Source organism: Streptomyces sp. WM4235 (genome assembly GCF_001279725.1).
Taxonomy (GTDB): Bacteria; Actinomycetota; Actinomycetes; order Streptomycetales; family Streptomycetaceae; genus Streptomyces.
Genome location: NZ_LGDE01000337.1, coordinates 1 through 112474, shown reverse-complemented (window position 1 = coordinate 112474; position 112474 = coordinate 1). Strand labels below are relative to the sequence as shown.

General features: G+C 72.6%; 103 protein-coding genes and 1 riboswitch (1 of these 104 cut by a window edge). Of the genes, 51 read left to right on the top strand and 52 right to left on the bottom strand.

Annotation, left to right across the window (positions count from 1 at the left end; all coding sequences use genetic code 11):
* Nucleotides 1-152, bottom strand: the start of a protein-coding gene (locus ADK55_RS21550; protein ID WP_053681127.1) for an alpha,alpha-trehalose-phosphate synthase (UDP-forming). It extends 1282 nt beyond the left edge of the window; only the first 152 of its 1434 coding nucleotides appear in the window; the start codon lies at nucleotides 150-152; its stop codon lies beyond the left edge, outside the window.
* A 45-nt stretch (nucleotides 153-197) separates the two neighbouring features.
* The gene (locus ADK55_RS21545; RefSeq protein WP_053681126.1) at nucleotides 198-1148 is read right to left on the bottom strand and encodes a glucosyl-3-phosphoglycerate synthase; all 951 of its coding nucleotides are present in this window, start codon (nucleotides 1146-1148) and stop codon (nucleotides 198-200) included.
* Between the two features lie 197 nt (nucleotides 1149-1345).
* A riboswitch (SAM riboswitch) is annotated at nucleotides 1346-1503 on the top strand.
* Between the two features lie 17 nt (nucleotides 1504-1520).
* Between ADK55_RS21545 and thrC the strand changes: the two genes are divergently transcribed.
* From thrC to ADK55_RS21515, 6 genes are all read left to right on the top strand, one after another.
* Nucleotides 1521-2804, top strand: coding sequence for a threonine synthase (gene thrC, locus ADK55_RS21540; protein WP_053681124.1), 1284 nt, complete (start codon nucleotides 1521-1523; stop codon nucleotides 2802-2804).
* A gap of 33 nt (nucleotides 2805-2837) precedes the next feature.
* Nucleotides 2838-3116: a MoaD/ThiS family protein gene (locus ADK55_RS21535; RefSeq protein ID WP_053681121.1), complete on the top strand. Its 279-nt coding sequence runs from the start codon at nucleotides 2838-2840 to the stop codon at nucleotides 3114-3116.
* Between the two features lie 442 nt (nucleotides 3117-3558).
* Nucleotides 3559-3765 carry a cold-shock protein gene (locus ADK55_RS21530; RefSeq protein WP_030009783.1) on the top strand — a complete coding sequence of 69 codons (207 nt, stop codon included), beginning with the start codon at nucleotides 3559-3561 and terminating at the stop codon, nucleotides 3763-3765.
* 313 nt (nucleotides 3766-4078) lie between these two features.
* Nucleotides 4079-5701, top strand: coding sequence for a chaperonin GroEL (gene groL, locus ADK55_RS21525; RefSeq protein ID WP_053681120.1), 1623 nt, complete (start codon nucleotides 4079-4081; stop codon nucleotides 5699-5701).
* A gap of 127 nt (nucleotides 5702-5828) precedes the next feature.
* The gene (locus tag ADK55_RS21520; protein WP_053681118.1) at nucleotides 5829-6428 is read left to right on the top strand and encodes a phosphoribosylanthranilate isomerase; all 600 of its coding nucleotides are present in this window, start codon (nucleotides 5829-5831) and stop codon (nucleotides 6426-6428) included.
* Nucleotides 6429-6534: 106 nt separating this feature from the next.
* Nucleotides 6535-7275, top strand: coding sequence for a family 16 glycosylhydrolase (locus ADK55_RS21515; protein WP_107089262.1), 741 nt, complete (start codon nucleotides 6535-6537; stop codon nucleotides 7273-7275).
* Nucleotides 7276-7331: 56 nt separating this feature from the next.
* Here the strand turns inward: ADK55_RS21515 and ADK55_RS21510 are convergent, their stop codons facing one another.
* Genes ADK55_RS21510 through ADK55_RS21495 form a run of 4 tightly spaced genes read right to left on the bottom strand, consistent with a single transcriptional unit; the run spans nucleotide 7332 to nucleotide 11477 of the window.
* A complete protein-coding gene (locus ADK55_RS21510) occupies nucleotides 7332-7913 on the bottom strand; it encodes a GNAT family N-acetyltransferase (protein ID WP_053681116.1) in 582 nt (193 codons plus the stop codon).
* Between the two features lie 54 nt (nucleotides 7914-7967).
* A complete protein-coding gene (locus ADK55_RS21505) occupies nucleotides 7968-9461 on the bottom strand; it encodes a PTS transporter subunit EIIC (protein WP_053681114.1) in 1494 nt (497 codons plus the stop codon).
* A gap of 26 nt (nucleotides 9462-9487) precedes the next feature.
* On the bottom strand, nucleotides 9488-10411 hold the full coding sequence (gene murQ / locus ADK55_RS21500; RefSeq protein ID WP_053681112.1) for an N-acetylmuramic acid 6-phosphate etherase: 924 nt from the start codon (nucleotides 10409-10411) through the stop codon (nucleotides 9488-9490).
* 13 nt (nucleotides 10412-10424) lie between these two features.
* A complete protein-coding gene (locus ADK55_RS21495) occupies nucleotides 10425-11477 on the bottom strand; it encodes a MurR/RpiR family transcriptional regulator (protein WP_234350189.1) in 1053 nt (350 codons plus the stop codon).
* A gap of 147 nt (nucleotides 11478-11624) precedes the next feature.
* On the opposite strand from ADK55_RS21495, the gene ADK55_RS21490 reads away from it, so the two are divergent.
* The 3 genes from ADK55_RS21490 (at nucleotide 11625) to ADK55_RS21480 (ending at nucleotide 14234) form a co-directional block, all read left to right on the top strand.
* The gene (locus ADK55_RS21490) at nucleotides 11625-11999 is read left to right on the top strand and encodes a hypothetical protein (RefSeq protein WP_053681111.1); all 375 of its coding nucleotides are present in this window, start codon (nucleotides 11625-11627) and stop codon (nucleotides 11997-11999) included.
* 7 nt (nucleotides 12000-12006) lie between these two features.
* On the top strand, nucleotides 12007-12273 hold the full coding sequence (locus ADK55_RS21485; protein WP_053681110.1) for a DUF4031 domain-containing protein: 267 nt from the start codon (nucleotides 12007-12009) through the stop codon (nucleotides 12271-12273).
* A gap of 239 nt (nucleotides 12274-12512) precedes the next feature.
* Nucleotides 12513-14234 carry an FG-GAP repeat domain-containing protein gene (locus ADK55_RS21480; protein WP_159041504.1) on the top strand — a complete coding sequence of 574 codons (1722 nt, stop codon included), beginning with the start codon at nucleotides 12513-12515 and terminating at the stop codon, nucleotides 14232-14234.
* A 121-nt stretch (nucleotides 14235-14355) separates the two neighbouring features.
* Here ADK55_RS21480 and ADK55_RS21475 read toward each other — a convergent pair whose 3' ends face one another.
* On the bottom strand, nucleotides 14356-15585 hold the full coding sequence (locus ADK55_RS21475; RefSeq protein WP_063839585.1) for a Cmx/CmrA family chloramphenicol efflux MFS transporter: 1230 nt from the start codon (nucleotides 15583-15585) through the stop codon (nucleotides 14356-14358).
* Nucleotides 15586-15692: 107 nt separating this feature from the next.
* Nucleotides 15693-16379 carry a hypothetical protein gene (locus ADK55_RS21470; RefSeq protein ID WP_053681104.1) on the bottom strand — a complete coding sequence of 229 codons (687 nt, stop codon included), beginning with the start codon at nucleotides 16377-16379 and terminating at the stop codon, nucleotides 15693-15695.
* Between the two features lie 140 nt (nucleotides 16380-16519).
* Here ADK55_RS21470 and ADK55_RS21465 point away from each other — a divergent pair, with 140 nt between their 5' ends.
* Entirely contained in the window at nucleotides 16520-17206 is a 687-nt protein-coding gene (locus ADK55_RS21465; RefSeq protein WP_053681101.1) for a copper homeostasis protein CutC, read from the top strand.
* A gap of 176 nt (nucleotides 17207-17382) precedes the next feature.
* On the opposite strand, the gene ADK55_RS21460 is transcribed toward ADK55_RS21465, so the two are convergent.
* Nucleotides 17383-19503 carry a HelD family protein gene (locus tag ADK55_RS21460; RefSeq protein ID WP_053681099.1) on the bottom strand — a complete coding sequence of 707 codons (2121 nt, stop codon included), beginning with the start codon at nucleotides 19501-19503 and terminating at the stop codon, nucleotides 17383-17385.
* A 322-nt stretch (nucleotides 19504-19825) separates the two neighbouring features.
* Between ADK55_RS21460 and ADK55_RS21455 the strand changes: the two genes are divergently transcribed.
* The gene (locus ADK55_RS21455; RefSeq protein WP_053681097.1) at nucleotides 19826-20011 is read left to right on the top strand and encodes a hypothetical protein; all 186 of its coding nucleotides are present in this window, start codon (nucleotides 19826-19828) and stop codon (nucleotides 20009-20011) included.
* Nucleotides 20012-20141: 130 nt separating this feature from the next.
* Nucleotides 20142-21176 (top strand): glycosyltransferase family 87 protein, encoded by a 1035-nt coding sequence (locus ADK55_RS21450; RefSeq protein ID WP_234350188.1) that lies wholly within the window; start codon nucleotides 20142-20144, stop codon nucleotides 21174-21176.
* Here the strand turns inward: ADK55_RS21450 and ADK55_RS21445 are convergent.
* The 4 genes from ADK55_RS21445 to ADK55_RS21430 form a co-directional block, all read right to left on the bottom strand.
* Nucleotides 21078-21359 carry a type II toxin-antitoxin system RelE family toxin gene (locus ADK55_RS21445; RefSeq protein ID WP_053681095.1) on the bottom strand — a complete coding sequence of 94 codons (282 nt, stop codon included), beginning with the start codon at nucleotides 21357-21359 and terminating at the stop codon, nucleotides 21078-21080. The two genes, ADK55_RS21450 and ADK55_RS21445, sit on opposite strands and share 99 nt — an antisense overlap.
* A gap of 57 nt (nucleotides 21360-21416) precedes the next feature.
* Nucleotides 21417-23060, bottom strand: a complete 1644-nt coding sequence (locus ADK55_RS21440) for a DNA repair helicase XPB (protein WP_053681094.1) — start codon at nucleotides 23058-23060, stop codon at nucleotides 21417-21419.
* A gap of 331 nt (nucleotides 23061-23391) precedes the next feature.
* Nucleotides 23392-23976, bottom strand: a complete 585-nt coding sequence (locus ADK55_RS21435) for a hypothetical protein (protein WP_053681092.1) — start codon at nucleotides 23974-23976, stop codon at nucleotides 23392-23394.
* A 36-nt stretch (nucleotides 23977-24012) separates the two neighbouring features.
* On the bottom strand, nucleotides 24013-24705 hold the full coding sequence (locus ADK55_RS21430; protein WP_053681088.1) for an HAD family hydrolase: 693 nt from the start codon (nucleotides 24703-24705) through the stop codon (nucleotides 24013-24015).
* Between the two features lie 9 nt (nucleotides 24706-24714).
* On the opposite strand from ADK55_RS21430, the gene ADK55_RS38735 reads away from it, so the two are divergent.
* Nucleotides 24715-25005 (top strand): hypothetical protein, encoded by a 291-nt coding sequence (locus tag ADK55_RS38735; RefSeq protein ID WP_053681086.1) that lies wholly within the window; start codon nucleotides 24715-24717, stop codon nucleotides 25003-25005.
* Here ADK55_RS38735 and ADK55_RS21420 read toward each other — a convergent pair.
* The gene (locus ADK55_RS21420) at nucleotides 25002-26288 is read right to left on the bottom strand and encodes a hypothetical protein (protein WP_053681083.1); all 1287 of its coding nucleotides are present in this window, start codon (nucleotides 26286-26288) and stop codon (nucleotides 25002-25004) included. The genes ADK55_RS38735 and ADK55_RS21420 overlap by 4 nt on opposite strands.
* A gap of 366 nt (nucleotides 26289-26654) precedes the next feature.
* On the bottom strand, nucleotides 26655-29111 hold the full coding sequence (locus ADK55_RS21415; RefSeq protein WP_053681080.1) for a helicase C-terminal domain-containing protein: 2457 nt from the start codon (nucleotides 29109-29111) through the stop codon (nucleotides 26655-26657).
* Nucleotides 29112-29241: 130 nt separating this feature from the next.
* On the opposite strand from ADK55_RS21415, the gene ADK55_RS21410 reads away from it, so the two are divergent.
* Nucleotides 29242-30255 carry a hypothetical protein gene (locus ADK55_RS21410; protein ID WP_053681078.1) on the top strand — a complete coding sequence of 338 codons (1014 nt, stop codon included), beginning with the start codon at nucleotides 29242-29244 and terminating at the stop codon, nucleotides 30253-30255.
* A 96-nt stretch (nucleotides 30256-30351) separates the two neighbouring features.
* Complete coding sequence (locus ADK55_RS21405; RefSeq protein WP_053681077.1) at nucleotides 30352-31005, top strand: HAD family hydrolase; 654 nt, start codon at nucleotides 30352-30354, stop codon at nucleotides 31003-31005.
* Nucleotides 31006-31029: 24 nt separating this feature from the next.
* On the opposite strand, the gene ADK55_RS21400 is transcribed toward ADK55_RS21405, so the two are convergent.
* Nucleotides 31030-31290: a hypothetical protein gene (locus tag ADK55_RS21400; protein ID WP_053681074.1), complete on the bottom strand. Its 261-nt coding sequence runs from the start codon at nucleotides 31288-31290 to the stop codon at nucleotides 31030-31032.
* A gap of 175 nt (nucleotides 31291-31465) precedes the next feature.
* Between ADK55_RS21400 and ADK55_RS40755 the strand changes: the two genes are divergently transcribed.
* Nucleotides 31466-31849, top strand: coding sequence for a cold-shock protein (locus ADK55_RS40755; protein WP_053681072.1), 384 nt, complete (start codon nucleotides 31466-31468; stop codon nucleotides 31847-31849).
* Nucleotides 31850-31928: 79 nt separating this feature from the next.
* Here the strand turns inward: ADK55_RS40755 and ADK55_RS21390 are convergent, their stop codons facing one another.
* The 4 genes from ADK55_RS21390 to ADK55_RS21375 all read right to left on the bottom strand — a co-directional run bounded on the left by ADK55_RS21390 (nucleotide 31929) and on the right by ADK55_RS21375 (nucleotide 35547).
* Entirely contained in the window at nucleotides 31929-32783 is an 855-nt protein-coding gene (locus tag ADK55_RS21390; protein WP_053681070.1) for a 1,4-dihydroxy-6-naphthoate synthase, read from the bottom strand.
* A complete protein-coding gene (locus ADK55_RS21385; RefSeq protein ID WP_053681068.1) occupies nucleotides 32767-33498 on the bottom strand; it encodes a futalosine hydrolase in 732 nt (243 codons plus the stop codon). Before ADK55_RS21385 ends, ADK55_RS21390 begins: the two co-directional genes overlap by 17 nt.
* A gap of 35 nt (nucleotides 33499-33533) precedes the next feature.
* Nucleotides 33534-34028: a hypothetical protein gene (locus ADK55_RS21380; protein ID WP_053681065.1), complete on the bottom strand. Its 495-nt coding sequence runs from the start codon at nucleotides 34026-34028 to the stop codon at nucleotides 33534-33536.
* Nucleotides 34029-34167: 139 nt separating this feature from the next.
* Nucleotides 34168-35547, bottom strand: coding sequence for an MFS transporter (locus ADK55_RS21375; RefSeq protein ID WP_107089260.1), 1380 nt, complete (start codon nucleotides 35545-35547; stop codon nucleotides 34168-34170).
* A 334-nt stretch (nucleotides 35548-35881) separates the two neighbouring features.
* Between ADK55_RS21375 and ADK55_RS21370 the strand changes: the two genes are divergently transcribed.
* On the top strand, nucleotides 35882-36790 hold the full coding sequence (locus tag ADK55_RS21370; RefSeq protein ID WP_053681061.1) for a DUF3027 domain-containing protein: 909 nt from the start codon (nucleotides 35882-35884) through the stop codon (nucleotides 36788-36790).
* A gap of 176 nt (nucleotides 36791-36966) precedes the next feature.
* Here ADK55_RS21370 and ADK55_RS21365 read toward each other — a convergent pair whose 3' ends face one another.
* Nucleotides 36967-37983, bottom strand: a complete 1017-nt coding sequence (locus ADK55_RS21365; protein WP_053681059.1) for a hypothetical protein — start codon at nucleotides 37981-37983, stop codon at nucleotides 36967-36969.
* A 76-nt stretch (nucleotides 37984-38059) separates the two neighbouring features.
* On the opposite strand from ADK55_RS21365, the gene ADK55_RS21360 reads away from it, so the two are divergent.
* Nucleotides 38060-38743 carry a GDSL-type esterase/lipase family protein gene (locus tag ADK55_RS21360; RefSeq protein ID WP_053681057.1) on the top strand — a complete coding sequence of 228 codons (684 nt, stop codon included), beginning with the start codon at nucleotides 38060-38062 and terminating at the stop codon, nucleotides 38741-38743.
* A gap of 91 nt (nucleotides 38744-38834) precedes the next feature.
* Here the strand turns inward: ADK55_RS21360 and ADK55_RS21355 are convergent, their stop codons facing one another.
* From ADK55_RS21355 to ADK55_RS21340, 4 genes are all read right to left on the bottom strand, one after another.
* The gene (locus tag ADK55_RS21355) at nucleotides 38835-39824 is read right to left on the bottom strand and encodes an aldo/keto reductase (protein WP_053681055.1); all 990 of its coding nucleotides are present in this window, start codon (nucleotides 39822-39824) and stop codon (nucleotides 38835-38837) included.
* Between the two features lie 268 nt (nucleotides 39825-40092).
* Nucleotides 40093-40662 (bottom strand): RNA 2',3'-cyclic phosphodiesterase, encoded by a 570-nt coding sequence (thpR, locus tag ADK55_RS21350; protein WP_053681053.1) that lies wholly within the window; start codon nucleotides 40660-40662, stop codon nucleotides 40093-40095.
* A gap of 75 nt (nucleotides 40663-40737) precedes the next feature.
* Nucleotides 40738-42078 (bottom strand): MFS transporter, encoded by a 1341-nt coding sequence (locus ADK55_RS21345; RefSeq protein WP_266970356.1) that lies wholly within the window; start codon nucleotides 42076-42078, stop codon nucleotides 40738-40740.
* Nucleotides 42079-42103: 25 nt separating this feature from the next.
* Complete coding sequence (locus ADK55_RS21340; protein ID WP_053681049.1) at nucleotides 42104-42541, bottom strand: MarR family winged helix-turn-helix transcriptional regulator; 438 nt, start codon at nucleotides 42539-42541, stop codon at nucleotides 42104-42106.
* Between the two features lie 154 nt (nucleotides 42542-42695).
* Between ADK55_RS21340 and ADK55_RS36640 the strand changes: the two genes are divergently transcribed.
* The gene (locus ADK55_RS36640) at nucleotides 42696-42878 is read left to right on the top strand and encodes a ribbon-helix-helix protein, CopG family (protein ID WP_078999227.1); all 183 of its coding nucleotides are present in this window, start codon (nucleotides 42696-42698) and stop codon (nucleotides 42876-42878) included.
* Nucleotides 42879-42930: 52 nt separating this feature from the next.
* Here the strand turns inward: ADK55_RS36640 and ADK55_RS21335 are convergent, their stop codons facing one another.
* The gene (locus ADK55_RS21335) at nucleotides 42931-44358 is read right to left on the bottom strand and encodes an NCS2 family permease (RefSeq protein ID WP_053681047.1); all 1428 of its coding nucleotides are present in this window, start codon (nucleotides 44356-44358) and stop codon (nucleotides 42931-42933) included.
* A gap of 137 nt (nucleotides 44359-44495) precedes the next feature.
* Here ADK55_RS21335 and ADK55_RS21330 point away from each other — a divergent pair, with 137 nt between their 5' ends.
* Entirely contained in the window at nucleotides 44496-44786 is a 291-nt protein-coding gene (locus tag ADK55_RS21330) for a DUF2530 domain-containing protein (RefSeq protein WP_053681045.1), read from the top strand.
* Between the two features lie 138 nt (nucleotides 44787-44924).
* Nucleotides 44925-47423, top strand: a complete 2499-nt coding sequence (locus tag ADK55_RS21325) for a cation-translocating P-type ATPase (RefSeq protein WP_053681043.1) — start codon at nucleotides 44925-44927, stop codon at nucleotides 47421-47423.
* Nucleotides 47424-47523: 100 nt separating this feature from the next.
* Here ADK55_RS21325 and ADK55_RS21320 read toward each other — a convergent pair whose 3' ends face one another.
* The 4 genes from ADK55_RS21320 to serC all read right to left on the bottom strand — a co-directional run bounded on the left by ADK55_RS21320 (nucleotide 47524) and on the right by serC (nucleotide 53664).
* Entirely contained in the window at nucleotides 47524-50694 is a 3171-nt protein-coding gene (locus ADK55_RS21320) for a sacsin N-terminal ATP-binding-like domain-containing protein (protein ID WP_078999225.1), read from the bottom strand.
* Between the two features lie 64 nt (nucleotides 50695-50758).
* Nucleotides 50759-51382 (bottom strand): class F sortase, encoded by a 624-nt coding sequence (locus ADK55_RS21315; RefSeq protein ID WP_078999224.1) that lies wholly within the window; start codon nucleotides 51380-51382, stop codon nucleotides 50759-50761.
* Nucleotides 51375-52250: a hypothetical protein gene (locus tag ADK55_RS21310; protein ID WP_053681040.1), complete on the bottom strand. Its 876-nt coding sequence runs from the start codon at nucleotides 52248-52250 to the stop codon at nucleotides 51375-51377. The genes ADK55_RS21315 and ADK55_RS21310 overlap by 8 nt, the downstream gene beginning before the upstream one ends.
* 292 nt (nucleotides 52251-52542) lie before the next feature.
* Nucleotides 52543-53664 (bottom strand): phosphoserine transaminase, encoded by a 1122-nt coding sequence (gene serC / locus ADK55_RS21305; protein WP_053681038.1) that lies wholly within the window; start codon nucleotides 53662-53664, stop codon nucleotides 52543-52545.
* 238 nt (nucleotides 53665-53902) lie between these two features.
* On the opposite strand from serC, the gene ADK55_RS21300 reads away from it, so the two are divergent.
* Nucleotides 53903-54862: an EamA family transporter gene (locus ADK55_RS21300; protein WP_053681036.1), complete on the top strand. Its 960-nt coding sequence runs from the start codon at nucleotides 53903-53905 to the stop codon at nucleotides 54860-54862.
* A 104-nt stretch (nucleotides 54863-54966) separates the two neighbouring features.
* Here the strand turns inward: ADK55_RS21300 and ADK55_RS21295 are convergent, their stop codons facing one another.
* Nucleotides 54967-56589: a CocE/NonD family hydrolase gene (locus ADK55_RS21295; protein WP_234350187.1), complete on the bottom strand. Its 1623-nt coding sequence runs from the start codon at nucleotides 56587-56589 to the stop codon at nucleotides 54967-54969.
* Between the two features lie 317 nt (nucleotides 56590-56906).
* Between ADK55_RS21295 and ADK55_RS21290 the strand changes: the two genes are divergently transcribed.
* The 7 genes from ADK55_RS21290 (at nucleotide 56907) to ADK55_RS21260 (ending at nucleotide 65584) form a co-directional block, all read left to right on the top strand.
* The gene (locus ADK55_RS21290) at nucleotides 56907-57707 is read left to right on the top strand and encodes a TIGR03084 family metal-binding protein (RefSeq protein WP_053681034.1); all 801 of its coding nucleotides are present in this window, start codon (nucleotides 56907-56909) and stop codon (nucleotides 57705-57707) included.
* Nucleotides 57704-59476 carry an acyclic terpene utilization AtuA family protein gene (locus tag ADK55_RS21285; protein WP_053681032.1) on the top strand — a complete coding sequence of 591 codons (1773 nt, stop codon included), beginning with the start codon at nucleotides 57704-57706 and terminating at the stop codon, nucleotides 59474-59476. Before ADK55_RS21290 ends, ADK55_RS21285 begins: the two co-directional genes overlap by 4 nt.
* Nucleotides 59473-61071 (top strand): acyl-CoA carboxylase subunit beta, encoded by a 1599-nt coding sequence (locus ADK55_RS21280; protein WP_053681029.1) that lies wholly within the window; start codon nucleotides 59473-59475, stop codon nucleotides 61069-61071. Before ADK55_RS21285 ends, ADK55_RS21280 begins: the two co-directional genes overlap by 4 nt.
* 8 nt (nucleotides 61072-61079) lie before the next feature.
* The gene (locus tag ADK55_RS21275; protein WP_053681028.1) at nucleotides 61080-63035 is read left to right on the top strand and encodes a biotin carboxylase N-terminal domain-containing protein; all 1956 of its coding nucleotides are present in this window, start codon (nucleotides 61080-61082) and stop codon (nucleotides 63033-63035) included.
* Nucleotides 63032-64192 (top strand): acyl-CoA dehydrogenase family protein, encoded by a 1161-nt coding sequence (locus ADK55_RS21270; protein WP_053681026.1) that lies wholly within the window; start codon nucleotides 63032-63034, stop codon nucleotides 64190-64192. The genes ADK55_RS21275 and ADK55_RS21270 overlap by 4 nt, the downstream gene beginning before the upstream one ends.
* A gap of 70 nt (nucleotides 64193-64262) precedes the next feature.
* Nucleotides 64263-65009 (top strand): enoyl-CoA hydratase family protein, encoded by a 747-nt coding sequence (locus tag ADK55_RS21265; RefSeq protein WP_053681024.1) that lies wholly within the window; start codon nucleotides 64263-64265, stop codon nucleotides 65007-65009.
* Entirely contained in the window at nucleotides 64997-65584 is a 588-nt protein-coding gene (locus ADK55_RS21260; RefSeq protein WP_053681023.1) for a TetR/AcrR family transcriptional regulator, read from the top strand. The genes ADK55_RS21265 and ADK55_RS21260 overlap by 13 nt, the downstream gene beginning before the upstream one ends.
* A 71-nt stretch (nucleotides 65585-65655) precedes the next feature.
* Here the strand turns inward: ADK55_RS21260 and ADK55_RS21255 are convergent, their stop codons facing one another.
* The gene (locus ADK55_RS21255) at nucleotides 65656-66762 is read right to left on the bottom strand and encodes a citrate synthase 2 (protein WP_053681020.1); all 1107 of its coding nucleotides are present in this window, start codon (nucleotides 66760-66762) and stop codon (nucleotides 65656-65658) included.
* A gap of 239 nt (nucleotides 66763-67001) precedes the next feature.
* Here ADK55_RS21255 and pdxH point away from each other — a divergent pair, with 239 nt between their 5' ends.
* The 4 genes from pdxH to ADK55_RS21235 all read left to right on the top strand — a co-directional run bounded on the left by pdxH (nucleotide 67002) and on the right by ADK55_RS21235 (nucleotide 70848).
* The gene (gene pdxH, locus ADK55_RS21250) at nucleotides 67002-67664 is read left to right on the top strand and encodes a pyridoxamine 5'-phosphate oxidase (RefSeq protein WP_234350186.1); all 663 of its coding nucleotides are present in this window, start codon (nucleotides 67002-67004) and stop codon (nucleotides 67662-67664) included.
* A gap of 382 nt (nucleotides 67665-68046) precedes the next feature.
* The gene (locus tag ADK55_RS21245; RefSeq protein WP_053681018.1) at nucleotides 68047-68646 is read left to right on the top strand and encodes a PH domain-containing protein; all 600 of its coding nucleotides are present in this window, start codon (nucleotides 68047-68049) and stop codon (nucleotides 68644-68646) included.
* Nucleotides 68647-68763: 117 nt separating this feature from the next.
* Entirely contained in the window at nucleotides 68764-70098 is a 1335-nt protein-coding gene (locus ADK55_RS21240) for a PAS domain-containing protein (RefSeq protein WP_053681016.1), read from the top strand.
* Nucleotides 70099-70173: 75 nt separating this feature from the next.
* Nucleotides 70174-70848, top strand: coding sequence for a M15 family metallopeptidase (locus ADK55_RS21235; protein ID WP_234350185.1), 675 nt, complete (start codon nucleotides 70174-70176; stop codon nucleotides 70846-70848).
* 39 nt (nucleotides 70849-70887) lie between these two features.
* Here ADK55_RS21235 and ADK55_RS21230 read toward each other — a convergent pair whose 3' ends face one another.
* Nucleotides 70888-71868, bottom strand: a complete 981-nt coding sequence (locus ADK55_RS21230; protein ID WP_234350184.1) for a CorA family divalent cation transporter — start codon at nucleotides 71866-71868, stop codon at nucleotides 70888-70890.
* A gap of 186 nt (nucleotides 71869-72054) precedes the next feature.
* Nucleotides 72055-72810, bottom strand: coding sequence for an SIS domain-containing protein (locus ADK55_RS21225; protein ID WP_053681014.1), 756 nt, complete (start codon nucleotides 72808-72810; stop codon nucleotides 72055-72057).
* A gap of 234 nt (nucleotides 72811-73044) precedes the next feature.
* On the opposite strand from ADK55_RS21225, the gene ADK55_RS21220 reads away from it, so the two are divergent.
* On the top strand, nucleotides 73045-73737 hold the full coding sequence (locus tag ADK55_RS21220; protein WP_053681012.1) for a metal-dependent transcriptional regulator: 693 nt from the start codon (nucleotides 73045-73047) through the stop codon (nucleotides 73735-73737).
* A 434-nt stretch (nucleotides 73738-74171) separates the two neighbouring features.
* Complete coding sequence (locus tag ADK55_RS21215; RefSeq protein WP_053681010.1) at nucleotides 74172-75071, top strand: alpha/beta fold hydrolase; 900 nt, start codon at nucleotides 74172-74174, stop codon at nucleotides 75069-75071.
* On the opposite strand, the gene ADK55_RS21210 is transcribed toward ADK55_RS21215, so the two are convergent.
* Both ADK55_RS21210 and ADK55_RS21205 read right to left on the bottom strand, forming a co-directional pair.
* Nucleotides 75055-75255, bottom strand: coding sequence for a DUF397 domain-containing protein (locus ADK55_RS21210; RefSeq protein WP_053681008.1), 201 nt, complete (start codon nucleotides 75253-75255; stop codon nucleotides 75055-75057). The two genes, ADK55_RS21215 and ADK55_RS21210, sit on opposite strands and share 17 nt — an antisense overlap.
* Nucleotides 75252-76118 carry a helix-turn-helix domain-containing protein gene (locus tag ADK55_RS21205; RefSeq protein ID WP_053681006.1) on the bottom strand — a complete coding sequence of 289 codons (867 nt, stop codon included), beginning with the start codon at nucleotides 76116-76118 and terminating at the stop codon, nucleotides 75252-75254. Before ADK55_RS21205 ends, ADK55_RS21210 begins: the two co-directional genes overlap by 4 nt.
* A gap of 197 nt (nucleotides 76119-76315) precedes the next feature.
* Here ADK55_RS21205 and ADK55_RS21200 point away from each other — a divergent pair, with 197 nt between their 5' ends.
* Nucleotides 76316-76756, top strand: coding sequence for an ATP-binding protein (locus ADK55_RS21200; RefSeq protein WP_053681004.1), 441 nt, complete (start codon nucleotides 76316-76318; stop codon nucleotides 76754-76756).
* A gap of 18 nt (nucleotides 76757-76774) precedes the next feature.
* Here the strand turns inward: ADK55_RS21200 and ADK55_RS38730 are convergent, their stop codons facing one another.
* The 4 genes from ADK55_RS38730 to ADK55_RS21180 all read right to left on the bottom strand — a co-directional run bounded on the left by ADK55_RS38730 (nucleotide 76775) and on the right by ADK55_RS21180 (nucleotide 80597).
* Entirely contained in the window at nucleotides 76775-77410 is a 636-nt protein-coding gene (locus tag ADK55_RS38730) for a hypothetical protein (RefSeq protein WP_159041503.1), read from the bottom strand.
* On the bottom strand, nucleotides 77332-78975 hold the full coding sequence (locus tag ADK55_RS21190) for a hypothetical protein (protein ID WP_053681000.1): 1644 nt from the start codon (nucleotides 78973-78975) through the stop codon (nucleotides 77332-77334). The genes ADK55_RS38730 and ADK55_RS21190 overlap by 79 nt, the downstream gene beginning before the upstream one ends.
* Nucleotides 78972-79805 carry an ABC transporter ATP-binding protein gene (locus tag ADK55_RS21185; protein WP_053680998.1) on the bottom strand — a complete coding sequence of 278 codons (834 nt, stop codon included), beginning with the start codon at nucleotides 79803-79805 and terminating at the stop codon, nucleotides 78972-78974. The genes ADK55_RS21190 and ADK55_RS21185 overlap by 4 nt, the downstream gene beginning before the upstream one ends.
* Before the next feature lie 114 nt (nucleotides 79806-79919).
* On the bottom strand, nucleotides 79920-80597 hold the full coding sequence (locus ADK55_RS21180) for a bifunctional DNA primase/polymerase (RefSeq protein WP_078999219.1): 678 nt from the start codon (nucleotides 80595-80597) through the stop codon (nucleotides 79920-79922).
* Between the two features lie 215 nt (nucleotides 80598-80812).
* Here ADK55_RS21180 and ADK55_RS21175 point away from each other — a divergent pair, with 215 nt between their 5' ends.
* Together ADK55_RS21175 and ADK55_RS21170 are read left to right on the top strand one after the other, a co-directional pair.
* Nucleotides 80813-82195, top strand: a complete 1383-nt coding sequence (locus ADK55_RS21175) for a hypothetical protein (RefSeq protein ID WP_053680996.1) — start codon at nucleotides 80813-80815, stop codon at nucleotides 82193-82195.
* 126 nt (nucleotides 82196-82321) lie between these two features.
* Entirely contained in the window at nucleotides 82322-83998 is a 1677-nt protein-coding gene (locus tag ADK55_RS21170) for a hypothetical protein (protein WP_053680994.1), read from the top strand.
* A 60-nt stretch (nucleotides 83999-84058) separates the two neighbouring features.
* On the opposite strand, the gene ADK55_RS21165 is transcribed toward ADK55_RS21170, so the two are convergent.
* The gene (locus ADK55_RS21165; RefSeq protein ID WP_053680992.1) at nucleotides 84059-85333 is read right to left on the bottom strand and encodes an ABC transporter substrate-binding protein; all 1275 of its coding nucleotides are present in this window, start codon (nucleotides 85331-85333) and stop codon (nucleotides 84059-84061) included.
* Nucleotides 85334-85531: 198 nt separating this feature from the next.
* On the opposite strand from ADK55_RS21165, the gene ADK55_RS21160 reads away from it, so the two are divergent.
* Both ADK55_RS21160 and purU read left to right on the top strand, forming a co-directional pair.
* Entirely contained in the window at nucleotides 85532-85978 is a 447-nt protein-coding gene (locus ADK55_RS21160; RefSeq protein ID WP_053680990.1) for an SCO4402 family protein, read from the top strand.
* Between the two features lie 14 nt (nucleotides 85979-85992).
* Nucleotides 85993-86865 carry a formyltetrahydrofolate deformylase gene (purU, locus tag ADK55_RS21155; protein WP_053680988.1) on the top strand — a complete coding sequence of 291 codons (873 nt, stop codon included), beginning with the start codon at nucleotides 85993-85995 and terminating at the stop codon, nucleotides 86863-86865.
* Nucleotides 86866-87145: 280 nt separating this feature from the next.
* On the opposite strand, the gene ADK55_RS21150 is transcribed toward purU, so the two are convergent.
* The gene (locus ADK55_RS21150) at nucleotides 87146-88585 is read right to left on the bottom strand and encodes a zf-HC2 domain-containing protein (protein WP_078999217.1); all 1440 of its coding nucleotides are present in this window, start codon (nucleotides 88583-88585) and stop codon (nucleotides 87146-87148) included.
* The gene (locus ADK55_RS21145) at nucleotides 88582-89160 is read right to left on the bottom strand and encodes a sigma-70 family RNA polymerase sigma factor (protein ID WP_053680986.1); all 579 of its coding nucleotides are present in this window, start codon (nucleotides 89158-89160) and stop codon (nucleotides 88582-88584) included. Before ADK55_RS21145 ends, ADK55_RS21150 begins: the two co-directional genes overlap by 4 nt.
* Nucleotides 89161-89496: 336 nt before the next feature.
* Here ADK55_RS21145 and ADK55_RS21140 point away from each other — a divergent pair, with 336 nt between their 5' ends.
* A complete protein-coding gene (locus ADK55_RS21140) occupies nucleotides 89497-90015 on the top strand; it encodes an EF-hand domain-containing protein (protein WP_053680984.1) in 519 nt (172 codons plus the stop codon).
* A gap of 271 nt (nucleotides 90016-90286) precedes the next feature.
* Here ADK55_RS21140 and ADK55_RS21135 read toward each other — a convergent pair whose 3' ends face one another.
* A complete protein-coding gene (locus ADK55_RS21135) occupies nucleotides 90287-92029 on the bottom strand; it encodes an AMP-binding protein (protein ID WP_234350183.1) in 1743 nt (580 codons plus the stop codon).
* Between the two features lie 127 nt (nucleotides 92030-92156).
* Here ADK55_RS21135 and ADK55_RS21130 point away from each other — a divergent pair, with 127 nt between their 5' ends.
* The 4 genes from ADK55_RS21130 to ADK55_RS21115 all read left to right on the top strand — a co-directional run bounded on the left by ADK55_RS21130 (nucleotide 92157) and on the right by ADK55_RS21115 (nucleotide 96373).
* Nucleotides 92157-93374: an amidohydrolase family protein gene (locus ADK55_RS21130; RefSeq protein ID WP_053680982.1), complete on the top strand. Its 1218-nt coding sequence runs from the start codon at nucleotides 92157-92159 to the stop codon at nucleotides 93372-93374.
* Nucleotides 93365-94528 (top strand): acyl-CoA dehydrogenase family protein, encoded by a 1164-nt coding sequence (locus tag ADK55_RS21125; RefSeq protein ID WP_053680980.1) that lies wholly within the window; start codon nucleotides 93365-93367, stop codon nucleotides 94526-94528. Before ADK55_RS21130 ends, ADK55_RS21125 begins: the two co-directional genes overlap by 10 nt.
* A 4-nt stretch (nucleotides 94529-94532) precedes the next feature.
* The gene (locus tag ADK55_RS21120) at nucleotides 94533-95459 is read left to right on the top strand and encodes an acyl-CoA dehydrogenase family protein (protein WP_053680978.1); all 927 of its coding nucleotides are present in this window, start codon (nucleotides 94533-94535) and stop codon (nucleotides 95457-95459) included.
* A gap of 440 nt (nucleotides 95460-95899) precedes the next feature.
* Nucleotides 95900-96373: an ATP-binding protein gene (locus ADK55_RS21115; protein WP_053680976.1), complete on the top strand. Its 474-nt coding sequence runs from the start codon at nucleotides 95900-95902 to the stop codon at nucleotides 96371-96373.
* Between the two features lie 280 nt (nucleotides 96374-96653).
* Here the strand turns inward: ADK55_RS21115 and ADK55_RS21110 are convergent, their stop codons facing one another.
* The 4 genes from ADK55_RS21110 to ADK55_RS21100 form a co-directional block, all read right to left on the bottom strand.
* Nucleotides 96654-96956, bottom strand: a complete 303-nt coding sequence (locus tag ADK55_RS21110) for a hypothetical protein (RefSeq protein ID WP_053680974.1) — start codon at nucleotides 96954-96956, stop codon at nucleotides 96654-96656.
* 292 nt (nucleotides 96957-97248) lie between these two features.
* Entirely contained in the window at nucleotides 97249-98178 is a 930-nt protein-coding gene (locus tag ADK55_RS36630) for a PaeR7I family type II restriction endonuclease (RefSeq protein ID WP_234350182.1), read from the bottom strand.
* Between the two features lie 11 nt (nucleotides 98179-98189).
* Complete coding sequence (locus tag ADK55_RS21105; RefSeq protein ID WP_234350181.1) at nucleotides 98190-99869, bottom strand: Eco57I restriction-modification methylase domain-containing protein; 1680 nt, start codon at nucleotides 99867-99869, stop codon at nucleotides 98190-98192.
* A 465-nt stretch (nucleotides 99870-100334) separates the two neighbouring features.
* A complete protein-coding gene (locus ADK55_RS21100) occupies nucleotides 100335-101261 on the bottom strand; it encodes a cyclase family protein (RefSeq protein WP_053680972.1) in 927 nt (308 codons plus the stop codon).
* Nucleotides 101262-101370: 109 nt separating this feature from the next.
* Here ADK55_RS21100 and ADK55_RS21095 point away from each other — a divergent pair, with 109 nt between their 5' ends.
* The 3 genes from ADK55_RS21095 to ADK55_RS21085 are packed head-to-tail and all read left to right on the top strand — an operon-like array spanning nucleotide 101371 to nucleotide 104613.
* Complete coding sequence (locus tag ADK55_RS21095; RefSeq protein WP_053680970.1) at nucleotides 101371-102291, top strand: SDR family NAD(P)-dependent oxidoreductase; 921 nt, start codon at nucleotides 101371-101373, stop codon at nucleotides 102289-102291.
* 10 nt (nucleotides 102292-102301) lie between these two features.
* Nucleotides 102302-103549 carry an acyl-CoA dehydrogenase family protein gene (locus tag ADK55_RS21090; RefSeq protein ID WP_053680968.1) on the top strand — a complete coding sequence of 416 codons (1248 nt, stop codon included), beginning with the start codon at nucleotides 102302-102304 and terminating at the stop codon, nucleotides 103547-103549.
* Nucleotides 103546-104613, top strand: a complete 1068-nt coding sequence (locus ADK55_RS21085) for a Zn-dependent alcohol dehydrogenase (protein WP_053680967.1) — start codon at nucleotides 103546-103548, stop codon at nucleotides 104611-104613. The genes ADK55_RS21090 and ADK55_RS21085 overlap by 4 nt, the downstream gene beginning before the upstream one ends.
* Before the next feature lie 100 nt (nucleotides 104614-104713).
* On the opposite strand, the gene ADK55_RS21080 is transcribed toward ADK55_RS21085, so the two are convergent.
* A complete protein-coding gene (locus ADK55_RS21080) occupies nucleotides 104714-105325 on the bottom strand; it encodes a flavin reductase family protein (RefSeq protein WP_053680965.1) in 612 nt (203 codons plus the stop codon).
* 289 nt (nucleotides 105326-105614) lie between these two features.
* Between ADK55_RS21080 and ADK55_RS21075 the strand changes: the two genes are divergently transcribed.
* On the top strand, nucleotides 105615-106394 hold the full coding sequence (locus ADK55_RS21075) for a VOC family protein (RefSeq protein ID WP_053680963.1): 780 nt from the start codon (nucleotides 105615-105617) through the stop codon (nucleotides 106392-106394).
* 54 nt (nucleotides 106395-106448) lie between these two features.
* Here ADK55_RS21075 and ADK55_RS21070 read toward each other — a convergent pair whose 3' ends face one another.
* From ADK55_RS21070 to ADK55_RS21060, 3 genes are all read right to left on the bottom strand, one after another.
* The gene (locus tag ADK55_RS21070; protein ID WP_053680961.1) at nucleotides 106449-107270 is read right to left on the bottom strand and encodes an enoyl-CoA hydratase/isomerase family protein; all 822 of its coding nucleotides are present in this window, start codon (nucleotides 107268-107270) and stop codon (nucleotides 106449-106451) included.
* Between the two features lie 53 nt (nucleotides 107271-107323).
* Complete coding sequence (locus tag ADK55_RS21065) at nucleotides 107324-109558, bottom strand: acetate--CoA ligase family protein (RefSeq protein ID WP_053680959.1); 2235 nt, start codon at nucleotides 109556-109558, stop codon at nucleotides 107324-107326.
* A 308-nt stretch (nucleotides 109559-109866) separates the two neighbouring features.
* The gene (locus tag ADK55_RS21060; protein WP_053680957.1) at nucleotides 109867-111036 is read right to left on the bottom strand and encodes a flavin-containing monooxygenase; all 1170 of its coding nucleotides are present in this window, start codon (nucleotides 111034-111036) and stop codon (nucleotides 109867-109869) included.
* Between the two features lie 246 nt (nucleotides 111037-111282).
* Here ADK55_RS21060 and ADK55_RS21055 point away from each other — a divergent pair, with 246 nt between their 5' ends.
* Nucleotides 111283-111735, top strand: a complete 453-nt coding sequence (locus ADK55_RS21055; RefSeq protein ID WP_053680955.1) for a DoxX family membrane protein — start codon at nucleotides 111283-111285, stop codon at nucleotides 111733-111735.
* Entirely contained in the window at nucleotides 111732-112211 is a 480-nt protein-coding gene (locus ADK55_RS21050; protein ID WP_053680953.1) for a Zn-ribbon domain-containing OB-fold protein, read from the top strand. Before ADK55_RS21055 ends, ADK55_RS21050 begins: the two co-directional genes overlap by 4 nt.
* Nucleotides 112212-112474 lie beyond the last annotated feature (263 nt).

Sequence of the window (112474 nt, the reverse complement as noted above, 5' to 3'; positions counted from 1 at the left end):
CAGATCCACACCGTCTCCGGCTGCTCCGCGAGGGCGGCGGAGAGCCCGGAGACCAGACCGCCCCCGCCGCGCCGGGTGTCGAGGGTGCCGTCGTCGGCGAGGGAGTACGAGAGCGGGCCGCGATTCGCGGCGACGAGTACCTGAGAAGCCATGCGCCGAACCTAGCCCGACCGGAACCCGCTCAAACGTCCGGTTCGTCACGCCACCCGGCGGCCCGCGTACTCCTTGACCTCGATCATCGGCGGCCGTTCCTCGGTGTCGACGGCGTACGTCCGCGGCACGAAGCCGTCCGGGCCCCGCTCGAACTGCGTCAGTTCCGGCCGTACGAGGTGCCCGCGCGACAGACGCAGTTGCGCCGTCCGGTAGATCGCCGCGGCCATCCGGCCGAGCGCCTGACCGTCCTGGTGCCGATGCACCCGTACGCCGACGTCCACCTGGGCCAGCGCGTCCAGTCCGACCGTGTGCAGCGCGTCCACCAGCAGCCCCAGCTCGACGCCGTAGCCGACGGGGAACGGCAGCCGCTCCAGCAGCGACCGGCGCACCGCGTACTCGCCGCCCAGCGGCTGGACGAAGCCCGCCAACCGCGGCCAGTGCAGGTTGAGCAGCGGGCGGGCCACCAGCTCGGTGACCCGGCCGCCCTGGCCGGGCGCGTCACCGAGCGGGCGGTCGTACATCGCCTTCACGAACTGCACCTCGGGATCCGTCAGCAGCGGGCCGACGATCCCGGACACGAAGGAGGCCGAGAAGTCACGCAGGTCGGCGTCCACGAAGCAGACGACGTCGCCGGTCGTGGCCAGCAGCGAGCGCCACAGCACCTCGCCCTTGCCGGGCAGGGCCGGCATCCGCGGCAGGATCTCGTCGCGGTGCACCACGCGGGCGCCGGCCTTCGCGGCCACCTCGGCCGTCCGGTCGCGGGAGCCCGAGTCGACGACCACCAGCTCGTCCACCAGCGGCGTCCCCGGCCCCTCGATCAGCTCGCGGCGGATCACCTCGACGATCTCGCCGACCGTGGCTTCCTCGTCGAGCGCGGGCAGCACCACACTGACCGTGGTGCCCGCCGCCCGTTTCCGGTCGAGCAGCTGGTCGAGCGGTCGATCGGCAGCGGACCAGGAGCGCTCGGCCAGCCAGCGCTCCACCTCTTCCAGCACTTTCGGCACTCCCTGATGGGTCGGTCGATCGTCGGCGGTTTGGGGCGAAATGTGATCCATCTCGCCGTTCGGACGGCTGTCTCAACCGCCCGGGGCTTCGGTTACAGTCTTGAACAACGCGATGGACCACCGCATGCCGGGGGTCCGCGTGTACAAACGCCCGGGCCCGCCATGGAGTGCGTCACCCGGTGCCATACCGCTCATCCAGAGGGGCAGAGGGACACGGCCCGTTGAAGCCCCGGCAACCCTCCAGTCGGTCTCGCGATCACGCACATCCGCTGCGTCAGCGAGGTCCCCGGCTAGGGAAGGTGCCAATTCCGTCTCATGGCGAAGTGCGCCATGGGGAAGATGAGGAGAAAGGGCCTCGCCATCATGGCTGCACAGACCGTCGCAACCTCTGCCGAAACCGTAGATCTCGGACCCGCCACCGGCCTTTCCTGCCGCGAGTGCGCCACCCGCTTCGAACTCGGTCCGATCTTCGCCTGCGCCGAGTGTTTCGGACCGCTCGAAGTCGCCTACGACCTGCCGACCGGTGACCCCGAGGCGCTGCGCGCCGCGATCGAGGCCGGTCCGAACAACATCTGGCGCTACGCGCCGCTGCTGCCCGTCCCGGCGGACGTGGCCTCCAAGCCGAGCCTGAACCCCGGCTTCACCAAGCTCGTGGACGCCGAGAACCTGGCCAAGGAGCTGGGCGTCACCGGCAAGCTCTACGTCAAGGACGACTCCGGCAACCCGACGCACTCCTTCAAGGACCGCGTCGTCGCCATCGCCGTCGAGGCCGCCCGCGCCTTCGGCTTCACCACCCTCTCCTGCTCCTCCACGGGCAACCTGGCCGGAGCCGTCGGCGCCGCGGCCGCCCGCGCCGGCTTCCGGTCCTGCGTGTTCATCCCGCACGACCTGGAGCAGGGCAAGGTCGTCATGGCCGGTGTCTACGGTGGCGACCTGGTCGGCATCGAGGGCAACTACGACGACGTCAACCGCTTCTGCTCCGAGCTCATCGGCGACCCGCTCGGCGAGGGCTGGGGCTTCGTCAACGTCAACCTGCGCCCGTACTACGGCGAGGGCTCCAAGACCCTCGCGTACGAGATCTGCGAGCAGCTCGGCTGGCGGCTGCCCGACCAGATCGTCATCCCGATCGCGTCCGGCTCGCAGCTGACGAAGATCGACAAGGGTCTCCAGGAACTGATCAGGCTCGGCCTCGTCGAGGACAGGCCGTACAAGATCTTCGGCGCCCAGGCCGAGGGCTGCTCGCCCGTCTCCACCGCCTTCAAGGCCGGCCACGAGGTGGTCCGCCCGCAGAAGCCGAACACCATCGCCAAGTCCCTCGCGATCGGCAACCCGGCCGACGGCCCGTACGTCCTGGACATCGCCCGCCGCACCGGCGGCTACGTGGAGGACGTCAACGACGAGCAGGTCGTCGAGGCCATCAAGATCCTCGCGCAGACCGAGGGCATCTTCGCCGAGACCGCGGGCGGCGTGACCGTCGGCGTGACGAAGAAGCTCATCGACAACGGGCAGCTCGACCCCGCGCTGACCACGGTCATCCTGAACACGGGTGACGGTCTCAAGACCCTGGAGGCGGTGGCCGCGGACAGCGGGCAGACCGCCACCATCCGCCCGAGCCTGGACGCGTTCCGCGCCGCCGGCCTGGCCTGACCCTCCCCCGTACTCCGGAAAGGCAGTAGCGCCATGAGCGTCAACGTCCGCATCCCCACCATCCTGCGCACCTACACCGGCGGCCGGGCCGAGGTGTCCGCCGAGGGCGCGACCCTCTCCCAGGTCATCGAGTCCCTGGAGAAGAGCCACCCGGGCATCGCCGCCCGCGTCCTGGACGACCAGGGCAAGCTGCGCCGCTTCGTGAACGTCTACGTCAACGACGACGACGTGCGCTTCGAGGGCGGGCTGCAGACGGCGACGCCCGACGGCGCCGGCATCTCGATCATTCCGGCGGTCGCGGGCGGCTGCTGACCCGTCCGGACTTCCGCCGACGGACTTCCGCGGGGACTTCCCCCGAGGGTCGTGCGTCGACAAGAGCAAACCGAATTGCCCCTTCCGCCGATAAGCGGAGGGGGCAATTCTGGTTGATTGGGCGCGGTAGAGTTGGGGAAGTCCCCTCCGCCGTACTTGCCCGCCGCATATGAGCGGGCCGCCGGATGGTTGACATTGAGTCAACATGCAAGCGCCGTATGGGGCTTTGGTGCCGAATGTCAGGCCCGAGTTGCCCGGCCATATGCCAAATTTTCACTCTATTTCAATGTTTCCTTGTGTCCTGAATTCTCGTCGGAATGACCTGTTGCACACAGCACTGGTGCGGATACATTCAGCCGCGGTCGAGGCGTTCCGGCGCAAGTTCTGACCCGGGTCCGCGAAGTGCGGTCCTGCGCAAGGGCCAGTAATAGGGGAGTTAGGCATGGCTCAGGGCACCGTCAAGTGGTTCAACGCGGAGAAGGGCTACGGCTTCATCGCGGTCGACGGTGGTGCGGATGTGTTCGTCCACTACAGCGCCATCCAGATGGACGGGTACCGCACCCTTGAAGAGGGTCAGCGGGTCGAGTTCGAGATCTCGCAGGGCCAGAAGGGTCCGCAGGCGGACATGGTCAAGCTCGCACTCGGCTAGTCCCGGCGCGATCGACCACCGACGTACAGACAACGAGGGGCCCACATCCTGGACAAGGGATGTGGGCCCCTCGTGCGTGACCCCGTCCGACCGGCGCGTTCGCGGGGTGTTGCCCGAAGCCGCTTGCACTCGCGGGGGTCGAGTGCTAATCATTGGCGTTAGCACTCTCCAGGTGAGAGTGCTACTCAACGAGGACCGGGCCGGTGAGGCTCGCAGGGTCCGGCGGGAAGGAACCGCCGGGCTCGCTGGCCGTCCGTCGCGGGCGCGGGCGCGGTCCGGAGCAATCCACCCCTGTCCGGGAGGACCACTTCAGATGGCCAAGATCATTGCGTTCAACGAGGAGGCCCGGCGCGGTCTCGAGCGTGGGATGAACCAGCTCGCCGACGCCGTCAAGGTCACCCTTGGCCCCAAGGGTCGCAACGTCGTCCTTGAGAAGAAGTGGGGCGCCCCCACGATCACCAACGATGGTGTCTCCATCGCCAAGGAGATCGAGCTCGAGGACCCGTACGAGAAGATCGGCGCCGAGCTGGTCAAGGAAGTCGCCAAGAAGACGGACGACGTCGCCGGCGACGGTACGACCACCGCCACCGTGCTCGCCCAGGCTCTCGTACGCGAGGGTCTGCGCAACGTGGCCGCCGGCGCCAACCCGATGGCCCTCAAGCGTGGCATCGAGAAGGCCGTCGAGGCCGTCTCCGCCGCCCTGCTCTCGCAGGCCAAGGACGTCGAGACCAAGGAGCAGATCGCCTCCACGGCCTCCATCTCCGCCGCCGACACCCAGATCGGCGAGCTCATCGCCGAGGCGATGGACAAGGTCGGCAAGGAAGGCGTCATCACCGTCGAGGAGTCGCAGACCTTCGGTCTGGAGCTCGAGCTCACCGAGGGCATGCGCTTCGACAAGGGCTACATCTCGGCGTACTTCGCCACCGACATGGAGCGCATGGAGTCGTCCCTCGACGACCCGTACATCCTGATCGTCAACTCCAAGATCGGCTCGGTCAAGGACCTGCTGCCGCTCCTGGAGAAGGTCATGCAGTCCGGCAAGCCGCTGCTGATCATCGCCGAGGACGTCGAGGGCGAGGCCCTGTCGACCCTGGTCGTCAACAAGATCCGCGGCACCTTCAAGTCCGTCGCCGTCAAGGCCCCGGGCTTCGGTGACCGTCGCAAGGCCATGCTCGGTGACATCGCCATCCTCACGGGCGGCACGGTCATCTCCGAGGAGGTCGGCCTCAAGCTGGAGAACGCCGGTCTCGACCTGCTCGGCCGCGCCCGCAAGGTCGTCATCACCAAGGACGAGACCACCATCGTCGACGGTGCCGGTGACAGCGACCAGGTTCAGGGTCGCGTCAACCAGATCCGCGCCGAGATCGAGAACTCCGACTCGGACTACGACCGCGAGAAGCTCCAGGAGCGCCTCGCGAAGCTGGCCGGCGGCGTGGCCGTCATCAAGGCCGGCGCCGCGACCGAGGTCGAGCTCAAGGAGCGCAAGCACCGCATCGAGGACGCCGTTCGCAACGCGAAGGCGGCCGTCGAAGAGGGCATCGTCGCCGGCGGTGGCGTGGCCCTCCTCCAGGCCTCCGCGGTCTTCGAGAAGCTGGAGCTCACGGGTGACGAGGCCACCGGCGCCAACGCCGTGCGCCTGGCCCTGGAGGCCCCGCTGAAGCAGATCGCCGTCAACGGTGGTCTCGAAGGCGGCGTCGTCGTCGAGAAGGTGCGCAACCTGCCCATCGGTCACGGCCTGAACGCCGCGACCGGCGAGTACGTCGACATGATCGCCGAGGGCATCATCGACCCGGCGAAGGTCACGCGCTCCGCGCTGCAGAACGCCGCGTCGATCGCCGCGCTGTTCCTGACGACCGAGGCCGTCATCGCCGACAAGCCCGAGAAGGCCGGTGCCCCCGCGGGCGGCGGCATGCCGGGCGGTGACATGGACTTCTGATCCGCCTCCGGCAGATCGGCAGTTCCGTTCGCGTTCCGAAGGCGGCACCCCGCGGGGTGCCGCCTTCGGGCGTTCCGCGGGGCGGACGCGGGGGCGTCGGGAGCGCCGCGGGTGGTTGACTGGACGGATGACTGACGTGTTCATCAAGATCTGTGGGTTGCGGACCGCGCGGGACGTCGACACCGCCGTCGAGGCCGGGGCCGACGCCGTCGGGTTCGTCTTCGCGCCCGGCAGCCCGCGTACGGTCGACGCCGCCGGCGCGCGCGAGCTCGCCGCCCGGGTGCCGGCCGGGGTCCTCACGGCCGGGGTGTTCCGCGGGCAGTCGGTGGAGGAGGTCCGGCGGCTGACGCGGGAGAGCGGGGTGCGCTCCGTACAACTGCACGGCGACGAGGGGCCCGAGTACTACGAGGAACTGCGCGCGCAGGGCCGGACGCTGATCCGCGCGACGGCCGCCGCCGTCGCCGCCGCGGGGGAGTACGGCGAGGACCTGCTGCTGATCGACGCCCCGGACCCGGGCTCGGGCAAACCGTGGAACTGGGGCTCGGCGGAGTTCACCGCACCCGAGGGACGCTGGCTCCTGGCGGGCGGGCTGACCCCGGGCACCGTGCGCGAGGCGCTGGTGACCACCGGGGCGTGGGGCGTGGACGTGTCCAGCGGGGTGGAACGGGAGCGCGGGGTCAAGTCCCCGGAGCTGATCCGTGCGTTCATCGAGGCCGCGCGGGGCTGACCCGAGGCGGCGCACCCCGGCGCAGACCGTTGCCGAACGAAGTCACGTGATTACTCTCGGCAAGTTTCATGTGTGCGGGTACAGGTCGGATGGGCATGCCACAGGCATGGACACGGACATGTTCGGATGGTTGCGGCGCCTGACCCGCCGCCTCGCCCCAGGGGACGGTGGCGGTGGCGCCGCGGTGTACTCGCCGCGCCGCGCCCCCGCCTTCACCGCCGACTTCGCCTCGCCCACCCAGTGGATCGCCGGCCGCTCCTGGGCCTATCCCAACGGCGGCCCGGTCAATCCGGGCGACAACAAGCTCGACCACCTCGTCTCCGACCCCTCCTACAGTCGCGGTGGCGTCTTCCGGGCCACGCGACGCCCCGACGGCAACTGGGACGCCGGGCTGCTCACCACGGAGGGCAGCGACGAAGGCTTCATGGTGCGCACCGGCGACGTCCTGGAGGCGCGGGTGAAGCTGCCGGCGGAGCGCGGTGCCTGGCCCGCCATCTGGACCTGGCGCGACGGCGGCCAGGAGATCGACGTCTTCGAGTACCACCCCGACAACCCCGACCTGCTGGAACTGTCCAACCACGTCCGGGACGCGCACCGCTACCACCGTGACCCGTCGGTGCGGCCCGGCGCGTGGCTCGACCTGAAGGTCGAGTTCGGGCGGAACTCGGTCGTCTGGTGGGTCAACGGGGCCCGCGTCTTCAGCGACGGACGGGGCGTGGGCCGCTCCTGGCGCGCGTACCTGATCGTCAACCTGTCGGTGTGCGCGGGCAGGTACCACCCGGCGCCCGACCCCGGGGCCAGGGAGATGTCGTACGAGGTGTCGCAGCTGCGGGTGTACCGGGGCTAGGACCTCGCGGTGTCGGTCGGGGGTCGGGGGAGACCCCCTGACGGCGGGGTTTCGGCTCAGGCGTCCGTGCGCAGGCGGGCGTGCAGGTGCTCGTCGTGCCATCCGTCCGCGTGGAGGAGGGCGCCCCGCATGGTGCCCTCCAGGGGGAAGCCGGCCCCGGTCGCGACGCGGCACGAGGCCGGGTTGGCCACGGAGTGGGTGATGCGCACGCGGTGCAGGCCCAGTTCCTCGAAGGCCCAGCGGCCGACGCGTTCCGTCGCCGGGACCATGGCCCCCTTGCCGCGGCCCTCGGGCAGCAGCCAGTACAGGATCTCCCCGCTCCCGCCCGCCAGGTCGAGGTCCCCGATGCCGATCAGGCCGACCGCCGGGGCGTCCCCGGGGGCGACGGCCCAGATCGCGGCCTGCTCGTTCTGCCAACGGGACCGGAACACGGCGACCTTCGCGACGGCCTCCGCTTCCGTCATGGGGACGGTCCGGTTCCAGTGCACGATGTCCGGGTCCAGGCCGGCGGCGGTCAGGGCGGGCGCGTCCGAGGGTTCCCAGGGACGCAGGCGCAGACCGCCGGGAAGCTCGAACGAGGGCTGCGTCAGGCCGCGCAGCCGGCCGGGCGGGACCACGGCGGGTATCGATTCGATCATCGGCCCATGATGCCGCCCGGACGGGCCCGGCGGGTGCGTGGGGTTGGTCCGGGGTCAGTGGGTGGGCGCGGGGACGGGTGTCGGGGCGTCCTGGGGGGCGGGCGCCGGTTCGGTGTCGGGTTCCGGGGAGGTGTTCAGGTCGGTCAGCATCTGCCGGGTGAAGCCGAAGAAGTACGTCGCGACGAAGCCCACCAGGTAGCCGACGGCCAGTCCGCCGGCGTAGATCGCGATGGTCGCGCCCATCCCGGCCGTGCCGTCGAGCAGTGGGAACAGGGCCCAGCCGGACGGGCCGATCGCGGTGGAACCGAACGACGAGCCCAGCTGGTTGAGGAGGCCGACGAAGGCCCCGCCGGCCGCGCCGCCCACGCAGGCGGTGACGAAGGGGCGGCCCAGCGGCAGCGAGACACCGTAGATCAGCGGCTCGCCGACGCCCAGGAAGCCGGCCGGGAGCGCCGACTTGATGGTCGTGCGGATCGACCGGTTGCGCGGGAGCCGGTAGTACACGGCGATGGCCGCGCCGACCTGGCCCGCGCCCGCCATGGCGAGGATGGGCAGCAGGACGGTGTGTCCGGACTGCTGGATGAGGGTGGTGTGGATCGGGATCAGGGCCTGGTGGAGGCCCAGCATCACCAGCGGCAGGAAGAGCCCGCCGAGGACGAGGCCCGCGAAGGCTCCGCCGGTGGCGAGCAGCCAGTTGGCGAAGGAGCCGATCGCGGTGGAGACCTCGCCGGCGAGGAACATCAGGCCGTAGAGGGTGACCAGGCCGGAGACCAGCACGGTGAGCGTCGGGGTGACCAGGACGTCCAGTGCCTCGGGGACCCACTTGCGGCACCACTTCTCCACCTGGACGGCGAGCAGGGCCGCCGCGAGCGCGCCGAGCACACCGCCCTGGCCGGGGGAGAGCTGCTGGCCGAACGCGTCGATCTTCGCGACGCCCGGGAAGACGATGATCGCGGCGACCGCGCCGCCGAGGATCGCGGTGCCGCCGAACTCCTTCGCGGTGTTGTAGCCGACGAACACCGCGATCAGCGACATGAACCCGGACGCGATGGCCGCCAGGGCCGGGACGACCGTCGGCAGCCACCCGGCGTTCGTCAGCACGCCGTTCAGGCCGGCGATGATGCCGCAGCCGATCAGCGCGGGGATCAGCGGGACGAAGATGTTCGCGATCCGGCGCAGGAACAGTTTGAACGGCGTGGAGTTCCGCGCCGTGCGCGCGTCCTTCATCGCCGCGCCCTGGGCGGCCAGTTCGTCCGCCGTCACGGGGGCGGGCGGGACGGCCGCCGAGCGGCCCTCCTCCACCAGCGCCTCGAACTCGGGCGTCACCCGGGCGACGGTGCCCGGGCCCAGGACGATCTGGTACGTGTCGTCCTCGACCACGCCCATCACGCCGGGCACGGCCTTGAGGGCCTCGTCCCGGACCAGGGAGCGGTCGCGCAGGCCGATGCGCAGACGCGTCATGCAGTGCGCGATGGAGGTGATGTTGTCCGGGCCGCCGACCAGAGGAAGGATCGCGGCGGCCGTGGCGCGGTTCTTGTCAGTGGACATCGTGGTGTTCGCCTTGCTGCCGGGGGTCAGCGGGTCTGGGTGAGGGCGGCCCGGAGGTGGCCCTGGGAGGTGGTGAGGAGTGCGGCCGCGGTGGGGCCGTCGACCCCGCCGAGGATGACGAGGACGGCATTCTTGACCTCACCGTCGGTGGCGGTCAGCGCGGCCTCGATCTCCGTGTCGGACGCGCCGGTGGCCAGGGCGACGATGCGGCGGGAGCGGGCGCGCAGCTTCTCGTTCGAGGCGCGCACGTCGACCATGAGGTTCCCGTACGTCTTCCCGAGACGGATCATCGTCACGGTCGAGAGGAGGTTCAGTACGAGCTTCTGCGCGGTGCCCGCCTTCAGGCGGGTGGAGCCGGTGAGCAGCTCGGGTCCCACGACCACCTCGATGCCGTGCTCGGCGGCGGCGGCGAGCGCGGAGCCGGCGTTGCAGGACAGTCCGACGGTGAGCGCGCCGCGTGCGCGGGCGAACTCGACCGCGCCGACGGCGTACGGGGTGCGGCCGGAGGCGGAGATGCCGACGACGGTGTCGTCGGCGCTCAGCCCGAGGGCGGTCAGGTCCTCGGCGGCCAGTTCCTTGGAGTCCTCGGCGCCCTCGACGGCCTTGACCATCGCGGACGGGCCGCCCGCGATCAGGCCGACGACCTGGGACGGGTCCGTGTTGAAGGTGGGCGGGCACTCGCTGGCGTCCAGGACGCCCAGCCGGCCGGCGGTGCCGGCGCCCGCGTAGATCAGCCGGCCGCCGCGGGCCATCCGGGGGGCGATGTCGTCGACGGCCGCGGCGATCCGCTCCAACCGGCCGGCGACGGCGGCCGGGACGCCGGCGTCCTCGGCGTTCATCACGCGGGCGATCTCAAGGGTGGACAGCCGGTCGATCTCGGCCAGTTCGGGGCGGAAGGCCTCGGTGGTCAGGGTGTCGAGCTGGGCGCGGAGTTCGGAGTGCGCGGTCATGGGCGGGGGGCTCCTAGCGGGTGGTGCGCCTACTGGTGGGGGCGGTGGCGGAGTGTCGGGGCGCGAGCGCCTCGTAGGAGGCGGCCAGGGCGGGCGCCGCGGTCTCGTACGTCTGCTGCGCGACCCCGACGAACAGGCAGTCCACGACGAGCAGCTGACTGGTGCGGCTGGACATGGCCGCCGGGCGCAGCCGGCTCTCGCGGGCGGCGGAGGTGGCGAGCACGTGATCGGCGTAGTGGGCGACGGGTGCGCCGGGGCGGCCGGTGACGGCGATGGTCGTCGCGCCGCGTTCGAAGGCCCGGCGCAGCGGCTCGATCACGTCCCCGGTGGTGCCGGAGTGGGTGATGGCGACGGCGACGTCGCCGGGGCGCAGCAGGACGGCGTTGGTCACGGCGAGGTGGGGGTCGGTGTGGGCGTGCGCGATGAGGCCGATGCGCAGCAGTTTCTGTGCGAGGTCCTGGCCGACGAGGGAGGACGCGCCGACGCCGTACACGTCGATGCGGCGGGCCGTCGCGAGCGCGGTGACGGCCGCGGCCAACTGTCCGAGGTCGAGGCCGGCGGCGGTGTCGGCGAGGGTCTGCGCCTCCTCGTGCGCGAGTTTCGCGACGACGTCGGCGATCGGGTCGTCGACCGCTATGTCCACGGTGACGGCGGGGGCCGCGCCGGACTCCTGCTGCGCGGCGAGCGCGGCGAGGGCCAGGCGCAGGTCGCGGTAGCCGGGGTAGCCGAGGAGGCGGGCGGTGCGGACGACGGTGGCCTCGCTGGTGCCGGTGTGCGCGGCGAGGGCGGAGACGGTGAGCCTGGCGCAGCCGGCCGGGTCGGAGGCGACGGCCTCGGCGACGGCCTGCATGGAGCGGGTCATGTGCGGTCCGAGGCTGCGGACGCGGGCGCGGAGGGCGGCCGGGGCGGGGGCCTCGACGGGGACGGCCGGGGTGGGGGCGTCGGTGGGCGTGCCGGTGCCGGTGGTCGTGGTCGTACCGGTGCCGGTGCCGGTGCCGGTGCCCGTGGTCGTACCGGTGTCGGTGCGGGCCCCGGTGTTGGAAGTTTCTTTCACGTTCTCGCTCACACTTGAAATCTATTTTCAGGCAGGGGTGCGGGTCAAGACGCCATGAGGCCCCGGTTCCGCGGGACTTCCGCGACCGGGGCCGCGGGCCTTCGGTCCGCTTTGTCCGGGGCCTTCGTTCCGGGGCCGTCGCGGGTTCACAATGGGCGCATGGACCACGCGACCCCCCTGGAGCAGGCGCTGCACGCCGCCCGTGCCCTCGTACTGACCGATCTCGTCGCGGGCGACGTCGCCGAGGCCGATGTCGTCTCCCTCGTGGAGGACGCCGTCACGCACCGGCGCTGGTGGGTGGAGCAGTGGCCCGAGGGCGTCGACTTCCTCGCCGGCCTCGTCGCCCAGGACGTCCAGGACGCGCTGTTGGAGAAGTACGGCCGCTGGCCCCTGTGCCCCGTCTGCACGCACGGCGACCCGCACGCGCTGGACGTCGAACCGGAACTCGGGCCCGACCCGCACTGGGTGTGCTCCGAGGCGGGCGTCCGGGTGGCGGCCGTGGGCGGGCTCGCCCCCGTCTTCGGCCGGCGGTGAGCCGCCGGTGACGGTGTACATCGATCCGCCGACCTGGCCGGGGCACGGCCGGATGTGGTCACACCTGGTCAGCGACGTCTCGTACGAGGAACTCCACGCCTTCGCCGCGATGATCGGCTGCCCGCCCAGGGCTTTCGAGCGGGACCACTACGACGTGCCCTCGTACCGGTACGCGGACGCGGTCGGGGCGGGCGCGGTGGAGATCGGCAGCAAGGAACTCGTCCGCCGGCTGACATCGGCGGGCCTGCGCCGCCCGAAGGGACGCCCGGCGTAGGTCGTCCGGCGCGCTGCCCGCGCGGGGGCGGTCGCGGCGCGCGAGTGGCCCGGAGGCAGGGGCGTGTTTCCCGCCGCCCCGAGGGGACATCGAGGCCATCCCGGGGCATCGCGGGCAGGGCGCGGTCGCGCCGCTGACCTGCGCGTGGAGCCTTCGCGGACTGCCGGGAACCCCGGGCGGACCGGCTGTCGGCACGGCGTGTTAGCGTCCGCCGATCAACCAATCTCTTGGGGGGAACTTTGCGAAGATTTTTGGGCGCCGGGATCGCGGCAACGCTGCTCGTCACCGGTGGCGTCGTGGGGGCGGGGACGGCCGTGGCGGCCGGGGATCCGACGTTCGAGTTCTACGACATCGGGGACAAGGTCCTCATGCCGGGCGAGGGCTGGACCTGGCTGTCGCCGCCGTCCACCGGCGGACAGAACTCCGGTGAGCCCGACGGCACGTACGTGTACGCGCTGAGCAGGAAGCCGCTCACGGACGCCGGCTGGTCCGGCGGCGGCGCGCCGGCCGGGCTGAAGGTCGACCCGACGGACGCCTGCAAGCCGAAGGCCGGGATCGCCGGTGTCTACCTGTGCGACCTGAAGAGCTGGAACAACCCGGCTCCCGAGGTCTCGGCGACGAGCACCGCGGCGAACGGCACGACCGCCTACTACAGCCTCGTCTACGTGCCGCGCGGCGCGAGCGTCGACGCGGGCATCAAGGAGGCGCAGACCGCCGGCTCCAAGCCCATCGGTCCGCGCCGGGCGCACGCGACGATCACGGCCAAGACCAAGGCGCAGGTCGCGCAGAACACCATGACGCTGACGACGCCGCAGCTGCCGGGCGGCGGCTCGGCGGCGCACACCGTGAAGCTGCACGCGGTCGACAAGGGCCGCCTCCAGATGAGCCTGAGCGCGGCGCCGGGCTTCCGGCGCTGGGACGAGGGCGAGCTGAAGGTCAGCGTCGACGGGGTCGGCGCGGGCGGCGCGGCGGGCGCGGAGTGCGACCACTCGCTCGGCGAGCCCGGCTGGGGCAACGAGATCCGCTGCGACATCACCAAGCCCGGCGACTACACGGTCACCTACGGGCTGAAGGCCGCGGTCGGCGCGCCGGCGTGGCGGCTGCGCAACACCGCCGTCTACGAGGTGTACACCTTCGGCACGGGCAACCCGGAGAAGGCGGCGGACTTCACGATCGGCAGCTCGATCCCGGTGTCCGAGCGCTTCCGGGTCGTGGGCCGCAGCGCGGACGGCGATCTGTACGACTACCGCGGCACGGGCAGGGGCGCGCAGCCGTTCGAGTCGTCCTCGCTGGTCGGCGGCGCCCCGGACTGGAACCGGTACTCGGCGATCACCCGGCTGGGTCCGCTGACCGTGCAGAGCACCGGTCCGGGCGCGGTGGCCCGGGACAAGGCCGGCGTGCTGTGGTTCTACCGGATGTCCGGTGACGGCGGCATCTTCAAGGACCGGCTGAAGCTCGGCGCGGGCTGGAACGCCTTCAACTCGCTGACGGGCGCCTCGGACCTGACCGGCGACAAGAACGCGGACCTGCTGGCGCGGGACACCGCGGGCACGATGTGGCTGTACCCCGGCACCGGCAACACCGCGGCGCCGTTCGGCAACCGGGTGAAGATGGGCGCGGGCTGGAACATCTTCAACTCGCTGGTCGGCGGAACCGACGCGACCGGCGACGGCAAGCCCGACCTGCTGGCCCGTGACACGGCGGGCAAGCTGTGGCTGTACCCGGGCACGGGTGTCGGCGCGACGCCCTTCGGCCCCCGGGCCGAGATCGGCACCGGCTGGCAGATCTACAACACCGTGCTGGCCCCGGGCGACCTGAACTCGGACGGCAAGGCCGACCTGGTCGCGCGGGACGCCGCGGGTGGGCTCTGGTCCTACGCGGGCACCGGCGTCGCGGCGAAGCCGTACGCCTCGCGCGTGAAGATCGGCACCGGCTGGCAGACGTACAACCTGCTGTTCTAGGTCCGGTGGCCGAAGCGGCCCCGGAAGGGGCGCAGCGGCACCGGAAAGAGCGTGAGACGGCCTCCGCCCCTCGTGGGCGGAGGCCGTCTCGCCGTCGGTGACGCGCTCAGTGGGTCCGGGCTCAGTGGGTCCGGGCCGGCTGCGGCTCCGCGACACGGCCGGCGGACGCGACGATCCTGGACGCGCGGACCGTCCCGCCCCCGCCGTCCCGCCGGTCCAGCCGCAGCGCGGCCACGGCCAGGCCGATCGCGGTGACCGTCATCGCCGCGCCCGCCCAGGCCGTGGCGGAGAAGCCCATTCCGGCGTCGATGACGGTGCCGCCGAGCCAGGGGCCCCCGGTGTTGCCCAGATTGAACGCGGCCGTGGTGGTGGCGCCCGCCAGGGTGGGGGCGGCGCCCGCGATGTTGAACATGCGGGCGTTGAGGGCCGGGGCCGTGAAGAACGCCGAGACGCCGAGCAGGAACGACAGCCCGATCGCCGCCACCTGCACGGAGGCCAGCAGGGCCAGGGCCGTGAGGAAGACCGTCGAGGCGGTGATGCCCCAGATCAGCACGCCGAACAGGTGCGCGTCGGCGACCCGCCCGCCGATGGTGGTGCCGATCAGCGCGCCCACCCCGAAGAGGCCCAGGATCCACGGCACCCACCCGGAGTCCAGCCCGGCCACGTCCGTGAGCAGCGGAGACAGGTAGCTGAACGCGCAGAAGACGCCGCCGGCGGCGAGGGCGGTCATGCCGATGGACAGCCACACCTGGCGGTCCCGGTAGATCCGCAGCTCGCTCTTGATCCGCGGCTTCTCGGCGGGCAGCGGGATCTTCGGGATCAGCGTCAGGATGCCGACGAGGGCGACCGCGGAGGCCGCGCCGACCGACCAGAACGCGGAGCGCCAGCCCAGGTGCTCCCCGAGGAAGGCGCCGGCGGGCACGCCGAGGACGTTGGCGATGGACAGGCCGCCGATCATGACGGCCATCGCGCGGGCCCGCTGGTCCTTGTCGACCATGGCGATGGCGACGGCCGCACCGACGGCCCAGAAGCCGGCGCAGGCGAGGGCGGAGAGCACGCGGGAGGCGAAGAGGAGCTCGTACGAGGGGGCCAGCGCGCCCGCGACCTGCCCGAGCCCGAAGAGGGCGATCAGGGAGACGAGGGTGGTGCGGCGCGGCAGCCGCAGCGTGGCGACGGCCAGCAGGGGCGCCCCGACGACCATGCCGATCGCGAAGGCGGATATGAGCAGGCCCGCCTGCGGGATGCTGACGCCCATGTCCTCGGCGATGGGTGGCAGGAGCCCCGAGAGCATGAATTCGCTGGTCCCGAGGGCGAAGACGGACAGGCCGAGGACGTAGACGGCGACGGGCATGCGGGATCGTGTGGAGGCTGCGGGCATGACAGTCACAAACCACCGCGAACGTGCTCGCATTCCCCGGCGCCGCGTCGGCCTCCCGTCGGCCTCCCGTCGGCCCCTCCTCAGCCCGGGTCGCCGACGTCGGTGAGGGTGGCCAGCTCGGCGGCCAGGTTGCGGCGGGCCGGCGCCTCCCAGTGCGCGGCGCCGTACGGGGTGCGAAAGAGCCGGGGCAGGCCCAGCAACTGGCGCAGGACGGCGGCCCGGCCCTCGCGGAAGGCGTCGTCCGGCACGAACCCGTACTCGGCGCGCACGGCGGCGACGTACGCGGCGTACGCGTCGGGCTCCCCGGCGAGGACGGCCAGATCGGCGTCACAGAGGACCTCGCCGTCGACGTCCCCGGGGGCCGGGTCGTGGGTGACGGTGAGCCGGACCAGGCGGGCCACCGCGGCGGTGCGGTCGGCGTCGATGCCCAGCTCGGGCAGGGCGCGCTCGGCGAGGACGGCGCTGCGCTCCTCGTTCTCGGAGCGGTCCGGGCGGTAGACGGCGTCGTGGAACCACGCCGCGAGTTCCACGGCGGCGAGGTCGCGCGCGTGCGGCGCGAGGACGTCGATCCGCGCGAGGACGTCGGCGAGGTGCGCGGTGGTGTGGTAGCGCCGCTGCGGCTCCGCCCAGGCCGCGAGGAGGCGCTTCGCGTACGGGGCGGGGTCCGTGTCGGGCGCCGCTCCGGCGGCCGTGACGGTGGCCTGCCAGCGGGCGCGCAGCGGGGCGGTGTCGGGCGGCGCGGTGTCGTGCGCCGGGTCAGGGGTCATGGGCACATTGTGCGGGTGGCGTGATTGTGCTGGTGAAGCGCGGGCCGAGGCCCGTACCCTGGATATTGGACTAGACCTATTTCTCACGGGTCGCATACGGGTCACATACGGGCAGTTCTCCGAAGGATGGATGGAATCGAATGAGCAACCGTGCGCTCCTGGAGGTGATCGCCCTCGACGCGGAGGACGCGATGGCCGCCCAGGCCGGTGGGGCGGACCGACTGGAGCTGGTCACCGACATGGCCGCCGACGGGCTCACGCCGCCGCGCGAGACCTTCGCGGCGATCCGGGCGGCGGTCGACATCCCGCTGCGCGTGATGATCCGCCGCACGGACGGCTTCGCGGCCGGACCGCTCGACCTCCTCGTCGACCAGGCGCGGGCGCTGCGGGCCGAAGGCGCCCGGGAGTTCGTCCTCGGCTTCCTGAACCCGGACGGCAGCCCCGACCTCGCCGCCGTGGAAGCGGTCGTCTCGGAGCTGGACGGCTGCCCGTGGACCTTCCACCGGGCCATCGACCGGGCGGCCGACCGCGACCACCTGCGCAAGGCGCTCGCCGATCTGCCGGGCCTGGACACCTACCTCACCGCGGGCTCGGCGACGGGTGTCGACGCGGGCCTGCCGACGCTGCTGGCGGAGGCCGCGCGCGGTGGCGAGCCGGGGTACGGGGCGCGGATCCTGGTCGGCGGCGGGCTCACCCTGGCCCACCTCCCGGTGCTCCGCGAGGCGGGCGTCGACGCCTTCCACATCGGCGGCGCGGCCCGTCCCTCCGGGTGGGACCGGCCGGTCTCCCCGGCGGCGGTCGCGCAGTGGCGCACGGCGCTGGGCTGACCGCCGCCGGGCCGGACCGGGGCGGGCCGCGGACCGGGGCGGGCCGCGGACCGGGGGCGGGTCGTCGGTGCGCGGCCCGGGCCCCGGGCGTCGGTCCCGCGCCCCGCGCCCGGGGTTCCGGGCGTCGGTCCCGGGCGTCGGTCCCGGGCGACGGGCCCGCGCGTCGGGAGGGCTCGTCAGGGACCGGTCAGCGCCTCCGGGAGGGCGCCGGTCGTGTGGATCACCCGGAGTCCGGAGACCGCGCGGGTCAGGCACACGTACAGCCGCCGCAGCCCCGTCCGCTCGTCCGGTTCGCCGGCGACGACGGCCCCCGGCTCGTCCAGGACCACGTAGTCGTACTCCAGTCCCTTCGCCAGCGACGCCGGCACCAGCGTCAACCGGGACTGCGCCGTCGTCTCCTCACCGGGATCCAGGTACGGCATGCCCGCCGCCCGCAGGGCCTCCGCGAGCTCCGGGACACGGGCGTCCGCCGCGATCAGGCCGATGGACCCCTCGTGCGCGAAGGAGGCACGGCAGGCGTCGAGGACCGCGGCCGTGAGGCCGGCGGGGTCGGCGGTCTCCTCGATCAGGAGGGAGCCGGGGGTCTCGCGGACGGAGGAGACGGGGGCCAGGCCGGGGGAGATCGCCGGCAGCAGCCGCGAGGCGTACGCGATCACCTCGCGCGGCACTCGGAAGCCCGCCGTGAGCTCCTCCAGCACCGCCTCCGGCTTGCCCAGGTGGGTCAGCGCCTCGTCCCAACTGCGCGTGGCCCACGGGGTGGTGCCCTGCGCGAGGTCGCCGAGCACGGTCGCCGATCCCGTCGTGCAGCGCCGTCCGACCGCCCGGTACTGCATCGGGGACAGGTCCTGGGCCTCGTCGAGCACGACGTGGCCGAGCGAATGCGTGCGCTCCACCAGGTCGGCCGCCTCGTCGATCAGGACCAGGTCGGCCGCCGACCACTTCGCCGACTTCGCGCTCCGGTACGGCTTCGACCACAGCAGCAGTTCCTGCTCGTCGTCCGACAGGATCCCGGCGGCGTGCTCCGCCAGGAACTTCGGGTCGGAGAGCAGCCGCAGCACCAGTTTCGCCGGCTCGACCAGCGGCCAGATCGCCTTCACCGCCGCCTTGACGGCCGCGTTCCGGGCCACCGCGTCCTGGACCCGGTCGTCCGGGGCCTCGCCCGCCTGTTCCATCCGTACGAGGATCGTGTGCGCGATCCGCTGCGGCAGCGCCTCGCGGGCGGCGCCGTAGCGGATCTCCCGCTTCTGGAGCTCCTCGACGATCTCCGTGAGCTCGTACGCCGGCACTCGCCACCGGCGCGAGCCGCGGACCACCATCAGCGGCTCCTCGGGGTGGCTGACGTGGGAGTGGACCGCGTTGCGCAGCACCGACGCCATGCGGGCGTCGCCCTTGACCACGGCGGTGGCCGCGCCGTCGGTGCCGCGCACCTCCAGGCCGTCCCGCGAGACGAGGTCGTCGACCGTGCCCTGCTTGACCTCCAGCTCGCCCAGGGCCGGGAGCACCTGCTCGATGTAGTGCAGGAAGGACCGGTTCGGGCCGATGACGAGCGTGCCCGTGCGGGCGAGCCGATCGCGGTGCGCGTACAGGAGGTACGCGACACGGTGCAGGCCGACGGCCGTCTTCCCGGTGCCGGGACCCCCCTGCACGCACACGGAACCGGACAGGCCGGAGCGGACGATCTCGTCCTGCTCGGGCTGGATCGTGGCGACGATGTCCCGCATGGGGCCCACGCGCGGCCGCTCGATCTCCTGCTGGAGCAGCCTGCTGACGGAGGCGGCCTCGGCCGGGTCGGAGAGGTGCTCGTCCTCGTACGCGGTCAGCGAACCGCCGGTGTACCCGAAGCGGCGGCGCAGCGCGATGTCCTGCGGGTCGGTCTTGGAGGCCCGGTAGAACGGTTGGGAGACGGGCGCGCGCCAGTCGATCACCATCGGGTCGCCGTCGGCGTCGTGGACGTGCCGGCGGCCGATGTAGAACTGCTCGCCTTCCGCGCCCTCGGCGAGTTCGGCGCCCGGCGCGTGCAGGTAGTCGAGGCGGCCGAAGAAGAGCGGGGTGTGCGCGAGGTCGGCGAGGGCCTTGACGCGGTCGTCGATCTGGGCCTGGAGGACGATCGCGTTGACCCAGTTCGCGGTGACGTCGCGGATGTCGAGGGACTCCACGTCCTCGCGCATCGCGCGGAGCGCGGAACGGGAGGCGGCGAGGTGCGCCTGTTCGCGGGCGAGGGGGTGCGCGGGGTCGGTTTCGACGGGGGGCCCGCCGGTGGCGGTGACGGTGGCGGGCTCGGGGGCGTGCGCGGGCACGGGACTGCCTCCAGCTACTGATCATCTGCGGCGATCGGAACGGACAGATGCCCGCCGGTTTCCGTGCGGCGGGCGGCTCTCCCCGGTGCGGCGGGAGGCGGCAAGAGCGGAGATTCTAGTCATGGTCGGGGTGGTGCGCGAACGGGTTTCGCGGGGTGGAGGTTCCCCCGGCGGGACGCCCGTCCGGGTGTCATACCCGCGTGTGTCAGACCTCGGGTAGGGGGACTCGGGGGTGACCTGCGCCTTGAGGAGGACACGGAAGCCCTGGTGATTCCGTCCCGCGGCCGATGTGACATCCAGGGCGAAAACGCATCATGGATACATGAGCACCGCAACCTTCACACCGATCCGGGGCGGCCTCCCGAGCGGGGCCACCGCCACTTCCGATTCCCGTCCGCGCCTCGGCGTCGGCAGCCTCCTGCGCGCCGCCAAGGTCTTCGCCGCCACCGCGGTGAGCGTCGTCGTCCTGGGCGAGTACGCCGAGGACGCGGGCGTCATACGCCGCTGACGAGGACGCCGCGCCTCGCCGGCGCGTCCGCGTACCCCGTCCCCCCGGCCCGGTTCCGACGGCTCGCCCGCACCGGGGCCGTGGCCTGATCCGACTGCGGCCCACCGCTGATCCACTAGGGTCACGCTTCGTGACCCGGAGTCCCGCCCCCGACCGCTTGCCGTCGTTCCTCGCCGGCGTGCTGGTGACGGGCTCGCTGCTCGCGCTGGGCGTGCTCTGCATCGCCTTGCGCGTCCCCATGGCCGACGCGCTCGCACGCGGTTTCTCCGCCGCGGAGTGGCATCCGCCGGCCGCCTATCCGCCGTTCGCGGCGATCCTGTTCACGCCGGCCGCCTGGCTGCCGACCGGTGTGCTGAGAGCCGTGCTCCTCCTCGGCAGCGCCGGGCTGCTCGCCCTGCTGATCCTGCTGTCGTGCCGCCTCGCGGGGCTGCGCGCACGGCCGGGTCCGGTGTTGGCCGCGACCATCGCCGGGCTGTGGCTGGAGCCGCTGTTCCAGGCCCCGTTGCCCGGTCAGATCAACCTGGCGCTGGCCTGCCTCGCCGTCTGGGACCTGAGCCGCCCCCCGGCCGCGCTGGGCCGGGGATTCGCGTTGGGCACCGCCGCGGGGATCACCCTGACCCCGGCGGTCCTCATCGCGTACCTGCTGCTGGCGGGCCGCGTCCGGACCGGCCTGACGGCCCTGGCCGCGTTCGCCGGTACCGGCCTGCTGGGCCTGCTCGTGCTCCCGCAGGCCTCCGCGGAGTTCTGGACCCGCCACCTTCCCGCGAGCGGCCTGGCACTGCTGCCGGACTGGCCGCCCCTGTGGGTGTGGTGCGTCCCGCTGCTGGCGTACCTCGCGCGTACGGTCCGCCGGGCCCACCGTGAGCACCGCGCCCGCCGACACAGGGCGCACGGCCGCCCGGACACGGCCCCCGGGCAGACCGCCGTATCGGTTGCCGCATCGGTCGCGGGGTCGGTCGCGGGGTGGGTCGCCGGGTCGATCGCGGAGGAGACCCCGGCAGAGGTCCCGGGCGAGGCATCGTTTGAGGCATCGGGCGAGGCCCGGGACGGGGTGCCCTCCCCGAGATCAGCCCTCGGGGAGGAGGATGTCCGCGTCGTCGAAGACCCGCAGCACCACGAGCAGCAGACGCCCGCGCGACACCATGTACTCCGCCACGATCTGTGACGTCAGCCGGATCTCACGATCCTGTTCGCCCGCGCCTATCGGCCGGGACAACTCCGTGTAGGGGTCACGCGCCAGTATGTCGAGGGCCTTGTCGAAGGACGCCCGGCGCGGTGGGTCCAGCCGGTCCCGATCGCGGCCCGCCGACTCCGTGAAGAGGACTTCGTAGATCTCCTGGTGCGCCATGCGTCTCTCCTTGCCCGGGCGGGTCACTTCCAGCGTAGTGCCCCGCCCCGACCCCCCTCAGTCGTTGGTCAGGAGCTCGTCGGCGTCCATGATCCGGTACGCGTAGCCCTGTTCGGCCAGGAAGCGTTGGCGGTGTGCGGCGAAGTCCTGGTCGATCGTGTCGCGGGCGACGACCGAGTAGAAGCGCGCCTCGTGGCCGTCGGCCTTCGGGCGCAGCACGCGGCCGAGGCGCTGTGCCTCCTCCTGCCGGGAGCCGAAGGTGCCGGACACCTGGATGGCGACCGTCGCCTCGGGCAGGTCGATGGAGAAGTTCGCCACCTTGGAGACGACGAGGACGCTGATCTCGCCCTCGCGGAAGGCGTTGAAGAGCTTCTCGCGCTGCGCGTTGGAGGTCTCGCCCTTGATGACGGGCGCGTCCAGGTGCTCGCCGAGTTCGTCGAGCTGGTCGATGTACTGCCCGATGACCAGCGTCTGCTCGCCCTGGTGCTTGCGCACCAGCGCCTCGGTGACCTTCCGCTTCGTCGCCGTCGTCGCGCAGAAGCGGTACTTCTCCTCCGTCTCGGCGGTGGCGTACGCGAGCCGCTCGGAGTCGGTGAGGTTGACGCGCACCTCGACGCAGTCAGCCGGGGCGATGTAGCCCTGCGCCTCGATCTCCTTCCAGGGGGCGTCGAACCGCTTGGGCCCGATCAGCGAGAACACGTCCGACTCGCGCCCGTCCTCGCGCACCAGCGTCGCCGTCAGTCCGAGGCGGCGGCGGGCCTGGAGGTCGGCGGTGAACTTGAAGACCGGCGCGGGCAGCAGGTGCACCTCGTCGTAGAGGATCAGGCCCCAGTCCCGGGAGTCGAAGAGCTCCAGGTGCGGGTAGACGCCCTTCCGCTTCGTCGTCAGCACCTGGTAGGTGGCGATCGTGACGGGCCGGATCTCCTTGCGGGTGCCGGAGTACTCGCCGATCTCCTCCTCCGTCAGGGAGGTCCGCTTGATCAGCTCGTGCTTCCACTGGCGGGCGGAGACGGTGTTCGTGACCAGGATCAACGTGGTCGCCTTGGCCATCGCCATGGCGCCCGCGCCGACCAGCGTCTTGCCGGCGCCACAGGGCAGCACGACCACGCCGGAGCCGCCGTGCCAGAAGCCCTCGACGGCCTGCTGCTGGTACGGGCGCAGCGCCCAGCCGTCCTCGACCAGGTCGATCTGGTGCGCCTCGCCGTCGACGTACCCGGCGAGGTCCTCGGCCGGCCACCCCAGCTTGAGCAGGGTCTGCTTGATCTGCCCGCGCTCGGAGGGGTGTACGGCCACGGTGTCGGGGTCGAGCCGGGCGCCGACGAGCGGAATGATCCGCTTGGACCGCAGGATCTCCTCCAGCACGGGCCGGTCGGTGCTGGTCAGGACCAGCCCGTGGACGGGGTGCTTGGAGAGGGTGAGGCGGCCGTAGCGGGCCATGGTCTCGGCGACGTCGACGAGCAGGGCGTGCGGGACGGGGTAGCGGGAGAACTCCACGAGGGCGTCCACGACCTGCTCGGCGTCGTGTCCCGCCGCGCGGGCGTTCCACAGGCCGAGCGGGGTGATCCGGTAGGTGTGGATGTGCTCGGGGGCCCGCTCCAGCTCGGCGAACGGGGCGATGGCCCGGCGCGCGGCGCCGGCGAGCTCGTGGTCGACCTCGAGAAGGAGTGTCTTGTCGCTCTGGACGATGAGAGGCCCGTTCACAGAGGTCCCTTCCGGTGGTGGCGACCGCCCGAACGCGGACGGCCAAACCTCCAGTCTGCCGCATCGCTCCGCGGGCGGGGTGGTTCTGGGGCCGACGGACCGGGACGCGGCCCGCGAGCCCGCCCCCCGGCACCGCGGGCTCCGGACCGGGCGGGGTCAGCCGGCGGGTACGTCCGGTGCCGGGGCGGCCGGGGCGGCCGACGGGGCCGAGGGGCCGAGGGGGCCGGGGGTGCCGGGCAGCCGACGGGGCCGGGGCGTGGTGCGAGCGCGCCTGGGCTCGCCGGGCTCCCGGTCGGGCGTGGGTGGCGGGGGCGGGTACGTCCGGTGCCGCTCAGCCGTTGAGTGCGGCCAGCAGGGCGCGGGCGCCGGACTCCAGGGCCCGCGGGTCGGCGCGGGAGGCGCTGACCACCTCCAGGTGGGCGGTGGCGACCGGGTTGGCGTGCGTTGCCTCGCCGCTCGGCGGGGCGTCGATCCGATCCCGGGCGGGGCCGAAGACGTGGGTGTAGGCGTCGACGATGACGTACGGCAGGTCCTCGTCGAAGCCGACGACCGCCGTCGCCTCGGTGCGGCCGTCGTCGTACAGGTCCAGGAAGTCGGATTCGCCGGCCCCGGCCGCGAGGGTGTCGAGGATGCCGTGGGCGAAGTGCCGCAGGTCCTCGGCGCGCGCCACGCCGAGCACGTGCGGGGCGATCTCGACCAGCCAGGTCCCGTCCGCGGCCGCCCGCCGGACGGCGAACCGGACCGGCCGTCCCCCACAGTCCTCCAGCGCGCCGAACTCCGCCACGACCACGCTGTCTTCCCGCACGACCCGCGCGTCCACGCCCGCACCCCGGCTCACGCCCGCACCCCGGCTCATGCCCGCACCCCCGTCCACGCCCTCACCCGTGTCCATGTCACCGCCCATGCCGCCGTCCACGGGCTCGACGGTAACCCGGCGGCCCTCAGGCCGCCGTCAGGCAGGGGGAGGGGTGGGGGCCGGGTGCGTCGGGGCTGCCGTGGAGGCGACGAAGGCGAGGATGGCGGGGACGGCCTCGCGCAGCGTCGGGAAGTGGCGGTGGGCACCGGCCGCCGGGGCGGGGGCGTTGACGGACCAGACGGTCATGCCGGCGCGCAGCCCCGACCGGATGCCCGACGGGGCGTCCTCCACGACCAGGCACCGGGCCGGCGTCGCGCCGAGCCGGCGGGCACCCAGCAGGTACGGCGCGGGGGAGGGCTTGCCCTCGGTGGCGGCGGCGGCGTCCACGAGCACCGGGGGGACCGGCAGGCCCGTCCGGTCGAAGCGCCCGCGTACCCGGTGCTCGTAGTTGGAGGTCACCAGCCCCCAACTGCCCGGGGGAAGCGCGGTCAACAGCTCGGCCGCGCCGTCGAAAGCCTCGTAGACGCCGGACCGGACGTCCTCGTCCTCCAGCTCGTGCAGCGCGGCCAGGCACGCGTGCGGGTCGTGGTCGGGGGCGACGGCCGCGAAGGTCTCCATCGGGCGGGTGCGCAGGGCCACCGCCTGGACCTCGTCGGCGTCCAGGCCGTACCGCGCGGCCCAGGTCTCCCAGACCCGGCGCTGGTTGGCGACGGCGTCGATCAGCGTGCCGTCCACGTCGAACAGGACGTGACGGGAGGCGGGAAGGGGTGCGGCGGCTGGACTGGTCACCGGTGGATCATGCCGGAGCGGCCGGAGCGGCCGGAGCGGCCGGAGCGGGGGATCGCGGCGAGCACGCCGGAGGGGCCGGCACGTGGTGTGCCGGCCCCTCCGGGGGCGCCGCGGTACGACAGGGAGACACTCGGCGACAGTTACGCCGGCAACGGCAACGGCAACGGCAACGACAACGGCAACGACAACGGCAACGGCGGCAACGACAACGGCGGCAACGACAACGGCTGCGACGGCAACAGTGGCAACAGCGGCAACAGCGGCAACAGCGGCCGCGGCGACCGCGGTGGTCGGGACTAGCCGCGGGCGGCGCGTCGGCGGCGGGCGCCGATCCAGGCGACAGCGCCGCCGAGGGCGACGAGGACGCCGGCGAGCCCGGCGTACAGGCCGGTGTCGGAGTCGGCGCCGGTGTGCGCGAGGGATCCGGTCGCGGCCGGGGCGTTGGCCGTGCCCGGGGTGTGGGCGGTGGCCGGGGCCGCCGGGGCGGTGGTCGCGGAGCCGGTCGGCTTCGGCGCGCCGGGTGCGGGCTTCGTCGGCGCGGGGGTGGTGGTCGTGGAGCCGGTCGGGGTCGGGGCGGTGGGCGAGGGCTTCGGGCCGAGCTCGATCTTGCGGTCGGCTTCCAGGAACGGGTAGGTGTTGTCCTCGGCCAGACCGATCGACGCGCGCACCGTGACCGGGGTGAGCTTCTTGATCCCCGTCTTCGGGCCGAGCTTGATCTGTACGCGCGTGACGCGGTCGCCGGAGGCGGCGCCGAAGCCCTTCGGGATGACCGGCAGGTTGAAGGTGTGCCCGTCGCCCTTCAGGTCCTTCCACACGCCGTCGACCTTGACGCGCGCCCGGAGGTCGGCGTCCGACTGGCCGGGGGCGTCGAGCTGGAGCCAGGAGGCCAGGTCGGAGCCGAGCACGCCGTCACCGGTGGACCGCAGGCGCAGGTCCATCTCCCGGCAGTCGGGTGCCGAGCCGCCCTCGCAGGGGCCCTCGTTGACGAACGAGGCGTCCAGCTTGCCGGGCTTGCCCACCGGGACGGTCTTGAAGGTCAGGGAGGCCTCGTTGCCCTGGGAGATCTCGCCGGCGGAGCTCGCCGCGACCAGCGTGAAGTCGCCGTCGTGGGTCGGGTAGCTCGTGCCCAGGCCGATGGTGACCTTCCAGGTCATCCTGCCGCCGGCCGGGATCAGGAAGCCGTCGCCGGCGGACTTGCCGGCCGGGTGGAACAGGCCCTGCCACTGGCCGTCCTGCTGTCCGATGCGGGAGTCGGTCGCCGGGGCGTCCACCGGGGCGATCTTGTAGACCACGTCCTTCTGCTGGAGCGGGATGTCGCCGGTGTGGTCGAGGAGCAGCCACGGGTGGTACGAGGAGGCCTTGTCCGTCGGGTTGGTCACCGTCAGGTCGAAGGTCTCGGTGGCTCCGCCCCGGGCCAGCGGGCCGCTCGGCACCGGTGCGCTCATCGTGGTCTTCAGCGCCCGGGGGGCGCCCTCTTCGGCGTGGGCCGACAGCGGCATCAGGGCCGTACCGGCGATGGCGGCGACGACGGCGGTGGAGCCGGCGGTGCGCAGGGTGCGGCGGGCGACGGTGCGAGCGGACATGGTGAATTCCCCCGGGAATCAACAGGATCAGACGGCAGTGGCGGCCGAGAGGCCAGAGGCGGAGCAGAGGTGGGAACGGCCGAACGAGGTGGCCGGGCGGTGGAACGCCGGTCCGGTGGTGCGGGATCTCGCCGGCGGCCCGGCTTCGTTCCCCCCGGTCGCTGCTGCGATGAACTGATCTTCACACGCGGCGCATCTCTGATCCGTCGTCGAAACGTCACCGTCGCGCAACAGCCTCCGCAAGCCCCTCCATGCCCTCTGACCTGCGATAACGGAATCGTCTCGGCCGTTTCCAGACCTGGTCCCCGGCCTCCAGACCTGGCCCCCGGCCCCCGGACATGACCCCCGGGCCCCGGTCCTCCGCCTCTAGACCTGGTCCTCCGCCAGTTCCGCGACACCCGTGATCCGGTGCAGCGCGTACGTGCGCACCTCGTCGGCCGTGTGGTCGTAGCCGGTGACGAAGCCGCCCTCCACCCGCACCGGGGCGAGGACGCGCTGGCTCGCCGCGCCCTCCGCGTTGACGTACCCGATCCACACCGCCGACCCCGTCAGTGCGGCCGCCTGCACCGTCGCCAGGGTCTCCGCCGCGCTCGTGCGCGGGAGTTCGCCCGGGGCGCCGGCGAGGCCCGCGGCCGGCGCGGGTTCCTTGCGGACCGCCGTCGCCGCCAGGTCGCCCGCGCGGATCGCCCGTACGGCCGCTCCGAGCAGGGTCGCGTCCGGGACCGGCGGCCCGTCCGGTACCGGGGTCGGCGCCGAACGCGCCGGCGTGCGGTGCGCGTCGGCCCGGGCGACGAGCACGTCGCCGGTACGGGACTCGGCGGCCGGGGCGTAGCCCATCGCCCGCAACCCGTCGAGCAGCACCGTCGGGTCGGCCTGCGCGGCCAGCACCGTGGGCGCGAGCCGGCGCAGCCCCAGTCCGGCGGAGCGCTTGTCGGCGAGGATCTCGCCCAGCATGGCGTCGTCGTCGCAGCGCACGTACGAGGAGGCGGCGCCCACGCGCAGGTGTCCGTGCCGCCGCGCCACGTCGTCGATCAGGTACGCCAGCGGCTGCGGGACGGGGGTGCGGCTGTGCTCGGCGAGGAAGGCGTGCAGGTCGACGGCGGTGTGCCCGGAGTCCAGGGCCCTGCGCACCGAACCCGGGGTGAAGCGGTACACCGTCGCCCCGCCCTTGGACTCCACGTCGGCCAGCGTGGCCAGGACGTCGCCGATCCCGCGGCGCAGCGGCCCGGGGGCCACCGCCGTCAGGTCGGCCTGGAGCAGGACGTGGTCCACCGGCTCGGGCAGCAGCGGGGCGAGCAGCGGCGCCGGGTCGCGGTGTTCGAGCAGGGCCCGGCCGAAGGCGGCCAACGCGCCGCGGCCGGTGACGCCGAGGACCTCGGCTTCGGTCAGGGTCCAGTGCGCGAGGCGGGCGCGCAGATCGCTCGTGCCGCGCACCGGGCGTTCCCAGGCGAGCCGGGCGAAGAGGGTGTCCGGGTCGGCGGAACCGCCCTCGGGCAGTTCGGCGAGCAGGTCGAGGACCCGGCGGCGGACCTCCGGTGCGGCGGACCGGTCGAGGTCCGGGCCGAGGGCCGCCAGGGTGCGGCCCTTGCCGTCCTGTTCGCCGACGAGGGCGGAGGTTCGGGTGGCGGGCAGCCAGGCCCGCGCGAGCGTCGACCAGCGTTCCGCGGGTGGGAGTTCGCACCAGTCGTCGAAGGCGGGGGTGGGCGCGTACCGCTCGTCGGCCTCGCCGTCGCTCGCCAACAGGCCTGCCGCGTAGGCGAGTTCGATCCAGAACGCCGCCGACGTCTCGGTGGCGTCCAGGGTCGACGCCGCCCGCTTGAGGTCCCGTACGGACAGCCCGCCGGCTCGCAGCACCGCCGGCCCGGCGTGCTCCCAGGACTTCACCAGCTCCTCGACGGTCGACAGCGCGGCGAGCGCCTGCCCCGCCGCGTTCGCGTCCACAAGCTGTGGACGGTGCTCGCGGTGCGCGGGCACCGCGGGCGCCACCGGCTCCGTCACGCGGTGCGCGAGCCCGCCCCGCAGGTACAGCGCCACCTCGCGAGGCAGGACCACGGTCCGCGCCGAGGAGGGCAGCAGCAGCCCCCGGTCCCGCAGCCAGCGCACCGGCGGCGTCGGGTTCGGGGTGACCTCCCCGTACGGCGGCCCCCACACGAGCCGCCCCAGCACCTGGTGCGCCTCCGCCGGCGCCTCGTCGAGGAGCGCCGACATGCGCTCCGGGTCGGTGAACAGCCCGGTCAGCGCGGTCACCGCCGACACCGGGTCGTGGGTGGCGGGCAGCCCGGCCGCCGCCACGATCTCCTGCACCCGGGTCGGGGACATCCCCGCGGTGGCCTCGGCGACCGTCGGGCCCAGCCCGGTCGGGGACGGTCTGCCGGCGGCCGGGGCGAGCAGTTCCCGGGCGGTGCGCACCAACCGCAGCCGCTCGTGGTCCCCCCACACCAGGGCCTGGTCGCGCAGGGTGCCCAGGGCCCGGGGGAGGGCGGCACGGGCTCCGTTGTCCTCGGCGCAGGCGGTCCCGGTGTCGCCGGTCAGCAGCGCCTCCAGCACCGGGTACGGGCAGGGGTCCGGGGCGACCGCGAGGGCCTCCGCCGTCTGGAGGGCGAACCGGTCCAGCCGGTCCAGGGCGCGCAGCACCGACGCCCGGGTACCGGCCCGGGTGGCCAGCTGGGTCACATCGCCCGGTACCGGGTTCAGCAGGTCCGGGCGGGCGTGCAGCAGCGCGGCGAGCGCCACGTCGTCGCGGGCGCGCAGCGCCTCGGCGAGGGAGCGCGGGGCGCTCGCCGCGGTTCCGGCAGCTCCCGCGGCGTTGCTTGGCTCGGGCACTGTCGCCTCCTGGTCACGTCGGCCGGTCGTCGGCCGGTCCCCATCCGGTCAACGGTATCCGCTGTGCCCGCGCCGGCTCCACGGGCGCACGCGCTACCTTCGGGACAGACGGGACGGGAGGAGTCGGGGCGTGGGCATCGAGAGCGACCAACTGGTCTACGAATATCTCAGCAGGGTCGGGGACTTGGCGCAGCGGCGGCAGTTGCCGTCGGGTGACCGGATGCGGCTGGTGTCGGGGTTGCGGGACGAGATCGACCGTCGGCGCGCCAAGTACGAACCGGAGACCCCGGCGGCGGTACGGCGCATCCTGGAGCGGATCGGCACGCCGGAGGAGGTGTTGGACACGCTGGGCACCCTGAGCCGGCCGGCGTCCGGTACCTCCGCCGCCCCCGCGCGCCCCGACCCCGCCCCCGAGCCGTCGCCCGCCGTGCCGACGCAGCGCACGGGCCTGCGCCGCAAACCCGCCCCGCAGCCGCGCCCCGCCGAGAACGTGCCGCCGCACCTGGCCGGGCTCGACGAGCTCGGTGACGGGGGAGACGCCGAGCCCGACTGGTGGCGGCTGTCCCCGGGCGGACCGGGCGGGTTCGGGGGGCCGCAGGTCGAGGGCTTCGCGGGCGGGATCGAGATCCCCGACCTCTTCAGGGACCCGGAGGAGGACGAGGACCCGGCCGGCACGGCGCCGCCGCCCAAGCAGCCGCCCGGACCGCCCGAGTCCCGCACAAAAACCCTCGTGAGCTTCCTGCGCGAACGCAGGCGGAAGCGGAAGGCGGCGGCGGCCGAACCCGCCGCCGAGGTCGTCGCCGTCGCCCGCCCCAAACCGCACGCCTTCCTGCTGCTGGCGGCCGTGGTGCTCGTCGTCGGCGCGGTCACCGGCTACTGGCTGCTCCTCGTGGGCGGCTGGCTCCTCGCGTACGCCTCGCGGGTGCTGGGGCCGACCGAGCGCAAGGCGGTGGTGTTCGGCGTACCCGGCGCGGTCTTCGCCGGGGCGGTGGTGTGGCTGTGGGGCCGCGGCGACGGCCGCTGGGGCGACGCGTTGGCCGGCGACCAGATGTCCGGGGTGTTCCAGGACATGTGGCCGTGGCTGGCCCGGGTCGCGGGCGTCGCCTCCGCGCTCTACCTGGCGTGGCGGGCGCGCCGCAGGTAGGAGGTGTCCTTCGGACCCCGCCGGTGTTCACGGACCGGCAAGACGGGCCCCGGCCCGCGTTCCCGCCCGCGTGGTCCGGCTCGGCACAATGGCGGCATGAGCTCCGAGACCGCGTCCGCCGCGCCCGCCGTCCCCCTGCTGACGGTCGGCTTCGACCTCGACATGACCCTCATCGATTCGCGCCCCGGCATCAAGGCCGCCTACCAGGCACTCTCGGCCGAGACCGGTACGTTCATCGACGCGGACCAGGCGGTCACGCGGCTCGGTCCGCCGCTGGACGAGGAGCTCGCGAACTGGTTCCCGGCGGCGGAGATCCCGGCGATGGCCGACCGCTACCGGGAGATCTATCCCACACACGCCATCGACCCCACCCCGGCGATGCCCGGCGCCCGCGAGGCGATCGAGGCCGTCCAGGCGCTCGGCGGCCGCGCGATCGTGGTCACGGCGAAGCACCAGCCGAACGCCGTCCTGCACCTGAGGCACCTGGGCATCGAGCCGGACGCGGTCGTCGGTTGGCTGTGGGCCGAGGCGAAGGCGGTCGCCCTGCGCGAGTACGGCGCCCAGGTCTACGTCGGCGACCACGTGGGCGACGTACGCGGTGCCCGCGCGGCCGGCGCGGTCTCGGTGACCGTGCCGACCGGCCCCTGCCCGGAGCCGGAGCTGCGCGCGGCCGGCGCCGACGTGGTGCTCCCCGACCTCACCGCGCTGCCGCGGTGGCTCACGGAGTACGTCCGCACGCGCGAGGTCTGAGCCCGTCCGCGCACGCCGACGCCCTCAGGCGGCCTGGGAGGCCCGGGCCGCCTTGCGCTGCGCCGCGGCCGAGCGGAGCACGCCCGCCGCCGAGATGGCGAAGCCGACGCCCATCAGCATGCAGACGGCCCACGCGTACGAGGGGAACGGGTCGGTGTCGAGGAAGAGCGGGGCCATCGTCGCGAGCGTGGCGACGGCGCCGGCGATGAACACGATGCCGCCGGCCTTGACCAGTCCGTCGCCGGGCCGGGCCGCGTCGTCGTCGGGATGAGGAGTAACAGTCACCCCACCAGGGTAGTTCCCTGGCCGAAGCGGCGGAGCGCGAAGGACCGGCGAACGACTTGTCTCCGGATTCCGGAGCACTAGCCTGGAGGTGGCGGGTCAGGGGACCCGCCGCGCTGCTATCCGGAACCGCCCACGCGTGTCCCGGACCCGACGAGTACAAGGACAGAGGACGGACGTGCCTACCGGCAAGGTCAAGTGGTTCAACAGTGAGAAGGGCTTCGGCTTCCTCTCCCGCGACGACGGCGGCGACGTCTTCGTCCACTCGTCGGTGCTGCCTGCCGGGGTGGACGCCCTCAAGCCGGGCCAGCGGGTCGAGTTCGGTGTCGTCGCGGGACAACGCGGTGACCAGGCACTTTCGGTGACCGTGCTGGATCCGACGCCTTCGGTCGCGGCCGCTCAGCGCCGCAAGCCGGACGAGCTCGCCTCGATCGTGCAGGACCTGACGACCCTGCTGGAGAACATCACCCCCATGCTGGAACGCGGCCGCTACCCCGACAAGGTGCACGGCGGGAAGATCGCCGGCCTGCTGCGGGCGGTCGCCGACCAACTCGACGTCTGACCCCCGTCGACTCCGCGCACGACCGCGCCCCGCCACTCGAAAGAGCGGCGGGGCGCGGTCGGTTCGGTACCTCTCGCGGCTACGGGAAGGCCAGCGCGTCCGGCCCGATGGCCGGAACCAGCCCCTCGGCCGCGGCCCTGGTCAACAGCCCGCGGACGGCCGCGTACCCGGCGTCGCCGAGGTCGGCGGTGAACTCGTTGACGTACAGCCCGATGTGCTGGTCGGCGACCTTCGGGTCCAGCTCCTGCGCGTGCGCGCGCACGTACGGCCGGGACGCCTCGGGGTCCTCCCACGCCATCCGGACCGACGTGCGGGCCGCGTCGGCGAGCGCGCGCAGCGTGTCGGCGCCCAGCGAGCGTCTGGCGATGATCGCCCCGAGCGGGATCGGCAGGCCGGTGGTGGACTCCCAGTGCTCGCCCATGTCGGCGAGGCGGTGCAGCCCGTAGTCCTGATAGGTGAACCGGGCCTCGTGGATGACCAGTCCGGCGTCCACCCGGCCGTCGCGCACGGCGGGCATGATCTCGTGGAACGGCAGCACGACCACCTTGCCGACCCCCTCGGGCAGCACGTCCGCCGCCCAGAGCCGGAACAGCAGGTAGGCGGTAGACCGTTCGCTCGGCACGGCGACGGTCCCGCCGGTCAGGTCCACCCCGGGCTCACGGGTGAGGACCAGCGGTCCGCAGCCGCGCCCCAGCGCCCCGCCGCAGGGAAGCAGCGCGTACTCCTCCAACACCCAGGGCAGCACGGCGTACGACACCTTCAGCACGTCCAGCTCACCGCGCTCGGCCATGCCGTTGGTGACGTCGATGTCGGCGAAGGTGACGTCCAGTTCGGGCGCCCCGGGGACCCGGCCGTGCGCCCAGGCGTCGAAGACGAACGTGTCGTTCGGGCACGGCGAATAGGCGATGCGGAGCGGCTCACCTGTGCTGTTCATGCTGTCCTCCCCAGTGGGCGAGTACGGGTCCCAGCGCGCGGAAGCCGTCGCCCAACGCGGCCAGCGCGTCCCCGATCCGCCAGGCGTCACGGTCACGGGGTCCGACCGCGTTGGACACGGCGCGGACCTCCAGCACCGGCAACCCGTGCGCGGCGGCCGCCTCCGCCACCCCGAAGCCCTCCATGGCCTCCGCGCCGGCGAGCGGGTGCCGGGCGGCGAGTTCGGCGGCCCGCGCGGCGGTGCCGGTGACGGTGGAGACGGTGAGGACGGGGGCGAGCAGCGCCCCGGTCGCCTCGGCGGCGCGGGCGGCGAGTTCGGCGGGCGGCAGGTGCGCGCTCCGGCCGAAGCCGAGCGCGTCGACGGACAGGTACCCGTCGGGTGTGTCGGCGCCCAGGTCGGCGGCGACCACCGCGTCGGCGACGACGAGCGTGCCGAGCGGGGCGGCGGGCGCGAACCCGCCGCCGATGCCGGCGGAGACGACGAGCGTGTAGTCGGCCAGCGCGAGCGCGGTGGCCGTGGCGGCCGCGGCGGCGGCCGGGCCGACGCCGCCGACGAGCACGTCGACGGCGAGGCCGGGCAGGTCCCGGCGGGTGACGAGGTAGCCGCCGCGGGACAGGGTGCGCGGGTCCGGCGTGGCCGGGTCCGGATGAGGGGTGAGACCGGCGACCACGGAGTCTGCCTCCGCGGCCACGGCGGTCACGATGAGCGCGCGCACCCTGCTGCCCTTCGCCGAGTACTGCGTGGAGCCGGCTAGTTGGACTTGAGCTTGAGCTTGAACGCCCAGACGGCGAGCGGCTTGCCGCCCTCGCCCACCTGGACGAAGCCGAGCATCTTCGACGTGGGCGCCTCGCCCTGGCCGCCGGTCGCGAAGACGTCGGCGCCGCTGAAGCTGCGGTACGTGTTCGAGGAGGGCTCGGTGATGGGCTGGCCGTCCAGGAGGGCCTGCCACTGCCTGCCGTCCTCGACGACCTCGGGCTCGACACCGAGGCGCAGCGTGTCGCCGCGGCCGTACTCGACGGTCTTGGCTTCCTTCACGTTGGTGAGGCACTCCTGGACCTTGTCCACGGAGAGTTCCTTGCCGTCGTTCTGGCAGGCGGCTTCGGCGGACACCGAGGACGTGCCGACGGTCACCGTCGCGAGCGGCGTCGGCTTGTCGCAGGCGGACAGGAGGAGGAGGCCGGCGGACACGGCTCCGAGGGCCGCGACGCTGCGGCGGGCCCTACCCGAGAAAAGCGGTGCGGTCATGAGCCGAAGGCTATCGGGCCGCCCGGCCTCGTCGCCGCACGGGGGTCCTCCGGCGGTGCGCGTGGCTCCGCCGCCGGCCCGGACGGCGCCGCCCCGGCGGTCCGCCCGGGGCCGGCCCGGCGGTCGGCGCGCCCGGCGACTACGCCACCCGGGCCCGCGCGGAACCCTGCGGCCTGCGCGGGGAGGTGAGGACGCCGCGCAGGGCCATCGTGGTGCCGGCGGCGACGATGGCCGCCGCGACGGCCATGCCCAGCACCCCGTTCAGCGGGAGCGCGATCCCGATCGCGCCGCCCAGCACCCACGCCATCTGCAGCAGGGTCTCCGAGCGGGCGAACGCCGAGGTGCGCACCGCCTCCGGGACGTCCCGCTGGATCATCGCGTCCAGCGACAGCTTCGCCAGGGCCTGGCAGAACCCCGCCGTGGCCGCCAGCACCGCCATGAACAGACCGCTGACGAAGACGGCCGCCAGGACCGCGACCCCCAGGGTCAGGGACAGCACCGCCGCGATGATGGTCTCCGGCGCCCGGGCGCGCAGCCACGCGCCCACCGCCGTGCCGACCGCGTTGCCCAGACCGGCCGCGACGCCCACGATGCCCAGCGACACCGCCGCGCTCTGGCCGGCCAGCGGGTGGTCGCGCAGCAGGAACGCCAGGAAGAAGATCAGGAACCCGGACAGTCCGCGCATGGCCGCGTTGGCCATCAGCCCGCACAGCACCGGACGGCTCACGGTCCGCAGACCGGGCTTGCGCGAGTGCGCCTCGTGCGTGGACAGCCGGGCCCGCCGTTCACCCTTGGCCTCGTCGACCTTGTGCGGCAGCGCGAACGCGGCGAAGGTCCCCCAGATGAAGATCGCGCACGCCCCGTACAGCGGCCAGGGCGGACCGATCGTGTGGAGTCCGGCCGCGACCGGCGCGGCGGCCCCGGTGGCGAGCAGGCCGGCCAGCGTGACCCGGGAGTTCGCTTTGACGAGGGAGAACTTCGGCGGGAGCAGTCGGGGCACCACGGCGCTGCGGACCACGCCGTACGCCTTCGACGCGACGAGGACGCCCAGGGCGGCCGGGTACAGCTCCAGTCCGCCGGTGGCCACCGCGCCGGACATCATCACCGCGAGCAGGGCCCGGGCCAGCATCGCCGCGGCCATCGCGGCGCGCCGACCGTGCGGCAGTCGGTCCAACAGCGGGCCGATGACGGGGGCCAGCAGGGTGAAGGGGGCCATGGTGATGGCGAGGTAGAGCGCCACCCGGCCGCGCGCCTCGTCCGTGGGGACGGAGAAGAACACCGTGGAGGCCAGCGCCACGGTGATCATGACGTCGCCGGCGCCGTTGATGGCGTGGAGTTCGATGAGTCTGCCGAGCCCCGACTCGCCGGCCCCGTGGGCGTGCGTGGCCCGCCGGATCCCGCGTGCCGTGCCGGTGATGGGCAGGTGCAGGGCGCGCCCGACAGCCCGGCCGGCCCGCTTGGCCGGTCCCGAGCCGTCGTCGGACGACCGTACGGGTGCCACGGGCCCATAGTGCCCCACTCGGCCCCCTCGGACGCCTCCCGAACGGCCCCCGGCGCGTTTCGGACCCCGTGGCCGGTCTTGGGTTGTCCGCGAATCGGACCTTGCATGTGGGCCGAAGGCTTCGGAGGAGGTAGCGTGCGTAGCGCGCCACCGGCGGTTGCTCTGGCCGCGCGCCTCTTCGTGATCCCGCAGAATGGATCGCAGGTAGGTGCGCCCGGACCCGATCGGGCGTGGACGTCGACGCGGCCCTCTGGTCCGCTCCGCCCGCGCTACGTAGGGACAGCCGACGGGTCGTTGTGGACGACAGTACGGACGGCGCACTCGTGAGACGGCGTAGGAGAGAACGAGACCTGTGAGTGCTGCGACGACGCGAAGCCGTACCCCCGACCGCCTGTGCGCCGAGGCGGTAGACCTCGCCCGCGCGGCGGCCGAGGAAGCCGCCGCCCCCGGAGTGGTGGGCGAGCACCTCTCGGTCATCGCCGAGGGCGACCGGGTCGTCACGCACTTCTTCGAGTGCAAGGATCCCGGCTACCGCGGTTGGCGCTGGGCCGTCACCGTGACCCGGGCCTCCCGTGCGAAGAACGTCACCCTCGACGAAACGGTGCTGCTTCCGGGCGACGACGCCCTGCTGGCGCCCGAGTGGGTGCCGTGGAGCGAGCGGCTGCGGCCCGGGGACATGGGCCCCGGGGACCTGCTGCCCACCGACGCCGAGGACCTTCGGCTGGAGTCCGGCTGGTCGGGCGAGGACGCGCCGCCGCCGAACTCGGTCGTGTCCACCGAGATGGCCGAACTGGTCGAGGCCGAGGACGCGGACGTCACCGACCGCACCGTCGTGCCGGTGCGCGGCTCCATCACCTCGGTGGCCGAGGAACTGGGCATGCGGCGGGCGCGGGTGCTGTCCCGCTACGGCCTGCACAGCGCGGCGGACCGCTGGGACGAGGCGTTCGGCGCGAAGACCCCGATGGCCCAGGCGGCGCCCGCCTCCTGCGTGTCGTGCGGGTTCCTCGTCGCGATCGGCGGCTCGCTGGGCCAGGCCTTCGGGGTCTGCGCGAACGAGTTCGGTCCCGCGGACGGCCGGCTGGTCTCCCTGTCCTACGGCTGCGGCGGTCACTCGGAGGCCGCGGTCATGCCGAAGCCGCTGCGTCCCGCGCCGCCGGTGCTGGACTCGATGGCCTCGGACGAGTTCCCCCTGCGGCCGTCCCGCGACACCGGCTCGGTGCCGAGCGGCGACCTCACCCCCGCGGACCTCGGCCACTCCTGACGGGCCGGCCCCGCCCGGCGACCCGGCCCCCGTCCAGGGGGCCGTTCGCCCGGTCGGGTGAGCGCGCCGCCCGTTCGGGGTCGAACGGTCGGGGTCGAACGGTGCGGCGGCGGACGGACGTTGCCCCGCGCCGTACGAACCGTCAGGCCTGCGATGCCGTCAGGCCCGTGCCGCCGTCAGGCCTTGGGCGTCCGGCGGCGCACCAGCCGCCGTCCCGCCATGACCAGGACCGTCCCGCCCGCCAGCACCAGGGCGCCCTTCGCGAAGCTGCCCTTGTCCTGCGGGCCCTGCGTCTCCGACGCCGCGGCCGGCGACCCGGGTCGGGCCGGCGCCCGGGTGCCGCCGGAGGGAGCCGGGGCGGCGCCCGCCCGCGCGGGCACCGGTACCGCCACCACCCGGCTGCCCGCCCCCTCCGCCCCGAACATCAGCGCCGTGCCGTCCGCCGTGTACGTCACCGACTCCGCCTGGCCCTGCCACGGTGCGGCCACCCCCTCGCCGGAGCCCACCGGCCGGCCGTCCTTCCACGCCCACGTCCGCGCGAAGAAGTACCCGCGCAGGGTCAGCGCGCCGCCGTCCGGCGAGAACGCGCCGTCGGTCACCCACGGCAGGTCCGCGACCCGCCGGAACACGTTCGGCGCACCGGTGGTGAGCCGGCTCGGCCCCTCGTACAGACCGCCCTTGTTCTCGTCCTTGCTCGCGATGTACACCCGCCCCGTCACCGGATGCACCATCAGGGCCTCCGCGTTCCGCGGCCCGTCGGCGTACGTCACCGTGAACTGCTCGGCCCTGACCGTCGCGTCGGCCAGCACCTTCGGCTCGGGGAAGCGGTAGATCCACACGTGGTCCCAGGTGCCGCCCTTGTTGTCCCCGACGTCGCCGACGTACAGCTGCCCGTCCGGCCCCAGCGAGATGGCCTCGACGTCGCGCGGCCGGCCGATCCCGGTGAGGGTCACCCGGGCCACGGTCCTCCCGCTCGCGGAGTCCACGGCGTACACGTACGGACCGTCGTCGCTGTCGTTGTGCGTCCAGTACACGCCCGGGTGGATCCGGCTGGCCGTCAGCCCGCTGGACTCCTTGATCCGGGGGTCGGTGATCGTGAACCCGGAGGGGGTGTCGGCCGCCGCGGCCGGTCCCGCCGGCACGGCGAGGACGAGGGCGGCGGAGCAGGCGGTCAACGTCGGGAGCAGGCGCATCCCCCAAGCCTGCCGGCCCCTGCCGCGTGTCCGGCATCACAGGGGTACCTGTCGCATGATCCGCGATGATGACCGGATGCGTTTCATGTTCGTCGGCGACTCCATGACCATCGGACGCGCCGGCGACTACACCTGGCGCTACCGGATGTGGCAGCACCTCAACGCCACGATGGGCGGGCCGTACGCGATCGTCGGCCCGCGCGGCGAGGTGTACGACACCCTCACCGACGCACCCACCAGCCACGAGTACGCCGACCCGGGCTTCCCCGCCGCCGCCCGCCGGCACCTTGCCGGTTGGGGCGAGGGGTGGCAGCACATGGCCCCGCTCATCGGACCGGCCGTCCGCGAGGGCCGGGCCGACGTCCTGCTGGTCTCGCTCGGCCTCATCGACCTCGGCTTCTACACGAAGGCCGAGCAGACCGCCGACAACGTCCGCCTCTTCGTCGCGCGGGCCCGCGCCGCCCACCCCGGTGTGCGCATGGTCCTGTTGCCCGTCATCCCCAACGTCCGGGCCGAGTCGGACGCACCGTTCGCCGCCGAGGTCGCGCGCTTCAACGAGCTGCTGGCGAAAGCGGTCGCCGACCTGTCCACCGACGCCTCGCCGATCCTGCTGGCCGCCCGCCCGCAGGCGTACGACATCCACCGCGACACCTACGACGGCACGCACCCCAACGCCTCCGGGGAGCACCGGTTGGCGGGGGAGTTCGCCGCGGCCCTGCACCAGGCGTGGGGCATCGGCGGCCCCTACCGGGGCCTGTGACACGCCCCTCACGTGCGAGTACAGGTCGGCCGACCTTGAGGCCGGAGCCGTCGCCCCCGTCGACGGGGGCGACGGCCGATGTACTACCGGATCACCAGGCGAAGGCTTCCGGGGACGGCCCCGGCCCGGGGAAGATCTCGTCCAGCCCGGCCAGCACCTCCTCGCCCAGCTCCAGCTCCAGCGCGCGCAGGGCGCTCTCCAACTGCTCGGCCGTGCGCGGGCCGACGATGGGGCCCGTCACACCCGGCCGGGTGAGCAGCCAGGCCAGGGCGGTCTCGCCGGGCTCCAGGCCGTGCTTGTCGAGCAGGTCCTCGTACGCCTGCACCTGGGCCCGGACCGTGCTGTTGGCCAGCGCGTCCGCGGACCGCCCGGAGGCGCGCCGGCCGCCCTCGACCTCTTTCTTGATGACCCCGCCCAGCAGGCCGCCGTGCAGCGGGGACCAGGGGATGACCCCGAGGCCGTACTCCTCGGCGGCCGGGATGACCTCCATCTCCGCGCGGCGCTCGGCGAGGTTGTAGAGGCACTGCTCGCTGACCAGGCCGACCATCGCGCGCCGGGCGGCCGTCTCGTTCGCCTGGGCGATCTTGTAGCCGGGGAAGTTGGAGGATCCGGCGTAGAGGATCTTGCCCTGCCGGATGAGCACGTCCACGGCCTGCCAGATCTCCTCGAAGGGGGTCCGGCGGTCGACGTGGTGGAACTGGTAGAGGTCGATGTGGTCGGTCTGGAGCCGCTTGAGGCTGGCCTCGACGGCCCGGCGGATGTTCAGCGCCGACAGGCGGTCCTCGTTGGGCCAGGTGTCGCCCTCGCGGGACATGGAGCCGTAGACCTTGGTGGCGAGGACCGTCTTCTCGCGCCGGCCACCGCCCTGCGCGAACCAGGTGCCGATGATCTCCTCGGTGCGGCCCTTGTTCTCACCCCACCCGTACACGTTGGCCGTGTCCACGAAATTCAGACCCGCGTCGAGGGCGGCGTCCAGGATTCCGTGGCTGGTCGGTTCGTCTGTCTGCGGACCGAAGTTCATCGTGCCGAGTACAAGTCGGCTGACCTTGAGTCCGGTGCGTCCGAGCTGTGTGTACTTCATGGGCACAAGCCAACTGCTTCGAGTCCACTCCAGGCAAGGCCTGCCGTGCGGCAGGCCTTGGCACGGCAGCGGAAGGGGCGGGCGGCTACTGGCCGACGGCCGCCGCCACGGCGACGACGACGAACATCAACACGAGCACACCGGCCATGACACGGTTTCTGGTCTTCGGATCCACCCGTCGAGACTAACGCGGCGGCACCCGGCCCTCGGGCCGGGGGTCACGAGACGTGGGTCATGCCGGGCCACGCCCCGGCGCCACGCACCGCGGTCAGCGGGTCGCCGCGGCCAGCGGCCAGGCGCCGACCACCTCGTAGCGGGGTTGTTCGCCCGGGATCCCGCTCACCGGCAGGTCGCTGCGCACGAGGCTGAGGGCGTCGACCCGCCAGGGCGCGCCCTCGAAGCCGGCGAGGGACTCCAGCAGGGGGCCCAGGTCCACGCCGCCGCCGGTCCGGCCGCGGGCCAGGGTCAGGTGGGGCGTGTACCGGTGGTGCTGCTCCATCGGGACCCCGGCCCGTCGGGCGGCGGCGTCCGCGCGTTCCGCGAGCATCCGCATCCCGTCGAGCCCGCCGGCGGCCCCGGCCCACAGGGTGTTCGCCCCGAAGTGCCCCGCGCCGTGGATCCGCAGCGAGAACGCCTCGGTGCGCGCGGCGGCGCGGGCCAGGCGGGCGTGCAGGTCGGGGAGCACGGTCTCGCGGACCTCGCCCATGAAGGCGAGGGTGAAGTGCCAGCCGGCCTCCGCGGTCCAGCGCAGGCCCGGTTCGTGCGGCAGGGCCCGTACGGCGTCCCGCAGCGCGGCGACGGCGGGTGGGGGCGGCATCACGGCGGCGAACAGCCTCATGCCCCGACGTTAGCGCGACCGGTCCGGCCGGGGGTGCCTCCGCCGGCCGGATCGGGGCGGCGGAGGCGGCGCGGGTCAGGCCGCGGCGACCAGTTCGCGGGTGCGGTCCGAGGGAACGAACGCCACTCCGCGCCGGCTCACGTGCAGGCGCAGGTTGCCGACCCGGGACAGCACCACCGCGATGGCGAGGGCGGCGGCCAGGGAGATCAGACCGCCGACGGCCATGCCGGCGCGCGCCCCGTACGTGTCGGTGATCCAGCCGACCAGCGGTGCTCCCACGGGGGTGCCGCCGGTGAACACCATCATGAACAGGGCCATGACGCGGCCCCGCATCTCGGGGTCGGTGGCCATCTGCACGCTGGAGTTCGCGGTGACGTTGACCGTCAGGCCGAACATGCCGATGGGCACGAGCAGCGCCGCGAACAGCCAGAACCCCGGTGCGAACGCGGTCACGGTGAGCAGCAGCCCGAACAGCACGGCGGCCGCCACGAGCACCCGCAGCCGGGAGTGGCCGCGCCTGGCCGCCAGCAGGGCGCCGGCCAGGGAGCCGGCCGCGATCAGGGTGTTGAACAGCCCGTAGGTGCCGGCGTCGCCGTGGAAGACGTCGCTGACGAAGGCCGACAGCCAGATCGGGAAGTTGAACCCGAAGGTCCCGATGAAGCCGACCAGCACGATGGGCCAGATCAGCTCCGGTCGGCCCGCGACGTAGCGCAGGCCCTCGCGCAGTTGTCCCTTGGCGCGCGGCTGCGGCACCACCGGGTGGAGTTCGCTCGTCCGCATCATCAGCAGGCCGGCGATGGGGGCGGCGAAGGACAGCCCGTTCAGCAGGAAGGCCCAGCCGGAGCCGACGGCGGTGATCAGCACGCCGGCGATGGCCGGACCGACCAGCCGCGCGGACTGGAAGTTGGCGGAGTTCAGGCTGACCGCGTTGGCGACCTGGTCCTTGCCGACCATCTCGGAGACGAACGTCTGGCGCGCCGGGTTGTCCACGACGGTGACGAGGCCGAGCAGGAAGGCGGCGAGGTACACGTGCCAGACCTGGACGTTGCCGGCCAGGGTGAGCGCGGCGAGCGCGACGCCGGTCAGGCCCATGGCGCTCTGGGTGGCCAGCAGCAGCGGCCGCTTGGGCAGCCGGTCGGCGAGTACGCCTCCGTAGAGGCCGAACATCAGCATCGGCAGGAACTGCAGGGCGATGGTGATGCCGACGGCCGAGGCGGAGCCGGTCAGGGAGAGGACGAGCCAGTCCTGGGCGATGCGCTGCATCCAGGTGCCGGTGTTCGAGACGACCTGTCCCGTGGCGAAGAGCCGGTAGTTGCGGATCTTCAGCGAGCTGAACATGGACTGCTTGTGCCCAGTCGCGTCGTCGGTGGTGGATATGTGGCCGGGTGCGGAGTTTGCTCCGGTTCCCGTACTCAAAAGTGTCGCCTCCTGGCGTGTGCGGTTACAGGTGCGCGAGCTTCTCCAGGACGGGCGCGGCCTCGCGGAGCTTGGCCCATTCGTCCTCGGTCAGCTCGGCCGCGAGCCCGGCCAGGAAGGCGTTGCGCTTGCGACGGCTCTCTTCGAGCATCGCTTCGGCCTCCTCGGTCTGGCTGACCACCTTCTGGCGGCGGTCGTCGGGGTGCGGCTCCAGCCTGACCAGTCCCTTGGCTTCCAGCAACGCGACGATGCGGGTCATCGACGGCGGCTGGACGTGCTCGCGCCGGGCCAGTTCACCGGGGGTGGCCTGGCCGCAGCGGGCGAGTGTGCCGAGCACCGACATCTCGGTCGGGCTCAGTGACTCGTCGACCCGCTGGTGCTTGAGTCGGCGGCCCAGCCGCATGACGGCGGAGCGGAGATCGTTCACGGCGGCGGCGTCGTCACCGTGGGAAAGGTCGGGCATGTTCCTTAGAATAACTCATTACTCTTCCTAAGGAACACCCGGTTTCAGGCGTCACACCTCACACCATGCGCGGGTTGCGTCACTGTCACTCGTACGGGTGAGTTGGTTCCGAAAAGCGACCCGCGTTCACGGCTCGTGCCCCGACTCTTTCGGCATGGGGACACATGTGCTGAGCATGCGCATAGACGGGGAGCTGCTCGAACGCCTCCGGACTCATGCGGCCAAACGCGGAATGAGCGTCCAGGACTATGTGGTCCGGACGCTCATTCGCGATGATTTCGACGAGCGGTTCAAGACGGCCGTCGACGAGACGGAGAAGTTCTACGGGCTCACCTGAGGGTGCCCCCGTGAGCTCCGTGAGGATGTCCGGGCCGGTTGGTCCGTTCGGGCTACGTCAGGCCGAGCGCGGGCATCGCGTAGTAGAAGACGAACACCGCCGCGACGACGTACATGGCGGGCGGGACCTCGCGGGCCCGGCCGGTCGTCAGGCGCAGGACGCAGAAGCTGATGAAGCCGATGCCGATGCCGTTCGTGATCGAGTAGGTGAAGGGCATCATCACCATGGCCAGGAAGGCCGGGACGGCGATGGTGAAGTCGTTCCAGTCGATGTCCCTGATCGATCCGGCCAGGATCAGGAAGCCCACCGCGATCAGCGCGGGGGTCGCCGCCTGGGACGGCACCATGGTCGCCAGCGGCGTGAGGAACAGCGACACGGCGAAGAGGCCGCCCGTCACGACGTTCGCCAGGCCCGTGCGGGCGCCCTCGCCGACGCCGGCCGTGGACTCCACGAAGCAGGTGGTGGCGGAGGAGGAGGTCGCGCCGCCCGAGGCGACGGCCAGCCCGTCGATCAGCAGCACCCGGTTGATGCCGGGGAAGGTGCCGTCCGGCCGCGTCAGCTTGGCCTCGTCGCCGACGCCCAGGATGGTGCCCATGGCGTCGAAGAAGCAGGACAGCAGCACGGTGAAGACGAACAGGACGCCGGTGAGCATCCCGACCTTCTCGAAGCCGCCGAAGAGGCTGACCTGACCCACGAGCCCGAAGTCGGGCGCGGCCACCGGGTTGCCGGGCCACTCCGGCACGGTCAGACCCCAGGCGAGGCCCGGCAGGTCGGCGACCAACTGCACGACGACCGCGATCACGGTCATGACGACGATGGAGATCAGGATCGCGCCGGGGGTCTTGCGGATCAGCAGGGTGAGCGTGAGCAGCACGCCGAGCACGAAGATCAGTACGGGCCAGCCGTCCAGGTGGCCGTTGCCGCCGAGCTGGAGCGGGACCGTGGTGTGCGCGGCGTCCGGGATGCGGGTGACGAAGCCCGAGTCGACCAGGCCGATCAGCATGATGAACAGGCCGATGCCGATCGCGATGCCCTTGCGCAGGCCCAGCGGGACGGCGTTCATGACCCGCTCGCGCAGGCCGGTCGCGACCAGCAGCATCACGACGAAGCCGGCCAGCACCACCATGCCCATGGCGTCGGGCCAGCTCATCCGGGGGGCGAGCTGGAGGGCCACGACGGTGTTGACGCCGAGGCCGGCCGCGAGCGCGATGGGGACGTTGCCGATGACCCCCATGAGCAGGGTGGAGAACGCGGCCGTCAGGACCGTGGCGGTGACGAGCTGGCCGCCGTCGAGCTGGTGGCCGTACATGTCCTTCGCGCTGCCCAGGATGATCGGGTTGAGCACGATGATGTAGGCCATCGCGAAGAAGGTCGCCAGGCCGCCCCGGACCTCGCGGGCGACGGTCGAACCACGCTCCGAGATCTTGAAGTGGCGATCCAGGGCGTTGGTGGGGGCCGCGGCGGGTGCCGAGGTGCTCATGCGGTCCTCAAGGGGTCATTTGGTGGTTCGTACGAGTAAATCCGGTCGCAGGCAAACCGTTTCAGTATGAACACATGAGCGACGGAGCGTCCATCTCCGCGCGTAGACCGCGATTCGCGCCGCCTAGACTTGGACACATGGCGAAATGGACCGCACAGCACGAGGCCCCCGAGCCCCTGGAGGGCCCCGTCGTCGCGACCGTCGTCGGCGGCACGATCATCTGGTTCGTCCTCTTCCTCGTTCAGCTCCCCTTCTACGGGTGGTTCGCCGACCGGGGCATGTTGTGGTGGGTCTGGACCCCGCTCGCCGGCGCGGCCCTCGGCCTGTTCGGCATCTGGTACGCCCGAGGTCGCGAGGCGGCGATCAAGCGCCACAAGGAACAGCAGGCCGCGGAAGCCGGCGGGACGGGCGCGGCCGGAGCACGGTAGGTCCCCGGGGTCCAGTCCCCCTTCGTCGCCCTCGCCGAGGGCGAGGGGAGTCCCGAGGGAGGATTCGGGTCATCCCGAAGTCGGATCTTCGTCCTGCTCGGCGGGTGAAGCGTTCGAAGGCCCTTTACCGTCGAAAGCATGACGCAGCGGGCAGAGACCGAATCCGAGGGACCGCGGCCGACCGGCAGGGGCGGCGCGGGTGCCGGCGCCGCCGGCCGCGCCCCGGTCGGCACGGCCATCGACGCGGGGTCCGAACTGGACCCGGTCCACCCGATCAAGCCGCCCGCTCCCCGCTTCAAGCCGGGCGGACTGAGCACCGCCGAGGTCGCCGAACGCGTCGCGCGCGGAGAAGTCAACGACGTCCCCGTGCGGTCCTCGCGGTCCACCTCCGAGATCGTCCGCGCGAACGTCTTCACCCGCTTCAACGCCATCATCGGCGTGCTCTGGGTGATCATGCTGATCGTCGCCCCGATCCAGGACAGCCTGTTCGGCTTCGTGATCATCGCGAACACCGGCATCGGCATCATCCAGGAACTGCGCGCCAAGAAGACCCTCGACGGACTCGCCGTCATCGGCGAGGCCAAACCGAGCGTCCGCCGCGACGGCGCCACCGGCGAGATCTCCACCTCCGAGATCGTCCTCGACGACGTCATCGAGCTCGGACCCGGCGACAAGGTCGTCGTCGACGGGATCGTCGGCGAGGCCGACGGACTGGAGATCGACGAATCCCTCCTCACCGGCGAGGCCGACCCGGTGCTGAAGAAGCCCGGCGACCCCGTCATGTCCGGCTCCTTCGTGGTCGCCGGCGGCGGCGCCTTCACCGCCACCAAGGTCGGCCGCGAGGCCTACGCCGCCCAGCTGGCCGAAGAGGCCTCCCGCTTCACGCTCGTCCACTCCGAGCTGCGCTCCGGCATCTCCACCATCCTCAAGTACGTCACCTGGATGATGATCCCGACCTCGATCGGCCTGATCATCAGCCAGCTCGTCGTCAAGGACAACAACCTCAAGGACGCCATCGCCCGCACCGTCGGCGGCATCGTCCCGATGATCCCCGAGGGCCTCGTCCTGCTGACCTCGGTCGCCTTCGCCATCGGCGTCATCCGGCTCGGCCGCAAGCAGTGCCTCGTCCAGGAACTCCCCGCCATCGAGGGCCTCGCCCGCGTCGACGTGGTCTGCCTCGACAAGACCGGCACCCTCACCGAGGGCGGCATGGACGTCACCGAGCTGCGCCCCCTCGGCGGCGCGGACCCGGCCTACGTGCAGAAGGTCCTGGGCGCGCTCGGCGAGTCCGACCCCCGCCCCAACGCCAGCCTCCAGGCCATCATCGACGCCTACCCCGACAGCGCCGACTGGCGGTGCACGGAGTCGCTGCCCTTCTCCTCGGCCCGCAAGTACAGCGGCGCCGGCTTCAGCGAGGGCGACGGCGAGAACACCACCTGGCTGCTCGGCGCCCCCGACGTGCTCCTCCCGGCCGGGGACCCGGCCCTCGACGAGATCAACGCCCTCAACGAGGAGGGGCTGCGCGTCCTCCTGCTGGCCCGCTCCGGACGCGAACTCGACGACCCGGCCGTGGCCGTCGGGGTCAAGCCCACCGCCCTGGTCGTCCTGGAACAGCGGCTGCGCCCCGACGCCGCCGACACCCTGCGCTACTTCGAGGACCAGGACGTCAAGACCAAGGTCATCTCCGGTGACAACGCGGTCTCCGTCGGCGCGGTCGCCGGCAAGCTCGGCCTGCCGGGCGCGCAGAACACGGTCGACGCCCGCAAGCTGCCGACCGACCAGGTGGAGATGGCCCGGGTCCTCGACGAGAACGCCGTGTTCGGGCGGGTCACCCCGCAGCAGAAGCGGGACATGGTCGCCGCCCTCCAGTCCAAGGGCCACACGGTCGCGATGACCGGCGACGGCGTCAACGACGTGCTCGCCCTCAAGGACGCCGACATCGGCGTGAGCATGGGCTCCGGCTCCGAGGCGACCCGGGCCGTGGCCCAGATCGTGCTCCTCAACAACAGCTTCTCCACCCTGCCCTCGGTGGTCGCGGAGGGCCGCCGGGTCATCGGCAACATCACCCGGGTCGCGACGCTCTTCCTCACGAAGACGGTCTACTCGGTGCTGCTGGCCGTCCTCGTGGTCTGCTCGCAGGTCGAGTACCCGTTCCTGCCGCGCCACCTGACGCTGCTCTCCACCCTCACCATCGGCATCCCGGCCTTCTTCCTGGCCCTGGCACCGAACAAGGAACGCGCGAAGCCGCACTTCGTGAAACGGGTGATGCGCTACGCGATCCCCGGCGGCGTGATCGCCGCCATCGCCACCTTCGTGACGTACCTCATCGCCCGCCACCACTACAGCGGCCCCAACGCCCTGGAGGCCGAGACCAGCGCGGCGACGCTGGCGCTGTTCCTGACCTCCATGTGGGTCCTGGCGATCATCGCCCGCCCCTACACCTGGTGGCGGGTCGCCCTGGTCGGCGCGATGGGCGCGGCGTTCCTGATCGTCCTCGTCGTGCCCTGGCTCCAGGAGTTCTTCGAACTGAAGCTGGTCGGCGCCGCGATGCCGTGGACGGCCGTCGGCATCGCCGTGATCGCGGCGGCCCTGATCGAGTTCACCTTCAGGTGGGTCGACCGGAAGTTCCCGGCCTGACCCACCCGAACGGCCCGCCCCACCCGAACGGCCCGCCCCACCCGCAGGGCCCGCCCCACCCGCAGGGGGCGGGCGGAGTCCGTCGAGGCGGACCCGCGCGTCAGTCGAACCAGCGGTCGCGGGCCAGTTCCGCCGTCCGCGACGGATCCTCCAGCAGGGCCGCGACCTCGAAACGACGCGGCCACTGGCCCGCCGCCCAGGCCAGGCCCGCCGCCACGCCCTCCAGGGTCGAGGCGTGCAGGGTGCCGTCCGGGGTGCGGCGCCAGTCGAGCTCGGTGCCGCCCGCCACGAGTTCCTCGTGCTCGACGTAACTGAGCGGGGTGGCCGGACCCAGCAGCTGGAGCACCGACTCCGGGACCTCGTGCTCCTCGCCCGGCGTGCTGACCTCGGCCGGCACGGTGTCCGACAGTCGGCGTACCTGGAGCAGCTCCGCCAGGTCGGCGGCGCGCACCGGGGCGACCGGCAGCAGCGGCAGCCCGGCCGTCAGCGGCAGCAGGTCGGGGGCGTCCGCGATCACCGCGTCGGCCGCGTCCACCACGCGGACCTCGCCGTCCACCACCACCCGCAGGTCGTTGGGGAGGGTGACCTGCTCGGGGTCCAGATCGGCCAGCGCCCCGTACAGGGCGTGCAGTTGCCGGTCGGAGACCTCGCGGTCCGGGTCGGCGAGCCGGCCCAGGAGTTCGGCCGCGCCGCCGGGCTCGTCGAGCAGGGCCGCCACGGTGGTGCGTACGCCGAGGGCGCGCAGCACCTGCTCGTCCTCGAACCCGGTCGCGTCCGCCGAGGTGTACAGGCCCGCGAGCAGCGGGTCGCCGCCGGCCGCGCGCAGTCCCGCCGGGCGGCGGCCGTCGAGCACCGGGTGGTCGCGCAGCCACCAGGCGGTGTACGAGCGCACGGAGCGGGTGGTGCCGTCCGGCAGCAGCACCCGCACGGGCTGGGTGAGGGCGTCGCGCAGCGGGGGCTGGGCGAGCATGGCCAGCGCCTGCGGCCAGCAGTCGTCGTCGACCAGGTCGAGGTCCCGTACGGCGATCAGCTCGGTGGCGACCGGCGGCAGCGGGGTGTCCGGCAGCTGGTCCAGCAGGTCCTCGCACCACACGTCCACCGCGTCGAGCAGGCCCGCGTCGTCCGGTTCGGCGAAGTCCCCGTCGCGGGGCTCCAGTTCGTCGGGGTCCAGGACCACGTCGGTGGCGCGCACCAGCTGGAACGTGGCCAGCACCCCGACGGCGGTCAGGGTGTCGGCGTCCCAGCGTTCGGCCAGCTCGGCGTCCAGGCAGGGCACCTCGTCCTCACGGATGACCGAGGCCAACGGCGAGCCGGGCAGCAGGAGTTCGCCCGCCGGGGTGAGTTCCCCGTCCTCGTCGGGGAGCGCCAGCGCGCCCAGCCAGGGTTCGTCGCCGGGCGCCAGGTCGGCGTCGCGGACCAGGGTCAGGACGATCTCGACGAGTTCGTCGGAGTCGACGCCGTCCTCGTCCCAGATCTCGCCGGCGTCCATGGAGGCGGCCACGGCCGCCCGGACCTGCGGGGTGGTCAGCACGGAGCGCGGGGTCGCCGGGAGCGCGCCCAGCTTCTCCAGCAGCGGGTGCGCCGCCTCCGCGTGGGCCACCTTCAGGCCGAGCCGGGCCAGGCTCGGCGGGGTGTCGGCGCCGGGCAGCAGGATGTGCCGGGGGCCGATGGCGGTGCGTCCGTCGGCCAGCGGCACGGGCAGCCCCGACAACCGGTCGGGGTCCACGCCGGCGAGGCTGTCGTACAGCCGGTACCACCACTCGGGGGTCCGCTCGATGCCCGCGATCCGCTCGATGGCGTCGCCCAGCGGAAGCCGGCCGACGCCCAGGGTGCGCAGTTCGGCGCGGCGTTCCAGCCCGGCGGGCAGTAGCGTCGGCAGCACCTCGGCGAGGACGTTCACGGTGTCGGAACCGGCGCCCTCCACCACCTCGGCCTCGAAGGGCCGCAGGGCGTGGCGTTCCTCGGCCGTCTCGGGGGAGGGGGTCTCGGCGGGGGCGGCCGGCGCGAGGAACGCCGTACGGGGCAGCCGCTCGATCACGGCCGCGCGCAGGTCCCCGTCCAGCGGGCCCTTGCCGAGCGGGCCGGGCACCAGGTCCACGAGGCCGGTGCTCACCGGGTCCCAGGAGCCGAGGAGTTCGGCGTACGCGTCGGCGGCCCGCTGCACGAGGAAGTCGGTCAGCGGCCCCGGCGCGGGATGCCGGCGGCTGGTGTCCAACGGCAGCGAGGCGATCAGCAGGGCGGGGATGCCCAGCGGCTCGTCGGTCGGGGTCGGCGCGTGCACCACCGGCGCGGTGAGCGGGTGCACGGGCGCCCCGTCGGCGTCCACGGGCGCCGCCCAGGTGATCGTCCAGGTGGGGCGCAGTCGTTCCTCGACGGGCCGGTCGGCGAGCAACTCCTTGGCGATGGGGCCGTGGTGGCGCACGGTGCGCCAGCGGTGGGTGCCGGAGGCGGAGTCCTCGATGACGGTGTACGGGCCCTCGGCGCGCCGGTACAGCACGCGGTGTCCGCCGGCGGGGGTCTCCACGACGACCTCGCGCAGCCCGGGGAGGGTCAGCAGCAGGGCGTCGTCGATGCCGGCCAGCAGCCGTTCCACCAGCTCCTCGGCGGCGCCGTCGCGCAGCGGCAGCACCACGACGGTGTCGTACCCCTCGGGGGCGGTGCCCTCGGCGGGCAACGGCAGGCGCAGCAGCGGTACGTGGCCGTCGCGGCGACGCAGCTCGTCGCCGAGTCCGGGGCTGCCGTTGGCGGCGTCCCGGGCCAGTTCGCGGGCCTCGGCCAGGGACCAGCGGACACCGCCGTGCCGGCCGAGCACCGCCGGTTCGTCGGAGACCGCCAGGACGGCGGCGAAGCCGACGCCGAAGCGACCCACGGTCTCCGCCGAGCCGGCCGCACCGTTCGCCGCGTCCCCGCCGGCACCGGCGGGTTCCCGCTTCGCGGAGGCGCGCAGCGTGCTCAGCGACTCCACGCCCGTGGCGTCCAGCGGGGCACCGGTGTTGGCGACGGCGAGCACCGCGGGCCCGCCCTCGCCCGGGTGCAGGGTGATCCGCAGCCGGCCCGGGACGCGGGCGCGGGCCGCCGCGTCGGCGGCGTTCTGGGCCAGTTCCACGACGAGCCGGTCCCGGTAGCCGCCGAGCGCCAGGTCCTCCTCGGCGTTGGCGTCCTCGCGGAACCGGGAGGGGCCCGCGCCCCAGGCGTCGAGCACCCCGCGCCGCAGCCGGGCCGTGCCGAAGGGGTCCACGCCACCCTGGGCCGCCGTTACTCGCACGCTCACGCCGCTGCCTCCAAGAATTGCCGAGCCGAACCGGGCCGAACTCCTGAAGGTATCGCGTGCCGGGCTACTCCCGGCCGGTGAGGTGCGCGTACACGACCACGTTGGAGTCCCAGTGACGGTCCGCGGTGAGGGCTCCGCCGCAGGTGATCAGGCGCAGTTCGGCCTTGCCGCGGGTGTCCCCGTAGACCTTGTCGGTGGGGAACGCGTCCTTCTTGTAGGTGTCCACCGCGTCGACGGCGAAGACGGCGGTGCTGCCGTCGGTGCGGTGGACCCGGATCGGCTCGTCCTTCCTCAGCTTCTTGAGGTTGAAGAAGACGGCCTCGGGGGCCTGCGGGGTGTCCATGTGGCCGACGATGGCGGCGGCGCCGGCCTCGCCCGGTGTCGGACCGTCCTTGTACCAGGCGGCGTCCTTCGGCTTCGCGAAGTCCGGTTCCCGCATCACCCCTTCGGCGTCGAGCCCGACGGTGTCGAGCGGGGCGTCGACGTGGATGTCGGGGATCGCGACGCGGTCCGGGACGGAGGGCTTCAGCACGTCGGCCCGGTGGGCCGCGGACGCCGCGGACGCGGTGTCCGTGTCGGCGGCGGAGGAGCAGCCGGAGGCGAGGACGACGGCGAGGCCGGCGGTGCCCGCCAGGGCGGCCGCGCGGCGTGCGCGGCCGCCCCGGCGGAGGGTGGGCAGGTCAGCCATTGCGGGTCGCGTCCTGGACGGTCCCGGCGTCGGTCCCGGTGGCGGCGAGGGGGGCCTGGCCGGTGTTCACGGAGCCCTTGGGCTTCTTGTGCTCGCTCGGCTTCAGCGGGGTCACCGGCTTCACGGGGGTCACCGGCTTCACGTCGGGCTTCTTGTCGTGGCCGGAGGCCTCGGTGGAGAACTTCACGGTGTCGAACTTCTTGCCGCCGGCGAAGGCGTCCACGCCGTAGTAGCCGGTCTTGACGTCGTTCGCGACGACGGCGGTGCCGGTCCAGGTGCCCTTGCCGTCGCTCGTGAGGTTGACCTGGCCGCCGGCGAAGGCGCCGGACTTCACCTGGGCGCTCTTGTCACCGGCGCCCGTGGTGACGGTGACGGCCACCTTGTCGCCGGGGCGGCCGAAGTCCTTGGACAGGCGCAGGGTGGGGGACTGCGGCTTCGGGTCCGGCGCGCCGGCCCTGACCGTCAGCTGCGCGGTGGCCCGCACCTTGCCGCCCGGGGCCGAACCGGTGAGGGCGACGCCGTAGTTCCCGTCCTTGACGTCGGCGACCTTGGCGGTGCCCGTCCAGGTGGTGCCGCTCTTGCCCTCGGTCAGCTTGACGTCGCCCAGTGCGGCGGAGGAGACGGCCAGGGAGGTGGAGCCCTCGGGGGCGGTGACGCCGATCTCCACGCTCGCGCCCGGCTTGGCGGTGGAGGCGGAGAGCTTCAGGCTCGCGTCGGTGGTGCCGGTCTTCGCCCCGCCGTCGGTGCCGGTGCTCGCGCTGCTCGTGGGGGTCGGGTGGGGAGCGTCGGCGGCGAACGCGGTGCCGGTGACGCCGAGGGCCATCGACGAGGCGAGGACGATGCCCGAGATGGTGAATGCCTTGCGCATGGAGTTCCTCCTGAACGGGCCGGGGTTCGTTCCCGGCACACCAGACATGAGGGACATCCGGGGCGCTTTGGTTGCAGGGGCGGCGCGGGCCCCGAGGGGGCCCGGCCGAAGGTCCCTCAGGGGGAAGCCGCAGGCCGCAGCGGCCTGCGGGGCGTTCCGTTTGCGGGCTCTTTGCCCCGATTTTTGGGACCAAGGTCCCGGAGCGGAAGCCGCCCCGGGACCCGCGAACGCCGAGGCCCCCGGCGACGCGAACGTCACCGGGGGCCTCGGGGGGAACGGGGGAGGGAACGGATCAGAGCTTCTCGATCACGTGGTCGATGCAGGCGGTCAGCGCCTGCACGTCCGCCGGGTCGATCGCGGGGAACATCGCGACGCGCAGCTGGTTGCGACCGAGCTTGCGGTACGGCTCGGTGTCCACGATGCCGTTGGCGCGCAGCACCTTGGCGACCGCCGCCGCGTCGATGTCGTCGGAGAAGTCGATCGTGCCGATGACCGCGGACCGCTTGTCGGCGTCCGTGACGAACGGGTTCGCGTACTTCGACGCCTCCGCCCAGCCGTAGAGGTTGCGCGCGCTGGCCGCCGTACGACCGGTCGTGAACTCCAGGCCGCCCTGGCTGTTCATCCACTCCAACTGCTGGTCCAGCAGGAAGAGGGTGGACAGCGCAGGGGTGTTGTACGTCTGGTTCTTCAGCGAGTTGTCGATCGCCGTCGGCAGCGAGAAGAACTCCGGGATGTGCCGGCTGCCGGAGGCGTGCACGCGCGCCGCGCGTTCCAGCGCCGCCGGGGAGAACGCCGCCAGCCACAGGCCGCCGTCCGAGGCGAAGGACTTCTGCGGGGCGAAGTAGTAGACGTCGGTCTCGGTGATGTCCACCGGCAGACCGCCGGCGCCCGAGGTCGCGTCCACCAGGACGAGCGAACCGGCATCGGCGCCCGCGACCCGCTTGATCGGCGCCGCGACGCCCGTCGAGGTCTCGTTGTGCGTGTACGCGTACACGTCCACGCCGGCCTCGGCGACCGGCTCGGGGTGCGTGCCCGGCTCCGAGGAGATCACGGACGGCGCGTCCAGCCACGGCGCGAGCTTCGCGGCGGTGGCGAACTTGGAGGAGAACTCACCGAAGGTGAGGTGCTGGGACTTCTTCTCGATGAGCCCGGCGGTCGCGATGTCCCAGAAGGCGGTGGAGCCGCCGTTGCCCAGGATCACCTCGTAGCCCTCGGGGAGGGAGAAGAGGTCCCGGAGCCCCTGCCGCACCGAGCCGACCAGGTTCTTGACCGGGGCCTGGCGGTGGGAGGTTCCGAGCAGGGAGGTACCGGTGGCGGCCAGGGCGTCGAGCGCCTCGGTCCGCACCTTGGAGGGGCCCGCGCCGAAGCGTCCGTCGGCGGGCTTGATGTCAGCGGGAATCTGGATCTCAGCCACGAGCGGAGCGTATCGGGTCCCGGACGCGGTCTCGGAGCCGCGTCCATTCGGTGAGACGCGGTGTTCCGGAGGGCGGGTGCTCGACCGGGCGTCCGGTGCGGAGGGCGTCCGCGGGGCCCGGCGGGCCCGTCACCTCGCGCAACGCGCGGCCGCCGGCTTCCGCCGGGGGTGCGGTGGTGTGACCAATGTAAGGCGGGACACGGCTTGCCACCCGTTACAGACGGCTTAGCCTGGGGAGATGACCGCGTCCACTCCTCCCGTGTCCCCACGCACCTCCCGTCCCGCGACCGCGCCCGCCCCGAGCCCCGCCGAGGCGGCCGCGTCCGGTGGTGCCCGCGCCCGTCTCGGGCCGGTCGCGCTGGTGGTCTCGGCCGGGGTCTCCGTGCAGTTCGGCGCGGCCCTCGCGGTCATGATCATGCCGAGGGCCGGCGCGGCGGGCGTGGTCACGCTCCGGCTGGCGGCCGCGGCGCTGGTCCTGCTGGTCCTGTGCCGCCCCAAGGTGCGCGGGTACAAGCGCGCCGACTGGACCACCGTCCTGTGGTTCGGCGTGACCATGGCCGGCATGAACGGCCTCTTCTACCAGGCCATCGACCGCATCCCGCTCGGCCCGGCCGTGACCCTGGAGGTCCTCGGCCCGCTCGCCCTCTCGGTGGTCGTCTCCCGCCGCCTCGTCAACGTCCTGTGGGCGGGCCTGGCCCTGGCGGGGGTCGTGCTCCTCGCCGGCCACGGGGGCGGCGGCTTCGGCGGGCTCGATCCGCTGGGCGCGGCGTTCGCGCTCGGAGCCGGCGCGATGTGGGCGGCGTACATCGTGTTCAGCGCGCGTACGGGGCGTCGGTTCCCGCAGGCGGACGGCCTGGCCCTGGCCATGGCGGTCGCCGCGGTCCTCTGTCTGCCCCTGGGCATCGTCGAGGCGGGCTCCGACCTCCTGGTGCCGAGCACCCTGGCGCTCGGTCTGGGCGTCGCCGTGATGTCCTCGGTGCTGCCCTACACGCTGGAGCTGCTGGCCCTGCGCAAGCTGCCCGCCCCGACCTTCGCGATCCTGATGAGCCTGGAGCCGGCCATCGCCGCGACCGCCGGCTTCCTGGTCCTGCACCAGGCCCTGTCCGCCCTGGACGCCCTCGCCATCGCCCTGGTGATCGCGGCGAGCATGGGCGCGGTCCGCTCCCAGATCGGCAAGCGGGCCCTGACGACCCCCTGAGCCGTCTCCCCTTCCCGGGACGCCTCCCGCCCCGCCGCCCACGAGAGGGCGGCGGGGCGGTTCCGTACCCGCGGGGAGGCGGACGGGTCTCACGCCGCGTCGGCTCAGCCGAGCGGCAGGTCCAGGAAGGACGGCGTGGCCTCCGGGGAGGTGAAGGCCAGCGTGGCGCGCGGCAGGTTGGCGTCGCCGTAGAAGGGGTCGCGGCCGTCGATCACCAGCAGCAGCCGGTGCCCGCGCGGGACGTCGTACGCCGTCGCCTGGAGTTCGATGTCCGCGCCGATGAGGCTGTCCGGGGGCGAGTCGAGGTCGCTGAACGGGGCGTGGGTGACGAGGTGGGCGCTCCCGTCGGGCGCCATGTCGAGCAGGTACGCGACGAAGGTGGACCCGGGGTTCGCCGCCCGGTACGTCACCCGCAGGCGGGGCGTGCCCCGCAGCCGGGCGGTCTCCTCCTCGGGCGGCGCCGCCCAGACGGCCGCCACGCCGCGGTCGATGGCACCGGTCGGGTAGACCTTCGGCCGCCCGGCCATCTCCGCGTAGCCGGACGTCACGATCGCGTCGGCGACGGTCGCCGGGGTGTCCACCCCGCACACCACGCCCGCCGTCCAACCGGCCTCGGGCTTGTGCGCCAGCTCGCCACCGCCCGTCAGGTGGACGCGGCGGGTCCGGTCGGTGAGCGCGGACCAGCCGGCACGCGACTCCAGACCCTTGCCCCACATCACCTCGCTGACCACCTGGGCCTGGTCGGCGACGCCGTTGTCGATGCCCCTCAGGTGGTGGTCGAACCAGCGGTGGGCGTCCGTCCAGATCCGGTTCGGCAGGCCGAGCATGCCGGACATCTCGGGCCCGGAGTGGTCACCGATGGAGAGGTCGAGGCGCTTGGGGCCGGTCAGTTCGTTGAACATCCGCACGGTCTGATTGCCCGGGAAGAGCGTCTCGTGCCAGGCCTGCGCGAAGAGGATGGGGACCTGGCGCCGGTTGAGCTCCTTGACGTGCGTGAGGGGCGAGCGCTGCTCCGCCCACCGCAGGGTCCCCTCGATGTCGCGGTCGGCCAGCACGTTCTCGAAGACGCTTCGCGTCCGGGCGCTCAGTCGGGCCCGCGCGGCGGCGCTCTGGAGGGCCTTCACGGCGGCGACGTGGCGGGTCGAGTTCTCGAAGAAGGCCGCCCCGAGGTCGCCCCAGGTGCTGAGCGCGACGACCGCGTCCACGCGGGTGTCGTGCGCGGCGACGAGCTGGCTGATGCCGGAGCCGTAGGAGTCCCCTAGGAAGCCGATTCCGGTGATCGGCCCGGCCGTCCGCTCGACGATGTGGTCCAGGGCGCGACTGCCGTCCGCGACGTCGAGCGGCCCCGCCACGTCGACCTGGCCCTCGGAACCGGCGAACCCGCGGGCGGTGTAGGCGAGGACGTTGTAGCCGCGCGCCGCGAACAACGCGCCCTGGACGGCGTACGCGAGCCAGCCCAGGTTCGACCACGGCGAGGGCATCACGATCACCGGCCGGGGGTCCGACCCGGTGTGCCGCCAGAGCGCGGCGTCGAGCAGGTCCCCGTCGGCGCCCGTCACCTTGCCGCGGTTGAACACGGAGACGGACCGGACCTCGACGACGTCGGCGGCGCGGGAGGGGGACAGGCCGGTGAGGTCGCCGGTTTCGAGGGCGGTGACGAAGGCGTGCAGGGCGTTCGCGTCGAGTTCGGGGTAGAGGGAGAAGTCGGCTGAGTTCACGTACGTCACGTCGGTTCATCCTCTTCGTCGAGTGCGATGACATGAACGGATGCGCGCTCTGGGCCCGGAGCGAAGCACTCAGTATCGGCGCGACGACGGAGAGTCGCGCCGCGTTCCCGGCGTACGGCCGGATTCGCCCCCGGGGGCTGCGCCGGACCTGCCCGCCGCGTCCCTCGCCGGACCGGTCGGGGATCAAACCTTTGCCGTTGAGGCAAGTTGGATGGGCCGGCGGGAACGTGACAGTCGTCGAAGAAATCATGCAAGCGTGCTTGATTGTTTTGCGGGCCCCTGCCAGGCTTCCCCCACGCCGAGAAGGGGAGCGCACCGTGCCCGATCCGTCCGCCGTCGCCGTCTTCGCCGATCTCCGAGAGGAGAGTCGGGACCTCGATTCCCTGGTCGGGGAGCTGTCCGAGCCCGGTTGGGCGAAGGCCACCCCCGCGAGCGGCTGGAGCGTCGCCCACCAGATCGCCCACCTGTACTGGACCGACCGCGCCGCACTGCTGTCCCTCACCGACCCGGCCGGCTTCGCGCGGATGGTCGAGGAGGCCCTCGCCGCCCCCGACTCCTTCGTGGACGAGGGCGCCGCCGAAGGGGCCGCGCTGGCGCCCGCCGAACTGCTCGCCCGCTGGCGCACCACCCGTACCGCCCTCGACGAGGCGCTCGCGCTCGCCTCGCCCGACACCCGCTTCCCCTGGTACGGGCCGCCCATGAAGGCCGCATCCATGGCCAGCGCCCGCCTGATGGAGACCTGGGCCCACGGGCAGGACGTCGCCGACGCCCTCGGCGTCCGCCGCGCCCCCACCGCCCGACTGCGGCACGTCGCGCGGATCGGGATCCGGGCGCGGGACTACGCGTACGCGGTCCGGGGCCTGCCGGCGCCCGAGGGGGAGTTCCGGGTGGAACTCACCGCCCCCGACGGGGCCGAGCCCTGGACGTACGGGCCCGCCGACGCCCCCCAGCGGATCACCGGATCCGCGCTCGACTTCTGCCTGTTGGTGACCCAGCGGGTGCACCGCGCGGACACCGACCTGACGGCGACCGGCCCGGACGCCGACCGTTGGCTGGACATCGCCCAGGCCTTCGCGGGCCCCGCGGGCCCCGGCCGCGCGCCGGAGGGCTCCCGATGACCCGGCGCCCGCTGCGGATCGGCAACGCCTCGGGCTTCTACGGGGACCGGTTCGGCGCCGTGCGCGAGATGCTCACCGGCGGCCCGCTCGACGTGCTGACCGGCGACTACCTGGCCGAACTCACCATGCTGATCCTCGGCCGCGACCGCCTGAAGAACCCCGACCTCGGCTACGCCAAGACCTTCCTGCGCCAGCTGGAGGAGAACCTCGCCCTCGCCCACGAGCGGGGCGTACGGATCGTCGCGAACGCCGGCGGCCTGAACCCGGCGGGACTCGCTGACGCGCTGCGGGAGTTGGCGGCCAAGCTGGGTGTGCCCGTCTCGGTGGCGCACGTCGAGGGCGACGACCTGATGCCCTTCTCGGAGGGTGCGCTGACGGCCAACGCCTACCTGGGCGGCGCCGGGATCACCGCCTGCCTGCGGGCGGGCGCGGACGTGGTGGTCACGGGCCGGGTCACCGACGCGGCGCTGGTCAGCGGGTCGGCGGCCTGGTGGTTCGACTGGGCACCGGACGCGTACGACCGGTTGGCGGGGGCGGTCGTCGCCGGCCACGTCCTGGAGTGCGGAACCCAGGCCACCGGCGGCAATTACGCCTTCTTCACCCGGCACGACGTCCGCACCCCCGGCTTCCCGCTCGCGGAGATCGCCGAGGACGGTTCCTCGATCGTCACCAAGCACCCGGGCACGGGCGGGGCGATCACCGTCGGCACCGTCACCGCCCAACTCCTCTACGAGACACAGGGCGTCCGCTACCTCGGGCCGGACGTGACGGCCCGCCTCGACACCGTCCGCCTCGCCCCGGCCGGCCCGGACCGGGTCGCGATCTCCGGCGTCCTCGGCGAGGCCCCGCCCGACACCCTCAAGGTGGGCGTGACCCGGATCGGGGGCTGGCGCAACGAGGTGGTCTTCGTCCTGACCGGCCTCGACGTCGACGCCAAGGCCGACCTCGTCAAGACGCAACTCGCGGACGCCCTCTCGGGAGTGGCCACCGTGACATGGACCCTGGCCCGCACGGACCACCCCGACCCGGACACGGAGGAGACCGCGAGCGCCCTGCTCCGCCTGGTCGTCCGCGACCCGTCCCCGGACCGGGTCGGCAGGGGCCTGACCGCCGCCGCGATCGAACTCGCCCTGGGCAGTTACCCGGGCTTCCACGTGACGGCCCCTCCGGGCCCGGCCCAGCCGTACGGGGTCTTCACCTCGTCCCTGGTCCCGGCCGCGACGGTCCCCCACGTGGCCGTCCTCCCCGACACCACCCGCCACCCGATCCCACCCATCTCAGCCCCGCCCGTCCCGACGCCGCCCATCTCAGCCCCGCCGGCGTTCGAGGCGCGGGGGTCCGGGGGCGGAGCCCCCGAAGGGGCCCGGGGCGCGACCCCGGCTCCGGGCACGGGCCCCGCGGTGGCCACCACCCGCGCCCCGCTCGGCGCCCTGTTCGGCGCCCGCAGCGGCGACAAGGGCGGCGACGCCAACATCGGCGTCTGGGCCGAGAGCGACGCCGCCTGGCAGTGGCTCCGCGAGACCCTCACGGTCGACGCCCTCACCACCCTGCTCCCCGAGACCGAAGGTCTCCCCGTCGCCCGTCACGAACTCCCGCACCTGAGGGCCCTCAACTTCACCGTCACCGGCATCCTCGGCGCCGGCGTCGCCTCGGGCCACCGCTTCGACCCGCAGGCCAAGGCCCTCGGCGAATGGCTGCGCGCCCGCCACCTCGACATCCCGACGCACCTCCTGTCGTCCGACCCCGCCCCGGAGGGGACCCGCCCATGACCCGCCTCGGCACCACCGTGGATCCGCACGCTCCCGAGCACACGGCCGCCCGTACCGCCGCCCTCGCCCGCCTCGCCGAACTCGACGCCGAGCACCACAAGGCCCTGCTCGGCGGCGGCGAGAAGTACACGGACCGGCACCGGACGCGCGGCAAACTGCCCGCACGGGAGCGCATCGAGCTGCTCCTCGATCCGGACACCCCGTTCCTGGAACTGTCCCCGCTCGCCGCCTGGGGCAGCGACTATCCGGTCGGCGCCTCGATGATCACCGGTATCGGGACCGTCGAGGGCGTCGAGTGCCTGGTCACCGCCAACGACCCGACCGTGCGCGGCGGTGCCAGCAATCCCTGGACGCTCCGCAAGGCGCTGCGGGCCAACGAGATCGCCCGGCAGAACCGGTTGCCCTGCATCAGCCTCGTCGAGTCCGGTGGCGCCGATCTCCCGTCCCAGAAGGAGATCTTCATCCCGGGCGGGGCGATCTTCCGCGACATCACCCGGCTCTCGGCCGAGGGCATCCCCACCGTCGCCGTCGTCTTCGGCAACTCCACCGCCGGAGGCGCGTACGTCCCCGGGATGTCCGACCACACCATCATGATCAAGGACCGGTCGAAGGTGTTCCTCGGCGGTCCGCCGCTGGTCAAGATGGCCACCGGCGAGGAGAGCGACGACGAGTCCCTCGGCGGGGCCGACATGCACGCCCGGACCTCGGGCCTCGCCGACCACTACGCCCTCGACGAGTACGACGCGATCCGGCAGGCCCGCCGGGTCGTGGCCCGCCTCAACCACCGCAAGGCCCGGGGCGAGCCGCCGCGCGCCGAGGAACCCGTCCACGACCCCGAGGAGCTCCTCGGCATCGTCCCGGCCGACCTGAAGACGCCCTTCGACCCCCGCGAGGTCATCGCCCGCATCGTCGACGGCTCCGACTTCGACGAGTTCAAGCCCCTGTACGGCACCAGCCTGGTCACCGGCTGGGCGACCCTGCACGGGTACCCGATCGGCATCCTCGCCAACGCCCAGGGCGTCCTGTTCAGCGCCGAGTCCCAGAAGGCCACCCAGTTCATCCAGCTCGCCAACCAGCGCGACATCCCGCTGCTGTTCCTCCACAACACCACCGGCTACATGGTCGGCAAGGAGTACGAGCAGGGCGGCATCGTCAAACACGGCTCGATGATGATCAACGCGGTCTCCAACTCCCGCGTCCCGCACCTGTCCGTCCTCGTCGGCGCCAGCTACGGCGCCGGCCACTACGGGATGTGCGGTCGCGCCTTCGAGCCGCGGTTCCTCTTCGCCTGGCCGAGCGCCAAGTCCGCCGTCATGGGCCCCCAGCAGCTCGCCGGGGTGCTGTCGATCGTCTCCCGCCAGTCGGCCGCCGCCAAGGGGCAGCCCTACGACGAGGAGGCCGACGCGGGCATGCGCGCCTTCGTCGAGGCGCAGATCGAGTCCGAGTCCCTGCCGATGTTCCTGTCCGGTCGGCTGTACGACGACGGCGTCATCGACCCGCGCGACACCCGTACCGTCCTCGGCCTGTGCCTGTCGGCCGTCCACAACGCCCCCGTCGAGGGCGCCCGTGGCGGCTTCGGCGTCTTCCGGATGTGAGCCCGCAGATGACCATCACCTCCCTGCTCGTCGCCAACCGGGGCGAGATCGCCGTACGGATCTTCCGCACCGCCCGCGCCCTGGGCCTGGCCACCGTCGCCGTGCACTCCGACCCCGACGCGGACGCCCTGCACGTCCGGTCCGCCGACGCGGCGGTCCGGCTGCCGGGCGCGGCCCCCGCCGACACCTACCTGCGCGGCGATCTGGTCGTCAAGGCCGCTCTCGCGGCGGGCGCCGACGCCGTCCACCCCGGCTACGGATTCCTCTCCGAGAACGCCGACTTCGCCCGCGAGGTACGGGCCGCCGGGCTGACCTGGATCGGCCCGCCGCCCGAGGCCATCGAGGCCATGGCCTCCAAGACCCGGGCCAAGGACCTCATGCGGGCCGCCGGGGTGCCGCTCCTCGAACCCGTCGACCCGGCGCAGGCCGGCCCCGCCGACCTGCCCCTGCTGTTGAAGGCCGCGGCGGGCGGCGGCGGCCGCGGGATGCGCGTCGTACGGGACCTCGACCTGCTCAAGGAGGAGCTGGAGGGCGCCCGCGCCGAGGCCCGGTCGGCCTTCGGGGACGGCGAGGTGTTCGCCGAGCCCTACGTGGAGCGCGGCCAGCACGTCGAGGTGCAGATCCTCGCGGACGCCCACGGCACCGTCTGGGCCCTCGGCACCCGTGACTGCTCCCTGCAACGCCGCCACCAGAAGGTCATCGAGGAGGCCCCGGCCCCGGGGCTCCCGGCGCCGCTGCGCGAGAGCCTGCACCAGGCCGCCGTGGCCGCCGCCCGGGCCGTGTCCTACCAGGGCGCGGGCACGGTCGAGTTCCTCGTCACCGCCGACGGCCGCCCGTACTTCCTGGAGATGAACACCCGCCTCCAGGTGGAACACCCCGTCACCGAGGCCGTCTTCGACCTCGACCTGGTGGCCCTGCAACTGCGCGTCGCCGAGGGCGCGGCCCTGCCGACGGAACCCCCGGAGGCGGTCGGTCACGCCGTCGAGGCCCGGCTGTACGCCGAGGACCCGGGCCGGGACTGGCGCCCGCAGACCGGCGTCCTGCACACCCTGGCCGTCCCCGGGGCGGTCCGTGTGGACACCGGGTTCACCGACGGGGACACCGTCGGCGTGCACTACGACCCGATGCTCGCCAAGGTGATCGCCCACGCCCCGACCCGCGCCGAGGCCGTACGCATCCTGGCCCACGCCCTGGCCGGCGCCCGGGTCCACGGCCTGACCACCAACCGCGACCTGCTCGTACGGTCCCTGCGCCACCCCGAGTTCACCGCCGCCCGGCTCGACACCGGCTTCTACGGACGCCACCTCGACGCCCTCACCGCCGAGAACCCCGACGACGCCGCCCCGGCCCTGGCCGCGCTCGCCGCCGCCCTCGCCGACGCGGCGCCCGCGGCCGGGGCCCCGCTCGCCGCCCGCGTCGGCGCCTGGCGCAACGTCGTCTCCCAACCGCAGACCCGCCGCTACGAGATCGCCGGCGCCCCGTACGAGGTCGGCTACCACCCGGCCCGCAGCGGCCCCCCGGTCCCCGTGGGCCACCCCGGCGTCCGCGTCCTGGCCGCCGCGCCCGAGCTGGTCACCCTCGAAGTCGACGGGGTCCGACGGGTGTTCCACGTGAAACACAAATCGAACAAGGGGGGTGTGGGGGCCGCGGAGATCTGGGTGGACTCCCCGCTCGGCGCCCACACCCTCACCCGCCTGCCCCGGTTCTCCGACCCCCGGGACCGCACCGAACCGGGCTCCCTGCTCGCCCCCATGCCCGGCACCGTCGTCCGCGTCGCCGAGGGCCTGACCCCCGGCTCGGCGGTCACCGCCGGACAGCCCCTGCTCTGGCTGGAGGCGATGAAGATGGAACACCGCATCGTCGCGCCCGCCTCCGGCACGCTCACCGCGCTCCACGCCGCCACCGGCCAACAGGTCGAGTTCGGCGCCCTGCTCGCCGTAGTCCAGGAGGAAACGCCCGCATGAGCACCGTCGTAGAGACCGAAGAACACCAGGCCCTGCGCTCCGCCGTCGCAGCCCTCGGCAAGCGGTACGGCCGCGAGTACCTCGCCCGGGTCGCCCGTGAGGGCGGCCACCCCGACGAACTGTGGGCCGACGCCGCGAAGCTCGGCTACCTCGGCGTCAACCTCCCCGAGGAGTACGGCGGCGGGGGCGGCGGCATCGCCGAACTCTCCATCGTCCTGGAGGAACTGGGCGCCGCCGGCTGTCCGCTGCTGATGATGGTCGTCTCACCGGCCATCTGCGGCACGGTGATCTCCCGCTTCGGCACCGAGGCCCAGAAACGGACCTGGCTCCCCGGCCTCGCCTACGGCACCCGCACCATGGCCTTCGGCATCACCGAACCCGACGCCGGCTCCAACTCCCACCGCATCACCACCACCGCCCGCCGCGACGGCGACGACTGGGTGCTGAACGGCCGCAAGGTGTTCATCTCCGGCGTGGACATCGCCGACGCCACGCTCATCGTGAGCCGCACCGAGGACGCGCGGACCGGCAGCCTCAAGCCCTGCCTGTTCATCGTCCCGCGCGAGACCCCCGGCTTCTCCCGCTCCCTCATCGACATGGAACTCCAGGCCGCCGAGAAGCAGTGGGAGCTGGTCCTGGACGAGGTGCGGCTGCCCGCCGACGCCCTGGTCGGCGACGAGGACGCCGGACTCCTCCAACTGTTCGCCGGACTCAACCCCGAACGGATCATGACCGCCGCCTTCGCGATCGGCATGGGCCGGTACGCCCTCGCCAAGGCCGTGGACTACGCCAAGACCCGCCGGGTGTGGAAGGAACCCATCGGGGCCCACCAGGCCATCGCGCACCCGCTGGCCCAGTCCCACATCGAACTGGAACTGGCCCGCCTGATGACGCGGAAGGCCGCCGCGCTCTACGACGCCGGCGACGACATGGGCGCGGGAGAGGCCGCCAACATGGCCAAGTACGCTGCCGCCGAGGCCTGCGTACGGGCGGTGGACCAGTCCGTGCACACCCTGGGCGGCAACGGCCTCACCCGGGAGTACGGCCTGGCCTCCCTGATCACCGCCTCCCGCGTCGCCCGCATAGCCCCCGTCAGCCGGGAGATGATCCTCAACTTCGTCTCCCACCAGACCCTCGGCCTGCCCAAGTCGTACTAGCACCGCACCGGGCGCCGCCCCCACGGGAGGGCGGCGCCACGACCGGCACGAGCCCCACCGGAGGAACGGCATGACCCCCCTCGTCGGCGCAGCCCACGACCGTGGCATCACCACGCTCACGCTCGACTCCCCGGCCAACCGCAACGCGCTCTCCGCGGACCTCGTCGCCGCTCTGCGCGCGGCCCTCGCCGAGGCGGGCGCCGACCCCGCGACCCGGGCCGTCGTCCTCACCCACACCGGCACCACCTTCTGCGCCGGCGCCGACCTGAAGTCCCCGTGCGACCCGGCGGACTTCGTGGCCCTGCTCACCGAGCTGACCGAGCTGCCCAAGCCGGTCGTCGCCCGCGTCACCGGACACGTCCGGGCGGGCGGTCTCGGCCTGCTCGGTGCCTGCGACATCGCGGCGGCCGGACCGGGCTCCACGTACGCCTTCACCGAGACGCACCTCGGCGTGGTCCCGGCCGTCATCTCGGCGCCGCTGCTGCCGCGCCTGGACCCCCGGGCCGCCTCCCGGTACTTCCTGACCGCCGAGGCGTTCGACGCGGCGGAAGCCGCCCGGATCGGCCTGCTGAGCCTGCACGGCGCGGCCGGCGAGGACGTCGACGAGCTGCTCGCCCCCGTCCTCGCGGGACTGCGCAAGGCCGGCCCGGAGGCCCTCGCCGCGACCAAGGAACTGGTCACCGCCCCGGTCCGGGCCGCCCTGGCCCGGGACGGGGCGGCGCTCACCGAGCTGTCCGCCCGCCACTTCGGCTCCGCCGAGGCACGCGAGGGCATCGGAGCCCGCTTCGAGCGCCGGGACCCCTCGTGGGCACTGTGACCGGACCCAAGCAGGCCCGCAGCCGGGTGACCCGCCGCCACCTCCTGGAGGCCGCCGTCTCCTGCCTGGCCGAGCACGGCTGGGCGGGTTCCACCGTCGCGGTCGTCGCCGAGCGCGCCGGCGTCTCGCGGGGCGCGGCCCAGCACCACTTCCCGACCCGCGAGGACCTGTTCACGGCCGCCGTCGAGTACGTGGCCGAGGAACGATCCACCGCCGTGCGGACCCTCTTCCAGGCCGGACCGGCGGCCCGGCCCGTGGTGGTCGAGGCACTGGTGGACATGTACACCGGGACGCTCTTCCGGGCCGCGCTCCAACTGTGGGTCGCCGCCTCCAACGAGGAGCAGCTGCGTCCCCGGGTGACCGAGCTCGAGGCCCGGGTCGGCCGCGAGACCCACCGCATCGCCGTCGAGCTGCTGGGCGCGGACGAGTCGGTACCGGGCGTCCGGGAGACCGTGCAGGGGCTCCTGGACATGGCGCGCGGCCTCGGGCTGGCGAACGTGCTGACCGACGACACGGCCCGCCGGGCCCGCGTCGTCGCCCAGTGGGCCCGGATCCTGGACTCCGCGCTGACCTGAGGCGGACACGGCGACGGCACCGCACCCCGTCCCGGGTGCGGTGCCGTCGCCCTGTACGTGACCCTGCGGCGTCAGGCCGTCTCGGCCATGTCCGCGTAGCCGGCGATCTCGCGCGGGTTGCGCACGCCGGGACCGGTGTAGCGGGCCGACGGACGCACGAGGCGCCCGGTGCGCTTCTGTTCCAGGATGTGCGCCGACCAGCCGGCCGTGCGGGCGCACGTGAACATCGAGGTGAACATGTGCGCCGGCACCTCCGCGAAGTCCAGCATGATCGCGGCCCAGAACTCCACGTTCGTCGCGAGCACCCGGTCGGGACGGCGCGCGTGCAGCTCCTCCAGCGCGGCCTTCTCCAGGGCGGCGGCCACCTCGTAGCGCGGGGCGTCCAGCTCCTTGGCGGTGCGCCGCAGCACGCGGGCACGCGGGTCCTCGGCACGGTAGACGCGGTGCCCGAAGCCCATCAGGCGCTCGCCCTTGTCGAGGGCCTTCTTCACGTACGCCACGGCGTCGCCGGTGCGCTCGATCTCCTCGATCATGCCGAGGACGCGCGAGGGCGCCCCGCCGTGCAGCGGGCCCGACATGGCGCCGACCGCCCCCGACAGGGCCGCCGCGACGTCGGCGCCGGTGGAGGCGATGACGCGGGCGGTGAAGGTGGAGGCGTTCATGCCGTGCTCGGCGGCCGAGGTCCAGTACGCGTCGACGGCCTTGACGTGCCGCGGGTCCGGCTCGCCCCGCCAGCGGATCATGAACCGTTCGACGACGGACCCGGCCTTGTCGATCTCCTTCTGCGGGACCATCGGCAGGCCCTGCCCGCGGGCGGACTGGGCGACGTACGACAGTGCCATCACGGCCGCGCGCGCCAGGTCGTCGCGGGCGGTGCGCTCGTCGATGTCGAGGAGCGGTTTCAGACCCCACACGGGGGCGAGCATGGCGAGCGCGGACTGCACGTCGACACGGATGTCACCGGAGTGGACCGGGATCGGGAACGGTTCGGCGGCCGGCAGGCCGGGGTTGAAAGCACCGTCGACCAGCAGGCCCCAGACGTTCCCGAAGGAGACGTGGCCGACCAGGTCTTCGATGTCCACCCCCCGGTAGCGGAGCGATCCGCCCTCCTTGTCGGGCTCGGCGATCTCCGTCTCGAACGCGACGACCCCTTCGAGCCCGGGTACGAAGTCGGACATCAGGCGGCTCCTCAGATAGTGCGAACACGCGCGGCTCCCGGCGTGATTCGCGGTCCGGCGCGGTCATCCCCGTTGATGCCCGGCACGGCCGTCGGTCACCCTCACGGGGACCCTCGGACCGGCCCCAAGATTTTGTCCGTTCCGCTTGTCGTTCGGAAGCGTGACATACGGCACACCTCCGCCGGGAGAACGCCCCCCGACGGCCGGCGGGGGAGCCGACGGGGGAGGACTGCGGCAGGATGGCCGGCGTGACCGATCAGGACCTTGACCCCGCCGCCATGCGCAAGCAGTACCGCTCGCAGCTCGTCGACGTGGACGGCCTCGCCGACGACCCGATGGCGCAGTTCTCCCTGTGGTTCCAGGAGGCCGCCGACGCGAACCTCTTCGAACCCAACGCGATGGTCGTCTCCACGGCGACCCCCGACGGGCGGCCCAGCTCCCGCACGGTGCTGCTGAAGCAGTTCGACGAGCGGGGCTTCGTCTTCTTCACCAACCACGGCTCCCGCAAGGGCCGCGAACTCGACGCGAACCCGTACGCCTCGCTGCTGTTCCCCTGGCACCCGATCGCCCGCCAGGTGATCGTGACCGGCACGGCCGCGCGCATCGGCCGGGACGAGACGGCCGCGTACTTCCGTTCCCGCCCGCACGGCTCCCAGCTGGGCGCCTGGGCGAGCGAGCAGTCCCGCGTCATCGGCTCCCGCGCCGAGCTGGACCGGCGGTACGCGGAGCTGGCGGAGCGCTATCCGGAGGGGGAGCAGGTCCCGGTGCCGCCGGAGTGGGGCGGCCTGCGGGTGGTCCCGGACGCGGTGGAGTTCTGGCAGGGCCATGAGAACCGGCTGCACGACCGGCTGCGCTACGTCCGTGAGGGCGGGAAGTGGCGGGTCGAGCGACTCTGCCCGTGAGCCGCCGGGCGGCCAAAGGGGGCGAGGGGGCGAGGGGCGAGAACGCAGACGACCCGCGGGCTCTGGTTCCTCTCCTGCAGTGAGAGGAGCCGGCCGGACGTACCGGCGAGCCCGCGGGTCGGGTGACTGCTTGGGATTGGCGCCTGGCGTTCCCGCCGGGCACCGCACTGGGTGCGTGCGACGACGGGCGCTTTAGCCCGCAGCCACCTCACGCGTCCGGTTTCCGTACATTTCGGGAACCACCTCCCTTCTCGTGTACCGCAGAGCCTACGACCCCTCCCCGGGTCCCTCAACTTATTAATTCGGGCCACACAACTCCCCTTACCGAGCCCTGAGTTGCTCCCTACACTGGCGTCCCGCGCGGGGAAACGGGGAGGGTGTCATGAGCACACGGCTGCCGCGGGAGTACCGGGTCCGCTCGGAGCAGATGGCCGGCGTGTACGTCGCCGTCGGCATCGGCACACCGGGCGTGCTGCTGACCGTGCTGAACATGGAGAACACCCCGGGGTGGGTGAAGTCCCTGGTCGTGGCCCTGGTGCTGGCCTTCTTCGGATGGCTGGTCGTGGCCGCGAAACGCTGTTCCACCTCCGCCGACCTCAAGGGGATCCGGGTCCGCCGCTTCACCGGGACCCGCAGGCTGGCCTGGGAGGAGGTCCAGGACATCCGCGCCGCCCCGAACCCGAGCGCCCACACCGCGAAGAACCAGCCGACGGTCATCTCGTACGCCTACGACGACGCGGGCCGCCGCGTCCAGCTGATGTACGTCGACGACAACCACGTCGACGTCGCCCGCGAGGTCGGCGCCCTGCGCGCCGCCTGGGAGGAGCTGCGCGGTCCGGACTGGGCGCAGGACCCGGAGGCGGTGCGCCGCATCGCGCGGCACGACGTCCGCGACCGGCGCGTACGGAAGACCTACCTCTGGATCGTCATGATCATCGTGGTGGTCTTCGTGGTCGCGATGGTGTCGTTGTTCGCCGGCTGAGCGGCCTGCCCCTCGGGGACATACCGGGATGATTCCGGGAAGCGGGTGTGGGCTGTGTCACGTTCCAGTTGAATGATCCGACGTGCCGCACACGCGAACACCTGCAGGGGGTGCCAGGTGAGTGCTTCCGGACGTAACGAGACCACCGACGATCTGCTCGCAGCGCTGCTGGACGGGATGGACGCCGCGCTGTGCGCGTTCGACTCCGACGGCGTGATCACCCACTGGAACCGCGAGGCCGAGCGGATCCTCGGCTGGTCCGCCGCCGAGGCGGTGGGCCGGCGCGGGTTCGCGGGCTGGGCGGTGCGCGCCGCCGACGCGCACGACGTGGAGGACCGGATCATGTCCGCCCAGGACGCGCCGGGACGGCAGGTGAACGAGTTCGCGCTGCTGACCAAGGACGGCGGCCGGGTCCTCGTCCGCACCCAGTCCGCCGGCGTCCCGGGCGCGGACGGCAAACCCGCCGGCGTCTACTGCGCGTTCAGCGAGGTCCACGCGCAGATCGACCTGGAGCGTTCCATCGCCCTCAGCGAGGCCCTGATGGAGGACGCCTCCTGGGGCGTCGTCCTGGTGGACGTGGACCTGCGCCCGGCCGTGGTGAACACCCACGCCGCCCGCGCGTTCGGCTCCGGTCGCACCGCGCTCCTCGGCCGGCCGCTCGGCGAACTGCTGACCCAGGGCGTCGAGGAACTGGAGGGCGCCCTCCAGCACGTGCTGGCGGAGGGCGCGCCGCCGTCGCCCGTCGAGCTGTGGGTGTCCGTCCGCACCCCCGAGGGGGTGCGCCGGCGCTGTTGGCGCTGCGGGTTCCTGCGGCTGGCCTCGCCCCTCGCGGAGGAGCCCGTGCCGCTCGGCGTGGGCTGGCTGTTCCAGGACGTCACCGAGGCCCGCCGGGCCGCGCTCGACACCGGACAGTCGCGGTTCCGGGCCAACCAGCTGTACCGGGCCGGCCGGGCCGCCGCCGAATGCGAGGACCCCGCCGAGGCGGCCGCCGTACGCCTGGACTTCGCCCTCGCCGGCTTCGCGGAACACGCCCTGGTCGACGTGCTCGAAGAGACGGGCGCGGACCCCGGGCGCCGCCGCAGACTCGTCCGGGCGGCGGCGTCGGCGTCCGGCCAGACCCTGCTGCTGCCGGGGCCCGGCGCGATCCCCCTGCGGTACGCGCCCATGCACCCGGCGCTCCAGGCCCTGGACCGGATCGGCCCGGTACGCACCAGCGCCCCCGGCGGCGAACCGACCGACGGCTGGGCCAAGGCGCGCCACTGGCCCGAGGACGCGGCGCACGCGCTGTGCACCGTACTGCGCAGCAGGGGCCGCACCCTGGGCGCGCTGACCTTCCTGCGCGGGACCTCGCGGGCCGCCTTCGAGCGGGCCGACGCCCTGTACGCGGAGGAGGTCGCCGCCCGGGTGGCCGCGGACCTCGACCTGGCGGGCCGGACCCGCGACCGGCACTGAGGGCCCCCGACGCCGGGAGCGTCGCGCCCTGCGTGGCGGGCCGCACCGGGCGGACCGCCCGCCTACCGTGATCCGGTGCGCCACACCTCCACCGTGCGCGTCCCGGCAGCGGTCGTCGTCCTGTGCGCCACCGCCCTGTCCTGCACCTCGCCGCCCCCGGCGCCGCGCTTCCAGGCCCCGAACCGGGAACTCGGCGCGCGCGTCACGGCCGTCCCGGCGGGCTCGCTCGGCGTCACCCACCGGGCGGGTTGCCCCGTACCGGCCGACCGGCTGCGGCTGATCCGGATGAACCACTGGGGCTTCGACGGCAAGGTCCACCAGGGCGAGATGGTCGTCCACGAGCGGGCCGTCCGCCCGCTGCTGCACGTCTTCGGCAAGGCCTTCGAGGCCGGGTTCCCGATCCGGCGGATGCGGGTGACGGCCGCGTACGGCGGCGACGACGACGCGTCGATGGCCGCCGACAACACCTCCGCCTTCAACTGTCGCCGGGTCACCGGCGACCCGGGCCGGCTCTCCCGGCACTCCTACGGCGACGCCGTCGACATCAACCCCGTCGAGAATCCGTACGTCGACCGCGACGGCGACGTCCACCCGCCCGCGGCCCGCGCGCACCTGGACCGCGACCACCCCGCCCCCGGCATGATCCGCGCGGGCGACGTCGTCACCCGTGCGTTCCGGGAGATCGGCTGGTACTGGGGCGGACGCTGGAGCAACCCGGATTACCAGCACTTCTCCGAGACCGGCGGCTAGGCCCTGTCGTCCCGGGACCCGGGCGACACGGCCCGCACGCTACGCGTCGTCGTCGCGGCCGTCGTCGTCGCGCAGCCTGCGCCAGATGCGGGTGCGGTGCAGCGCGTACAGCGCGAGGATCAGGAAGGCCACCTGGAGCCCCACGGCGAGCAGCCAGAAGACGGCCCCGCTCTCGATCTCGTCCGTCAGGTAGGCGAAGTTCATGCCGAAGAACCCCGTCAGGAAGGTCAACGGCAGGAAGATCGTCGACACGATCGCCAGTCGGTTGATCACGCCGTTCTGGTCGCCCGACACCAGCGAGGAGTAGCTGCCGAAGGCCCGTCGGGCGGCCTCCTGGAGGGACTCGATGTCGGTGAGCACCAGCCGCGCGGTGCGCTGGTACTCGCGGACGAGCCGCTGGCGCGTCTCCGGGAAGGCGTCGTTCAGCATCCGGCGCGTGACGGTCTCCTCCGCCACCCGGTGGTAGGGGAGGAGCGTGTGGTGCAGGAGGGCCGCGGTGCGGCGCAGCCGGGCCAGACGGTAGAGCTGCTCGGGTTCCCGCTGGTGGAACATGTCGTTCTCCAGGTCCTCCACCTCCAGCAGGGCCTGGACCGCGGCCCGGCGGTAGCTCTCCAGGGCGGCGTCCAGCAGCAGGAACAGCATGGCCACGGCGTCGGTCGGCTTCTCGTGCGGGAAGCGGGCCGCGAGGTCGCGCACCAGCCCGGTCGGCCCCCGGTGCGCCGTGAGGAGGTACCGCTCGGTCACCACGGCGTGGAGATGGATGATCCGACCCGCCTCGACCGAGGGCACGACGAACGCGGCGCTGTCCCCGAGGAACTCGGCCCGGGCGAATTCACCCTCCCTGCCGAGCCACGTCAGGTCCTCCTCCTCCAGACCGAGCAGGCGGGCCAGAGGCTGTTCGTCGGGCGGGGTCTCCTCGGGCAGTTCCACGTCCACGAGCAGGAACCGGGAGGCCGCGAGCCGCTCGCGCGCCTCCGAGACGGGGGCACGCGTCATGACGCCCTCCGGCATGGAGACCATCGATACGATCATCGTCCCTCGCCGTGGGTGGGCCGGTGCGGTCCTTCCCAGACTCCACCCGGCGTGACCCCGCGCAACCGCGGTGACGCATTCGCCCGGCAACGCCTCCCCGAACAGGTGACGTCGTGGAACGGGTGACGGCGTGACCCGGGGCGCGCCGCGCCCACAGTGCCGGAAGCCGCGCCCTCAGTGCCGGAAGAAGATCCGGTCGCCGTACTCCTGCATGACGCGGCCGTTCCACTCGTGTCCGCCGTCCACGTTGCCCGAGCGCAGCAGCGGGGGCTCGACGCCGCGCGCGGCCAGTTCGCCGGCGGCGGCCGCCATCACGGCCTGCATGATCGCGCTGGTCACGACGGTGGAGGCGGGGGCGAAGGGCGCGTCGATGCCGTCGATGCTCAGTTCGGCGTCCCCGACCGCGATCTTGCTGTCCAGGACGATGTCGCAGTGGTCCTTGAGGAAGGTGCCCGATACGTGCCGCGACCTGGTCTCGGTCGCGTACGCCACCGAGGTCACCCCGACGACCTTCAGTCCGATGGCGCGGGCGTTCATGGCCATCTCCACCGGCAGGGCGTTGCGCCCGGAGAGGGAGATGATCACGAGGACGTCGCCGTCGGAGGCCGGGCTGCTGTCGAGGACCGCGCCGGCGAGGCCGTCCACGCGTTCCAGGGCGCTGCCGAGAGTGGCGGGCATGACGTCGATGCCGGCGGTGCCGGGGACGGCGAGGAAGTTCATCAGGGCGAGCCCGCCGGCCCGGTAGACCACGTCCTGGGCGGGCAGCGAGGAGTGCCCGGCCCCGAAGGCGAAGAGCCGCTTCCCGGAGGCGACGGCGTCGGCGATGATCACGCCGGCCTCGGCGATCCGTGCCGCCTCCTCGTCGCGCACCCGCTCCAGCAGGCCGATGGCCGCGTCGAAGAACTGCCCGGCCAACTTGCTCTCGCTCATACGCCGAAGGCCCTTCCAGGGGTGAGGTGCGTCCGTGTTCGCCGCTCACCGTGCGGTCTGGACCAAGGGCGTGTCAATACGAACGTCAATCGTGGGACGAAAGGGCCCCGAGTGGGCCGCGGGACCGGGACCCGAGACGTCCGGTACGGGCCTCGACGCTCGGCACGGGACGGTTGTCGGCGCGATGCGTCAGAATTGGGGGCAGGGCCAGCGCACGCAATCCGAGGGGCACGAATGTCCGGACTGATCGATACCACGGAGATGTATCTCCGCACCATCCTCGAACTGGAAGAGGAAGGTGTTGTCCCCATGCGCGCCCGTATCGCCGAGCGGCTCGATCAGAGCGGCCCGACGGTGAGCCAGACGGTCGCGAGGATGGAGCGCGACGGCCTGGTGGCGGTCGCCAGCGACCGGCACCTGGAGCTGACCGAGGAGGGGCGCAGGCTGGCGACGCGCGTGATGCGCAAGCACCGGCTCGCGGAGTGCCTCCTCGTCGACGTCATCGGCCTGGAGTGGGAGCAGGTGCACGCCGAGGCCTGTCGCTGGGAGCACGTGATGAGCGAGGCGGTGGAGCGGCGGGTGCTGGAGCTGCTGCGTCACCCGACCGAGTCGCCGTACGGCAACCCGATCCCGGGGTTGGAGGAGCTGGGCGAGAAGGCCGAGGCCGATCCGTTCCTGGAGGACGGCATGGTCAGCCTCGCCGAGCTGGACCCGGGCGCCGAGGGCAAGACGGTGGTCGTGCGCCGGATCGGCGAGCCGATCCAGACGGACGCCCAGCTGATGTACACGCTGCGGCGCGCCGGCGTGCAGCCCGGCTCCGTGGTCAGCGTGACGGAGTCCCCGGGCGGGGTGCTGGTCGGCAGCGGCGGAGAGGCGGCGGAACTCGACTCCGAGGTCGCCTCGCACGTCTTCGTGGCGAAGCGCTGACCTTTGGCGCGGACCCTTGGCGGGTCCTCCGAACGGGCGTAGTACTGGTCGGTACGAGGTAGGACAGAGCCAAGGGCGTGACCACGGCCGTGCTCTGGCCGCCTCGGACGCGACGAGACTGTGACGACACGAGACCGTGACGACACGAGAGTGTGACGACACGAGACTGTGACGACCTTGGATGTGGGCGGTCCCGGCGCCTTGCGGCGCCGGGACCGATCCTCCCCTTGCTGACCTGGAGCCCCGAGCTCTCAAGGTCATCCCCTTCGGACCGTCTTCCCCAAGCGGCCCGCCTCCCTGTTGAAAGGATCTCCATCGGCAGTGGCGGCCAATCCTTGAGCAAGGTCACTCGAAAGAGCGGTGTTGTCGGCGAGAGACCCGTTCTCGAATACGGGTTCGATACTCTGGCCGGGAGCGAAGGGGGTGCATCTGCGGTGGTACAGCGCATCGATGTGACTGGGGCCGACGGCGTACGCCTGGCCGCCTGGGAGTTCCGCGAGCCGGCGGGCGAGCCGGGTACCGCCCCCGAGGTGCCCACCGAGCGGGAGCGGCCCGGGGTCCTGTTACTCCACGGTCTGATGGGCCGTGCCCTGCACTGGGCCGGTACCGCCCGCTGGCTCGCGGAACACCACCGCGTGATCGCCCTCGACCAGCGCGGCCACGGCCAGAGCGCCGGCCCCGCGGCCGATCCCGGCAACCCGACCCCCTTCGGGCGCGAGGCCTTCGTGGCCGACGCCGAGGCCGTCGTCGAGCGCCTCGGCCTCGCCCCCGTGACCCTGATCGGCCACTCCATGGGCGCCCTGACCGCCTGGCAGCTCGCCGCCCGCCGCCCCGACCTGGTGGAGGCCCTGGTCATCTGCGACATGCGGGCCTCGGCCCTGGGGGAGGCCTCGCAGCAGGAATGGGAGGAATGGTTCCGCCGCTGGCCCCTCCCCTTCCCCACCCAGGACGCCGCCCGCCGCTGGTTCGGCGAGGACGACCCCCGGGTGGAACGCCCCGATCCGGGGCGCGGCGCGTTCTTCGCCGAGGTCATGCACCAGGCCCCCGACGGCTGGCGCCCGGTGTTCTCCCGCCGCCAGATGCTGACGGCCCGCGAGACGTGGGTCCACGACGCGCACTGGGAGGAGCTGGCCCAGGTCCGCTGCCCGACCCTGGTCGTCCGGGGTCTGGACGGCGAACTGGGCCGCGCCGAGGCCCAGGAGATGGTCCGGGTCCTCCCGGAGGGCCAGTACGCGGAGATCCCGGACGCCGGCCACTACCTCCACTACGACCAGCCGGACGCGTGGCGGGGAGTCCTGCAGTCGTTCCTGGCGGGGGTCAAGACCTCGTCCTGACCTCCGCGACCAGCGCCGTCCACGCGGCGGCGCTGGTCCGCAGGACCCGGTGGCCGGGATCGCCCGGTTCGCCGGGGTCGCCGCGCTCCGCGACGAGGACCCGGCCGTCGGGGGCGACGGTGACGTAGACGCAGGAGTTGCCCTCGGCGCAGTAGGAGGACCGGTACCAGTCGTGGTGGGTCATGGGGCTTCCTTTCGCAGGTGTCGGGCGATGTCGGCGATCAGGTCTCGTGTGTGATCCGGGGGCAGGGACACCGCTTCGATGCGTTCGAAGAGGAGCCGATACTTGGCGAGTTGGGACTCGGCGTCCAGGAACACCACACCGTGTGACTGATCCAGTTGTACGGAGTCCAGCTGGGGCACTCGCCCGTGCGCGTAGTAGAACGACTGCCCGGACCCCGGTACCGCTCCGGCCGAGAACGGAATGGCGCGGATGGTCACGTGCTCCCGCTCGCCCATGTCGAGCAAGTGTCGCAACTGGGCCTGCGCGATGGCCGGCCCGCCCACGGCGATGCGGAGCCCGGCCTCGTGAATGATCGCCTGGTAGGGCGTCGGCGTGTCCCCGAACAGGATCCGCTGACGTTTCACGCGGAACGAGACGCGATGCTCGACGTCCGGTGGTGGCAGGGCCGGGACGGCCTGCCGGAAGATCTCGCGGGCGTGCTCGGGAGTCTGGAGCAGACCGGGCACGTGCATGGTGATCGAGTCACGCAACCCCTGTGCGTGATGCTCCAGTTCGGCGAGGTCGAGCCAGCCGGCCGGAAGCAGTTCACGGTATTCCTCCCACCAGCCGCCCTTGCGCTCACCGGTCATCGCGACCAGTGCCTCGATCAACTCGGTGTCCGTGCAGTCGTAGTGGCACGCCAGTGTGCGCACCCGCTCGGGACTCACACCGAACCGAGCCGCCTCCATGTTGCTGACCTGGTTCGGCTTGATGCCGAGCAGGCCGGCGGCTTCGGCCGAGGACAGTCCGGCACGCTCGCGCATCCTGCGCAGCTCGGCTGCGAAGCGCAGTTGACGCGCGGTGGGGCTGCTGCGCATGGGCATCGTGCGTTCCTCCGCGAGGAAGTGTCACCCACACGAGTGGGCGGAGAGTGCATTCAGCGAGAACCGCCTAAATACTTAAGCGGAGTGCCTATTGTGGTGGCAGGCCACCGCCCGGAAGTACCCCGCTCGACGGAGCGACCTGGTCACCGGGCACCGCATGTACACGGTCCAACTCTCCTCCTCGATCGGAGACTTCCATGGACGCAACCGTAACTCCGTCCTGGGCCTACACCCTCCGTCTTCCCCACGATCCGCGGGCCGCCGGCATCGCCCGCAGTACCCTGCGCGCCGTGCTGCGGGGCCACGGGATGGCGCGGCTGACCGACACCGCCGAGCTGTTGACCAGCGAGCTGGTCTCCAACGCCTACCGGCACTCCCGCGGTCCCTGCGCGCTGCGGGTCCGCGCGATGGCCCCCGAGCGGGTCCGGGTCGGCGTCTGGGACACCAACCCGGCCATCCCGGCGCCCTTCACGAAGGTGCCCGCCCCGCCCGGCCCCGACGCCGAGGACACCGACGACACCGACGCCGAGGACGGGCGCGGGCTGCTCCTCGTACGGCTCTGCGCGGAGCGCTACGGCGCGTACCGGCTCGACGGCGCGCACCGCGGCAAGCTGCTCTGGGTCGAGTGCGGACCCTAGGGAGGAGGTCGCGGCAGGTCAGGCCTCGATGCGGACCCACGTGTCACCGGCGCGCAGCAGCAGCGTGCCGTCCCGGCCCTGCCCGCAGTGCATGACCACGTGGCCGGGCAGCCGCTGCCGGTCCCGACCGGTCACCGCGCACGTCCCGTTGTCGCGCAGCTCGATCCGTACGACCTCGGTCCACGGCCGGTCGTGTTCCCGCGAGGTCAGCACGGCCCGGTCGCCGCGCACGGCGAGGCCGTCCACCCTCCGCAGGGGAGTGGGCCAACTCCTCGTCTCGCCCGTGGCGGGGGTGATCCGGGTCAGGTAGGTGCCCGAGCGGCAGTACCAGGCCGTCCAGACGTACGCGCCGTCCGTGGCGGCCGTGGAACCGTTGACGGGCCCCTCGGGGAAGGGCTGCCGAGGTGACCAGAGGGCGCGACCGTCGGGGCCCCACCCCGCCAGGGCGCCCCGGGACTCGGGGTGGCTGCCGAAGATGCCCTCGTCGCCGTACGCGGTCCAGATGTTTCCGTCGGGGGACGCCGAAGGCCCCGTCCGGCGGGCCGGGCGGGGCCTTCGAAGTGTCGAGCGGCGTGTCAGCCCTTGCTGACCGCCACGAGGATCTCCGGGAGCTTGCGGGACACCGCGGGGGCGGCGATGCGCACGCCCGCCCACGTGGTCAGGGTGCCCCAGGCGATGCCCAGCGGCAGCAGGATCCAGGTCAGGGACTGTTGGTCCGTCGCCCCGAGGTAGATCGTGAGGGCGATCATCGGCGCACAGATCACGGCCGAGACCAGCACGCCGCCGAAGATCCCCATCCAGGCCAGGCCGGCCTGGCCCGGGACGACGTTCTTGAAGGCCCCGTCGGTCGGGATGGAGTACGCGAAGTGCGCCGAGGCCAGCGAGCCCGTGCACATCATCGAACCCACCAGCGCCAGGCACATGCCCAGACCGGCCGGGAACGCGTTCCAGTCGCCGAGCAGCCAGGCGGTGACGGCCGTGACCAGCACCGTGTACGGGACGGTGATCAGGGCCAGCGCGTAGGCGCGGGCCCGGAGTTCGACGAACGCGTCACGCGGGGACGAGATGGTCTGGGCGACCATCCAGAACGCCGAGGTGTCCTGACCGAACTGGTTGTACATCTGGACGCCGAGCATGCCCGCGCCGAAGCAGGAGAGGTACACGGAGCCGGTGCCCTGGAGGGCGTTGAAGACCGGCACGATCAGGCCGATGGCCAGCGCCGACGCCCAGGACGCCTTGGTCTTCGGGTCGCGGATCGCGTAGCGCAGGCTGCGCTGCATGACCGCGCCCGTGCGGCCCGCCGGCAGGAAGGCCCAGACTCCGCCGTCACCGCGGTCACCGCGGTCCTTGTGCGGCTCGGCCGCCGCGATGGTGGAGCCGTCCGGGGTCACCATCAGCCTGGTCAGGCTGCGCTCCCAGAACCAGATCAGCGCGGCCAGGGCCACCAGTGTGAGGGCCAGTTGGGCGGCGGCGACCGCGTAGTCGCCGTCGCTCACCGAGTCGACCATGCCGACCGCCGTCGCCGGCGGCAGCCAGCGCACCACGGCCTCGGCCGGCTCCAACTGCGTCAGGCCGCCGGCCTGGAACAGCCGCTGGCTCGCGAAGTTCGCCACCTGCGCGCCGATCGCGATCAACAGGCCGCTGAGCAGGGCCAGGTCGCGTCCCTTGCGGCTGGACAGGAGCCGCACGTTGGCCGTGGCCACCGCGCGGGCCAGCGCGACGCAGCCGAGGAGCAGCAGCGGGACGGCCACCACGGCGGCCGCCACTCCCGCGGCGCCCCGCGCGACGGCGACCACCGAGCCGATGGCCAGGCAGAGCGTGAACAGGGGGCCGATGCCCACCAGCGAGGAGGCCAGCAGGGCCCGTACGAGCGGACGCGGGTGCAGCGGCAGCATGACCAGCCGGCTCGGGTCGAGGGTCTCGTCGCCGGTCGGGAAGAACAGCGGCATGAAGGCCCAGCCGAGCGCCAGGATCGCCGCGAGCAGCACCACGACGGTGCCGGCGTGCGTGTGCCCGTGCAGCAGGGACAGGCCCAGCGTCATGAAGAACGCGACGACGAGCGCGAAGACGAGGCTGGAGATCCAGACGGCCTTGCGCTTCGAGGAGCCCTTCAGGCCGTTCTTCAGCAGGGACAGCTTGAGCCGCACGAACAGCGGGGTCAGGGAGACGGCGTGGGTCGCCGCGGTGGTGGGGGCGGTGACGGAGGCGGTGGCGGTCATCGGGCGCCGCCCAGCCAGTCCAGGGAGTCGCCGGAGGCGCGATCCTGGGCGCCGACGAGCCCGAGGAAGGCGCTCTGGAGGGACGGCGCGTCGCCCCGTACGTCGGCCAGCGGGCCCGCGGCGCGGATCCGGCCCGCGACCATGACGGCCACCCAGTCGCACAGCGACTCGACCAGCTCCATCACGTGGGAGGAGAAGATCACGGTGGCGCCGGACGCGGTGTAGCGCTCCAGCACGCCGCGGATGGTCTGCGCCGACACCGGGTCCACACCCTCGAACGGCTCGTCCAGGAAGAGCACTTCGGGGTTGTGCAGCAGCGCGGCCGCGAGGCCGATCTTCTTGCGCATGCCCGTCGAGTAGTCCACGACCAGCTTGTGCTGGGAGCCGGCGAGGTCCAGCACGTCGAGCAGCTGCGTCGCCCGCTTGTCGGTCTCCTCACCCGGCAGACCGCGCAACCGGCCCATGTAGCCGAGGAGTTCACGTCCGGAGAGTCGCTCGAACAGGCGCAGCCCCTCGGGCAGGACGCCGATCCTCGACTTCACCTCGACGGGATCGGCCCAGACGTCGTGCCCCGCGACGAGGACACGCCCCGCGTCGGGGCGCAGCAGACCCGTGATCATCGACAGGGTGGTGGTCTTGCCCGCACCGTTGGGTCCGACGAGCCCGATGAACCGGCCCGCCGGGATCTCCAGGTCGATGCCGGAGACGGCCACCTGCTCGCCGAACCGCTTCCACAGTCCCTCGATGCGTACGGCGGCGTGCGGCGCGGATCGCACGCCACCCGTCCCGCCGTCCGTCCTGCTCGTCGTGGCGTCAGCCTGGTCGGGCATGCGCGTGCCTCTCGTTCCGTTCCCCGTGGTCCTACGTTCCTCACCATAGGAGGAGGGGGAGAGGCGGCAGCAGTTACTTATGTCATGAACTTCTCGGAGAATTCCGCGGTGCGCTCAGGCGGTGCGCAGGTCCCGGGCGTGACTGCCGCACGCGTACGCGAGGGCGTCGATCAGTTCCTCGGTGTCCGGCAGCCACCGGTTGGCGGGCGTGGGCTTGCGGGCCCACTGCACCGAGCCCCGGCCGCCGAAGCGGGTGGGCGGCGCGGCCACGTACTCGCCCTCGCCCCGGGCGGCCAGGTCGATCGCGGCGGGCGACCAGCCCGACTTCCGTACGAGGTCCGGCACCTTCACGCCGGCGCCCGGCAGGACGAAGAAGAGCATCCGGTGGTCGGGGGTGAGGGCGACCGGCCCGAGGGTGCGCTGCATGCGTTCCAGTCGGGCCAGGGCCAGGAAGCCGGCGGAGTCCGGGACGTCCAGCGCGTCGAACGTGCGCCCCGTCGGCATCAGGATCGAGGCCTCGGGCTGCTTCGCCCAGATCCGCCGGACCTGCACCGCGCTCCCGGTGGCCTGTGCGGCCCAGTCCTTCACCGTCGGGTGGGCGCCGGGCGCCGCGCAGTCCGCGGTTCCGCAGGAGCAGATCTCCCGGCCGTCGGCCGCCTCCAACCAGGTGCCGGCGAAGACATCCCAGTGCCGTTCTTCCGCGTACCGCACGGCATGGTCCAGCAGCTGCTTGCCGCGCTGCTTGGGGATGGGTGCGGTCTCCGTGACTCCGATGGTCTCTTCCACGCCCATCACAACTCTCGCGATCACCTGGGGTTACGGGCGTAAACCGGCCCGTGGACGGAACATCGATCCTGCATACGGGGCGCACCGGTGCATGGGCGGGGGCGCGTGGGAGGTCGGGGCGCGGTCCGCGGGTAGCCACGCAACGCAGAGGGGAAGATTCTCCGCACATCAGGCGGGAAGTGATCATTCCTACGCTCTCCCGCGGCTTCAGGGGGTTTTTCATGGCAGCCAGGCCTCTCGTCGCCCGTCAACCGAACGAACGGTTGCAGGCGCTCATCCAGGAAGCCGGGTGCTCCAACGCCGGGCTCGCCCGGCGCGTGAACATGTGCGGGGCCGAGCACGGCCTCGATCTGCGCTACGACAAGACCTCCGTGGCCCGATGGCTGCGCGGCCAACAACCGCGCGGCCGGGCGCCCGGCATCATCGCCGAGGCGCTCGGGCGCAAACTCGGCCGGACCGTCACCATCGACGAGATCGGCATGGCCAACGGCAAGAACCTCGCCTCCGGCGTCGGCCTGCAGTTCTCCCCGACGGTGATCGGTGCCATCGAGCAGGTCTGCGAGCTGTGGCGCAGTGACGTCGGCCGGCGCGACTTCCTCTCCGGATCGAGCGTGGCGGCGTCCGCGCTCGTCGAACCGAGCCGCGACTGGCTGATCACCGGCGCCGACCCGCAGGTGGCACGCAGCGGCGGCTCGCGCGTCGGGATGTCCGACGTGGACGCGGTACGGGCGACCACCGAGGCGCTCAAGGAACTCGACCACCGCTTCGGCAGCGGTCACGTGCGGCCCGTCGTCGTGCACTACCTCAACTCCGTGGTGTCCGGGCTGATCGGCGGCTCCTACCGGGAACCGGTCGGCCGGGCGCTGTTCGCGGAGGTGGCACGGCTGACGGAACTCGCCGGCTACATGGCGGTGGACACCGGCCAGCCCGGCCTGGCCCAGCGCTACTACATCCAGGCGCTGCGTCTCGCCCAGGCCGCGGGCGACCGCGCGTACGGCGGGTACGTGCTGGCCGCCTCGATGAGCCACCTCGCGGCCGAGCTGGGCAATCCCCGGGAGATCTCGCAGTTGGCGCGGGCCGCCCAGGAAGGCACGCGGGGGCAGGTCACCCCGCGGGTGGAGTCCATGTTCTACGCGGCCGAGGCGCGCGGGCACGCGCTGATGGGCGACACCCGGGCCACGGCGGTGCTGTCCGGGAGGGCGGTGACGGCGCTGGAACGGGCGGAGCCGGAGACCGGCGACGACCCTTCCTGGATCCGCCACTTCGACCAGTCCTACCTCGCGGACGAACTGGCGCACTGCCACCGGGACCTGGGGCAGGCCGACGCGGCGGCCAGGCGGGCGGAGGAGGCGTTGCGGGGCCTTCCGGAGACCAAGGCCCGCCGCCGGGCGATCGGCATGCTGCTGCTGGCGGCGGCGCAGGTCCAGCAGCGGGAGGTGGAGCAGGCATGCCAGACGGCGGCGAAGGCCGCCGACCTCCTGGGATCGCTGCGGTCGCGGCGCGGAATGGAGTACCTGGAGGACTTCCGGACGAGGCTGGAGCCGTACCGCGACGAGGCCTCGGTGCGGGAATTCGGGGCCCGGCCCGCGGTGCAACCCGCCTGAGGGACCGGCCCCGGGCGGGGTGGGTGAAGTGGAAGGTTCGGGTGGGCCTGCCGGTGACGGCGGATGACCGGGTAGCGTGACCCGACGGTTCCGTAGGTTCGGACAAGTCGGAGAAGGAGTCTCCCGGTGACGCAGAACGGACGAGGGGGCGCCCCCCGGTCAGGGGCGCCGTGGGGTCCGGATCCGGCATATCCGGAGCAGCCGGAGTACCGGGAACAGGACGACTACGCGCTCCAGGACCCGGAGCCGGTGCGGGGACAGGAGTCCCCGCAGCAGCCCCAGCAGCCGCCGGCGCCCCAGCAGCAGTACCAGGACCACCAGGGCTACCAGCAGGCCCCGGCCCAGGAGTACCAGGGCTACCCGCAGGGGCAGCAGTACGGGCAGCAGGAGCCGTACCAGCGGCAGGAGCAGTACTCGCGGCAGGAGCCGTACCCGCAGCAGTACGAGCAGCAGCAGCAGCCCGGGCCCGCCTACGGGTACCCGCCGCAGGAGGACCCGGCGCAGCGGGCCGGCGAGCCCGGCTACGGCTACCCGCCGCCGCTGCACGAGGCCGCGACGCAGTACATCCAGCCCGTCCCCTCCGGTCCGGGTCCCGGTCCGGGGCAGGGTGCCGGTTCCGGTGAGGACGCGACGCAGTACATACCGCCGGTCCCCTCCGGTGGTCCGGGTACGCCGGCGCACGCCGAGGCCGCGACGCAGTTCATCCAGCCCGTCCCCTCCGGTCCGGGTTCCGGTCCGGGGCAGGGTCCCGGTGCCGGTGAGGACGCGACCCAGTACATCCCGCCCGTCCCCTCCGGCCCGGGTTCCGGTCCGGGGCAGGGTGCCGGTGCCGGTGAGGACGCGACCCAGTACATACCGCCGGTCCCCTCGGGCCCGGGCACGCCCGCGCACGCCGAGGCCGCCACCCAGTTCATCCCGCCCGTCCCGCCCGGGCCGGGGCCCAACGCCGCCGAGGGCTTCGACGGGTTGTTCCGCGGTGACGACGGGACCGCCGGGCACACGCAGCACCTGCCGCCGATCCAGGAGCCGGTGCTGCGACAGCAGCCGCCCCGGCCCCGTCCGCCGCGCGGGCAGGGCCCCCAGGGTCCCGGCCGCCCGATGCCGCCGCAGTACCAGCAGCAGCCTCACGCCCAGCACGCCCCGCCGCCCCCGCCGCCGCCGGCCGGTCGCAAGGTGTCGCCGGCCGTGATCGCCGCCGTGATCACGGGCCTCGTGGTGGTCGGACTCGGCGTCGGCGCGCTGTTGTCGGACGGCAAGGCGCAGAACACGGACCCGGGCGCGGAGCCCGCCGCCCCGACCGGTACCGGAGGGTCGGCCGCGGCGGTCGGGGAGGCTCCGGTCGACCCGGCCCGCCCCCAGGCCGTACAGCTCGACAAGCTGCTCGCCGAGAGCAACGACAGCAGGGCCGCCGTGATCAAGGCCGTCGAGGACATCAAGGGCTGCGCCAACCTCGGACAGGCTGCCGGCGACCTGCGCGCCGCGGCCCTCCAGCGCGAGCAGTTGGTGACCAAGCTCCAGGACCTCAAGATGGACAAGTTGCCGAACCACGCGAGGCTCGCCGCCTCCCTCACCAAGGCCTGGAACGCGTCGGCGGAGGCCGACAACAGCTACGCGGCCTGGGCGGACGACGTGGACCACGACAAGGGCAACTGCAAGGACGGCAAGGCCAAGACCACCGCCAACGCCGGCAAGGGCAACGCGTCGAGCGGCGAGGCGACGAAGGCCAAGCAGTCGGCCGCGGCCATGTGGAACTCGATCGCGGGCAAGTACGAGCTCACCAAGCGGGACAAGTCGCAGCTCTGATCCGGGCCGCCCGTACGCGCACGCCGGAGAGCGCGTACGGGTACGGGCGACCCGCCGGGATCACGTCGCGCGGGGGGCCTGCTCCAGCGTCGAGGTCATGTCCAGGGTCTGTTCGCCGGGCTGGGCGACGAGTCGCCCCGACCGGACGATCTGGAAGGTGACCCGGCCGTTCGAGATCCGGGGGAAACCGGCGACGGCGCGCAGGTCCTGGTAGCGCCAGCTCAGGTCGGGGGTGAGGCCGCCGGTCTTGACGCTCTCGGCCTGGTTGAGGGCGCGGGTGAGCCGGCGCGCGGTGACGTCCTCGCCCCGGTCCAGGCGCCGCACCATCTCGTTCAGCACGGAGTAGGCGATCCAGGTGGTCTGCGCTCCGCTGTCGTCGGGGTCGAGGGTGTCGTCGCCGAAGGCCTGCTCGGAGATGACCTTGCGCATGGGCTCCCACAGCGGGTCGGTGGACACCGGGTACCAACTGGTCAGGTAGGCGCCCTCGAAGGGGCTGTCCTTGCCGCCGGTGCGGTCCACCAGGGACTGGCTGACGCTGCCGAGCACGGAGGAGATCTGCGCCTTCGCGTGCCGGCCGTCGGAGCGGCGGAAGGCGTCGAAGAAGGTCTCGGTGCGCTCGCCGAGCACGGCCGCGACGCAACTGCGGTCCTTGCCGGTGGAGACGTTGGCGAGCGCCTCCCGGGCCTGCGGGGCGAAGTCGGCGGAGTCCTCGGCGGCCCGGATGTCGGCGGCCTCGGGCACGTTGTTGGCCTTGAGGCCGGCGTTGAGCAGGACCGGCAGGGCGTCGCCGGCGAGGGTGTCGGGGCGGACCAGGGACACCTTGGAGCAGGCGCGGCCCAGTTGGTGGCCGGCGCCGGCGAGGAGGACGGGCTGACCGCCGTTGACGGGGTAGGACAGGGGGCTCTGGAACTCCTCGGAGGAGACCCCGTACCCGCCGATGAAGGGGATGCCCTCGGCCTCCAGGGGGGCCATGTAGGCGCGGCCGTGCTGGCTGTACGAGCCGACGACCGCGACGGCCTTCTCGGCGATGGCCTCGCGCGCGCAGTCGGCGGCGCCGGTGGGGGTGTTCTTCTCGTTGCAGGTCAGGACGCGCAGCTTGTGGCCGTTGATGCCGCCCTTGGCGTTCACCCAGCGTTCGTACGCCTTGGCCATGCCGGGCATTCCCGGCATGTTGGTGGCTTTGGTGCCCATCGGGGCGAACGTCATGACCGTGAGGGTGCCCCCGGATTGCCCCGCGTCCCCGGGGAGCGTCCCGCAGCCGGCGACGAGACACGCGCCCATCGCCGTGGCCAGGAAGGTGCGGGTGAGGGTCGCCGTGCGTCGCCGATTGGTCATGTCCACGCACCATTCCGCCCCACGGGGAACTGGAGAGTGAGGTGTACACAACATTCGGTGACGCCCGGGTGAATTGCCGGGGCATCCTCGCACGCCCGGGCGCCTCAAGATCGCAGGTGGGGGGAACGTACGATCGAAAGCGTGACATTCGCCCAAGGTTCGAAGAACTCTTCCCGCCGCGGCGGCCGCTCCTCCACCATGGGCGGCATGCCCCTCAACGACATGCCGTGGTGGCGCTGGCGCGCCAATGTGCGCTCGGCGCTGCACATGCTCTCCGACCCGGCCTTCCAGGAGGAGGTCTGGTCGACCGGCGTCGAAGGCTACGGCGACGTCACCGATGCCGTGTACCGGCTCGTCGAGGACACCTGGCTCGACAGCTGGTCCGCCGAGAAGTACGTCGGCACGATCTTCCGCGACTCCGCCGAGGCGGCCGTCGTGGACCTCGCCGTGCTCCGCGTACTGCGGATCCTCCACCAGGTCGGACCGGACGCGCCCGTGTCGACGTACCTGGAACACCACGCCTGGCCCGAGGCGGTACGCGCCGCCCGCGAGGCCCACGTACGGCTCGCCGCGGCGGACGCGGACGACCCCGACGTACCGCCGACGTCGCTCGACGTGCTGAGGATCCTCACCCGCGCGGTGTGAAAGGCTGTCGGGTCATGAGCGCAGACCCGCAGCAGCAGCCCCAGCAGTACGTCCTGACCCTGTCCTGCCCGGACAAGCAGGGCATTGTGCACGCCGTGTCCAGCTACCTGTTCATGACCGGATGCAACATCGAGGACAGCCGACAGTTCGGCGACCGTGACACCGGTCTCTTTTTCATGCGGGTGCACTTCACGGCGGACTCGCCGGTCACGGTGGACAAGCTGCGGGCCAGCTTCACCGCGATCGGGGACTCCTTCCGGATGGACTGGCAGATCCACCGCTCCGACGAGCGCATGCGGATCGTCCTGATGGTGTCGAAGTTCGGCCACTGCCTCAACGACCTCCTCTTCCGGTCCAGCATCGGGGCGCTGCCGGTCGAGATCGCGGCCGTCGTGTCGAACCACACCGACTTCGCCGAGCTGGTCGGCTCGTACAACGTGCCGTTCGTACACATCCCCGTGACGAAGGACACGAAGGCCGCCGCCGAGGCGGAACTGCTGGAACTGGTCCGCGCCGAGCGGGTCGACCTGGTCGTCCTCGCGCGGTACATGCAGGTGCTGTCGGACACCCTGTGCAAGGAGCTGAGCGGGCGGATCATCAACATCCACCACTCGTTCCTGCCGAGCTTCAAGGGCGCCAAGCCCTACCACCAGGCGCACGCCCGGGGCGTGAAGCTGATCGGCGCGACCGCGCACTACGTGACGGCCGACCTCGACGAGGGGCCGATCATCGAGCAGGAGGTCGAGCGGGTCGGCCACGAGGTCACGCCGGACCAGCTGGTGGCCATCGGTCGGGACGTGGAGTGCCAGGCGCTGGCGCGGGCAGTGAAGTGGCACAGCGAGCACCGCGTCCTCCTGAACGGCACCCGCACGGTCGTCTTCGCCTGACCCCTGCCGCTCCGCTGCGCGGGCACTACGGGCGGGCCGGTCCGGCCTCGCCGGGGTCCGGTACCTCTGGACCTGCCGGGGTCCGGCACCTTCAGCCTCGCCGGCGTTTGAGGCGCGGGTCCGGGCGGAGCCCGGTGCTTGGCGGAGCCGGGGTCACCTGGGGCTCCGCCCCAGACCCCGCGCCTCAAACGCCGGCGGGGCTGGGTGTGCCGGACCCCGGCGGGGCTGGGTGTGCCGAGACCGCCGGCGAGGCTGAGGGTGCCGGGACCGCCGGTGGGGCCTAGAGGCGGCTGAGGGAGGCTGCCGCGAAGAGGACGTCGCGGATGGCCTCGCGGTCGCCGTGTTGTCCGGCGGCCGCCTCCTCCGGGGAGATGTGGCCCGCGGCCAGTTGGCAGAACTCGGTGCCCTCCAGGGCGACGTGCGCGACGGTGTGTTCCGCCGACGGCTTCGCCGCCGGCGAGTCCAGCGCGATGTCCCAGCCGCCACCGCCCGCTCCCTCGATCTCCAGGTGCAGGGTCCGACCGGGCGCCCCCGCCGCGACCAGTCCGCGTGCCGGTGCCGCCAGTCCGGCCCGGCGCCGCTCGGCCAGCGCGCCGGGCAGCAGGCGCGCCGCGAGGTCGATCATCTGGTGCAGGTGCGGTGCGGACGGGGCCTCGTACGGATAGTCGACGGCCTCCGCGATGTCCCAGGCGTGGACCCAGCACTCGAAGGCCCGCTCCAGGAAGGCGTCCGCGAGGGGCAGCGCGAAATGCCCGTAGTCCACGGCCAGCTCGGCGACGCCGCGGCCCGCGAAGGAGACCGTACGGATCAGGGTGTGCCCCTGTTCCCGCCACGGCTCGCGGACCTGGCGGGTCGTCGGGTGGGGGTGGGAGTTCCAGAAGTGCTCCGTACGGTCCGTCGGGTCGCCCGGTGGTGCCTGCGGACCCAGCGGGTCGTCCAGCCCGAGGGCCGCGGCGACGAGCCCGTCCACCGTCAGGAGGTGCCCGATCACCCCGGCGACCGTGGTCCGGCGCGTCTTGCGCCGCTCCTCCTCGAACCACTTGAGCCGCACCGGGGTGTACCACTCCGCGTCGCCGAAGTCCCGCAGCAGCGCGTCGAGCCGTGCCGTCTCGGTGTCGTACGGCGTCGCCCACGTCGGTACCGGAATGCGGGCGGGGCGCCTGCCCAGGCAGTCCTCCAACACCCGCGACCGCAGCAGCGGCTTGAGGTCCAGGGTTTCCTCGGGCTGCAACAGGCCCACGGCGTCCCGCAGCCTCAGGGCCTCCTCGGCGCAGGGCGCGCACTCGGTGAGGTGGTCCTCCACGGCCCGGGTCTCCTCGGCCGAGCAGGCGGCCAGCGCCCAGGCGCCGAGCAGGGATTTCAGCAGGGCGTGCGTGGGCGGCGGGCCGGGCACCGCGAGGTCCTCGGCCGAGGGTTCGGCCGACGGCTCGGGCGGCGGTGGTTCCGACGACGGGTCCGCCGAGGGGTCCGCCGAGGGGTCCGCCGAGGGCTCCGAGGGTGGCGACTGCTCGGGCAGCGGGAGCCGGGACGGCTCGCGCGCCGGCGGCGGCGTCCGGTCCGGTGCGGGTTCGGGCGACTCCCGGGGCAACGGGTCCGGCGCGTGCCGCGGATCGAGGTCGTCGGCGGGCCCGCGGGGGCCGGGTATCCACGCGGAACCGCTCACGGGCCGCTGGTAGCCGTCGGGAAAGTCTTCGGGGAACTCTTCGGCGGGACCGGTCATCGGGGCGTTCCATATCCGGGCGGGCCGTATCCGGGCGGTGAGGCGCCTTCCCGGGGGAGGACGTTGGCGGTCGACAGCAGTTGCAGCCCGAGCCGCAACCGGCGGCGCGCCTCGTCCTCGCTGATCTGCAGGTCGGCGGCGGCCTGCCGGTAGTCGCGGCGTTTGAAGTACGCGAGTTCCAGGGCGGCTCGCAGGGAAGCGGGCATGGAGGTGACGATGTAGTCCGCGCGGGCGGCGGCGTTGGCGGTGCGCACCTTCTGCTCCAGTTCCTCACGGGATCCGCGGCCCAGTTCGGCCTGGCGCAGCCGATCCACGGCCTGGCGCTGGGTGACGCGGGCGACCCAGGAACGCATGGAGCCCTGCTTGGGGTCGTAGGCGTCCGGGTTCTCCCAGATGTAGCCGAACACCTCGCGGGTGATCCGGTCCGCGCCCGTCTCGTCGCCCAGGACGCGGTGGGCCAGGCCGTGGACCAGCGAGGCGAACCGGTCGTAGAGCTCGCCGAGCGCCGCGGCCTCGCCCCGGGCGAGTCGTTGCTGCATGCGGCGGTCCCAGCGCGGTGGTACGTCCTTCGGCATACTGCCCCCAGCCGTGTGTCGACTCATCGAATGTAGTGGGCACATGGGGGTGTGCGCCTCTTTTGGGGGAAGCGGGTCTCGTGGGAGTGCCCTGCGTGATAGGCCCGTCGCTCGTGGTCGTCGGCGAAAAGTGACTCCGGTACGTGACACCCGTAAGGGCACGCCGATTGGCACACACATGCGCGCCCCGCCGCGCTCCCCGTGCGCGGGTTCGATGCGGCCACCTCCTTGACCGCTTCGCTTAACGCGCAGGCCACGGAGGCCTTACGCTCCTGCCTTGTCTTGAACTGCACCTCAACTGCACCCCATCGCACATGTGAAGGCGGAACGCCGAATATGGACAGCGCAGAATACGAGCGCAAGATCGCCGCCCGATTCGCCACCTTCGACCAGGACGGGTCCGGCTATATCGACCGCGAGGACTTCAGCGCGGCCGCGAAGGCCGTGCTGGCCGAATTCGGTACGACGGCACGCTCGGACAAGGGCCAGGCGATCTTCGGCGGAGCCGAGGCGTTCTGGCAGGGCATGGCCGGCATCGCGGACGTCGACGGGGACCAGCGGGTCTCCCGCGAGGAGTTCGTGACGGGCGCGGCGAAGCGGCTGCGGGACAACCCACACCGGTTCGCGGAGATCGCCCGACCGTTCCTGCGGGCGGTGATCGCGGTGGCCGACGAGGACGGCGGCGGCGCCACCCCGGCCGCCGCGGCCCGTGTGCTGAGCGTGCTCGGCACCCCCGTCGAGGTGGCCGGGACGGTCGCCGAGGCGCTGGACGCTGATGGTGACGGCCGCATCTCCGAGGACGAGATCCTGGCGGCCTTCGCGGGCTACTGCGGCGTGGAGGCCCCGGACGCCTGACCGGACCCCGGACCCGTGCCACCGGACGTCGGCTCTCGGGACCGCCTCACCGGACGGCTGCCTTCGGCTCCGCGTCACCGGGCCCCGGCTCTCCGCGGCCGCTTCCTCGGCCGCGTGCCTCGGCCCCGCGTCACCGGGCCCCGCGTCACCGGGCCCCGGGCCGTCGGGCCCGCCCGGTGAGGGCGGCCCCGGGGCGGGGCGCGTCCGGGCCGGGGCGCGCCCGTCGCGCGCGCCCTCGTCCCTGCCTCGGGCTGCCGTGTTCGGCGTCCGCTCAGGAGTAGCGCTCGCGGAGCCGGTACTTGAGGACCTTGCGCAGGGCGTCGTTGCGGGGGAGCGCGTCCACCACCTCCAACTGCTCGGGGAGCTTGTGGGGGGAGAGGCCCTGGGCGCGGAGATGGCCCGTCACGTCCACCAGCGTCAGGGGGGTCGTGCCGGGGGGTTGTTCGACCACCGCGCAGACGCGCTCACCGCGCTCGGGGTCCGGCAGCCCGATGACGGCGACGTCCGCGACGGCGGGGAGTTCGTGGAGGAGGTCCTCGATCTCCTTCGCGGAGATGTTCTCGCCCTTGCGGATGATGACGTCCTTGCTGCGCCCGGTGAGCACGAGGTGGCCGTCCGGGGTGAGGTGCCCCAGGTCGCCGGTGACGAGGTAGCCGTCGGCGTCGAAGGCGTCGGCCGACTGCTCGCGGTCCAGGTAGCCCTGGCAGACGGCCTCGCCGCGCAACCGGACCTCGCCGTCCTCGTTCGCGGGGAGCGGCGCCCCGTCGGGTGAGGTGATGCGGATCGACATCGTCGACGGGGGGCGGCCCTCGGTGGTCGCGAGGTTGTCGGGGGTGTCGTCGGGCGAACCCATGGTGATCATGGGGACCTCGGTCATGCCGTAGCCGTGGGTGAGTTGGCAGCCGAGTTCGCGCACCACCGCGTGGTAGATCTCCGGAGGTTTGGGGGCGCCGCCGCCCGCCAGGAGGCGGAGGGTGGGGATGAGCCTGCGGTCGGGTCGCTTGCGCTGCTCCGTGAGGAACATGGAGTAGAAGGCGGTCGAGCCGCCCGCGACGGTGACCCCGTGACGCCGGTACCCGTCCAGTGCGCCGGGCATCGCGAACTTCTCGAACAGGACCGCCGGGAACCCGTACAGCAGCAGCATGACGGTGTAGTCCGGGCCGGCGATGTGGGCGAACGGGAACGCCATCGAACCCACGTCGGTCGGGGTCAGGTGCAGGGCGTGGGCCAGGCAGGAGCCGCCCGCCATCAGCGAGCGGTCGGTGTGCAGAACGCCCTTGGGGTCCGAGGTGGTGCCGGAGGTCCAGTAGATCCAGCGCACGTCGGTTCCGGACCCGGGTGGCGGCGGGAGGGTCGAGGGGTCGCCCGCGGGGAGGGAGTCGTAGGCCTCGAAGATCCCGCGGGCGCCGAGCCGTTCGGCCATCGCGGTGTGGTCGAAGCCCCGCCAGACGCCGGGGACCGCGAAGTACTCCGCCTTCGACTCCCGGAGCGCGAAGCCGACCTCCCGGTCGCGGTAGAAGGGGATGACCGGCGACTGGACGGCGCCGAGGCGGGCGAGGGCGACCGAGAGCAGGACGGTCTCGATGCGGGTGGGCAACTGCCAGGCGACGACCGTGCCCGCGCGCACGCCCTTCGCGTACAGACCGGCGGCCACCTCCTCGGAGCGGTCGCGGAGGGCGCCGAAGGTGAGGGAACGGTCGTCGGCGGGGTCCTCGGCGGCCTCGATGAGGACCGGGGTGTCGGGGGTGAGGGCCGCCCGGCGGTCGACGAGTTCCCACAAGGTCCGGGAGCGGGCGAGCTCGATGGCCGTGGCGGTGGAGGTGGCGGTGGCGGCCGGGGGCGCGCCGGTCGTGATGGTCCTGGCGCCGTCCGTGCCCGCGCCCGTGCCGCCGTCCGGGCCCGCGCCCGTGCCGCCGTCCGGGCCCGCGCCCGGGTGCGTGCCCGGGGCCGCGTCGGAGTGTGTTCCCGGGCCCGTACCGGTGCCCGTGCCGGTGCCCGTTTCTGTGTCCGTCATCCCGGACCCCCTTTAACTGACGGCTAGTCAGATCCAGCGCAGAGCGTAGGGCTCGGGCGCTTGTCGGTCCAGGGGTGGCGGGGCTAGCTTGTTTCTGACGATCCATCAGATAGGGCGAGGGGACACCATGGAACTGCCTCGGATCATCAGCGTCGACGACCACGTGATCGAGCCCGCGCACCTCTTCGACGTGTGGCTGCCCGCCAAGTACCGCGACCGCGGCCCCAAGCCGCTGACCGCCGGCATCGGCGAACTCGCCTACACGGGCGGCAAGTACGTGATCACCATGGACCCCGACGGCCCGCCGACGGACTGGTGGATCTACGAGGACCTGAAGTTCCCGTACAAGCGCAACATCGCCGCCGTCGGCTTCGACCGCGACGACATGACCCTGGAGGGCATCACCCGCGAGGAGATGCGCCGGGGCTGCTGGGACCCCAAGGCGCGGCTCGCCGACATGGACCTCAACCACGTCGAGGCCTCGCTCTGCTTCCCGACCTTCCCGCGCTTTTGCGGCCAGACCTTCGCGGAGGCGCACGACAAGGAGGTCGCGCTGGCCTGTGTGCGCGCCTACAACGACTGGATGGTCGAGGAATGGTGCGGCGACAGCGGCGGCCGACTGATCCCGCTGTGCATCATCCCGCTCTGGGACATCGACCTCGCCGTCGCCGAGATCCGGCGCAACGCCGCGCGCGGGGTCCGGGCGGTGACCTTCTCCGAGATCCCGACCTACCTCGGGCTGCCGTCGATCCACTCCGGGTACTGGGACCCCTTCTTCGCCGTCTGCCAGGAGACCGGCACCGTCGTCAACATGCACATCGGGTCGTCCTCGCAGATGCCGGCCGCGTCCCCCGACGCGCCTCCCGCCGTGCAGGCCTCCCTCAGCTTCAACAACGCGATGGCCTCGATGATGGACTTCCTCTTCTCCGGGGTCCTGGTGAAGTTCCCGACGCTGAAGCTCGCCTACAGCGAGGGCCAGATGGGCTGGATCCCGTACGCGTTGGAGCGCGCCGACGACGTGTGGCGCGAGCACCGGGCCTGGGGCGGGGTCCGCGACCTGATCCCCGAGCCGCCGTCCACCTACTACTACCGGCAGATGTTCTGCTGCTTCTTCCGCGACAAGCACGGCATCGCCTCGCTCGACGTCGTCGGGCGCGACAACGCGACCTTCGAGACCGACTACCCGCACGTCGACTCGACCTTCCCGCACACCAAGGAGGTCGCCCTCGACCACGTCGAGGGCCTCGACGAGGAGACGGTCTACAAGCTGATGCGCGGCAACGCCATCCGCATGCTGGGGCTCGACCTCGACAAGGGCCTGCGGGCGGAACGCCAGTGGACCTGACCCCCACCGAGGAGGAGCGGGAGTTCCGGGCCCGGCTGCGCGAGTGGCTCGCCAAGGTGCTGCCCAAACTGCCCGCCAAGCCGTCCCCCGACGACTGGCCCGGCCGGCGGGCGTACGACGCGGGCTGGCAGCGCCGGCTGTACGACGCCGGGTACGCCGGACTGCACTGGCCCGTGGACGCCGGCGGGCAGGGCGCCGGCCCGACCCGGCACCTGATCTTCCTGGAGGAGACGGAACGCGCCGGCGCCCCCTACGTCGGCGCCAACTTCGTCGGGCTGCTGCACGCCGGCCCGACCATCGCCGCCGAGGGCACCGCCGCGCAGCGGGCGCGCTGGCTGCCGCCCGTCCTGCGCGGCGACGAGGTGTGGTGCCAGGGGTTCAGCGAGCCGGGCGCGGGCTCGGACCTGGCGGCGCTGCGGACCCGCGCCGTGCGCGACGGCGACGAGTACGTCGTGACGGGGTCGAAGATCTGGACCTCGCACGCCGAGGTGGCGGACTGGTGCGAACTGCTGGTCAGGACCACGCCCGTGGGCCCGGACACCCCCAAGCACCGGGGGATCACCTGGCTGGCCATGCCGATGGACGCGCCGGGGGTGACGGTCAGGCCGCTGCGGACCCTCGCGGGGTCGACCGAGTTCGCGGAGATGTTCCTGGACGAGGTGCGGGTCCCGGTCGGCAACCGGGTCGGAGCCGAGGACGACGGCTGGCGGGTCACCATGGTGACCCTGTCCTTCGAGCGGGGGACCGCGTTCGTCGGCGAGGTGGTCGCCTGCCGGCGGACCCTCGGGGACCTGGCCCGCACCGCGAAGGCGAACGGGCGCTGGGACGACCCCGTCGTACGGCGTGCCCTGGGGCGCCTCCACGGCGAGTTCGGCGCCCTGTGGCGACTCACGCAGTGGAACGTCGGCGAATCCGAGCGCTCCGGCGGCGTCCCGGGAACCGGCGGCAGCGTCTTCAAACTGGCCTACTCGCACGCCCGGCAGGAGCTGTACGACGTCGCCGCCCTGGTACTGGGCGCGGGCTCCCTCGTGCTGGACGAGGAATGGGTCCTCGACCGGCTCTCGTCCCTGTCGTACACCATCGCCGCGGGCACCTCGCAGATCCAGCGGAACATCGTCGCCGAGCGGATCCTCGGCCTCCCGAAGGGCCGGTGAGCCGGTGGACTTCCAGCCGACCGAGGAACAGCGGGACCTGCGGGCGGGCGTACGGAACCTGCTGGCCGGACGGTACGGGCGCGAGGCCCTGCGGGCGTCCGTCGAGTCGGGTGTCTGCGTGGACCGGGACCTGTGGCGGGAGCTCGGCGAGGCCGGCTTCTTCGCGCTGCGCCTCCCCGAGGCCGAGGGCGGGGTCGGGCTCGGCCTCCCGGAGGCGGTCCTCGTCTTCGAGGAGGCCGGCCGGGCGCTGGTGCCGGGGCCGCTGGTGGCCACGCACCTCGCGGCCGGGGCGGTCCCGGGGGCGGCGGCCGGGACGGCCGTGGTGACGGCCTCGGACCTGGACGGGTCCCTGGTGGCGCACTGGGGGGAGGCGGACGCCGTGCTCGGGCTGCCGGGGTTCGCCTCGACCCCGGCCGAGCCGGTGCGTTCCGCGGACCCGCTGACCCCGCTGCACCGGGTCGCGTCGGCCCCGATGCCCGGCGACCACAGGGACGAGGGCGCCCTGCTGACGGCCGCCCTCCAGGTGGGGAGCGCCCTGCGGACCCTGGAACTGGCGGTCCGGTACGCGGGGGAGCGCGAGCAGTTCGGCCGCCCGATCGGCTCCTTCCAGGCGGTGAAGCACCTGTGCGCGGAGATGCTGGTACGGGCCGAGGTGGCCCGTACGGCGGTCTACGCGGCGGCGGTGACCGGTGACCCCGCGGAGACGGCGGCGGCGAAGCTGCTGGCCGACGAGGCGGCCGTGCGCAACGCCCGGGACTGCCTCCAGGTGCACGGCGGCATGGGGTTCACCTGGGAGGCCGACGTCCACCTGCACCTGAAACGGGCCTGGGTGCGGGCCGAGCAGTGGCGCACGGCGGCCGAGGCGGAGGAACTGCTGGCGGCGGACCTGCTGGAGGGCGCGGTGCAGCGGGTTCAACGGCGGCCGGAGTGACGGGGGGTGTGCCTCGGTGTAGCGGGGGCCGGGCGGGGTACCCGGGGGATGGCAACCGGAGGGCGGCGTTCGGAAAGGGTCGCGGGTAGCCGGTCACGGGGACCGGTTCGGGGTGCCGGTTCGGTACGACGCGGAGGCACGGGAGGGACGCGGCGGGACGCATGTCTGATTACAGAGAGTTGATATCGGTTTGTGTCCTTCGCCCGGCACATTACGGACCGGAGTCGGGTGCTCGCTCCGGTACGCTCCGACGAATGCGAGCGGTTGAGCGGCGTGAGCGCCGCACAGTATGCACCACGCCTACTCCTTCGCGCGGGAATATGCCCGAAGCGCTTGTTGTGGTGACTGTACGTCAACCATGCTGCTCCGCAAGGGGGTCACGGATCGTGATCCCGTTCCGTCGTGAGGCGAAGTGTCCGCCGGTTCGGATGGTGTGAGCGGTGCAGGTGCTTCAGGTTCAGCTTGAGGTAGGCGCGGACCCCGCCGAGGTCGGCCGGGCACGCCGGTGGGCGCGGTCCAGGCTGGCGGGCTCCGGCATAGGGGACGACGAACCGCTCGCCGAGATCCTGATCCTGCTGATCTCCGAGCTGGTCACCAACGCCGTCGTCCACACGGGCTGTCCGGCGGTGCTGCGGATGCTGTTCGGGGGCCCGGGGGTGCGGGTCGAGGTGGCCGACGCGAGTGACCGGGCGCCGGCCCGCCGGCAGGCGGCCGGGGACGACACGGGCGGGCGCGGCCTGGAGCTGGTGGACGGCCTGGCGGACCGCTGGGGCTGGCAGCCCGAGGGCGCCGGCAAGCGGATCTGGTGCGAGGTCGACCGCGCGGAGAAGGCGGCCGCGGACTGCGCCGCGGACGGCCTCCGGAAACCTTCCGAACATTTTGACCAGAACCGGGAACCCCGCGTGTACCTCTAACGAGGTGTTGACGGTTCGTCACATCTTGATCACTCTGGTGTGGAGCGATTCGTCGCGAGGGGACGCCAAGGGTCCTGCCTTGACGAGTGCGGGTCGTGGGGTGGCGGCTGCCGTGCCGCGCTCGGGGCGTGCATGCGCGTCGCCGCCACCCGCAGGTCGAACCGCTCCGGGGCCCGCGACCGGGCCCCGGAGCGGGTGCCTGGCGGGGCGGTGTCCCGGGACGGTCGAGCGGGGAGCGCCTGGCGGGTGGGTCGGGTTCGGTTGGGCGGGAGTGCCGGTGTCAGCCGGTGCTGTCATCGCCGGACGGCAGGCTCGCCGGCAGGATCTCGTCTGCTTCCTCGCCACCCATGGCAGCGAGCAGACGTTGTCGCGCTTCGTCCAGGCGGCGGGCGTAGTCCGGCAGGAAGACCTCGGGCAGCGTCGTTTCGAGAGTCCCCGAGATCGCGTGGATCCCGGACCAGACCGCACCGTCGGGCACGATGCCCGCGAGTCTGTCGGACCGCATCATGACCTCGTGGAGCCAGTGGGACAGGACGAACGCCTGGTCGCGCGTGAGTCTGATGAGCACCGATTCCTCGTCCACGCGGTCACCGTACAGCCGAGGTAGGTCGAATGGCTGCGGGCTGCGGGCTGTCGCATCGACCGGCCACCCTGGCCGGTCGATGCGACAGGGCCGCAGCGGGCGGCCCGCTGAACCTCCGGATACCCGGGGTCCCCCTTGCGCGCATCGCACTGCGAAGGTCATTGCCCGGGGTGGATAGGGGTGCGATCACAGGCTGCGGACATGTGCTTTGCAGGTGGGGTCCGTCCTGCCCGAGTTCCCGCGACTCCGTGACGGAGACACGGGCTATTGCTGCCATCCGCCGTCGTTGATGTCAGCCGTGGATGTCGGCTTCACGCCCGCTTGCGGTCGAGGATGCCGCCCGCGTCGATTGCCCGGGAATTTCCGGGCCAGGAATCCCCTGCTTCTTGAGTGCAGAAATTCTACTGGCGATGGCCTTCGAGAATGCGTCCCATCCCACAGTGGTGGAGGGTTCCGAGAAATTACCACTCCCCATGGGGGCCGTCACGTAGCAGACTCCGTCATACAGTTCGTCCTCAAGGAGCCTCTCGCAGAAAATCCCGCCACGACCCTGGTATGACTTACCGCGCCAGGCATCGTCGACGAGAATCGGCGACTTTGCGATGCGTACCGGACGTCGAGAGTCCTCGTCGTCCTGCATGATGAAAAGGTATCCCAGCCAGGGCTTCTCGGATTCGGGGTAAATCTTGAAGAATGCCCGTCGGACGTCTGTGGCGCTACCTACGGCCTCCTCCACCCGATTGTTGAAATTGTTTCCGTATGAGGGGCCGCCCAACGCCTTGAGCTCGAACGCGGCAACGAGACTTTCGCCCCAGTTGACTACCAGGTCCCATTTCTTCTGAGGTCGGTATGACCCTGGGAGCTCAAGCTGAGATGCAGTTTGGATGCAGCTTTCCGGATATCCGGCATCCCGAAAGAACCTGGCGATCAGATTGGCGATCGGGTCGAACTGCTTGCCGCCCCTGACCGATCCTTCCGTTCCCGTTTCTTCGCCAGGATCTGCTCCCGCGGCAACAGCATCGGAATCGCCTTCGGTCGCCGCCACCCTAATGGCCAGATCCTTGGCGTCGGCACTCGCGCCAGGGTTGCCGAGGATTTCTGCGGCCTTCTTGTCCTTTTCCATCTTGGCGATTTTTTTGGCCCGCGCTTTTGCGGCCTGCTCTTCCTTGATTTTCCAGTACGCCGAAATGGCACCTTCGAGGTCCAGGTGGCTGACTGCCAAGATGAACTCTCCTAGTCGGGTAGCTCGGCCAGGCCATAGACTCGGAGAGCTGCCGCCGTGGCCGCATCGACGTCACGATCATCAAAGGCAGACGTCAAGGCGGCCTGGTCCTCAGGTGAAATCTCGGATGGCAGAGGAACGCGAATTCGTCGCAGATACTGCGCTTGGAAGCGCAACGTCCCTCCGCGCATCTTCACTGCATACGCTTCCACGAAGGCTTCGGCCACCCGGGACAGCAGGATGCCCCCGAGTACTCGCATGTCCCACGAGTCCGAGACGATGAAGTACAGGTTGTGGTGAGGGTACAGCCGTCCTGGATCAAGCACCGGATGGATGGTCAACTTCATGTCCGGGAACAGCAACTTCGGCCTACCGGCCAGGTGCGGGTCGACCTTATCGATGGTTTTGTACCAACGATGGGGCTGCTTGACCGCTACGTACCGCTTTCGTAGAGCCTCGCCGTGCTCTTCGAGGTAGCCGGCCAGCTTGGGGTACTCGGAGAGGTCGACCAGATTGCCGGCGTCGTCCCAAGGGTTGACGAGGTGGCTGCCGTTCCAGTCGAGCCACCCGGACGTGGTGTCCCGCACCATCGCCATGGGGAGAAGCCGTTCCTTCTCGACAATGCTGGTGCTCTGCGTGAGGAAGACCTTGTCCGCTCCCGTGGCTACGCCAATTCCGACCCGTGTTCCGCTGGACGAGTCCTCCAACAGCCCGAAGCGGTCACTCAGGTCTTCCAGCATGGCCAGTCTGGCCGGCGACCCGGCAGGCCAGGAGTCGGTGCCATCGAACCAATGGGGAAGTCGGGCAGCGTGAAAGGAGTCACCGCTGATGTGCGGCTCATCTGCAGTGTTGACCCATTCTTTGAATTCGGCGATCGAGCCCGGCCCAAAGTGCTTCGTGGTGTCGGCGACGACGGCAGTTCCCTGCGGTCCGTTGCGGATGATGGAGATCGCCGGATAGGCGGATACCTGCTCTTGGAACGCATCTACGTCATGCATGCTGAGTACGAGATCAACACTGTATGAGCGTGATACGAGTTCGCGAAGCTTACTACCGTACTGATTTCGCATCCAGCGGTCGGCGCAGATGAAACCAAGCACTCCGTCGGGTTTGAGGCTTTTCAGTCCGATCTCGTAAAATCCGATGTACACATCAGCTCTGCCGCCCATGGCGGTGCAGGCCGACCTGTAGGCCTTCATTCGTTCAGCGGGAACGTCTTCCAGCCGAATGTAGGGGGGATTTCCTACGACGAAGTCGGCGTTTCTTCCCGGCTCTTTCTGAAGGAGATAGTCGCCCTGGTTGATCCACGCTCTGGCCAGCTTCCGGGCGTCATCCTGATTCCATCCATCCGCGTGGAGGCGCTCTGCGACCAGCTTGCGGCTGTCTCGGACATTGGGAGCCAGCAGGTCGTATGCGCTTACGGCGTCCACAGCTTCACCGATTGACCTGTCATGCAATCGGCAAGAGGCGCTTAGCCGCTCGGTGATCGGTCCGAGGAAGGCGCCGGATCCACAGGCCGGTTCCACGATGTGCATTTGAGTGAGATCGCGGTCGGGCGTGTAGCCGACCAGATCCAAGATCGCTTCGACCACCCAGCGGTGTGTGAATACCTCGCCGTGTTGAACCGCCTCGGTGAGCGAGTCACTGAGGTGAGCGCTGTCCGTGTTGGTAGTCGTGAGGATGCTTGCCACGCTGTGACGATACAGGCAGGCGGTCGGCGACTCGGGGCCCTGACGGGGTGGAAGCGGTCAAGGTGGCGGGGCCGCTTGGCAGGTGTCATGCCGGTTGTCTGCAGGACACCACGCCGGCTGCCGACGGGCGTCGGATTTCTACCCACCATTGCCGGGCCCCCTCACGTTCACGAGGACCTGTCGGAACCCGCAGACGACGCTCCGTCCATCTCGGAGTCGCGATGTGGTGGTCGCGTGCGCGCTGCGGAACCGGCAGAGCATGTCCAGGCGTGGCGAACTGTTCGCGCAGCCCGCCAAGGGTTGATTGAGCACATGCGAAAGGCTCTGTGGCGAACGTGAGGGGTGGTTCAGGCAGCCGAGGTCGATCTTCCGACTCGGCCTGGTCCCGGACGCGGCCTGCCCGCCGGGCCCAGCCGCCTTGGCCGTAGGCCGGGGTTGTCCCGGTCCGTGCGGGCTGCGGGCCGGTCAGAGGATGGCGACCGGGGCCACCGGGGTGCCCACCGCGCCGACGAAGGGTTCGGGCATCGCGGAGAGGAGGAACGCGTGGCGGGATTCTTCTGCACAGGCTGTGGACAACTTTTCGAGATTCCAGTTCTGGCCCTGGTGCATGCCCATCTCCACCAGGTCCAGCGCGTGCACCGGCAACCAGAGGTTGTCGATCTCCGGCGGGAAGATCTCGAAGGTCAGGGTGTCATTGGCGACGGCCGCCACGTCCCGGGCGTGGAACCACTCGGGCGTACGGACGGACAGGCCGGGTGACGGGAAGCCGTAGCCGTGCTTGTCGCCGGCCAGGTAGACCTGGATCTGGCCCGTGCGGACGAGGACGATGTCCCCGGCGCGGACGGTCACCCCGCCGAACTCCTCCGCCTCCGCGAGGTCCTCGGGCGTCACGGCGTGGTCGCCCGGGAGCCGGTCCAGGCCCTTGGCGCGGGCCACGTCCAGCAGGACCCCGCGCGAGACGATGGGTCCCGCCTTGTCGATGCCGCTGAACTCCGCCCGGCCGTGCGCCGTGACGGTGCCGGCGGGGCGGCCGTTGTAGATCCTCCCGGAGTGGGAGACGTGGGTGAGGGCGTCCCAGTGGGTGGCGCACTGGAGTCCCATCGTCACGGCGTCGTCGCTGCACGCGACCGTGCCCGGACCGAAGATCTCCTGGTTGACCTGCACCATCGTGTGCAGCGGGTTGATCCGGCCGGGGATCATGCCGACCTGTACCCCGTCCTCCTTGAGCGGGAGCGCGAGCGGGATCCGGCGGCCGGTGCGGATCTCGGCGGCGGCCGCGCGGACGATCTCGTCGGTGATCAGGTTGAGGGTGCCGATCTCGTCGTCCGCGCCCCAGCGGCCCCAGTTGTTGACGCGCTTGGCGATGTCGTGGAACTCGGCGGGCATGCCCATCTGACTCATCAGCTCCTTGCCATGTGGAACCTCACAGGGGCTTGTGCGGGCGCGTCCGCCTGCCCATAGAATCTAACGGTCCGTCAGAAATCGCGGGAAGGGGTCGGGCGTGGGGAACTTCTTGGCAGGCAAGGTCGTCGCCGTCACCGGCGCGGGCCGGGGCATCGGGCGGGCCGTGGCACTCGCCGCGGCCGCCGAGGGCGCCCGGGTCGTCGTCAACGACTACGGCGTCGGCATCGAGGGCGGCGAACCCACGAGCGAGATAGCCGAGGCGGTGGTCAAGGAGATCGTCGCCGCGGGCGGCGAGGCCGTGGCCGTCGCCGACGACGTCTCCACGATGGCGGGCGGACAGCGCGTCGTCGACACCGCGCTCGCCCGGTACGGGCGGATCGACGGTGTCGTGTGCGTGGCGGGCATCCTGCGCGAGCGGATGCTCTTCAACATGTCCGAGGAGGAGTGGGACCCGGTCGTCGCCACCCACCTCAAGGGCACCTTCACCGTCTTCCGCGCCGCCTGCGCCGTCATGCGCAAGCAGGGCGGCGGCACCCTGATCGGCTTCACCAGCGGCAACCACCAGGGCTCCGTCGCCCAGGCCAACTACAGCGCCGCCAAGGGCGGCATCATCTCCCTCGTCCGCTCCGCCGCGCTCGGGCTCGCCAAGTACGGGGTCACGGCCAACGCCGTCGCGCCCGTCGCCCGTACCCGGATGTCGGCCAACGTGCCCATGGAGCTCAAGGAGATCGGCGAGCCCGAGGACGTCGCCGCGCTGGTCACCTACCTGCTCTCCGACCGGGCCGTCGCCGTCGGCGGCGAGCGGATCACCGGGCAGGTCTACACGATCGCCGGCCCGAAGATCGCCGTGTGGGCCCAGCCGCGCGAGCTGCGCGCCGGGTACGCGGAGGGCTCCTGGACCCCGGAGAAGATCGCCGACTTCCTCCCCGGGACGGTCGGTACCGACCCGATGCCGATGCTCGCGCAGCTCGAAGCCATGGCGAAGGCGGCGGCCGCCAAGGACCGCCCCAACGCGTAGAGGGGGGCCGGTGGACTTCAGCTTCGGGGCCGAGGACGAGGCGCTGCGCGCCCGCGCCCGGTCGTGGCTGGCGGGGCACCTCGTCGGACCGTACGAACGGGCCGTCGGCCTCGGCGGACCCGGCAGCGAACACGAGGAGGTCGCGGCGCGGCGCGCCTGGGAACGGGAGTTGGGCGCCGGCGGCTGGATCGGACAGGGCTGGGAGGTCCCGGACGGGGCCTACGGGCAGCGGCGGCTCTCCCTGACCGGGCAGGTGGTGTGGGCGGAGGAGTACGCGGCGCTGCGCGCGCCCGGCCGGGTCGGCCACATCGGGGAGAACCTCCTCGCCCCCACCCTGATCGCCCACGGGAGCCGGGAGCAGCGCGAACGCTTCCTGCCCGGGATCGCGCGGGGCGAGGAGCTGTGGTGCCAGGGGTACAGCGAGCCGGGCGCCGGGTCCGACCTCGCCGGCATCCGCACGAAGGCGGTCCGGGACCCGGGCGCCCCGGGCGGCCCGTACCGGGTCACCGGGCAGAAGATCTGGACCTCCCTGGCCCGGGACGCGGACTGGTGCTTCGTCCTCGCCCGGACGGAGGCCGGATCGCGGCGGCACGCGGGGCTGTCGTTCCTCCTCGTGCGCATGGACCAGCCGGGGCGCGTCGAGGTCCGGCCCATCCGGCAGATGTCGGGGACGGCGGAGTTCAACGAGGTCTTCTTCGACGGGGCCCTCGCCGCCGAGGTCGTCGGCGGCGAGGGCAACGGCTGGTCGGTGGCCATGGGACTGCTCGCCCTCGAACGCGGGGTGTCCACCCTGGTCCAGCAGATCGGCTTCGCCGCGGAGCTGGAACGGGTGCTGGCGGCGTACACGGCCTCGGGCGCGGGCGGCACCGGGTACGGGGCCGGGTGCGGGGCCGCGGGTGCGGGGGACCCCGTACTGCGGGACCGACTCGTACGGCAGTGGGCCGAGCTGCGCACGATGCGGTGGAACGCGCTGCGGACCCTGGGCGCGGCCGGTGACGCGGGCGCGCCGAGCGTGGCGAAGTTGCTGTGGGGCGGCTGGCACAAGCGGCTCGGGGAACTGGCGGTCGCGGTCCGGGGCGCGGAGGCCGCCGCCGGGCCCGTGGACTGGGCGCCCGGCCTGCCGTACGAACTCGGACTCGACGAGGAGCAGCGCCTGTTCCTGTTCACCCGCGCCGACACGATCTACGGCGGCTCGGACGAGATCCAGCGGAACATCATCGCCGAGCGCGTGCTCGGCCTGCCGAAGGAGCCCAGGTGAGAGGCGTCGTGTTCGACGGCAAGCAGGCCCAGGTGGTCGAGGATCTGGAGATCCGCGACCCGGGGCCGGGAGAGGTGCTCGTCGCGATGGCGGCGGCCGGGCTGTGCCACAGCGACCTGTCGGTGATCGACGGGACGATCCCCTTCCCGCCGCCGGTGGTGCTGGGACACGAGGGGGCGGGCGTGGTGGACGCGGTCGGCGCCGGGGTCACGCACGTGGTGCCCGGCGATCACGTGTCCCTGTCCACCCTCGCGAACTGCGGGGCGTGCGCGGACTGCGACCGGGGACGGCCCACGATGTGCCGCAAGGCGATCGGGATGCCGGCGCAGCCGTTCTCGCGGGGCGGGAAACCGCTGTTCCAGTTCGCCTCCAACTCGGCCTTCGCGGAACGCACGATCGTCAAGGCCGTCCAGGCCGTGAAGATCCCCTCGGACATTCCGCTGACCTCGGCGGCGCTCATCGGGTGCGGGGTCCTGACGGGCGTCGGGGCGGTGTTGAACCGGGCGAGGGTCGACCGGGGCGAGTCGGTCGTCGTCATCGGCACCGGCGGCATCGGCCTCAACGTGCTCCAGGGCGCGCGGATCGCGGGCGCGACCACCATCGTCGCGGTGGACGCCAACCCGGCGAAGGAGGCGGTGGCCCGACAGTTCGGCGCCACCCACTTCATCGACGCCTCGGCGGTCGCGGACTCCTCGGCGGCGGTGCGGGAGATCCTGCCCACGGGGGCGGACCACGCCTTCGAGTGCGTGGGCAACGTGAAACTGATCCGCCAGGCCGTCGACCTCCTGGACCGGCACGGGCAGGCGATCCTGCTGGGCGTGCCGGGCTTCAAGGAGGAGGCGTCGTTCCTCGTGTCGTCCCTGTACCTGGACAAGACGATCATGGGCTGCCGGTACGGATCCTCGCGCCCCCAGCGCGACATCGCCCTCTACGCCGAGCTGTACCGGCAGGGCAGGCTGCTGCTGGACGAACTCGTCACCGAGGTCTACCCGATCGAGGACTTCGCCAAGGCCGCCGACGACGCCCACCACGGCCGGGTGGCCCGCGGGGTCCTCACCTTCTGAGCCGCCTGCTCCGAGTCGTCTTTCGAGCCGCCTTTCGAGGTGGACGGCGAAGGGCCCGGCCGGCGGGGAATCCGTCGGCCGGGCCCTTCGGGGCGGGGCGTCAGTCCGTGAAGCGGCCGAAGCGGCCCTTGTGGAAGAGCAGGGGATCGCCCTCGCCGTCCGCGCCCATGGCCTCGACGCGACCGACGACGATGAGGTGGTCCCCGCCGGTGTGGACGGCGTGGATCCGGCAGTCGATCCAGGCGGGCACGTCGTCGAGTCGCGGCGATCCGGTGACCGGGCTCGGGCGGTGCGGGACGCCGGCGAACTTGTCGGCGCCGCTCACGGCGAACGAGCGGCACAGGCCACCCTGTTCGGCCCCCAGGATGTTGACGCAGAAGACCCCGGCGCGGGCGATGCGCGGCCAGGTGGTCGACGTACGGGCCACCATGAACGTGACCAGGGGCGGGTCGAGGGAGAGCGACGCGAAGGACTGGCAGGCGAAGCCTGCCGGCCCGTCCTCGTCCGCGCCGGGTGGGGCGGTGATGACCGTGACCCCGCTGGCGAAGTTCGACAGCACGGCCCGGAACTCGGCGGGGCTGACGGGCGCGCGCTCGTCCTCGCCGACGGCCCGCAGGTCGGGGCGCGGCAGCGTGTTGACGGGTTCCGGCTCCGCCGCGGCGGAGGTGGGGGAGCCCACTGACCTGAGGTATCGGACGACGGTGGCCGCCATCCCTGCGTGTCCCATCACAGGAACGATTGAAGCTGACGGGGCGTCAGATAGGAAGGGGTGGGCGGGATCGGGCGAATGCGGCGCTCCGGCGGATGAGGCATGGGCGGGCCGGTGGGCGGGTCGACGGCCGGGGGCGGTGGGTGGGGGCGGTGGGTGTGCCTCGTACGGATGAAATTCCCCCGTACGGGTGAAACCGGCGCCTCGCGCGGACTCGAACGCCCGGCTGCCCCGTGCGGGCTCGGCATGGTGGCACCCGTCCCATCCGCCCCGTCCACCCAGGAGGATCCTCATGCTCGGCACCGATTTCCGTACCGGCTCGCCCAACTGGCTCGACCTCGGCAGCCCCGACATCGCCAGGGACGCGGCCTTCTACGGCGCCCTCTTCGGCTGGGAGTTCGTCTCGGCCGGCCCCGACGCCGGCGGTTACGGGTTCTTCCGGCTGGACGGCAAGACCGTCGCCGCGATCGGCGCGCTCACCGAGGAAGGGGCGAAGCCGGCCTGGATGGTGCACTTCGACACCCGCGACATCCAGGCCACCGTCCAGGCGATCAAGGACGGCGGCGGCACGATCCGCATGGAGCCCACCGACGTCATGGGGCAGGGGTGGCTGGCGCAGGCCACCGACCCGCAGGGCGCGGAGTTCGCCCTGTGGCAGCCGGGCCGGACCGCGGGCTTCGAGCTGGGCTCCGCTCCCCACAGCCTCATCTGGGTGGAACTGCACGTACCGGACCCGGCCCGGGACATCGCCTTCTACAACGGCGTGTTCGGCTGGCGGCACGCGGAGATGCAGGCGACGCCCGAGATGGCGTACCGCGTGCTCAGCATCGCCGACGGGGACCAGCAGGACGGTTCCTTCGGCGGCGTCGCCCCCTCGCAGGGCGGCGGCCCGACGGGCTGGGTGCCGTACTTCAACGCGCCGGACGTCGACGGCACCGTCGCCAAGACCACCGAGAACGGCGGCACCGTGCTGATGCCGCCGGCCGACGTGCCGAGCGTCGGCCGGATCGCCTTCCTCACCGACCCGGCGGGCGCGATGTTCGCCTTGCTGAAGCCCGACCCGCAGATGTAGTCCCCGGCGCGCGGTCCCCGGCCGTGAGTCGCGGTCGCGGTCGTGGGCCGGTCCTCAGCGACCGAGGTACTTCGGGGTGCGGCGCTCCACGAAGCTCGCCACGCCCTCGTTCGCGTCGGCGGTGGTCATGTTGATCTCCTGGGCGGTGGCCTCGGCGGCCAAGGCGGTCGCCCGGTCACCGTCCAGCGAGACGTTGACCAGCTGCTTCGTCATGGCGATGGCCCGGGTCGGGCCCTGTGCGAGGCGTTCCGCCCACTCCCGGGCCGTCGCCTCCAGGGCCTCGGCCGGGACCACCTTGTTGACCAGGCCCAGACGTTCGGCCTCGGCGGCGGGCAGGGCGTCGCCGAAGAACATCAACTCCTTGGCCTTCTGCGGTCCGAGCAGCCTCGGCAGCAGGTACGCGCCCCCGCCGTCCGGGACCAGCCCGCGGCGGACGAACACCTCGATGAACCGCGCCGGTTCCGCCGCGATCACCAGATCGCAGGCCAGTGCCAGATGGGCGCCGATCCCGGCGGCCGTGCCGTTCACCGCGGCGATCACCGGTTTCTCGCAGTCGAGGACCGACGTGATCAACCTTTGCGCCCCCGACCGGATCAACCGGGCCACGTCCCCCGCGATCCGCTCGCCCGCGGCGGGCCCCCCGCGCAGGTCGGCGCCGGCGCAGAACCCCTTACCGGTCGCGGTGACGACCACGGCCCGGACGGCGGGATCGCACGAGGCCCCGTCGAGCAGGCCGATGACGCGCTCGCGCTGCTCCATGGTGACGGCGTTCATGGCCTCGGGACGGTTCAGGGTGATCCAGGAAACGCCGTTCTCGGTGCGGTGCAGCACGAGGGAGTCGATGTCCGGTGCGGTCGTGGCGTCCGGTGCGGTCATGGGGTACGGGCTCCAGTCGGTCCGGGCTCGGGAGGGCGGGGGACGAGCGGCGGTCAGCGGCAGATGGCCAGCGCGTCGAGCGCCACCGCGCCCTGGCCGCGCGGGAGGACCATCAGCGGGTTGATGTCCAGCTCCGAGAGCACGTCGCCCAGCTCCAGCGCCATCCGCTGGACCCGCAGGACGACCTCCACCAGCGCGTCCACGTCCGCCGGCGGGGCGCCCCGTACGCCTTCCAGCAGCGGATGGCCGCGCAGTTCCGTCAGCATCGCCCGCGCCTGGTCCTCGCCGAACGGCGGCACCCGTACCGCCGCGTCGCGCAGCACCTCGACCAGGACCCCGCCGAGGCCCACCGTCACGGTCGGCCCGAAGAGGTCGTCCCGGGTGACGCCGACGACCATCTCCACGCCGCGCTCCACCATCTGGCAGACGAGGATCCCGTCCAGCGGGACGTTCTCGTAGCGCGCGATGTCCGTCAGCTCCCGGTACGCGTCGCGGATCTGACTCGCGGAGGTCAGGCCGATCTTCACCAGCCCCAGCTCCGTCTTGTGACCGAGCTGCGGGCCCGAGGCCTTCATCACCACCGGGTAGCCGACCAGTCCGGCCGCGCGGACGGCCGCCGCCGCGCTGGTCACCAACTGCTCGCGGGGAACCCGTATCCCGTACGCCCGCAACAGCTGCTTCGCCGCGTGCTCGCTGAGCTGCTGGCCCGGCCGCATCAGGGCCTGCGCCTTGCGGTACGAGGGCGAGGGCGTGCGCGGGGCCTCGTCGAAGGGGGAACGGTAGGAGGCGGTGAACCGGTGGTGGCCGAGGTAGGCCCGTACCGCGGTGATGCAGTTGCCGAAGGTACGGAACGTGGCGACGCGGGAGGAGCCCAGCAGGGTCGTGCGGTACGCCTCCTCGGTGCCGACGGGGGAACCCCAGATCACGCAGACCAGCTTGTCGCTCTGCTCGGCCGCGTCCACCAGGTCCTGCGCCAGCCTGTCGCTCATGGGCGGGAAGGGGCCGGTGATCGGGCAGATCAGCACGCCCACGGACGGGTCGGCCAGGAGCGCGTCGATGATCTTGCGGCCGCGCCAGTCGCCGACGGGGTGACCGCCGTTGTCCACGGGGTTCGCGACGTTCAGGTACTCCGGGATCCACTGGTGCAGCTCGTCCTGCTTGGCCTGCGTCAGGGTCGGCAGGCTCAGGCCCGCCTCGGTGGCCAGGTCGGAGAAGTGGGCGCCCGTGCCGCCGGAGATCGAGTACACGACCACGCCGTCCGCCAGCGGCTTGCGGGCCCGCGCCAGCAGGGCGGCGGTGTCCTGGAGCTCGTCCAGGCCGTCCACCCGGATCACCCCGAACTGGCGCATGGCCGCGTCCACGACGGTGTCCGCGCCGGTCAGCTTTCCGGTGTGGGAGGCGGCCATCCGGGCGCCCGTCTCGGTGCGGCCGACCTTGACGGCGACGACCGGCACCCCGTTGCGGGCGGCCCGGTCTGCGGCCAGCAGGAAGGAGCGGCCGTCCTTGAGTCCCTCGACGTAACAGGCGATGGCGCCGACCTCGGGCCGCTCCGCGAAGTAGGAGATGAAGTCGGAGGTCTCCAGGTCGGCCTCGTTGCCCGTCGGCGCCCAGTGCGAGAGCCGGATGCCGAGCTCCTGGAGCGTGTACACGGGCCGGCCCTGGTGGCCGGACTGGGTGATCAGCGCGATGGCCGGGCCGTCGAGGTCGTCGCGGAACGCCTCGAAGGCGTTGAGGTTGGTGTTCGGGCCGAGCAGGCGCAGGCCCGAGCGTTCGACGGCGGCCGAGAGCCGGGCCTGGGCGGCGGCCCCGGCGTCGCCCGTCTCCGCGAAACCGGAGGCGAAGGCCACCGCGAACTTGACCTTGGCCTCGGCCAGTTCCTCGATGACGGGCAGCGGGTCGCCGACGAGCAGGACCGCCAGGTCCACCTGCTCGGGCAGGTCGGCCACCGAGGCGTGACACGGCAGCCCGAAGACGGTGGCGCGGGTCGGGTGGACGGGGTGGATCCGGGCGCCGACCCGCTGCGCCCAGGCGAGGAGCTGCCGGGTGATGCCGGTGTTCGGCCTGCCCTCGGCGTCGGAGGCGCCGATGACGGCCACCGACTCGGGCCGGAAGAACCGGTCCAGGTCGGGGACCTCGGCGTGCAGGGGGCGACCGCTGACGTCCAGGGCGACCGCGTCCTCGGCGGACGGCGCCGCCGAGGAGTGGACGGCCGTCCTGGGGGTCTCCCCGCAGGCCTCGACGCGTGCGCGGAAGTCGGTGGTGAGGGTGCCGTGAGTAGATCCAAGCATCGTTCCGCCCGCTCCTGCTCGATGAACTCCATGAACCGAACTCATGAACGCACAACGCGAATGCACGACGTGAATGCGCTAACTGACGCGTAGTCAGATTACTGAACTGACGCGCCGTCAGGAACAGGCCTGCGCAGGAAAGGTGGTGGAGGTGATGTGGTGAACGGTGGCAGATCCCCCCACCGCGGGTCCAGGCGGGATTCGGCCGAGGCGGCCGGGGGCTGGGGCGAGGGCTGCGGTGGGGGCTCGGGTGAGGGCTTCGGCGAGGCTTCGGGCGGGGTGGTGCGGGGGTGGTGCGGGGCCCGGCCTCAGGGGCGGGCGCGGTCCTTCCGGGCCACCGCCTTGGCGATCTTCCGGCCGTCCAGTGCCAGCTCGCGGAACATGCCGCTGATGGGGTTGGTGAAACCGGTGAAGTACAGATCGGGCGCGTGCGCGGGAGTGCGGCCGCCGTGTACCCGCGGCCGTCCCCGGTCGTCCAGTACGTCGAGGTGACCGACCAACCCCTCCAGGGCCCGCCGGTAGCCGGTCGCCGCGATCACGACGTCCGGGCTGATCCGCGTACCGTCCGCCAGTACCACTTCGTCGCCGTCGAGGGCGTCCACGGCGGCGACCGGTTCGACCCGGCCGGACCGGACGGCGTCGATCAGCCCGACGTCCTGGATCGGGATCGCCCCCTGCCTGACCCTGCTGTACAGGCCGGTGGCGGGGCGGGGCAGCCCGTACGCCGACAGGTCCGGGACGGAGGCCCTCGCCACCAGCGCGGACAGCCGGTCCACCAGCCACACGGGCAGCCGGCGCACCAGGATCCCGGTGCGTTGGGCCGGCCAGCCCGCGGTGGAGCGGCGCACGATGTGCGGGGCGGTGCGCACGGCGAGCCGCACCCGCGCGGCGCCGCCCTCGGCGAGGTCCACGGCTATCTCGGCGCCGGTGTTGCCGACGCCGACGACCAGTACATCGCGGTCCGCGTACGGGGCGGCGGCCCGGTAGTCGGCGGCGTGCAGCAGTTCCTTGCCGTACGCCTCACGGCCCGGCCACTCGGGCAGCCGGGGGGTGTGGTTGAACCCGGTCGCCACGATCACGGCACCGGCCGCCAACTCCCGGCCGCCACTGGCGTGCAGGGTCCAGCCGGAATCGTCCGAGGCCCGCTCGATCCGTGTCACCTCGACCCCGGTGACCAGTTCCAGCTCGTGGAACTCGGCGTACTTCTCCAGGTAGCGCACCACGTTGTCGCGCGCGACCCAACGTCCGAAACGACGCGGCACGGCCAGGCCGGGCAGCGCGGAGAGCCGTCGCGTCGTGTGCAGGTGGAGCCGGTCGTAGTGGCGGCGCCAGGAGGAGCCGACGGCGTCGGACTTCTCGACGACCACGGCGCGGACCCCGCGGGTGCGCAGGGCGGCGGCGACGGCGAGGCCGCCGGGACCGGCGCCGATCACGTACGTCGGGCGGGGCTGGGTGGTCATGTCGGGAGCTTCGGGCATGAAGAGTGATCGTATCGACACACAGAGTTGGTGGGTCTCGGACGAGGAGGGAATCGATTGCGGATCGATCACGGGGTGCCGTGGGGGCGACCGTCGGGGTTCGACCCCGGGTGTCGCGGCTCGGTGCGTGGGGCCTCGCGGTTCGGTGCGTGGGGCCTTGCGGTTCGGTGCGCGGGGCCTTGCGGGATCGGTGTGGATCCGCTCAACTGACGTACCGTCAGATGACGAGAGGGGTGGAGGACGCCGATGCAGACCATCTGGCTCAGCGGGGCCGAATGGACAGCCGTGCTCCGGATAGGCCTCGGCCTGTGGTGGCTGGAGAGCTGGCGGCACAAGGACAAGAAGGGCTGGTTCGAACGCGGCACCGGCATCTCCTGGGCCGCCGACGTCGCCGGCAAGCACCGCTGGGGCTTCGTCAAGGGCGGCTTCGACACGGTCGTCCGGCCGAGGCCGAAACTCGTGGCGTACGTGGTCGTGTACGCCGAACTCGCCCTCGGACTCGGCCTGGTGCTCGGCCTCCTGACGCCCGTGGCGCTGGTCGGCGGACTGCTGCTGAACCTGCTCTACCTCGTGCTGATGATCCACGACTGGGCCGAGCAGGGACAGAACGCGATGATGGCGCTCATCTCGATCGTCGCACTGTTCGCGATGGGCTGGCAGGTCTGGTCACTCGACGCGGCGATGGGACTCTTCCTGTGAACACCGTCCGGTACGACCTGCCCGAGGTCGACGACTTCACCCGCCCGTACTGGGACGCGGCGGCGCAAGGCCGACTCCTCCTCCGCCGCTGCGCGGACTGCGGGCGCGCCCACCACTACCCGCGCGAGTTCTGCCCGTACTGCTGGGCGGGCGAGGAGCGCGTGACGTGGGAGCAGGCCGGGGGGCGGGCCGTGCTGTACACGTGGTCGGTGATCCACCGCAACGACCTGCCGCCGTTCGGGGAGCGGGTGCCGTACGTGGCGGCGGTCGTGGACCTGGAGGAGGGGCCGCGGCTGATGACGGAGCTTGTGCCGGCCTCCGGGGGCGGGTCCTCCGGGGACGGGTCCTCCGGGGACGGGGGTGTGGTCTCCGGGGCCGGGTCCTCCGGGGCCGGGTTGCGGGTCGGGATGCCGCTGGAGGTGGCGTTCCGCGAGGCGGCGGAGGGGGTGTGGGTGCCGGTGTTCGGGGTGGCGTAGCCCTGGTCTTTGCCTTGGTCTTTGCCGTTGCCGTTGCCGTTGCCGTTGCCGTGGCCGGGCGGTGGTGGTTGCCGCGTTGCCGTCTTGCCGTCTTGCCGCGTTGCGGTTGGTTGCTGCCGGTCCCGGCTGCGCCGGGCGCCTCAAGCGCCGGCGGGGCTGGGGGGTGGGGGTCAGGCCCCCCCCCCGGTACGGGGGCCGCCCAACCCAGCCCCGCCGGCGCTTGAGGCGCAGGGGTACGGGCCCACCCTCCCGGTCCGGGCCGC

What these genes read in the sequence shown, in the direction of transcription:
- thrC (WP_053681124.1), top strand. Translation starts at nt 1,521, where the DNA reads ATGGCTGCACAGACCGTCGCAACCTCTGCCGAAACCGTAGATCTCGGA.
- ADK55_RS21535 (WP_053681121.1), top strand. Translation starts at nt 2,838, where the DNA reads ATGAGCGTCAACGTCCGCATCCCCACCATCCTGCGCACCTACACCGGC.
- ADK55_RS21530 (WP_030009783.1), top strand. Translation starts at nt 3,559, where the DNA reads ATGGCTCAGGGCACCGTCAAGTGGTTCAACGCGGAGAAGGGCTACGGC.
- groL (WP_053681120.1), top strand. Translation starts at nt 4,079, where the DNA reads ATGGCCAAGATCATTGCGTTCAACGAGGAGGCCCGGCGCGGTCTCGAG.
- ADK55_RS21520 (WP_053681118.1), top strand. Translation starts at nt 5,829, where the DNA reads ATGACTGACGTGTTCATCAAGATCTGTGGGTTGCGGACCGCGCGGGAC.
- ADK55_RS21515 (WP_107089262.1), top strand. Translation starts at nt 6,535, where the DNA reads ATGGACACGGACATGTTCGGATGGTTGCGGCGCCTGACCCGCCGCCTC.
- ADK55_RS21510 (WP_053681116.1), bottom strand. Translation starts at nt 7,913, where the DNA reads ATGATCGAATCGATACCCGCCGTGGTCCCGCCCGGCCGGCTGCGCGGC.
- ADK55_RS21505 (WP_053681114.1), bottom strand. Translation starts at nt 9,461, where the DNA reads ATGTCCACTGACAAGAACCGCGCCACGGCCGCCGCGATCCTTCCTCTG.
- murQ (WP_053681112.1), bottom strand. Translation starts at nt 10,411, where the DNA reads ATGACCGCGCACTCCGAACTCCGCGCCCAGCTCGACACCCTGACCACC.
- ADK55_RS21490 (WP_053681111.1), top strand. Translation starts at nt 11,625, where the DNA reads ATGGACCACGCGACCCCCCTGGAGCAGGCGCTGCACGCCGCCCGTGCC.
- ADK55_RS21475 (WP_063839585.1), bottom strand. Translation starts at nt 15,585, where the DNA reads ATGCCCGTCGCCGTCTACGTCCTCGGCCTGTCCGTCTTCGCCCTCGGG.
- ADK55_RS21470 (WP_053681104.1), bottom strand. Translation starts at nt 16,379, where the DNA reads ATGACCCCTGACCCGGCGCACGACACCGCGCCGCCCGACACCGCCCCG.
- ADK55_RS21465 (WP_053681101.1), top strand. Translation starts at nt 16,520, where the DNA reads ATGAGCAACCGTGCGCTCCTGGAGGTGATCGCCCTCGACGCGGAGGAC.
- ADK55_RS21455 (WP_053681097.1), top strand. Translation starts at nt 19,826, where the DNA reads ATGAGCACCGCAACCTTCACACCGATCCGGGGCGGCCTCCCGAGCGGG.
- ADK55_RS21445 (WP_053681095.1), bottom strand. Translation starts at nt 21,359, where the DNA reads ATGGCGCACCAGGAGATCTACGAAGTCCTCTTCACGGAGTCGGCGGGC.
- ADK55_RS38735 (WP_053681086.1), top strand. Translation starts at nt 24,715, where the DNA reads ATGCCGGAGCGGCCGGAGCGGCCGGAGCGGCCGGAGCGGGGGATCGCG.
- ADK55_RS21420 (WP_053681083.1), bottom strand. Translation starts at nt 26,288, where the DNA reads ATGTCCGCTCGCACCGTCGCCCGCCGCACCCTGCGCACCGCCGGCTCC.
- ADK55_RS21405 (WP_053681077.1), top strand. Translation starts at nt 30,352, where the DNA reads ATGAGCTCCGAGACCGCGTCCGCCGCGCCCGCCGTCCCCCTGCTGACG.
- ADK55_RS21390 (WP_053681070.1), bottom strand. Translation starts at nt 32,783, where the DNA reads ATGAACAGCACAGGTGAGCCGCTCCGCATCGCCTATTCGCCGTGCCCG.
- ADK55_RS21380 (WP_053681065.1), bottom strand. Translation starts at nt 34,028, where the DNA reads ATGACCGCACCGCTTTTCTCGGGTAGGGCCCGCCGCAGCGTCGCGGCC.
- ADK55_RS21365 (WP_053681059.1), bottom strand. Translation starts at nt 37,983, where the DNA reads ATGCGCCTGCTCCCGACGTTGACCGCCTGCTCCGCCGCCCTCGTCCTC.
- ADK55_RS21360 (WP_053681057.1), top strand. Translation starts at nt 38,060, where the DNA reads ATGCGTTTCATGTTCGTCGGCGACTCCATGACCATCGGACGCGCCGGC.
- ADK55_RS21355 (WP_053681055.1), bottom strand. Translation starts at nt 39,824, where the DNA reads ATGAAGTACACACAGCTCGGACGCACCGGACTCAAGGTCAGCCGACTT.
- thpR (WP_053681053.1), bottom strand. Translation starts at nt 40,662, where the DNA reads ATGAGGCTGTTCGCCGCCGTGATGCCGCCCCCACCCGCCGTCGCCGCG.
- ADK55_RS21340 (WP_053681049.1), bottom strand. Translation starts at nt 42,541, where the DNA reads ATGCCCGACCTTTCCCACGGTGACGACGCCGCCGCCGTGAACGATCTC.
- ADK55_RS36640 (WP_078999227.1), top strand. Translation starts at nt 42,696, where the DNA reads ATGGGGACACATGTGCTGAGCATGCGCATAGACGGGGAGCTGCTCGAA.
- ADK55_RS21335 (WP_053681047.1), bottom strand. Translation starts at nt 44,358, where the DNA reads ATGAGCACCTCGGCACCCGCCGCGGCCCCCACCAACGCCCTGGATCGC.
- ADK55_RS21330 (WP_053681045.1), top strand. Translation starts at nt 44,496, where the DNA reads ATGGCGAAATGGACCGCACAGCACGAGGCCCCCGAGCCCCTGGAGGGC.
- ADK55_RS21325 (WP_053681043.1), top strand. Translation starts at nt 44,925, where the DNA reads ATGACGCAGCGGGCAGAGACCGAATCCGAGGGACCGCGGCCGACCGGC.
- ADK55_RS21315 (WP_078999224.1), bottom strand. Translation starts at nt 51,382, where the DNA reads ATGGCTGACCTGCCCACCCTCCGCCGGGGCGGCCGCGCACGCCGCGCG.
- ADK55_RS21310 (WP_053681040.1), bottom strand. Translation starts at nt 52,250, where the DNA reads ATGCGCAAGGCATTCACCATCTCGGGCATCGTCCTCGCCTCGTCGATG.
- ADK55_RS21300 (WP_053681036.1), top strand. Translation starts at nt 53,903, where the DNA reads ATGACCGCGTCCACTCCTCCCGTGTCCCCACGCACCTCCCGTCCCGCG.
- ADK55_RS21285 (WP_053681032.1), top strand. Translation starts at nt 57,704, where the DNA reads ATGACCCGGCGCCCGCTGCGGATCGGCAACGCCTCGGGCTTCTACGGG.
- ADK55_RS21280 (WP_053681029.1), top strand. Translation starts at nt 59,473, where the DNA reads ATGACCCGCCTCGGCACCACCGTGGATCCGCACGCTCCCGAGCACACG.
- ADK55_RS21275 (WP_053681028.1), top strand. Translation starts at nt 61,080, where the DNA reads ATGACCATCACCTCCCTGCTCGTCGCCAACCGGGGCGAGATCGCCGTA.
- ADK55_RS21270 (WP_053681026.1), top strand. Translation starts at nt 63,032, where the DNA reads ATGAGCACCGTCGTAGAGACCGAAGAACACCAGGCCCTGCGCTCCGCC.
- ADK55_RS21265 (WP_053681024.1), top strand. Translation starts at nt 64,263, where the DNA reads ATGACCCCCCTCGTCGGCGCAGCCCACGACCGTGGCATCACCACGCTC.
- ADK55_RS21255 (WP_053681020.1), bottom strand. Translation starts at nt 66,762, where the DNA reads ATGTCCGACTTCGTACCCGGGCTCGAAGGGGTCGTCGCGTTCGAGACG.
- pdxH (WP_234350186.1), top strand. Translation starts at nt 67,002, where the DNA reads ATGGCCGGCGTGACCGATCAGGACCTTGACCCCGCCGCCATGCGCAAG.
- ADK55_RS21245 (WP_053681018.1), top strand. Translation starts at nt 68,047, where the DNA reads ATGAGCACACGGCTGCCGCGGGAGTACCGGGTCCGCTCGGAGCAGATG.
- ADK55_RS21230 (WP_234350184.1), bottom strand. Translation starts at nt 71,868, where the DNA reads ATGGTCTCCATGCCGGAGGGCGTCATGACGCGTGCCCCCGTCTCGGAG.
- ADK55_RS21225 (WP_053681014.1), bottom strand. Translation starts at nt 72,810, where the DNA reads ATGAGCGAGAGCAAGTTGGCCGGGCAGTTCTTCGACGCGGCCATCGGC.
- ADK55_RS21220 (WP_053681012.1), top strand. Translation starts at nt 73,045, where the DNA reads ATGTCCGGACTGATCGATACCACGGAGATGTATCTCCGCACCATCCTC.
- ADK55_RS21210 (WP_053681008.1), bottom strand. Translation starts at nt 75,255, where the DNA reads ATGACCCACCACGACTGGTACCGGTCCTCCTACTGCGCCGAGGGCAAC.
- ADK55_RS21205 (WP_053681006.1), bottom strand. Translation starts at nt 76,118, where the DNA reads ATGCCCATGCGCAGCAGCCCCACCGCGCGTCAACTGCGCTTCGCAGCC.
- ADK55_RS21200 (WP_053681004.1), top strand. Translation starts at nt 76,316, where the DNA reads ATGGACGCAACCGTAACTCCGTCCTGGGCCTACACCCTCCGTCTTCCC.
- ADK55_RS21190 (WP_053681000.1), bottom strand. Translation starts at nt 78,975, where the DNA reads ATGACCGCCACCGCCTCCGTCACCGCCCCCACCACCGCGGCGACCCAC.
- ADK55_RS21185 (WP_053680998.1), bottom strand. Translation starts at nt 79,805, where the DNA reads ATGCCCGACCAGGCTGACGCCACGACGAGCAGGACGGACGGCGGGACG.
- ADK55_RS21180 (WP_078999219.1), bottom strand. Translation starts at nt 80,597, where the DNA reads ATGGGCGTGGAAGAGACCATCGGAGTCACGGAGACCGCACCCATCCCC.
- ADK55_RS21175 (WP_053680996.1), top strand. Translation starts at nt 80,813, where the DNA reads ATGGCAGCCAGGCCTCTCGTCGCCCGTCAACCGAACGAACGGTTGCAG.
- ADK55_RS21165 (WP_053680992.1), bottom strand. Translation starts at nt 85,333, where the DNA reads ATGACCAATCGGCGACGCACGGCGACCCTCACCCGCACCTTCCTGGCC.
- ADK55_RS21160 (WP_053680990.1), top strand. Translation starts at nt 85,532, where the DNA reads ATGGGCGGCATGCCCCTCAACGACATGCCGTGGTGGCGCTGGCGCGCC.
- purU (WP_053680988.1), top strand. Translation starts at nt 85,993, where the DNA reads ATGAGCGCAGACCCGCAGCAGCAGCCCCAGCAGTACGTCCTGACCCTG.
- ADK55_RS21150 (WP_078999217.1), bottom strand. Translation starts at nt 88,585, where the DNA reads ATGACCGGTCCCGCCGAAGAGTTCCCCGAAGACTTTCCCGACGGCTAC.
- ADK55_RS21145 (WP_053680986.1), bottom strand. Translation starts at nt 89,160, where the DNA reads ATGCCGAAGGACGTACCACCGCGCTGGGACCGCCGCATGCAGCAACGA.
- ADK55_RS21140 (WP_053680984.1), top strand. Translation starts at nt 89,497, where the DNA reads ATGGACAGCGCAGAATACGAGCGCAAGATCGCCGCCCGATTCGCCACC.
- ADK55_RS21135 (WP_234350183.1), bottom strand. Translation starts at nt 92,029, where the DNA reads ATGACGGACACAGAAACGGGCACCGGCACGGGCACCGGTACGGGCCCG.
- ADK55_RS21130 (WP_053680982.1), top strand. Translation starts at nt 92,157, where the DNA reads ATGGAACTGCCTCGGATCATCAGCGTCGACGACCACGTGATCGAGCCC.
- ADK55_RS21100 (WP_053680972.1), bottom strand. Translation starts at nt 101,261, where the DNA reads ATGGGCATGCCCGCCGAGTTCCACGACATCGCCAAGCGCGTCAACAAC.
- ADK55_RS21080 (WP_053680965.1), bottom strand. Translation starts at nt 105,325, where the DNA reads ATGGCGGCCACCGTCGTCCGATACCTCAGGTCAGTGGGCTCCCCCACC.
- ADK55_RS21075 (WP_053680963.1), top strand. Translation starts at nt 105,615, where the DNA reads ATGCTCGGCACCGATTTCCGTACCGGCTCGCCCAACTGGCTCGACCTC.
- ADK55_RS21070 (WP_053680961.1), bottom strand. Translation starts at nt 107,270, where the DNA reads ATGACCGCACCGGACGCCACGACCGCACCGGACATCGACTCCCTCGTG.
- ADK55_RS21065 (WP_053680959.1), bottom strand. Translation starts at nt 109,558, where the DNA reads ATGCTTGGATCTACTCACGGCACCCTCACCACCGACTTCCGCGCACGC.
- ADK55_RS21060 (WP_053680957.1), bottom strand. Translation starts at nt 111,036, where the DNA reads ATGCCCGAAGCTCCCGACATGACCACCCAGCCCCGCCCGACGTACGTG.
- ADK55_RS21055 (WP_053680955.1), top strand. Translation starts at nt 111,283, where the DNA reads ATGCAGACCATCTGGCTCAGCGGGGCCGAATGGACAGCCGTGCTCCGG.